The organism is Gemmobacter lutimaris, assembly GCF_003570715.1.
Lineage (GTDB): Bacteria > Pseudomonadota > Alphaproteobacteria > Rhodobacterales > Rhodobacteraceae > Gemmobacter > Gemmobacter lutimaris.
The window spans coordinates 54,513-165,443 of record NZ_QXXQ01000006.1 but is presented as its reverse complement, the minus strand read 5'-3'; the positions used below and the strand labels follow the sequence as shown (position 1 = coordinate 165,443).

Here is a 110,931-nt window from a genome sequence, read left to right as displayed (position 1 = left end):
GTGTTGTTCTCCAGCCATCGCGCCTGCATTCGTTGGCCGATTTCCATCCCAATGTGCAGTTGAGCCGTGCCGACCGTCGCTGTAACTTCCTGCGCCGTGCCGGTCGATCCGGTCAGCCGCAGGATTGAGCCGAGGTTTTCCGCCGCCTCGCGGGCGGTAACTTCAGCATCATCCGCAGCTTCCCGCGCCGCCGCCTCGGCCGCCAGATCTCCGGGCGACACACCGCCGGTTGGCAGGGTGCCATTGCGAAAAGTGACAACGCGATCCGTCACGGCGTGACCTCCTGATCAATGTGGATGGTATCGGTGATCGTGCGGTAGACCCGACCGCCAACCGCGAATTTCATGTCCCAGGCATGGGCACCCAGCGGCAGGGCGGCCGTCTGCGCGGGCGCCAGCGTCACCTCGAACTGCCCGGCTGCCGCATCGAGGACGGTCACGATCAGCGCCCGCGTCACGCCGTCCGGGCCGCCCAAGGCCGAGGTGACGGTGATCCCTGTCAGGGATTTCGGGCGACCCAGAGCATCGGCATAGATGCAGCCGAGGCTCAGGGAATCGCCCCGCTTGATCCGGTGTTCCTGCGGCCCCTCCGGCACGTCCAGTGCCACCGCATCGGCAATCGTGACCGATCCGCTGTCCGTCACCACAATGTCGGGCAGATCGGTGGTCAGCAGGCGGCCCTCGACCGCGCTCCAATGCTCCACCGCCACGGCATAGCGGCTGCCATCGGCCGCGCCTTGCAGGTCGATGCTGATCGCGCCTGCCGTGATCGTGGCCGCGACCGGGCTGGTGGTGACCACGGGCGAGCCGACAATCGGCGCGCGCGGTGTGAACAGCACCCGGCCATGCGCGGGCTGCGACCCGTCCGGCAAGCGGACGGGACCGGCGACAGTTGTTGCCATGTGACCCTCTTAGATGATGGTGATCGTCTGCGGCCCGCTGCGCGGCCCCGCGATGCCGCTGCCATTGATCGGCTCGGCCCAGTAGCTGTGCGACCCGACACCGGGCCCCACGTCTGTATAGCTGTCCGCCGCATTCGGCGCGCCGAACTCTGTGCGGATCGCCACCGCATCGCCGAAATCTGTTGACCCGTCCGCGCGCCAGATCCGCGTCGCGGCATATTGCCCGTCATTGGGCGCGGTGAAGGTCAGCACAGCGTCAGACCCGGACACCGCAGCGCCGAAGGCCACCAGCGCCGCCGGGGCCGCGCTGTTCGCCACCGCCTGCACCGCCAGCGGCACGGCAGGATACCAGGGCGAGACCCGCCCGCCCGGCGTCCGGTTGCGCACCTGCGCCTCATAGGTGGCGCCATCGACAAGCCCGGTCGAGACAAGGGAGGATTGCCCCTCCCCCGCATCCACGATCTGCCAGTCTGGCACGCCGCCATCGACCGACCGTATTTGCAGCTGCTGGCGCAGATCCTCGGGCTGCACCGGCCACGCCCATTCGATCAGCGCCACACCGCCCGTGCCCTCGACCGCCTCGCCCGTCAGGCTGGCCGGGGCCGCCACATCATCTTCCTCGGCCACCACCGCGCGCAGCGGGCGGGCAGGCTCCAGCGTCAGCGCGTCTGGGGCGAAATCGCCCGCATCAACCGAAACCACATCCAGCGAAAAGGTGTGCGACCCGCCGTTGCGCGTCAGCCGCGACACCTCGACCACTTCATCAAACCCGGCCTCGGCATGGGTGATGCGCAGGAACCGCTGTTCCATGCATTCATATCCGATGGGTCCGATGGTGCCGCTGACCGAATAGGGCGGCCGCGCCGTCGCCAGCCAGCGATAGCCCACGCGCCACGCTTGATTGTGGCTGTTGATCGCCCCGCAGGGTTCTTCGTGGCGGTCACCCTGCGCATCGGCCACCACCGCGCCGGTGAGTTCCTCTTGATAATCCAGCGCCGGTTCGACGTATTTCACGGCGACCTGCCCTATCACATCCGAGCCCCACGCCCGGTCGCGGATCGAGATGGACAGGAAATCCGCATCGGTCAGCGTGACGGTCGGCGCGCTGTAATAGCCCACCTTGAAGCCCAGCTTGCCGTCGCGCCGTTCATAAAAGAACGCGTCGCAAGCCTTCATCATCTCGGACCTGACTTGTTCCCAAGTCATGCTGCTGTCGATCACCATGTTGATCGTCCAGCGCCGCTGGGTGCCGCCGTCGCGGTTTGTCACCAGTTGGTCGCAGATGTCCGCCTCGGCCGCGACCTCATCCCAATCGACAGCGAAGCCATAGAGCTCGGCCACATCGGCAATGATCAGGGCGGCATTGTCGGTCCAGCCCCGGCCCCAGATCGCCGACACCGCCGCGCCTTCCGTCGGCTTGTAGGTCGATACCTCTGCCCCGGCCTCGACCTGCGCCCCCCAAAGCAGCATCCCCGACGATCCGTCGCCAGCATAGGTCTGCGCCCCGGTCGGCGACATCAGCAGCAACAGGAAGGACCGGCTGCCGGTGCTGGCGTTGGTCGTTGCCCGCACGCTACAGCGATACCAGCCGCCGCCGACACCCTCGATTTGCGGCGTCAGTCCCGCCGTCGCGGTGGCGGTCCCCGCTGTCAGGTTAAAATCGGCCAGCGTGGACGCCGACCACCCGCTGCCCGTGCCGCACTGGATGCGCAGCCGGTCCCGCGCGGCGGCCTTGGCATAGACGCTGACGACATGATCGGTTGACGGGTCGAGCGTGATGGATTGCAGCACATAGTGAGACGAGTTTGCCGTCGTCGGCACAACAAGATCAGCAGTCAGCGCGCCACCCGGCGCGGCAGCCCCATCCGTCGTGACCGTCACCGCCGCCTTGGACCATACCGCATGCCCGAAATCCTCGGACCGCAGGCAGTAGTTCCAGCGCAGCGTGTCATCGCCCACGCGCGGGTCATAGACCGTATCGCAGCCATCCCAGACCGGCGCATAAACCCATTCCCGCCCGCTCGGGTAGATCTTCGAAAACACGTTGTTCGGTGGCCGGGCGGCGTAAAGCGCGGCGTAGCTCAGCCCCTTGAAATCATCGGCAGCGGTAACCTCCGGGAAAACCGCATCCCATATCGGATCGACCGCCTGCCCCGGCTGGCCGGTATAGGTGCGGATAGAGCCATGCCACGCCCACCGCCCCTTGCCGTCATACCAGATCGGTTCGGTCGAGACGAAATCGCCCTCCAACTCGACCGGGCGCTTGTCAAGAAAGTGCTGCACCGGCCCGCGCGTGCTGTGCGCAGCGATCAAGATGCCATAATGCCTTTTGAACCGATCATCGGTCCCGTCCGGGTTGGTGACATCGGCCCGGCTCGCGGCCGAGAAGCAGAACGGCCCGCCCTTTCGCACCCGGCCATAGACGCGCTCTTGGTAGCTGACAGGCTGCGCCCAGTTGACCTGCCGGTCGGAGGGCGACGGGACCGAGGGCGTGGGCATCAACGCTTGCGACAGCGCCGACAGGCCAACGGACAGCACCACACGCGACAACAGCGATCCGCCCGCGAGCCATGAACCGGCGGTGAAACCCGCGCTCCAAGCACCAACTGCGCCCGTCGCCAGATAGGTGCCAAAGCCCGCTGCGTTCAGAAACCCGCCGATAAAGGCGGTGACCGGATCGGCCTTGGCTTGCCCCGCCAGACAGGTTGTGGACAGCAGCGCGGCCAGCGCGAGATTACGGATGCGCATAGCCCACTCCCCAAGCTGCAAGCACCTTCTGCGGGCGGAACGCCGTCACCGCGCCCGAGGTCTCTTTCACCGCCCATGTCTCGCCCAGGCACAGCGCCGCATGGGGCCGCGTCACGCCCGGCGCGATCTGAAGCACAATACCCACGTCACCGGCCACCGGCTGCGCAGTCAGGGCCAGCCCCGCCGCCGCCATGCGCGGCGCCACCACCGCCAGCGGGTCCGAGAAAAACCGCGTGACGCGCTGGCATTCGGACATGCTTTCATAAGTCAGGCGCAGATCGGCAGCCGGATCGGGCCAGCCGCAGCGCGCACACCAATCGGCGCAGAGCGTGACGCAATCCGCCTCGCCCCAGCGGTATGTCAGCCTCCGCCAGCGGTTCAGCTCGACATAGAGTGGGGTCATCCGAACAGCTTCTGTTCCTGAAAGGTATCAGTCGGGGCGAAGCGCAAGGAGCTATTCGCCTCCCCGATCAGCGCCGCGTGATCATTCGTGGTGTTGGTCAGCCGCGACGCGGTGTTGCGGCCCGCGCCGATGCTCTCGAAATTGAGCGTGATCCGCCGCTCCATCGGACCCGACAGATCGAACGCCACGCTGGCGCCCTTGCGGGTCAACCAGCGGATCGGCGCATGCACCGGGGCGTGAAACTCGGCCATCGCCCCGATGGGCTGCACCCAGAACACAATCTCGCGGTCGAGGATGTATTCCGTTCCCAGCGCCCGCAGCTCGGCCACCAGATCGCCGTCGGACGGGTCGGGGATATAGGTCAGCGAGATCGAGCCCGCCGGGGCCGTGCCGTTCAGCGACACCTGCAAATCCGGCGCCTCAAGCAGTTGGCAGCCGATCCATGCGTGGCCGTCCACATCCACAAAGCGCCCGTCACCGCCCAAGATGAACCGGAATACCCCATCCACCGTGTCGATCGACACCAGATCGAGAAGCCCGACCGAGGGGTCGCGCGGGTTGAAACCGACGGGAAAGAAGCTCATCGGGTGATCCATTCCACGAATTCGAGATCCATCCCGACCACCGGGCGGCCGCGCTCGAAACTCGGCAGGCCATTGGCGTCCGAGGTCGAGACAAAGAGGCCCCGCGCCACCAGATCAATCTGCGCCTCCGCCGGAATCGCCTTGCGCAACATCGTGACACCCAATGTGACGGACGCGCCGGAACCGGATCGGGATACCACTGCAAATGGCCAGTCATCATAGCTGAGGTATGTCCCGACAGAGATCGGGCGGGGTGCCGTGGTCTCATCAACGATGATCGAGGTCGCGCCCGCAGCGGCACCGGCCGGGCATTCAACCTGCGGACTGACCTCGACATAAAGCCCGGCCTGATAGGCCCGCCAATCCTCGCGCCAGTCCGCCCGACGCCGGCGACAGGTCATCGGGTCAATCATGCGCAGCCGGTAGGCGTTGACCCGCCCCTGCCCCTGCAAGATCAGCGCCCGCCAATGACCGGCCATTTCACGCGGCAAGGCAATTTGCGGGGCCCCGATGAAGCGCGGCAGGCGATTGTAGACAACCTGCTCCGATCCATCATTGGCCTGCATCGTCGATTGCCCGCGCCAGTCTGGCCGCCAATCCACCTGCACCCACGGCATGAACAGTGACGGCACGTCGATGATATTGCGCAACATCAGACCGTGCCCCGCGCCTGCATTTCTCGCATGGTATAAGGCATGGCCCGCTGCGCCTCGCGCTGGTGCTGGACTGATACACCGTTGGAGATCGCCCCGACCCTTACGTCAAAATATGGGCTCGGGATGACCTGCAGTGAAACCGCCTGCCGCCCGGCACCGCCAGAAATCGCAGGCGACGCAGGCGAGGCCACCGCAGATGGCACTCGGGACCGCCCGGCAACATGATCAATCACCGTTTCATCCGGGTGCAACATGGCAAGGAAACCGCCGCGCCCGTCCAGACCGCCAGACCGCGCACCGGACGGCGTTTCGCCACCACCCTCAAAGCTGGCCACCTTTCCGATGACATTGAACAGACCTGACAGCAGACCGCCGCTGGACACCCCGGCCTGTACCGATCCGAACAAGAGGTTCTGCACCGCCGATTTCGCCAGCGTCGCAGCAAGGTTTGCCAGCACGCCGTCCAGTCCGCGCCCGGCGACGATGGAGTCAACCAGCTGATCCGCGAACTGCTTTTGCACCTGCGCGGCCTGCCGAAGCCGCTGGGTCGCCAGTTCCTCGGAAATACGGCGCTTTTCGGCCGCCAACGCTGCCTCGGCATCCGCCTTCGCTTTCGCCTGAATCGCTTCCGCCACCGTCATCTCAGATCCGGCGAGGCGCGCATTCAGATCGAGGCCGTCACGCTTGGCCTGTGCGGTCAGCAGATATTCTGCGCGCAGCCGGGCCTGATCCTCCTTCGACTTGCCCAAAATGGACCGTTCAAACTCCGCATCGGCAATGCCCTTCAGCAGGCTTTCCGAAAACCGATCATGTGCCCGTGTCAGATCCTCTCGCGCCTTGACCTGTTCTTGCAGGGCCTTCTGCTCGGCTGACAGCCGCGCCTCCATCGCGCCCGAAGCGCCACCGAAGGCCTGTGCCTCTTCCAGCCGCCGCGAGCGGTTGATCCCGGCATTGTCAGACGCGCGCGCCGCGATGGCATCGGCCACACCCTGACTGTTGCCGTCGCGCAGCGCCGACAATACGCCGCCCAGATCGCCGCCGGCCTTCAGCTCCCCCTCGCCGTAATTGTGCAGCAGCGAGGCCAGAGCGGCTTTCTGCGCGGCTGACAGGGCCTCAAACGTGGTCTGGCCGATCTGGCCGATCAACGTGTCGAAATAGGACTGGATACGCCGGTCAAGATCGCGCTGCGCATCATCGGCACTGATCACCATGCCCTTCTGGATCGAATAAGTAGACCCATCCGCGCGGGTGCCGGTATCGGAGCCATAGCCTGCCCGATAATGGTTCACGTCCTTGTATGCTTCGAGCTTGAAGCCTTCCTTCGCGGCGATAAGGGCACGCGCCGCCGACATCGCATCCGAGGAAGCCATCCATTCGCCTGCCCGGCGCGAGGCACCATATTGGCGATAGGCATCCGCCACACCGCTCGACAGGCCTTCGCCCGCCCGCGCAAAGCCATCGGCCATCAGCCCGGCCATTTCCATCAGCTTGCGCACGGCGGTTTCAAGCCGCGAAAGATCGACCTCGCCCAGTTTTTCGCCCTCGCGACGGGCGCGCTCGACCTCTTTCTGAAGCGCCGTGTATTGTGCCTCGAATTCCGGGTTCAGCGCCGCCTTGCCCGCAAGATCGCGGACCCGCTTCATCTCTTCCCCGACATCCTCGACCCGCGCCTTCACATCGCGGGTGCGCGCGATCTCATCGTCGATGGTCCCGATCATCCGCTCGGCCGAGGCGATGGCCGTCTCATCCCCCTTCTCACGCGCCAGCGCGAGTTGCTTCTCGGCATCGGCACGATCCGTTGCCAGACGCGCCAGATCACGGGTGCGGCGGTCATAGGCCTCGGCCAGTTCAACGCCCCGGCGTTCGGTATCAGACATGCCGAGTTCGATCTGACGCTCCGACTCGGCAATGATCGAGCCAAGAATGGCGAATTCATCTCCGAACTTTTGCACTGCCTGCGGGATGCCGCCAGAAATCTCGATCAGAAGATCTCGCAGCCGGATCGCGTCACGATGTGCAGCTTCCGGCCCATTGGCGGTTTCCAGCATACGCAGCGCACGCTGGAGCCGCTCGGCCTCTTCGCGGGTTCCACCAGTGACATTCATTAGCCTTTGCAGCCTCGCCTCTTGCCAAGCGGCAAATTCCTCGTCTGACTGCGTGGCCGGTCGCGTCTGAGTGATGCCGCGACCAAGAAGCGCGCCCCCGCCCCTGGCAGCATTTAGCAGGGCAGCCTCACCCTGCGCGGCGGTCAACTGCACCTGAAGCTCCAGCGCCCGCTGGATTTCATCGGCCATATCGCCATATTTCGCGCGCAGATCCTCGATCGACACCTTGGCCGCCTCAGCCGCATCTGCATGCGCGCTGGTGGCCTGTTGCAATTCATCGGTCAGGTCAGCCAGCGATTTGGTTTCGTCACCCATTTTAGTGAGCATCGCGATGGCAGGCAGACCTATTGCGATGGCTGCGCCAGCCCAAGCGCCCCATGCACCAAAGAGACCCAGCAACTGCGGGGCCTGCTGCGAAAAGGCTTGAACCGCCGAAGTGCCAGCGCTGACCTGCACGAAGAAATCCTGAACCTGCAACCCGGCCTGCGAGGAAAACCGCCCGAACTGAGCTTGCCCACGGCCAGCACGGCCAGCGGCGCTGTCTGCCGCAAGGTATTCTTGACCCAGCCGCTCCAGCGCCAGCTCATACTGCTTGGCGTTCAACACGCCCATGCGATGCGCGAGGTTCAGTTCTTCCAGCTGCGTCTCATATCTCTTCGATGCGGCGTAGAGCGGGTCGAACTTGTTGCGCATACGCTCAAGCTCGGCCTCGAAAATCTCGGCAGACTTGGCAGCGGAATTCGTGCCGATGCGGATCTGGGCTTTCTTTTCGATCCCCCTGACCATATCGACGGTGTCTTTTTCAAGCTTGGCAAGCTGCTTTGCCAAGGCCGCCATGTTGATGCCGATGTTCATGGCCAGATCAGGCGTCATGTCATTCATCAGAAACCCTCAATCCCCATTTCCGCCAGCTGATCATCGGTCAGATCGCCGCCCGAGGCTTTCTTGCCGCCATGCAGCAGCAACCAGCCATCCTGACAGGCCTGAAACTCCCAAAGGCTCATCGCCTGCACATCGGCAGGCGCAAAGCCCATCACGGCGCCAAGTCGGTAGAAGCTGCTGAAGCGCCATCGTCCGTGTTCAAGTCGGGCGGCACCGTCTCCGGTACCGCCGACAACTCCCCCACGGGGTCATCCTCCGGCCCATAGAGTGCGGCCTGCATGATCTGGATGCAGGCAGGTTTGAACAGTGCCACGCCGAACCCGCGCGAAAACGTCTGGCGGATCAGCCGTGTGGCCTCGGCCTTTTCCATGCCGCCGCCAATCAGACCGTTGCGCAGAATGGCCTCGAGCTGCTCGACCTTCCACGAACCCAGCTGCAACAGGCCAAGCAGATGCTCAGGCCCCATGCCCGTGGCCGTCTGCAAGGCCTGAAGCTCGCCGATGCCCAGCCGGAAGGCGTTTTCGCCCCCCGGCCAGACCAGATCAACCGCCCCCGCCATCAGGCTTTGACCGTCCGCGTCGGCAGGCCATCGAAGGCCAGCTCGATATTCGAGGTCACGCGCTGGCCCTTGGTGCGCTGGTTGGTCACGTTGGTCAGAAAGCACGGGCCCTTTTCATATTCGGTGTCGCCCGACGCCGCATTCAGGTTGCCGATGCGCACCTGTTTCGATTCGGCGCCATACCACCAGTCCAGCACCTCTTCATGCGATTGCTGCGCCCAGACGCCCGTTGCGGACACCGTGACCTCCTGCGACCGCGGCTCGCGGGCGATGTCCATCGGCAGGCTTTCGTCGTCGCAATCCTGCGGCACTTCGGACGTGTCCATATTGGTGCTGCGCGTGATGGTGACGCCAACCATACCGCAGAGCTTGCGCCAGGTGGTGCCGTCATCCGACACCTCCAGCACCATCTGGTCGAACCGTTGGGTGATAGGCTTTGCCATGTCAGTCTCCTGATTTTGCCACCGGCACGGCGGCTGTGATGCCCGTCACGCCGCCGCCGCGCCGTTTCGGTATGGGTAACGCCCGACCGGCATTGATCGCGGCGGTGATGAATTCGCGCGGAAACATCTGCGGATCTGGCGATGGATAAGCCGACCAGCCGGCATTCCGGCGACGGCTGGAATAGTGAAACTCGCCTACGAAGATCGCGCGGACGCTGCACCGTTCATCCACTGCCGATCTCCCGTAGGGCCTTGCGCGTCGCGCGGGAAATCCGGCTGCGGATGCGGCGCTTCAGCGCGCGATACGCGGGAAAAAAGAACGGGTGCGCCTTGGATTTACGGGTGCCGAATTCGACCCAGCGGGCGTAATAGGCCTTGGCATTCCCGGCATAGATCACGATGCGATCCCGGCCGCGGCCGCGCCCGGACAACTTGTCGATCACGACGGCACCACGCGGAGCATCGCCCCAGGCCCAGCCGATACTGTCGCGCAGATCCCCATCCTCGACCGGGCAGAGCCGTTTCATCAGCGCGACCAGTTCATCGGCCGATTTGATCAGGACCGGACGCACAGCCGCTGAGACCTGCGGCACCACGTTCTGAAGCCGGCGCCGAAAGGCGGGGGAAACGGCGGCCACCTATTCCTCAACCGTGCATTCGACGGTCAGCACGCCATGGCTGATACCTTCCTCCGGGTCGCCCATGACCCGAACCAGCGTCACATAGGATTCGACCAAAGCCCCATCGCTCATCTCGGCCGAGAACCCATGCAGCGCCTTGCGAACCGCATCGCATATGCGCTTGGCTTCGGCCTTGCCGTCATCCGCATTCGACCAGACATCGATCTGCTGGGTCTCGATCCGTGCCGCGATGCAATCCGCATCGTCCGGGGTCACATCGCTGGGCCCGAAGGTGATATAAGGAAATGTCACCGGCGCTTTCGGCTCGTCCAGAACACGCTCTCCGACAAAGCTGCTGACAGCGGTGTCGGAAACAAGGCGGTCTCGCAGAACAGCTTGTAACCCCTCTGAAACGCTCATTTCGTGGCCTCACAGGTGATTTCCAGAAATGCACGGTCTGCGGTCGGGACGATGGCCTTGATCTCATAGACCAGCCCGTCGCGAAGATTTCGCAAACGCCAATGCGGCTTGATCGCAAGTGTTTCAGGTGCCAACCGCACCGTTACCACTGCCGGCTGTTTGCCGGACAGACGCGCGGCAAGAACCACCTCCCCACCGCGCAGATATCGGAACCCTGCCCAGATACCGCTGATCCGTTCGGCCCAGGCGGTGATCTGACCACCTGTTGCGGTGGTGACCCCGGTTGGTTCGTCGAAGGCCGTGCGGGTATCGAGAAGGGGTATCTTCTGCACGATCACACCCACAAAACATGGGGCAGCAACAGATCCTGCACCCCAAGTGGAATTTCCGTCGCGCCCCCTTCGATCACAGCACTGCGGTTGACGAAGTAATGCGCAACCAGCAAGCGCACAGCAGCCAGCAGATCGGACGGAATGGCGGAGGCATCAGCACCATAGCCGACGGTCAGGGTGATGCGCACTGTGTCCTGCCCCGCCATAATGTCGGGCAAGCTGGAATTGCGATCCCAGACAAGCCGCGCAGGCAGGGACGACTCGACAAGGCGCAAACCGATATCCGGCATTTCCTGCGTGACACCATCTGGGTCGAGATAAGTCACCGCCCCGAGCGAAATAATCGGATCGCAGGGGATGGTGATGGATGCTGGCAGGCCATCAAGCCGCAGTTGCACCTGCTGCGAGATCAGCCGACGGCGCGTAAAGGTTTCCACGCGCGCACGGGCAGAGCTGATGATCGAGGACAGCAAGCCATCCTCGATCGAGAAATCTTGCCGCACCACCGCCTTTGCTTCGTCAAGCGTCAGCGGCTCACTGGCCGGCGGTGATACGGTAAGCATCCGCATGGGGTCAGACCGTCACAATCTCATCGACGGTGCTCGCATCATCGCCGGAGGCAGGCCCGAAACGGGGCGTCGCGCCCAGGACGAGGGCGGCAGCATCCGAGGTGGCGGTGCCCACGGTCATCGAAAGCCGGAAATGGGTGTAGCCGCCATTGGCGTCCAGATCCGAGCTCGAAAAGGCGATGATTGCCTGTTTGTTGGAATCGCCACCGGCCTGCGTGAGCTGCGTGATCGCCGCGCCGGTGATATCCTTGGCACCTGCCCCGGCCGCACTGGTCGCTTGCTCGATTTTCGCGTCGAGCGTGGCATTGGTGCCCAGATCGCCCGCAAGCACCACACCCATGAAGTCCTGAAAATTGTCGGCGCTCACCCAGCCGGTGGTGACAGTGCTTGCCGCATAGGCATCGGGGTCGATACAGGCCAGAGCTGCGGCAGCCATGGCGAGCGAAACGGTTTTCTGCGTCATCTGTGATCTCCAGACAGAAGAAAGGGAAAACCGGGGCGGGTTAGCCCCGGTGTTTGGCCTTGAAAAAGGTCAGGCCCGGTTTTCGACGGCGATGAAATGCGATTTCGTCGCCGACCCGTTGGCCGGGGAAACCGGATTCGACAGATGGGGCTGGCCGCCAAAGCGGAAGGTCCAGCGGAACGCCTCGATCGCATAGTCAAAGTAGAGGTGCATCGACTGCGCGAACTTCGGGCCATTCTCGCGGCGGGCCGCGTAATAGCCCTTCGGCGAAACAAGCTGGATATCGCCCTTGTCGCCAACGGTCTTTGCATGTTCGGACAGCTTGACCGGCCGGCCGAGAATGAACCCGCCGGGGGCGTCCACAAGGCCGTTGGGCGGCATCCAGATCGGACGGTCACCGATGGTCATCGTCATCAGCGACGGCAGGCAATCGGAATTGGTGATCCAGAAAGGCGCATCGCCCGGCACGGTCAGCAAGCGCGAGAACATCTTGATGATATTCTCGGGCACGATCGTATCGGCCACCTGACCGCTTTCCTTCGGAATGGTCACCAGAGCCTTGCTGTTCATCCAGCCCAGAGGCTGACCCACGCCAGTCCCATAGACCATGGCACTGTTCTTCTTCCAGGCAATCGCCTGCCCGGCCTTGTTGGTAATCCGGGAGGCAAGCCGCGGCGCATCTTCCAGCAGCTCTTCGGTCGCCAGCACGAAAGCATAGAGTTCGTGAAGGACCGTCGTGCGCGGCTCCGTCACCAGCTTGGAAGGCTCCATCTTGGTGCCCTCGCCACGCCAACGCGCCTGAACGCCGGTCGCCCCCCACGGCGTGGTTTCATCGGCGAGCCCCTTGACCTCGCGTTTCGCCGTGGGCTCTTCGTCCACCAGCGGCCCGAACTCGTCCAGCTTGTTCACCACTTCGAAGATGGAATTGCGGTATTCGGGCGGAACCTCATAGCCTTCCCCCGAAGGCGCACCGCCGATATGCACGTCTGTCGGGGCCCCGAAGAGCCGCGCATCCGGCTGACCACCCGGACGGCTGGCCTGACGAACGCAGGATGCGAATTCGGCGATATCCTTGAAGCCATGGGTCTTGGCCGGATCGGTATCGTGCACGGTGTTTTCACCCGCAGCCGGCAGGGCGTCCATGGCGCGGCGCTCTTCCAGCAACCGCTCGGCCGCGGCGATATCGGCCTGCGTCGCCTCGATCTCGGCCTTCTTGGCGTCATAGGCATCCTGCGCCGCCTGGTCGAAACCGCCGGCCGCGTCCGCCTTGTCGAGCATTGCCAGCGCCTGTTTCTTCAGATCGGCCAGCTTCGCCCGCAGTTCAGCCAGTTTCTTCATTGGCTCTCTCCATAGCCGGGTGACAACTCTGCCGACCCCATCCGCCCGGCGCGAATGGGTTGGGCGACCGAATGGTCTGTGATCTGATCAGATGAGGCCGAGACGCTCGCGCTCGATCGACGCCCGGCCGCGTGACCCGCCTGAGCGGCCCCCCTTGGCCAGCCGTGCGATAGTCTCATCCAGCGTGGCAATGCGGTCGATCATGCCCAGCCGCTTTGCAGCCGCCGCACCATAGCTTCTGCCACCGCCAAAATGCTGTGCATCGGTTTCGGGATCAGCCCGCACAACAGAAACCGCAACGCCCCGCGCCTTGGCGACATCGCTGGTGAATGCATTATAGGTTTCCCGCACCTCGGCGAGGAAAGCACCTTTCGCAACCTCGTCCAACGGTTCGAACGGGTTGCCTTCAACCTTGCGCGGCCCCTGCGAGAGATAGGTGACCTTGACGCCTTCCATCTTGGCCCGTTCGCTCATGTCCTGATGCATCATGTAGACACCCACGGAACCGACCGTGGCCGAGGTGGTCGCCACCAGCTCATCCGTGGCGCAGGCAATCCAGTAGGCCGCAGAAGCGCAGGTGGTATTGGCAACGGCCACGATGGGGCGATCATCGCGCCGCGCCGCGCGGATCATCGCAACTGTTTCAGGCACCAGCGCGACATTGCCACCCGGACTGTCAATATCCAGAACAATTGCCCCGGTCTGCGGATCATTGGCCGCCTGACGAAACACCTGCCCGAACCGTTCCAGCGAAACCGCACCGGACATATCGGAAAGCATATTGCCACGCGGCATGATCGTGCCATGCAGGCGGATCACCCGGACGAGTTTCGGTCCCGCGCGCATATCCTCTGTCATGGCAGACTGTTCCCGGTCGGGAAAGGCGGTGTCTGACCTTGGTCCGGCAAGCCTCATCTCGATCAGCGCCAGAATCTCATCAGCCTTGGCTGCATCGATCAGCCAGACGCCACGCCCTGCGGCGCGCAGGATGCGTTCGATTTCATGCGGCATTGCGGATCACCTTCAGTCTGGGGCGGCCACCATTGGCCGCAACGCTTTCGCGCAGGAATGCGATGGCCTTTTCGGCGCCCCGGCTTTGGTCCGGCGGCACACCCACAGGCGTCATGTTCAAGGGTTCGATGTACCGATCCCCGGCGGGGCCGATGCCATTCTGGTTTTCGAGGCGCCGGATCTCGTTGACCGACAACCATCCCCACTGCCGTGCGACGGCATAGGATTCGTAACGGCTCTTGATATCGCCGCGCAGAAGGCTCGCCACATTGAACTCGAAGTACACACCATCCTCGCCGGCAAGGAAGTGTTTGGCGATGCTGCGCTCGATCAGGGTCAGCCATGGCGCCAGCGTGTCTGTCACGAATTCAAGCCCTTGGTGCTCGATATTCGAGAAAGTCGCCTTGTCGAGGATACCGACCTTGTGCGGCGGCATCCGCCAGAGCCGCGCAATGTCCACGTTCAGTTCCTGCCGGGTTTCCAGAAACTGGGCCTGCTCCGGGGTGATTGCCAGTTGCTTGACATCCATCCCGTATTCCAGAACCGCCGGGCGATGCCGGTTGCGACCGGAAAACCATTTTGTCCAGGCGGAAAGGAAGCTCGCCTTCGACGCCTGATCCGCGAAATTGCCCTTGTGGGTGAAGATCAGCGAGGGCGTCGCATCATTGCCGAAGAAACTGTTGGCATAGGCCTGCAAGGCCATGGCGGCGCCGATCTGTTCGCGGCCATCGGTCAGGATCGGAGATCTGCCTCGCAGCCCGTCCAGGACGGGCGGAAGCGGGATATACCAGACTTCATCTTCAAGCAGCACCCGTTCGGGCATGCCCGGCTCGCGAATACGGAACCGACGACTGCGGTCACTCATCTTTTCGATGATGTAATCGCCGGGACGGATGCGCCAGAGCTGCTCAAGGCTGGTGTATGGCGCAACCCGCTCTGCAAGGAACTCGCCCTCCGCCGCCAGATCATCGATCATCGTCGCAAGAAATTCGAACGATGAATCGCGCGGGTTTGGATCACGCATCAGCCGGGCGACCGGATGGTCGCGCAGGCGCTTGCGCGTATCATCGTCATTCCGTTCGAAAACACCGAAGGTCAGCGCAGCCACGCTTTGCGACAGAACAGCAAGGCAGTCGCGCACCACAGGAACGCGACGCGCCGTGATTGTGGATACGGTTTGGCCTGACCGCGTTGGCAGGCCGATCGGCTGAAACCACCTGTCATCGCTGGCATCGCGGTCTGGAGCCTGCGGCGCATCGGCCTGCATGCTGCCGCGAAAGATCGACATCAACCCCATTTCATCCCACCACATAATCTTCAGGAATCGTGATGACGGTGCCAGCACCACCCGCCTCGGGATTGCGGGCCATCAGGATTACGGCCTGCGCAGTTGCGACCAGTGGGTCGATCTTCGCCTTCCCCGCCACTTCCTTGGTGATGCGCATCGCGGAGCCCTTCTGTTCAGGTTTGGCATTTCCAACACACCACGCCATCATCGGTTGGCCGGCGTGCCGGAAGGTTCTGGTCTTGAGCATACGCTCCATGCCCCACCAGGCTGGCGAAAGACGGTAGTCTTGCCCGATCACAACCAGCTGTTCATACGTCACACCGACCCTGAACAAGGGACGCTGAATCGCAGCCAGATTTGTGGTATCAACACCGATTGCATCCTCTTCAGGCAGCAACCCCGCGTCGATCAGGCGGCTTGCGATCTCTGCGACATCATCGGTATCACCACTGACATTCTCGTCATCCAGCAACACGAGATCGCCATCATCCGCGAAGCCGCGCAATCTGGCTGCGATCTCTTTCCGCTCTTCAAGAACATCGGGATGCGCCCAAGCCTTCGCCCAATGGAGCAAGTCGCCGGTTTCGCGGCAGCGGCCCAGGACAGCCACGCCGAACAGGTCATCAAGGCCCCCGCCATCGACGCCCATCACAGCGACCTCACTGCGTTCAATCAGCTCGTCCAGCGTCAGGCCGGGCTGGGCCGCATCATCCCAGTATTTTGCCCCTGCCCATCCGGCAGACAGGCCGACGCCGATTTCGATATTCAGATGCTGACTGGCCCAGACCTGTTCGGCGTGGCGATTGATCTTGCCGTTATTTTCATAATCCTCGATCAACGGCTGTTCGTCCGGGATCGACATGCCGAGGTTCGGCAGCACCAGCTTCCAGTTTCGCGTGTCGCGCCAGAATTCCGGGTTCTTCTGCAACTCGGCCGGGAACTCATACAGCACAGGCAACATGATCGGCTTTGAACCAGCCTTGCCGTCCCTGATCTTCCGCGCCTTGTCGAGTTCTGTGCGCCAGATGCCTGCCGGCGATTCATCGCTCTGCGTCGTGATCATCAGGATCTTGCCGCGTTGGCGTGTGATCCCCCCTCCCCGAATCTGCTGCATCACCGCCGCGGCCTTTGGCATCGCCCCGAGCAGGTGAACCTCATCGATAATGGTCAGGATCGGGATCTCGCCCGTCACAATGTTGGTCGCAAATGTCTTGACCGCGAGCTTGGTGCGGGTGGCGCGCCGGGTGATAACCATGTCCGGGTCGTTGATGTGGAAGATCTTCAGCAGCTTCTCGCTGGCGCGGATCATGTCAGCAGCCTGCTTGAAACAGCGCCTGGAAATCGCCTGCGTTGGCCCCACCAAGAGCATTTGCCGGTTATGTGCCTCTTCCAGCATCAAGGCTGTCAAACCCAGTGCGCCGGCATACGTCGTCTTGCTGTTCTTTTTCGGGACCATGCAAAGCAGTTCCCAGACCTGCGGAAGTAGTGTCTCTGGATCTTCCGACCCGAAAAACACCTCGACAATCGCCTTGAACCACTCACCACATCCCTCGGCCAGCGTCGGCATGCCCGGCTGATCAGCAAGCTGAAGCCGGTTGAAGAAGGCCAGTGCCTTGCCTGCCCGCGCGCGATTGACCGGCACGTCGGCGAACGGGACGTCGCCAGCCTGAAGGCGCTGCCACCAGTCCGGGCAGGCGAAGCGCGGCAGGGCCTCAGTGGCGGACATCCACAGCCGATTCTTCTTCCAGGAGGGCCATCATGTCCGCATCGGCATCCTGTGCCATGCGGTCTCGTTCCGCCTTCTTGCCCAGACGCTCATCAGCGGCAGGCCGGTCTGGCTTGGAAATACGACGCTCGGCCTCCATTTGGTCATTGCGGTCGAGCATCTGCCCGAAGATCCGATGCGCCCCTACGTTGCCGGCAGCCGCCTGCTCGGCAACCTGCATCATGCGCTCAGCATCCAGCCGGTCGCGCATCGCATCCCGCACCGACAGCTCGGCTCTAAAATACCTCTTGAGCGTGGCGAGGGAGCACTCGATTGCATTCGCAATACGTTCGTTCGACCAGCCACAGGCCAGCAACAGCTTGACTTTATTGCGGTTTCTCTCCGTCACCTCAAAAGCAGGCCGCCCGCGCTTGCCGTGATTGTCACGCACTGGGTTGCCGAACAGGTCCAAAACGCAATCGCCCATAAAAAAAAACCTCCAGATGAGTGAGCGAGCCGGTCTAGGCCATGCCGCCTCCCAGCGATTAGCCCCCCCCCTCCCTCGCGGTGCGGCGGGCGCGGACTTCCTCCCTCTGCTTCACCTTGTCATGGCAAGGCTTGCACAGGCACTGGAGGTTGCTCGCATCCCAGAACAGCGCCTCATCTCCGCGATGCGGCTGGATATGGTCCGCGACCAGCTTTGAGGTATCCGTCTCGACAAGGCCGCAGATGCGGCACTGCTGACCGTCCCGCACAAGGATGGACCAGCGCAGCCGTTGCCAACGGGCAGTGCCGTATTGCGCGCGCAGCGGGTTGGCAGCAAGCCGCGCCCGATCATGGTCCCGTTCTGTCCGCTCCAGATACTTGGCCCCGAGGGACAGCTTGCGACCACTGTCGCGCAGCTTCCTGATACGCATGGCTGACCTTGGTTGGGAGGGTTGAAACGCGAAGCGCCCGCGAGGGGGTTCCTCCGGGCGCATCTGTGGATCATGTCAATAGAACTACATCCGGTTGAGTTAAGCCGTCAAGACACTTTCGGCATGGTATCTGCCATGCGGTCGAGCGCCTCAGCCAAAGCAGCCCGCGCCCAATCGACGGACTCGCCGTAGACCGACCAGCCGCAGGCATCGAGGATGGCGCTCACCGTCTCACCGCCAAGGCAGACACGATCCACCAGCTCGGCCACGGTCAGAGGCGTGCGCTTGCGCTTGCTCTGGCGCACCACCACCAGCGCCCAGCCATCCCCGACCGCCGACCGCATGGCTGCAATCGCCGCGCCCTCATCAAGGATGATGTCCACCACGCCGTCACCGCCACCACCGCTGCGGCCGGTCAGCATGGTCTCGACCGAACGGCCCTTCAGGCCGACCGCCGAATGCCGCTCCACCAGCGTGGCATAGGCCCGGCCTGCGCCCTTCTGGCGCTGAGTGAAGGGGTCATCACTTCCCTTGCGCCTGGCCTGCCGGGCCATTTCGTCGAACACATCCGCCGCGCGCGCCGCATCCCTGCCCCGGAAGCCACCGTGCTGCGGCGCCCAGCCCCCTTCTGTCAACTGCATTGCAACCGGCGCTACCCGCACCATGCGACCCCGTGCCGGGGCGACCGGCATATCCGGCCCGCAAGTCTCTGGCGCCACCGCCCGCGCCTTCAGCGTGGCCAGCCGGTCCCCCTCGCCCATGGTCGGATCAGCCATCCCCATGGCCGAGGCAATGGCCCGCACCACCTCTGTCCGCCGCGCCACCATCCGCAGCACCGTTGCCTCGATTTCCCGTTCCAGCATCGCGTTTCCCATATCTTGTGCCTTTTAGCCCTTTTTTCACTTAACCTTGTCTTTCGTCGTTTTTCTTGGGGAGTATGGGGAGCAAGTGAAGATGAATGGGGAGGAAGAAACGAAGGCGCATGAGTATGAATTACCAAGCACATTCAATAACATGCGCAGAACTAGGGGAGGTCGGGGAGTTGGGGGAGTATATTCAGTCATACACATGAATTTCACCGCCAATATCTGCCCCCCAACCCCTTGGAAGATACATCCTCATACATCACGCGCAGAATGCTCCCCCAACTCCCCGACCTCCCCGAAATCACATCAACCCATTGTCACCGCTGAATTTCCACCCCTCACCCCCGAGCAGAAACAAACCTCCCCATAGCCGTCGTATGTTCCCCATCCTCCCCGAAATCGGGCGAGGGGTGCGGGGAGATCATCCATAGAACGGGGTTCGGCCCGGTATGGGGCGGCCGTCCTGATCGCGGGGAGCATCCCAGAAGCGGGGGCCGAATTCCTCATCGAAGCGAATGCCCGTGTAGGTCATGACACCGTGGGCCTTAACCACGTCATAGCCCTGCCCATCGCGTGGACTTCGCCAGCGACCCACCTTTTCCTTCAGCCGCATGGCGATGCGGCGATCAGACCAGCGTGTTTCGCCGCGGAGTTGCAGCCAGTAATTGAAGGCCATACCAAGATCGCGCGCACCGATCCTGTCCTTGTCATTGCCGGTGCAATGGCAGCAGCCTGCGATGAAGGATCCGATCGGGTCACTGTCCTCGCGGTATTCCTGCGTCGCCAGACGCACCTGATCTGGTTCCCGCATGCCGCCTTCCAGATAATCGACCAGCCCGTCAATCAGCCATTGCAGAATCCCGTCACGCTCTTCCAACAGCTTGGAAATCAGATCTGGATCGCGCTCGGCCTCGGGAATCTGCACACCCCAAGGCACCAACTTCATACGACGCCAGATCCCATCGTCGGTTTCCCGGATATCGGGCTTGTGGTTTCCCGACATCGTGAGCTTGAAATAGGGGTATAGTCGGAAGAATGCCCCGTAGTTTGCCCGAACCATGATCGGCTCGCCCGAAGTGATCGACTTGATCAGCGCGGCTTGCAGTTGCTCGCCCTCGCGAGGTTCCATGGCTCGGGCAAAGCGCGCCCCGACCAGATAGACGAGATCTGGCGTCGCCTGTGCCCCGCTTTGCTGGCCCTTTCCGGTGAGAGTTTCGATACGAATATCTGCCGCGTAATCGCCAAGCAGCTTTGCCATTATCTCGCTCAGCACGGACTTCCCGTTTGCGCCGGCGCCATACCAGAACATCATTGCTTGCACCGGCAGACCGGAGATCGACAGTCCGAGCCAACGCTGAAGATAGCGCCGCATTTCCTCTGCCGGCTGGACGCGCTCGAGGAAGGTCATGAACTTCGGGCACTTGGCGGCCGGGTCATATCCGGCTTCGATACGCTTGGAGATATTGTCGGCCCTGTCATGCGGATCGAGCCGGACCGAGGCCGTCCGGGTTCCGGTATCTGGATCTATATCTAACGCCATGCGCAGCGTGCCAGACTGGCAGTTGATCGCCAGTGGGTCCGAATCCAGATCTTCATGGCGCAACTTCACATGCGGCGCAGCCTCTTCAAGCGCCGCCTTGATCCGACCGGAGTTCCCGGCCGTGCGGGCAAAGTTGCGATGCGCCTTCCGCTTGTCGCTCAGGGTCTTCTTCAGATCGGCGATGGCGCGCAGCCGCGTGCCGATCTCTGCAATCTCGCGCTCGGCATCCGGGGTCAGACGACCATCCTCTCCCGTCTCGGCCTGAAGCTCGGTCACCCTGGCGCGCAGATCCGCTTCCTTGCCGATGGCTTCCATCTGCCAGTCATCCAGCGTGATGTACGGGATTTCCTTGGCGATCAGATCGCCCAACTGCTGTGACAAGGCGCGCACCACCAGACCCTGCGGATCAAGCTGGAAGTGCGTTCCGTTCCACGCGACCCAGCCAAGATCCTGCACGAAGCGCACATCCTCCCCGAAATGGCGTATGAACCGCTGCGCATTGCCGAAGTCATTGAGCGGAAACATGACGCACTCAGCCTCGGGCGGGGGAGCATCATCGTCTTCAAGAGGGGGGTGCGGGGGCATGGCGTCATCGCCGGGATAACCGACATCCTCATCCCCCAGCGGCACATCGTGATCAGGCTCCGCCTCCGGCGCCACCAGCCCCTCCGGCATGTCCACATCCTCGGCCGAGGCCATGATCTGGCGCACCTTGTCGAGATTATCCGTCACTGCCTGCCTCCCGGATCGCGGCCTCGAGGGCGCGCAGATCCTGTTCGTAATGCCCGGCCCAGGGACCGGGTTCGCCTTTGACCTTCGACCCGCGCGACCAGAGACTGCGGTAAAACCGCAGCTTCCGGGGCAGATCGGCTATCGGGATGCGCTCCGACCATCCGGCCTTGCACATCAGGGCCGTGCCGGTTTCGCGGCACAGCGTGATTTCGAGGGGCGCCGTCATGGCACCGGGTCGGATGCCTCCGGCCTTTCCATCAGCACATCATTGAGATCGACGCCGGCTGGGCATGGCGCCACCTGACCGCGCAGGCCGGGGCGCAGCGCCATGGCGCGGCGAATGCCGGACAGCAGTTGCGACCGCGTCAGGCGCGGTTCGGAGTCGCCGTCCTGGACGAAGATCAGCCGTTCGACGCCGGCGGGCGGCACGAAGGCCTCGGTATCGCCCAGATCGGGCAGCCCGGCGTATTTCAGGCCCTGCCCCAGCTGACGCTGGCCCGCCATATTGCCGAGGCTGACCCCGGCCCAATAGGCGGCACCCGGCGGTTCATCGGCCAGCAGCGCGGTCAGCGTCGTTTCGATCCCCTCGCCCATGATCAGCACCCGACCCGGCGGCGTCAGACGGATCGCCCCGCCCTTGACCGAGCCGAGCGATTTCTTGACCTTCAGCCGATCACCGGAAACCGGGTGCAGGATCGCGGGCTTGCCCTTCGGCCTGGACGGGTCGAACCAGGTGCGGTGCACACCGATGAACCGGCCATCCGGCCCCTGAATGGCGGCCAGCATCGCCGGGCCCCGATGCGCCTCGACCCATTGCCGATCGACCTGCACCATATAGCCGAGCGAGGGGTGAAACCGCAGGCACACCGGCAGGCGCGGGAATCGCGCGCGCGGGATGCCCCGCAGCGCGAGGTAATCATGCACCGGGCTATCCTGCGCCGGTTGGCCCTGTTCCCAGATCTCGCGCGCCTCGCGCCGGGCCTGTTCCCGCGCGGCGGCGGCTTTCGCATCGTTCCGCGCCTTGTTCTCGGCCGCCTTCCGCTCGCGCTGGCGGCGTTCCTCGGGGCTGACGCCCTCCACCGATCCGCACAGCCATTCCAGCGCAGCCGGGAAGGCCAGCCCCATCACAAACATCACCAGATCGACATTGCCGCCCTTGCCACCGCATTTGCGGCACTGGAATACCCGCTTCTGGATGTTGATCCCGAAGCGATCTTTGCCACCACAGCGCGGGCATGGCCCGATCATTTCCCGGCCCGCGCGGGTCAGGCCCTGAATGGCCAGCCGGTTGGCGACCTCGGCCATATCCATGGCCGCCGCTTCGGCCGGGCGTGGATCATCGCGGGTCATGCCGCCCCCGCATAGAGATGCACCGGCACATTGTGATCGAGCGCCCATGTGACATCCCGCGCCACCATCGGGCAGCGCTGCCAGCCGCGGATATCCGGCACAACGACGATGCCACAGGCAGTCAGATACGGCGCCGACCAGCGCGCCCAGAACTCCAGATCCAGCGGATTGATCACCGCGTCCTTGACCGTCGGGGCGGCATGCATCGCCTCGGCCCGCAGCACGGTCGGGCAGATCGCGCTGACATGCTCGCAGATCAGCCGCAGCACCTCGCGCGCGGCCAGCGTTGACATCATCGTCGAACGGTCGATCTGCCATTTGCGGCGCTGCCCGGCATGGGCATCATAGGGCGCCGCCACATAGGCGATGCCGCTGCAATGCCGCGCCACCTGCGCCGGGTCTGACCCGACCCGCACAAGGGCCGAGTCCGACCCCTGCGGCGCCATCACGCGCCGCCAATCCACCGGATGATTAGCTGTCACCATGCCCGCCTCACTGCATTCTGGCCTGCGGTCTCACGCCGCTCAGGCCGCCTCCGGCCGGGCCACACCGGCCGCCACGCGCAGAACCAGCAACAGATCGGCTTGCCCGTCGATCGTCACGCGGTCGCGGTCATCCCGGATCACGGCGGTCAGGGCGCGAAACCGGCCGACCACCGCAGCCGAATCCAGCCCCAGATCCAGCGCCACCTGCCCCGCCTTGGTGCCCGAGGTCAGTTGCTCGACCAGCGCCAGATCGGTTGCCGCATCAAAATCGCCGCGCCCATGCAGGCGCATGACATGGGCGGCAATCTGGCGCTGCCGGGCGGTGAAGGGGGCCGCACCGCCAGCCACCGGCGCGGGGGTCGGGGCTGCCACCGGCACCACCCCTTCGGCGATCTCACCCACCGGCGCGGCCTTCACCGCCACCGGCGCTTCCGCAACCGCATCGGCACCGTCTGAAACGGCAACCGAAGCCTGTTCGGCCACGGGGGCGGGCTGGGCCGCCTTGGATTCTTCTGTTTTGCCTGCGGCGCCCTTGGGCGGGTGCGCCAGCCCGTGCAGATACAGCGCCACGGTCTGCGTGCGCCGCCCGAGGCGGCGCGCGATCTCTTTGCGCGACACGCCCTCGGCATCGAGGCGCTGAATCTCGGCCCGCTCATCATCGGTCAGCGGACCCGTCACCTGCCCTGCGGTCTGATCCTTCCGCGCAGCGGGTGCAACCGCAGGCGGCGCGCTCACCGGGGTCTCTGAAACGTGTGCGGGGCTCTCACCCGCTCCGGTCCCCGCCTCGGGCGCGACCTCGCACGTTCCGGCTTGTTCACGCTGGCCAGCAGCGGGGGGACTCTCCACAAGACTATGCCGTTGCAGGTCCCCCGACCCGCCCAGCATCTCAGCGGCCACCACATCGGCGGCCAATGCAGCACGGCTATTGGCATCAAGCTCGCGCCAGTATTTTTCGTCAACCCGCCGCCAGCCCGCCGCTTCCGCAGATTCTCCGGGGCGACGATCAGTTTCCACCACTTCAAACTCAGGCGGCGGATCGAAATACCGCGCGGACGGCATGCCGCAGGGCAGCGTGATGACTGTCGGCAGGCCCGGCGTCATGTCGATCGACAGCACACTATCCTCAGCGTCCCGTGGTAGCCCATCGAGGATCTCGCAGGCTTCGATGATCCGCGCGTTCTTCTCTTGGTGGCGCCGCAGGTCATCGAGACTCATGTCACTCAAATTCATTTGAAGCCCCCATTCGGTTCGATCAGCGCCTGTGCGGCATCCACCGCATCGGCGAGTTGACGAAGTTGCGCACCCATGCCGGGCGCCAGAAAATCGTTGAACAGCGCATTCCCGGCCAGCGGCCCCGCCACTCCCCGGTGCCAGATCAGCTGCGCCGCGCCCTCGGCCACCAGCACCGTCGCGGTGCAATCGCCGACCGGGATGTCATCCCGACGGGTGACTGCCACCAGCTGCGCCGCAATGCTGCCGATCGACCGAAAGCCCATCACCGCCGCCTCAGATGCGAGGTGGACCGACGCCACCACAGCGGCCCCAAGGCACCATCCTGATTTGCAGGTTTGACGGCCGGGCCAGTGCCGGGCGCAAAATCCGCAACCTCGGAGGCCGCGAGATCGTCTCGCACTCGCTTGACCATGCCCAGAACGCTGCTGCGGGATCGCCCATAGGCCGCGCCGACCTCGGTCGCGCTCTGCCCCTGCCTCTCGATCCGGTCCAGCGCATCCAGTTGCTGGTCATCGGTCCAGGCGTCTATCTGCCGCCGCATCACACCACCTCCCCGCCGAAGCGCTGGCCCGAGGGGAACACCCCGAACCAGCGCGCCGGGACAACAGAGAGAAACCGGGAAAGCGCCCGGCACGCATCTGCGGCACCCGCCGCAAATGGCAAGGAAAAGGCGGGCGGCAGGGCAGTGCCGCCCGCAGTTACCACAGCCGACCGAGCAGTCAGGTCGCCGTGGCCGCACCGAACAGGGAGGAGGTGCGAGAAAGTGGAACGCGCGGGCAGGCTCATTGCAGCCCCCGCAGCAGGATCGCGGCGGCAAAACGCGCAACCGGCTCCAGCACGGTCAGCGCAGTTGTCATGGCGCTCATCGTCAGCAGCATCACCCACAGCCAGGTCGGCTCACGCTCGGCCTCGGACACGACGACGGCGGGCCGATCTTCCAGCGCCTCGATCGCCTGCGCCCACAGCCGCAGATCCCCGGCGCGCGCTTGCAGTTGCAACACCTGATCCGGCTGGATCAGCGCCGCTGTCACGCGCATCCGCTGCGCCAGTTCAAGGCGGGTCTGGCAGGGCCGCGCGAAACTGATGGTCAACCCGCTCATTCCGCGAACTCCTCGGGCCACATCCGCATGGCCATCAGCATTTTGTCGCCAGTAGGGCAGCTGAACCCGTCGAACCAGTTGCAGGCGGTTTGAAACGTGACCGCGAACACCACCGCGCATTCCTCGCGGCTGGCGCAGCGCCGCGCCACCAGATCGGCCCAGAACACCGTCGCCGCATGGCGCGTGATGACTGGCGCAACCGTGACCCGCCGCGCCGACGCCGCCCCCCTGCCCCGACCCGCGCGGTCAAAACCGTTGGCACGGGACATTTGACCCCGGCGCGGGGCAAGGTCAGCAGGTGCGAGTTTACGGAGTGGTGACGATGACATCAGGCGACATCCTTTTCGGGGTCTTCCGCGACGGGGGGCAGTGCTACCCAAGACCGCGCAGGCACTGCGCCCCCCGTCGCGTCTTCGATCTTCACGGCCAGTTCGAGACCGGGCGTTTTGTCGCCCTTAACCAACTCGCTCATATAGCCGCACGACACGCCAACGAGCTTGGCCAGCACTGCCTGCTTGGTTTTGGTCTGGGTGAGATATGTGCGAAGTTGGCTCATAGCCGATAGTTGGCATATAGCGAACATCTTGGCAAGAAGAAGTTCGCTGGGTGCGATTAGCAATCGCAACAAGAATCTGGCATCAAGTGAACATGAAACTTCGGATCAGAGAGCTGCGGAAATCCAACAAGTTAACGGGCGAACAGCTCGCTGACTTGGTAGGGATTTCTAAGGGCTATGTCTCTGAACTGGAAACCGGAAAAAAATCACCAGGCGCCGATCTCTTGATGCGCCTCGCTGATGCACTGCACTGTGAAGTGCACGAACTGTTTTCAGGATCTCAAAGCGAGCGGGATACGGCATCACTGGCAACGCATCTGGAAGTCATGTCTCAGCTCTCGGCGGATGATCGCAGGTCGATTGAGCGCGCCGCGCTTGGTCTGCTCGCCAAGCGGAACGAATAAGTTCCAGCACTTGCTTTCGGTGCGCGGGTTCCAGCCGCTCAATCAGCTCTGTAAATTCATTGTCCGTCATAGCTACCCCCATTGGTATTGTTAACGTGATGCGAACATTACGGGAACACAAGCCGCCAGTGCGTAGGTTTTGGGGGATAAATCCGTGGACAACCGCAAGGCCAGTGCGACTCCTGTTTTCGCTTTGCGGATGCACCGTCGCCTGTGAAAATCAGGTCAGGAATCAGTTTTTTCAGGTGGACATGATGCTGAAAGTTGAAGGCGAAGGCACTTTCGAATTCCATATTGTCGGAGAGTCTCACTACCAGGACGCGCGGGAGGCGATCGCTGGCCCAAAATGCCCGGACGGCGTTGAATATGAATGCGAAGCGACGCTTTCACCGGAACCATCAAACCCCCATGACCCGAATGCCGTTCGCGTCGAGATCGAGGAATGCAAGGTAGGGTATCTGCCTCGGGAGGCCGCAAAGATGTGGCGGGACATGATGACGCGGGTTGGCCTGCCGGGCCAATCCATGATCGTAGACGCCGTGATCATTGGTGGCTGGCGTCGTGAACGGCGTGACGGGACGATCACTGAAGGCACGTTTGGCGTCAAACTCGACATCGGCTGAATGCAGCACTCACTTCGGTCAGGCGGCTTCCGGCCCGTCAGGGGAGAGGAAGCCCCAACTCTTTGAGCTTTTGCTTCAGCATTGCATGGCCTATTTCGAACATGAGCCGCAGCGAGTAGCCCGGAACCTCCGAAGCCTTGGCCTTTATCTGATGCCATAGCCCCTCTTCCCTCATCATGCGCAGGAAATCATGGCCCGCACCTGTAATGCGGAAGTTGCCACCATGCGCACCCGTCTCTTCCAGATACCCTTCATCTGCGAGCAGCCTCAGATGATAGTATTTGCGCACTTCTTCAGCGTCCTCATCGTCCCAGTCCGGCAGGACGAAAACCACCCATTCCGGCGCATCTTCCAGTTCAAACATGACTGACCGGATCAGTTCATCGTCTCGCTTCACATCATCCACCCTCTCCATGACCTCAGCCATGGAGAGGCGAGGCAGTCGATTCCTGCAAGCCCTTTCGGCCATTTTGCATTCCTTCTGTTGCGTGGCTCCGCCCGGTGATTCTGGAACAGATACATGGTGCATCACGGAAGTTCTCGATATGCTAACAAATAGCATTGCGCAATAGTTCGCTATATGCTTACTATTCTCCATCGCCAACCCGATGGAGGCCCCCGTGACCATTATCCCCTATCCTTCCTCCCGCCACGGCCGGACACCGCTCTTGCAGCGTGACGCCATGGCGATCTGCGCCGCGCCCGGTGATCATGCCCATCGGCCCAGCCTTTACGCCATGGCATGGCTCACCCTGAAATCTGCCCGCGGCCAGATCGTGCATCAGCACCGCCTGCGCGCCAGCCACATGATCGACCAGAGCGCGGGGGGCGAGGCGGCATGATGGACCCTCGTTTCCCCCGCAATCCGCCGCGTGCCGAGGTGGTGGTGCTGCACCCCGGACTGGCCCGCCTGACCCTCGCCTGGGCGACCGCCTGCCGCGACGATCCGCAGGTGGCTGCCATTGCCGTGACCTGCGGTGCCCTGCGCCCGGTGCATGCCCGTGGTGACAACTGGGTGCTGGAGGGCTTGGCCTCGGGCGGCGGCATTCTGCACGTCTGCATCACAGCCGATGATCACCTGTCCATCCTGCGCCACGGCCCGGACAGTGACCCGGTGGCCCTGCGCCTGCCGCTGGCCGATGCGCTGCCGGAGGCCTCGTGATGCAGGGCCATCATCATGCCGCTGTGGTTCTGGCCGTGCTGACCTTCGCCGCCTCGGCCTTTGCCGTGGCCGTGGTCTGGCCGCAGCCAAGCCCCCGCGCCTGTATCAGCTCGGGGTGGTGACATGGCCGATACGCCCACCACCCCCGAGGCGGAACTGGCCGATTACCGCGAGACCCTTCTGGCCATCGCCCGGCACACGCCCACCTGCTCACCGGAATCGGACGAGGCCTTCAGCCAGCAAGTCTGGAACGGCCTGTTCCGCGATCTGCAACGCATGGCCCGCGTGACCCTGACCCGTCACGGCCACAAGCCCTGAAGCGCTGCCCCTGCCGCCCCGGCAAGACAGTGCCGGTCCTGCCCCTCTTAGAAATGGATTTGACCATGGCCGAGATTACCTGGGAGCCGCTTTCGCGCCTCTATCTGCACCCCCTCAACAGCCGCTCCGAGCCGCCGCCGGCGGAGATCGAGTTGCTGTCCGAAAGCATCCGCACCGCCGGGCTGCTGCAAAACCTGATGGGCTATGCCGACCCGGAGGGCGGTTTCGCCGATGGCACTAACCTGCAATCCCGTCGCATCGGCATCGTCGCCGGCGGGCGCCGCCTGCGCGCGCTCCAGCTGCTGCACGGTGATGCGGGCGGCGATGTCGAAGTGCCGGTGCTGATCACCTTCGACGCCGCCACCGCGGCCGAATGGGCAGGCACCGAAAACACCGCCCGCGCCGCGCTGAATCCGGCAGATGAGGTGGTGGCCTATCGCAGGATGCGCGCACAAGGCGCCAGCCCCACCGCCATCGCCAGAGCCTTTGCGGTGCGTGAACGGCATGTGCTGGGCCGCCTGAAGCTCGCCGAACTCCCCGACTTGGCACTGGAAGCGCTGCGCGCCGGGCAGATCTCGATTGATCAGGCCGGTGCGCTTACCGCAGCTCAGAGCGAGGATGCAATGATCGAGATGATCCCGCGCATCATAAGATCAGCCGGTGGATACAGCAGCATGAGCGCAAGCCAGATTCGCCGCGAACTAACCCTTGAAGCAGTGCCCACATCCGACCGCCGTGCCAAATTCGTCGGGCTTGAAACCTATACTGGTCGAGGAGGACGCATTTGGGCTGACCTGTTTTCCGAGTACACCGTGCTACTGGACCCCAAACTGCTGGACGAACTCTTTGCGGAAAAGCTGGAAGCCGCCCGCTTGCAGGTTGCCGCCGAAGGCTGGGCTGAGGTGCATGCCTTTACCGGGCCCGTCGATTACAACCTGATTCATGAGCGCTATGGCGCCCGGCTGCAACGGACCCCCTGCGAATTGCCCGGTCCCGATGCCGAGGAACTGGATGAGCTGCAAGCACGGGCCGAGGTCGAGGAACTGGGGCAGGAAGATCTGGCGCGCATGCGCGATCTGGAGACACGGGCCGAGGGCGACTATGACGATGCCGCCCGCGCCCGCGCCACGGCCTTCATCCGCGTAGGTCATCAGGGTGAAATCGTCATGGAAGGCGCATGGTTGCCACGCGAGGCGCCAGAGGCCGAGGCAGGCAGCGGCGCGGTCATCACCGGCAAGGCGGAAACCATCCCGCAGAACCTGCGCGACGATCTGCGCATCATCCAGACGCTGGCCCTGCAAACTGCCTTGCTGGAAAAGCCCGAGCTGGTGCTGGATCTTCTGGCCATCACCCTCAATGCCGATGTCTGGCCATGGCATCGCCCGCTGGCTCTCAGCCCCACAGCGCAAACCCTCAGCCCGTCCAAGCCGGACGAAACCCATATCGACGCGCGTCTGGCACGGGCCATCCCGACGGATGATCGCACCGGCAAGGCCGATCTGACGATTGCCCTGCTGTCTGATGTTCAGAGCCTTGGCCGCAAGGCGCGCAACGCGGCGATCACCGCCGCCCTTGTGCGCACCATTCACACGGCGGGCAGCGATTTCGGCAAAGCCCTCGCCGCCCGCCTGCGGGTCAACCCGCGCAACGTGTGGCATCCGACGGCCGAGAACTATTTCAAACGCCTGCCGATGGGCATGCTGGATCAGATCCGCGACGAACTGCTGCCGCATATGGCGGACGAGGCGCAAAGGTTCCGTGAGCTGAAGAAAGCCGCCAAGGCGGCCGAACTGCACCGCATCATCCATGACGCGGATTACCGCGAGGCCCTCGCCCTTTCGCGCGACCAGAACGCCGCGATCGACCGCTGGCTGCCACCCGAACTGCGCCTGCCCGATGCCGAAGGCCCCGCCGCGATCGAGGAGGATGCAGCATGAGCTGCTGTGACGATGCCAAGAACCAGCGCCTCTATCGCGCGGCTACCCAGACCGGACAGGCAGTCTATTGCGTCAAATGTGGCCGCGCCCATCCCGCCACCAGTCAGGAGATCACCCGCATCCTCGCGGGTGTGCAGGCAGATGACTGACGACTGGCGCGGGGAACATCTGATCCGGGGCCGCGTGCCCGGCAAGGCCGAGCGGCAGGCAGCAGGCATGAGCGCGGTCAGCAGCCTGTCGCACGAGCTGCGCCGCCGCGCCGGTATCCCGGTCGCGGCGAAGCGGGAGCATGACAAGTTCGTCACACGGGTCTTCCGCGACATCCACCAGATCGAGCGCATGGCGACCGAGGCAGGCGCTGCCACGCGACCACAGGAGGGCTGACAATGGGCAGACATGAAACCATCTGTCCGCCATTCACGCCGGAAACCCTTGCAAAGCGGTGGGGCGTAACCGCAAATGCTGTGCGCAAAAAATGCGCATCTGGCGAGCTGGAGCATTTCCGGTTCGGCAAACTTTACCGCATCCCGGCCCGCGTTGTTGAGGAGATCGAACAGTGCCAGACATCAGCATCGGCAGGCTCAGAGGCGGATACTGTGTCTTCTGGACCGGCGCCGATGGCAAGAGATCCCGGCATCAGCTTAAGGCACGCACCCGAGCGGAAGCGGAAGCCGAGGCCATTGACGTCTATCGGTTGAAGCACTTCGCCCAGGCGCAAACCGGGGCAACGGTGGCAGAGCTTTGGGATGAATACCGGCGCGATCTGGGCGACAAGCCCACCGCCAAGACCATGGGCTACACCGGAAAAGCGGTTCTCACTCACTTCGGCCATTACCGCCCGGACCAGATCACAACCGAGCTTTGCCGCACCTATGCCCGCGCCCGTATGGCGGCAGGTATTTCGCAAGGCGCAGTGCATACTGAACTGGGGCATCTGCGTAGCACGATGACATGGGCAGAGCGAAACCGGATGATCGAGGCCGCGCCGCATATCGAACGGCCAGCCAAGCCGACACCGAAAGAACGGTTCATCAGGAAAGACGAAGTGGCGCGGCTGATCGACCACGCCGAAGCCCCGCATATTGCGCTGGCCATCCACCTGCTGTTCGCAACGGCAGGGCGGGTTTCGGCCGTGCTACAATTGACATGGGATCGCGTCGATATGGAACGCGGGGTGATCAACCTGCGGCTGGATGATGCCCGGACGCGGAAAGGCCGCGCCATCGTCCCGATCAACCGGGGCCTGCTGGCGGCGCTTCAGACCGCGCGGGATGCAGCCCTGTCAGATCATGTTGTCGAATGGGGCGGCAAGCCGGTCGCGAGTATCCGCAAGGGATTCGAGGCAGCAGTGAAGCGCGCCGGCCTTGAAGATGTCACGCTACACACCATCCGGCATTCGGCCGCCGTCGCCATGGTTTCGAACGGTATCCCGATCACCCAGGTCGCGCAGTATCTGGGCCACAGCAACACGACCATTACCTATTCGACCTATGGCCGGTTTGCCCCGGATCATCTGGCCGATGCTGCGGAAGTGCTGGATTTCACACAATTGAGGGTAGTCAAATGATGCAAGTCGTTTCCGAAAATAGCGAGGCTGAGATCAAACGGCACGCTGCCGAAGTTGAGATCAAGATGGCATGGCGGAGGCTTACAGCCAATGTTCTGAGGATCGCGGCTGGCGCGGGCAAGCCGCATCTGATTTTGGACCAGATAGCAGACTACGCCAAAGCCACACGAGATTATGAAGCGGCCACCGGATCGCCATTTCACGCCGAAGGCCACCTAGCGCATTACGCGAATGCTGACGTTGCGCTCTTGGAGTATCGTGATTGGGTAGATCCATTGAGCATGGAAACGGATGAACACTATGCAGAACGCAAGATCATCGACGGTGCCATGCGCGTCCATGCAGGATACCTGCTAGACCAACTTACTCAGGTTTCTAGCGCAGAAAAATTGATGTCAGAAGGCATCAGGGAAAAACGGTTTGGTCGAAAGTAGGTTCAGTGAACTCAGGGGCACTTCGCAAAAGCAGAAAAGCCCCGGAATTTTCCGAGGCTTTTCAAGCTATTGATGGTGGGCGATAACGGATTTGAACCGCTGACATCTTCGATGTGAACGAAGCGCTCTACCGCTGAGCTAATCGCCCGATAAGCGGGTGTTTAGCCTCAGTCTTCGGCCTCCGCAACCCCCTCTGTCACATCTTTTTTGCCTGCTGGCTTGCCGCCCCCGCGCTTCAGTTTCACGACAATCAGTTCATCGCCCGCGGTGCCCTTCTGGCGGCCGACCTTGGCCTTGCCCAGCGGTGGCAGATTCAGATCCTGACCTTTCGACAGCGCATCGCCCATCAGCGCCAGAACGGCCTCGGCCACGCTTTTCACCACGGGTTTCTTGGCGCCGGTTGCAGCGGCGACCTGGGTCACCAGTTGCTTCATCTTCAGCGCCTCGCCCGCCGCTTTGGCGACAGGTGCGGTGGTGGTCGCCGCCTCGGTTCCGGTGGCTTCGGCCAACGCCCGCGGGGCCGCTTTGGCCTTCGCGGCGCCAGCAGGCTTGCGAGCCGCCGTGGCGCTGCGGGTCTTGGTGCGTTTGGGTGCCGTCTTCGCGGCATCGGAGGGTTTCGTGGCCATATCATCCCCATGGACTCGACTTCTCCGGCGACCATAAGCCAGAATTTCCCTTGTGGAAACAGACGGCAGGAACCGTTCGTCAAAACGAAACAGCCTTGCATGAAAAAAGGGCGCGGTTTCCCGCGCCCCCTGCCCTGTCAGGCAATTTTCGTCAGTGGGCAACCTGCCCGGTCTGCGGCCCAGCCTTGGCGGCCGCTGCGGCGGCGGCGGCCTCCTCGGCCGCCTCGTCCCATTCCACCGGCTCGGGCGTGCGCACCAGCGCGCGGGCCAGCACCTCGCGCACATGGGTCACGGGAATGATCGTCAGCCCTTCCTTCACATTGTCGGGAATCTCGGCCAGATCCTTCTCGTTCTCCTCGGGGATCAGAACGGTCTTGATGCCGCCCCTGAGCGCCGCCAGCAGCTTCTCCTTCAGCCCGCCGATGGCGCTTGCGTTGCCGCGCAGCGTCACCTCGCCGGTCATGGCGATGTCCTTGCGGACCGGGATGCCAGTCAGCACCGACACGATCGCCGTCACCATCGCAAGACCGGCCGAAGGCCCGTCCTTGGGCGTGGCCCCGTCGGGAACGTGGACGTGGATGTCGAGCGATTCGAACTTCGGCGGTTTCACCCCGATGTCCGGGCTGATCGAACGGACATAGCTGGAAGCCGCCTCGATCGATTCCTTCATCACATCGCCCAGTTTCCCGGTCGTCTTCATCCGGCCCTTGCCCGGCAGCTTCAGCGCCTCGATCTGCAAGAGATCGCCGCCCACGCTGGTCCAGGCCAGACCCGTCACAACGCCGACCTGGTCTTCCTTCTCGGCCAGACCATAGCGGAAACGCTGCACGCCCAGATATTCGCCCACCTTCTCGGGCGTCACCTCGACGGCTTTCGCCTTCTTCTTGAGGATGTCGGTCACCGCCTTGCGGGCAAGTTTCGCGATCTCGCGCTCAAGGTTCCGCACCCCGGCCTCGCGGGTGTAATAGCGGATCACGTCGTTCAGCGCATCGTCGGTGATGCTGAACTCGCCCTTCTTCAGACCGTTCGCCTCTACCTGCTTGGGCAGCAGATGCTGACGCGCGATCTCGCGCTTTTCATCCTCGGTGTAGCCGGCCAGAGAAATGATCTCCATCCGGTCCAGCAGCGGGCCGGGCATATTGTAGCTGTTGGCCGTGGTCAGGAACATCACGTTCGAGAGGTCATATTCGACCTCCATATAGTGATCGACGAAAGTCGCGTTCTGTTCCGGGTCCAGCACCTCCAGCATGGCCGACGCCGGGTCGCCCCTGAAATCCTGCCCCATCTTGTCGATTTCATCGAGCAGGATCAGCGGGTTGGTCGTCTTGGCCTTTTTCAGCGCCTGGATGATCTTGCCGGGCATGGAGCCGATATAGGTGCGCCGATGGCCGCGGATCTCGGATTCGTCGCGCACCCCGCCCAGCGAGATGCGGATGAATTCGCGCCCCGTGGCCTTGGCGACCGACCGACCCAGCGAGGTCTTGCCGACACCGGGCGGGCCGACGAGGCACAGGATCGGGCCTTTCAGCTTGGCCGACCGCGCCTGCACCGCCAGATATTCGACGATGCGTTCCTTGACCTTCTCAAGCCCGTAGTGATCGGCGTCCAGCACCTTTTGCGCGGCGTTCAGGTCTTTCTTGACGCGGGACTTCACGCCCCACGGCACGCCCAGAAGCCAGTCGAGGTAGTTACGCACCACCGTCGCCTCGGCGCTCATCGGGCTCATGGACTTGAGCTTTTTCAGCTCGCCCTCGGCCTTTTCGCGCGCCTCTTTCGACAGCTCGGTCTTGCGGACACGCTCTTCCAGCTCGTTCAGCTCGTTCTGGCCATCCTCACCATCACCCAGCTCCTTCTGAATGGCCTTCATCTGCTCATTCAGATAGTATTCGCGCTGCGTGCGCTCCATCTGGCTCTTCACGCGGGACTTGATCTTCTTCTCCACTTGCAGGACCGACATTTCGCCCTGCATGTGGCCATAGACCTTCTCCATCCGCTCGCCCACGTCGAGCGTTTCCAGAAGCTCCTGCTTCTGTGCAACAGGAACACCCAGATGCCCGGCGACAAGGTCAGCCAGACGCGCGGGTTCGCGGGTATCCGAAACGGCGGCTAGCGCCTCTTCGGGGATGTTCTTCTTGATCTTGGCGTAGCGTTCAAATTCCTCGGCCACGGCGCGCAGCAGCGCCTCAACCACGTCGATGTCGCCGGGGGTCTCCTCCAGCGGCGCGATGCGGGCCTCGAAGAACGAGTCGTTCGTCAGGAATTCGGTGATGCGCACCCGCGTCTTGCCCTCAACCAGCACCTTCACGGTGCCATCGGGCAGCTTGAGCAGTTGCAGCACATTGGCCAGCACGCCGGTGCGGTAAATGCCTTCCGCGCTGGGGTCGTCAATCGTCGGGTCCATCTGGCTGGACAGCAGGATCTGGCGATCCTCTGCCATCACCTCTTCCAGCGCACGCACCGACTTGTCCCGTCCGACGAACAGCGGCACGATCATATGCGGGAACACCACGATGTCGCGCAGCGGCAGGACCGGGAAGCTTTGCGTGTGAATATCGCTCATGCGCGTTTCCTTCCTCTGGCAGGAAGACCCCGGCCCCGACCATCGGCAGCCCGGCTTCCCCCTCTGGCCTCCATATCTGGGGGGCTGTCATGGAACTGTCAACCACGGCTCGGGTAACATTGGACGGATCGGCGGACGGATCGGCCGGCCTTCGCCCCGGCGCGGCAGTTGCAGGGAATCGCGGGGGCTGGCAGGATGCCGCATCACATTCTGCCCGAACCACGCATTTCCGGCCTGCCGTTCCCCAGATCGCATTGCATGAGGCCCGCCATGACCAGCTTCACAGGCACATCCGGCAAGGATATTCTTGATCCTGATACCGACAAGATCGTCGGCTTTGCCGGCAGTCTTGAGGATCTGCGCGACGCCGAGGGCGACGTGATCTCGGGCCTTGGCGGCAATGACAGCCTCGTCGGCTCTGGCCGGGGCGACACGATCTATGGCGGCAGCGGCAATGACACGCTGGATGGCAACGGCTGGGTCTATGGCGACAACTATGATTCGCTTTACGGCGGCGATGGCGATGACGTGGTGGTCGCCGGAGGCAATTACGCCAATATCTTCGGCGGCAAGGGCGATGACAGGCTGACGCTTTCCGGCTTCACCGGCCGTGCCGAAGGCGGCACCGGCGCCGATACGATCACCGGCATCGCGGGCAGCCTGATGACGGTGACCTATGCCAGTTCCGGCGCGGGTGTGAAGATCGATCTGGAAAAGGGCACGGCCAGCGGTGGCCATGCCTCGGGCGATGTGCTGACCTCGGTCTATGTGCTGGAGGGATCGAATTTCGGCGACACGCTGAAGACCGCGAATTCCGGCGGGATATTTTCGGGTCTTGGTGGCAACGACCGGCTGACGGGCGGCGACGGGCGCGACTACCTTTATGGTGGCTCGGGCAACGATCTTGTCCTTGGCGGCGCGGGTGACGATCACCTGCGCGGCGGCACCGGCGCCGATACCATCAAGGGTGGCACAGGCAACGATACCGTCAGCTTCGAGGGCGAAGCGATGGCCATTCTCGTCGACCTGAAGACCGGCACCTTCGGCGGTGGCGCCAAGGGCGATGTCTATTTCTCTATCGAGGATTGGGAGGGGTCTGACGGGCGTGACACGATCCGCGGCGGAGCGGGCGACGACAAGTTCAATGGCGGTGATGGCAACGATATTCTGGACGGACGCGCGGGGAACGATTTCCTGACCGGAGGCTATGACGACGGCAATGACAGCCTTTACGGCGGCTCCGGCGACGACCATTTCTTCGTCTCTGGCACCGGGCGCAGCGTGGTCAAGGGCGGTTCGGGCACCGATGACCTGTATTACAACGAAGTCCACACCGATTACAGCGACTACCAGAACCACCCTCAGGGCATTCGGTATTCGCTGCGTCTGGATCTGGAAAGCGGCAAGGGCGATCTTTACAACGCCGAACTGGATCAGGTGTATCGCACCGTCCTGCAAGTCTCCGGGGTCGAGGAAATCTCGACCAGCTATGGCGATGACACCCTGCTGGGTAGCAACAAAGCCGAGTATTTCGACAGTTCGTCCGGCAATGACAGCCTCGACGGGCGCGGCGGCAATGACACGCTGGACGCAGGAAGCGGCAATGACACGCTGATCGGCGGCGCCGGGGGCGATCTGATCCGCGACGACGATGGCGACGACCTGATGCAGGGCGGCACCGGCAATGACACGCTGGAATTCGTGAACGGCGCAGATACGATCGACGGCGGCTCCGGTCACGACATGCTGGCGGCGGGCGATCTGTTCAGCGACTGGACCAGCGCCGTGATCGACCTGTCACGCGGTCGCCTGACCACCGATGACGGGCTGGTGGTCTCGGTGAAAGGGATCGAATCGGTGAGCCTGTATTACGGCACCGAAAGCGCGAAGATCATCGGGTCGAAGACCGCGAACCATCTGTCTGGCAGCAGCGGGGATGATACGATCCTCGGCGGGAACGGAAATGACACACTGGAAGGCGGATCGGGCAAGGACGTGCTGACCGGCGGTGCGGGGCGCGACACCTTCGTCTTTTCCGGTCGCCCTGCCCCTGGCGACGAGGACCGGCTGACCGACTTCGGCACGCAGGACCGGATCATGCTGGACAATGCAAGTGCCTTCGCCGCGCTGGGGAACAGCATCACGGCAGGGGAATTGCACATCGGCGCTTCGGCCCGCGATTCAAACGACCACCTGATCTACAACAGCAAGACCGGGGCCTTGCTGTTCGACATTGATGGCAAGGGCGGCGAGGCAGCATGGCTGCTCGCCGATCTTGGGGCCGGACTGACGCTGAATCACCAGCAGTTCCTGATCGGATAAGCCGATCAGAGCGGCTCGATGTCGCCCGCCCCGCGCTGCGCATGGAAATCCGCGACGAAAGCCGCCAGTCGGCCTTCGGCGATGGCGTCGCGCAACCCCTGCATCAGTTCCTGATAGTAATGCAGGTTGTGCCAGGTCAGCAGCATGCCGGAAATCATCTCACCGGCCCGGAAAACATGGTGCAGATAGGCCCGGCTGTAGCTGCGGCAGGCCGGGCAGGTGCAGTTTTCGTCCAGCGGGCGCGGATCATCCTGATGGCGGGCATTCTTGATATTGACCTGCCCGCGCCGGGTCCAGGCCTGACCCGTGCGGCCCGAGCGGGATGGCAGCACGCAATCCATCATGTCGATGCCGCGTTCCACCGCCCCCACGATGTCATCAGGCTTGCCCACGCCCATCAGATAGCGCGGCTTGTCTTCGGGCAGATAGCCCGGCGCATAGTCCAGAACGCCGAACATCGCCTCCTGCCCCTCGCCCACGGCAAGGCCGCCGACGGCGTAGCCGTCAAAGCCGATGGCTTTCAGCGCCTCGGCGCTTTCCTCGCGCAGCTCGGGCGTCACGCCGCCCTGCATGATGCCGAACAGCGCATGGCCCGGCCGGTCGCCAAAGGCATCGCGCGACCGCTGCGCCCACCGCATCGAGAGGCGCATGGATTTCGCGACCTCGTCCTCGGTCGCGGGCAGCGCCGGGCATTCGTCGAAACACATCACAATGTCCGAGCCGAGCAGGCGCTGGATTTCCATGCTGCGTTCCGGTGAAAGCATGTGTTTCGAGCCATCAACATGGCTGGAAAACCGCACGCCTTCCTCGGTCAGCTTGCGCAGGCTGGCGAGGCTCATCACCTGAAAGCCGCCGGAATCCGTCAGGATCGGGCGATCCCAGTTCATGAACTTGTGCAGCCCCCCCAGACGCGCGATGCGTTCGGCAGTGGGGCGCAGCATCAGGTGATAGGTATTGCCCAGAAGGATGTCGGCCCCGGTCGCGCGGACCGATTCCGGTAGCATGGCCTTCACCGTGGCGGCGGTGCCGACCGGCATGAAGGCGGGGGTGCGGATCTCGCCGCGCGGGGTGGAGATCACGCCGGTGCGGGCGCGGCCATCGGTGGCGTGAAGCTGAAAGCCGAATCTTTGCGTCATGGTCCTGTCCTTCGGTCCGGCGCGCTTGATGCCGGGAAATGCGGCAAAAGCCAAGCCTCGCGCAGATGGCGGCCGGATTTGGGGGCCAGCCCCCATCGCGCGTGCCGCGCGATTCCCCCGGGATATTTATGGACAGAAAATGATCGGGGTCAGCTTTGCCCGTGATAGAGGCGGTTGTAGGCGGAGGGGGCGTAGCCCTCGGTCGAGGTTTCGCGGTGTTCCGCCTGCGCGAGCCATGCGGCAGCGGGTTCGACACCCCAGCCGGGGGCGTCGGTGACTTCGATATGACCTTCGGTGACGCGGAAGGGATCGCCCTCGAACAGCCCGCGCTGCCACGGGTAGTAATCATCGCCCTCGATGGAGAATTCGAGGTATTTTCCGGCATTGGGCAGGGCGCGCAACAGATGCGCGGTGGCGATGGTCACCAGCGACAGGTTCGCGGCATGCGGCGTGCAGGGCAGCCCGGCATGGGCCGCCATCCGCGCGACATCGAGCGTGCGGGTCAGCCCGCCGAGATACAGGATATCGGGTTGCACCACATCCACTGCCGGGCCTGCGACGATGCGCTGCCATTGGGCCATGTCGCAATCCTGCTCGCCGCCGGTCACGTCGATCTCCAGCGCTTCGGTCACGGCGCGGGTGGCCTTGATGTCCCACCAGGCCACGGGTTCCTCGTAATGGGTGACGCCATTGTCTTGCAGCATCTGCCCGACCTCGATGGCGCGCGGCACGGTGAAGCCGGAATTGGCATCGACCAGCATGTCGATCCCCTGCCCCAGACGCGCGGCGACGGTGGGGATGATGACCTCGGTCCGCCCCTCCCACTGATCGCGGTCGGCGCCGCATTCCGCCCCGATGCGCCATTTCGCGGCGGTAAAACCCTGTTCACCGCAAAGGCGCGCAAGGCGTTCCGCCTCCAGATCCGGCTGGATGTCACGGCGCATCGAACTGGCATAAAGCCGCACCCTGCCCGGCCGCCCGCCGATCAGCGCCGCGACCGGCTGTTCCGCCACCCGCCCCCGCAGATCCCAGAGCGCCGTATCCAGCCCCGCCAGCGCGCGTAGCAGATAGCTGCCGGGGTATTTGTGTTCCATCGTCAGGATATGGGTGCCCAGTTCAGCCGCCTTGGCCACCGGCCAGCCAAGCGCCCAGGGCGCGATCTGGCGGTGGAAAATGGTTGCCGTAATGTCGGCGTTATAGGGCGCGCATTGCCCCCAGCCGAAAGAGCCATCCTGCGCGGTCACCCGCACGAAGCAGACGAATTCGTTGGAAAAGGTTTCCAGCCGGGCGATGGTGAGCATCTTCCCCTCCACAGGCGCGTCGGGGCCATCCTGCGCGACCTGCGCGCCCTTGCCTAGAGCGTTTCGGGACAATCCGACCCCGGCACTCAAAAAGAAAAGGCCCGGCGGCAGCCGGGCCAGTCGGGGGTTAGGACAGGATCAGCGAATGCCGGCCTTTTCCAGACGCGGCAGCACCTCGTCGCGGAAATAGGGGAATTCCTTGATGTAATCGACGAAGCTGAGGGTGGTGCCCGCAAAGCCCGTTTCGTGCAGTTTCACGATGCCTGCCGCCACCTGATCGGGGGTTCCGACCAGCGGGAAGCCGCCGTGGCCCATGGCAAACAGGTGCTTGATCTGCGCCAGCAGGTCATGCGGAAAGCTGTGGGCATGGGCGAATTGCAGGTTCACCAGATTGTCCACCGCCTCGGTATCGCAATTCTCGACCGCGGTGTAATGCAGCCAGTCCTGCGCCTCTTTCTCGGTCGGGCGACAGATCACATGGCTGAAGGTCAGTACCTCGACCTTGCGGCCCTTGCCGGCGGCCTGCGCCTTCAGATCCGCGATCTCGCCTTTCGACCGTTCAAGGTCGATGGCCGGGGTGAACAGGAAATCGGCGTTGTCGGTGGCGAAGGCGCGGCCCTGCGGGCTGCCTGCGGCATTGAGGATCGGCACCGAACCGCGCTGCGGCTTCGGATCGCCCTTCACACGCTTGGCCTTGAAATACTTGCCGTTCCAGTCGAAATGCTCGTCCGCGGCCCAGAGCTTCTTCACCAGATCGAACCATTCCTGCGCATAGCCATAGCGGGTTTCGTGATCGTCCGGCAGGTCCAGCCCCAGCGCCTCGTATTCCGGCTTGTTCCAGCCCGCCACGATGTTCAGCCCCGCGCGGCCATGGCCGATCTGGTCGATGGTGGCGATCTGTTTCGCCACCACGACCGGGTGATTGGCGGTGGTGTGGATGGTGGCGAAGACCGCGATGTTCTTCGTTGCGGCCAGCAGACCCGCCGCCCAGGTCATCGTTTCCAGCACACCACCGTGAAAATCGGTCTCGCCGCCGTAACCGATCCAGCGGGCAATCGGCAGCATGAAGTCGATCCCGGCGGCATCCAGCATTTTCGCCAGTTCCAGGTTGTTGTCCCAGGAATTGTCCCAGCGTTCGGCAATCTTCGTCGGCGTCATCCCCGACGAGCAGTTGGTCGAGAAAGTGCCAAGGCGAAAGCGATCGCCCGAGAGCATCGGGTGTTGAGGCATATCAGCGGTTCCCTGTTGTTTAGGATTTATTTTATGATTGAAAGTCTATCTTAAAATCGCATTGCGTCAACGGTTTTGGCGGCCCATGCTGCGGGCATGACCGGCAAGAATGATATGGCGAAGAAAACCCTTCAAACTCAAAGCGATGATGCGGATGCCCGGCTGGACCTGCGCTGGCACCTTGCCGCCAGCGCGGCCGAGGTCGATGCGACGGAGCTGGAGTTTGCCCTGATGCGCGCCTTCGAGGGATTCGGGCGCTGGCAGTCCGAATGCCTCGCCTCGGTCTGCGACGTGGCGGCGACCGGGCCGGAAAACGCCATGCTGCACATCATCCGCATGAATGACCGGCCCAAAAGCCTGAAAGACCTCGCCCGGCTGATGAACCGCGACGATGTGCCGAACATGCAATATTCGCTGCGCAAGCTGATCGGCGCCGGGCTGGTGGAGCGGCAGGGTTCGGGCCGTGCGGGTGTCACCTATGAGGTGACGGATCTGGGTCGCCAGGTGACCGACGATTACGGCACGCTGCGCCGCCGCCTGCTGATCGAGGCGATCGGCAATGTGCCGGGTTTCGCCGCCCGTCTGGCCGAGGCCGCACGCACGCTGAACCTGCTGTCGGGCATCTACGAGGAGGCCGCACGCGCCGCTGCCACCCACCGGCATTGATACGGACATAGAAAAGGCCCGCCGGGTTTCCCCGACGGGCCTCTGCATGATCCCGAAAGGATCAGAGCTTGGCGGCAACCGCTTCCCAGTTGACCAGCTTGTCAAGGAAGTTGGTCAGATAGGCCGGGCGCTTGTTGCGGAAGTCGATGTAGTAGGAATGTTCCCACACGTCGCAGCCCAGCAGCGCGGTCTGGCCGAAGCAAAGCGGGTTGACGCCGTTTTCGGTCTTGGTGACCTTCAGCGCGCCATCGGCATCCTTCACCAGCCAGGCCCAGCCCGAACCGAACTGGCCCGCGCCAGCGGCAGCGAAGTCTTCCTTGAACTTGGCGACCGAACCGAAAGCCTCGGTCAGCGCCTTTTCAAGATCGCCGGGGATCTTCTTGTCTTCGCCCGGGCCCATCACTTCCCAGAACAGGTTGTGGTTCCAGTGCTGCGAGGCATTGTTGAAGATGCCGTTCTGCGCCACGGCGCCCGCCTGATAGGTGCCCTTCACGATGTCTTCGAGCGATTTCGATTCCCACTCGGTGCCCGCGATCAGCTTGTTGCCGTTGTCCACATAAGCTTTGTGGTGCAGGTCGTGGTGGTATTCCAGCGTCTCTTTCGACATGCCAAGCGCGGCCAGCGCGTCATGGGCATAGGGAAGATCGGGAAGCGTGAAAGCCATGGGAGTCACTCCTGTTCGAGAAGATTGCCGTCGGGGCCAATAAGGCCCTCCGAAGGAACAAGGTCAAGGGGCACCACCCGGTTCCCGACAAAAACCCTGTCCTTATCGGGCGGGCCAGTGGATCACTTCTTGCGCTTCTTGCCCGGTTCGTCCTTCATCTCCACGCAGGTGCCGCGCACATTGGTGGAATTGTCATAGCCACGCGGCGCACCATAAAGCGTGACCTTGCGACGATCCGCGCTGAAGGTTGCAGAATACATGATCGTGCCGGTCCGGGCAGATTTGCCGCCGCGCACCCGCACATCCCAAGTGACGGTCTTGCCATCCGCCTTCAGCTTGGCGGTAATCGGTTTTTTACCCACGAAATGCGCGATGACGCCATCATAGACCTGCGCGCTGCCTTGGGCATCGTCCAGAATGAAAATGATTTCCGACATCACCCATTCGCGGTTTGACACTTTCTGCTGACACAGCAGCGCCTGCGGCGCGGCCTGAGCCGCCCCGGCGACCAACATGACGGCTGCCGCCGCAACCCCGAACAACTTACGCATGGCTTACTCCCAAGTCTGACACACGGCTGTTCCCCGCCGCACGGGCGCCGCCCCGGACATCCGCCGGAATGCGGCGGAAATCACTTCTTCCGCTTGCCGGCCTTCGCTTCGAGAATCTTGCAGGTGCCGCGGTAGGAATAGCTGCGCGGATAGGATTCGGGCACGATGGTCAGGCGCAGACTGCCATCCTCGCGCGCGATCTTGGCTTCATATCGCAGGTTAGACCGGGCGGCACTGTTGTCGCGCACATTCTTCAGCGTCCAGCGCAGCACCAGGTCTTTGGGGGTATCGCGCACCACTTCGGCACGGACACCTGCGCCGTCGGTGAAGGCATGGATCAGCGAGTCCAGCGCCAGAACGATATTGCTACCCGGATCGACAATGATCATCAGCGGATTCTTGGCAAAAGCCAGACGCCCCTTGGCGTTCAGCTCGCAACCATAGATGATGGGATCTTTACCTGCGCTGGCAGCCGTGGCCGCGAACGCCAGACAAAAGCCGAGACAAACCCCGGCAAAATGACGCGAAAACAATTATATACTCCGGGGCCTTCATAGAACTACAACCTGTAGCGCATGAAAGCCCCGGATCTGTCAACCTTAAAATGAGCGGGTCAGAACAGCTCTGCCCCCTTGGTGGCGGAATGGGACAGAAGACCCATCACATAGCTTGCGACCGAGCGGAAACAGACGAGGCTATAGCCCGTCTCATCCGCCCAGAAGGCGCCCGCCACCTGCGCCACGCGGGTCCGGCGCAACTCGCCCGGCGTCAGCGTTGCGTGATCGACTGGCGCCAGCTTCATCAGCACCTCGGCCGCCTGCGCGCCCTCGATGCGGAACACCGCGCGCGCGTCCGACACATCCACCGCCAGATGATGCTGCCCGGCCAGCTTTTCCGCCAGCGTGGCCAGCGCGGCCTTCACCTCGGTATAGGGCACGATCAGCAGATATTCGTCGGGGCTCATCCACCCCGCGGCCTTGTCGCCCGCCACCTCGATCCGGCGCTGCGCGGGAAGCGCGGTGCCGGTCACAGCAGTCACCGCCGCCGCCAGACCCGGCACATCGGGCTTGGCGCGCAGGGTGATCATCCCCAGCGGGCCGATTTCCCGGACAGAGGCGAAGCCGTCGAAGCGGGCACCGCCCAGGGCGCTTGCAACCTTAGACATTCTGCTTTTCCCCTTCCTTGTCGTAGAACACCGGGTCCACGATCTTCACCTGCATGGTCGAACCGTCGAGCTTCGTCATCTCGATGGTCTCGCCCAGTCGCGTGAGGCCGCCCTTCACCAGACCCATGGCAATGCCCTTGCCCAGCGTCGGCGAGAAATAGGTGGAGGTCACGCGGCCCTGCGTATTGCGCTGGCCATTGGCGTTGAAGCCCGGCGCCGGCGCGTAAGAGCCATCCGGGATGACCGATCCGTCCAGCGTTTCCAGACCCACCAGCTTCCAGCGATCAGGATTGGCCAGATAGGGCCGTTCCTGCCCGCGCTTGCCCAGATAATCGGCCTTCTTCTTCGAAATCGCCCAGCCGAGGTTCAGGTCTTGCGGGATCACCGTGCCATCGGTTTCGTCGCCGATCATGATGAAGCCCTTTTCGGCGCGCAGGACGTGCAACCCCTCGGTGCCGTAAGGCATCATGCCGAATTCGGCGCCTGCCGCCAGCAGCGCATCCCAGAAGGCACGGCCTTCGCTGGCCGGAACCGCGATCTCATAGGACAATTCGCCCGAGAACGAGATGCGATAGACCCGCGCGTTGAAGCCGCCCAGCGTGCCGTCGGCCCATTGCATGAAGGGCAAGGTCTCTTTCGAGACGTCCATGCCGCCCAGTTTCTCCAGCACCTGACGCGCCTTCGGACCAACTACGGCGATCTGGGCATATTGCTCGGTCACATTGGCGGTATAGACCTGCCAGTCCCACCATTCGCATTGCAGCCAGTCTTCCATCCAGGCGTGGATGCGATCCGACCCGCCCGAGGTGGTGTGGCAAAGCCAGGTATCCTCGTCGATGCGCGCGACCACGCCGTCATCCGAAAGGAAGCCCTGTTCGTTGCACATCAGGCCATAGCGGCACTTGCCCACCGGCAGGTTCGACATGACATTGGTATACAGCATGTCGAGGAACTTGCCTGCATCCGGCCCCTTGACGATGATCTTGCCAAGGGTCGAGGCATCCAGAAGGCCCACATTGGTGCGGGTATTCTTCACCTCACGGTGCACCGCCTGTTCATGGGTTTCGCCCGCGCGCGGATAGCAATAGGGGCGCTGCCACAGGCCGACGGGTTCCATATAGGCGTTCTGCGACAGGTGCCAGGCGTGGATCGGCGTGCTGCGCAGCGGCTGGAAGATCTCGCCCCGCGCCTCGCCCGCCAGCGCGCCGATGGTCACGGGCGTGTAGGGCGGGCGGAAGGTCGTGGTGCCAACCTGCGGCACCGGGGCCGACAGACTGTCGGCCAGAACCGCCAGACCGTTGATATTGCTGAGCTTGCCCTGATCGGTTGCCATGCCCAGCGTGGTGTAACGCTTGGTATGTTCGACCGAGGTATAGCCCTCGCGCGCGGCCAGTTGCACGTCGCTGACCTTGACGTCGTTCTGGTAATCCAGCCACATCTTCATGCGCAGATCGACCGGCGCCCCCTGCGGCATGATCCAGACAGGCTCCATCGCCGCTTCCTGCGGGGCGGTGGCCACGGGGGCCACGCCGCCACCGGCAGCGTCAGTGGCGTCCAGCAGCACATCGGCGGCTGACAGCACCCCCGAGGCCGCACCGGCGGTCACCACCAGCGCAGCACCGTCATGGTTCAGCGGCGGGCGGGCCTTGTCGGGGGCGAATTGCGCCTGCGCCTCGTCCCAGCGCAGCTTGCCGCCGCAATGGCTCCACAGGTGGACGACCGGCGACCAGCCGCCCGACATGGCGACGGCATCACAGGCAATCTCTTCCAGAACCGAGCCTTGCCCGACCTGCGCGCAGATGGCGACGCCGGTGACGCGCTTGCCACCCTTCACCTTGGCGATGGCCTTGCCCGCCTCGACGCGGATGCCCATGGCGCGGGCCTTCGCGGGCAGTTCACCTGTCACGCTGGCGCGGGCGTCCAGCACCACCGGCACCTCCAGCCCCGCCTCTTTCAGCGCGATGGCGGTGCGATAGGCGTCGTCGTTGTTGGTCACGATCACCGTGCGGTCACCGGGCGCCACGGCCCAGTTGATCAGGTAATCGCGCACCGCCGCTGCCAGCATGACGCCCGGAATGTCATTGCCCGCGAAGGACAGCGGCCGTTCGATGGCCCCGGTCGCCGCGATGATCTGCCCGGCGCGCAGACGCCACAGACGATGACGCGGACGCCCGTCTCCCGGCGTATGATCGGCGACCTTCTCGTCGCAAAGCACATAGCCGTGATCATAAGACCCCGCCGCCATGCAACGGGCGCGAAGCGTTACATTCTCCATGCCTTCAAGGGCTTGAACGGTGTTCTTCACCCAAGCCTCGGCTGGCTGGCCGTCAATCTCGACGCCATCGACCGGAGCGCGGCCGCCCCAATGGGCGGTCTGTTCGACCAGCCAGACGCGCTTGCCCGCCTTCGCCGCCGTCAGCGCCGCTTGCAGACCGGCGATGCCGCCACCCACCACGAGGATGTCGCAGAAGGCATAGGCCTGCTCATAGCGGTCCGCGTCACGGTCCTTCGGCACCTGACCCAGACCCGCCGACTGGCGGACCACGGGTTCAAAGATGTGCTTCCACGCGAAACGCGGGTGGATGAAGGTCTTGTAATAGAACCCGGCAGGCAGGAACCGGCTGGCATAGTTGTTCACCACACCGACGTCGAATTCGAGGCTCGGCCAATGGTTCTGCGAGGTGCAGGTCAGGCCGTCGAACAGTTCGGTCGTGGTGGTGCGCTGGTTCGGCTCGAACCGGCCGCCCTGCCCCATGTTGACCAGAGCGTTCGGCTCTTCCGCACCCGAGGCCACGATGCCGCGCGGGCGGTGATACTTGAACGATCGGCCGACCAGCATCTGATCGTTGGCCAGCAGCGCCGCGGCCAGCGTATCGCCGCCGAAGCCCTTCAGGCGCTTGCCGTTGAAGGTGAATTCGCAGGGCGCCGTCCGGTCGATCAGACGGCCGCCCTTCGCAAGACGGGTGCTCATTTGGTGCCCTTCCAGTCCGGCCGCTTGGCCTTGATCTTCTCGACGATTTCGGCGGGCGGCTCGGTGGTCTGGGCGGAATAGGTGCCAAAGACCTCCAGCGTCGCGGTGCAGCGCGCCGCGAGGAACCACTTGCCGCAGCCATAGGCATGGCGCCAGCGTTCAAAATGCACGCCCTTCGGGTTCTTGCGGGCAAACATATAGGCCTCGAACTCCTCGCCGGTCGAACCGGGGCCGAAGCGTTTCAGATGCGCCTCGCCACCGGGGGAGAGTTCGGTTTCCTCGGCCTTCACGCCGCAATAGGGGCATTCAAGGATCAGCATGTCCGGGCCTCGTGCTTGCGGAGACCCCGGGGGCGCTGCCCCCGGACCCCCGGGATATTTTCAGACAGAAAATGACACATCAGTGCGCCACCCCGGCCGCCACCGACTCGTCGATGAACTGGCCTTCGCGGAAGCGCCACATGTTGAACTCGGCCGCGAGCGGGCCGGGTTCGCCCTTGGCCATCAGCTCGGCCATGGCCCAGCCGGAGCCGGGGATCGCCTTGAAGCCGCCGGTGCCCCAGCCGCAGTTGATGAAGCAATTGCCCAGCGGGGTTTTCGAGATGATGGGCGAGCGGTCGCCGGTCATGTCGACGATGCCGCCCCATTGCCGCAGCATCTTGAGCCGCGAAATCATCGGGAAGGTTTCGACCAGCGCGCGGAGCGTTTCCTCGATATGGTGGAAGCTGCCGCGCTGGGTGAAGTTGTTGAACCCGTCCGTGCCGCCGCCGATGACCATCTCGCCCTTGTCGGATTGCGACATGTAGCCGTGGACGGTGTTGGCCATGACCACCACATCCATGCAGGGCTTGATCGGTTCCGACACCAGCGCCTGAAGCGCGAGGCTTTCGACCGGCAGGCGGAAGCCCGCCATATCGGCCACCTGCCCCGAATGCCCGGCGACGACAATGCCGAGCTTTTTCGTGCCGATGAAGCCTTTGGTGGTTTCAACGCCCGTCACCTGCCCGTTTTCGGACCGGACGCCGGTGACCTCGCATTGCTGGATGATATCCATGCCCATGGCCGAACAGGCGCGGGCATAGCCCCAGGCCACGGCGTCGTGCCGCGCCGTGCCGCCGCGCGCCTGATAGAGCGCGCCCAGAACCGGATAGCGCGGGCCGTCGATATTGATGATCGGCACCAGCTCTTTCACCTTTTCCGGCCCGATCCATTCGGTCTTGACGCCTTGCAGGTTGTTGGCGTGCACCGTGCGCAGGTAGCCGCGCACCTCGTGATGGGTCTGCGCCAGCATCAAGAGGCCGCGCGGGCTGAACATCACGTTATAGTTCAGATCCTGGCTCAGATCCTCATAAAGGCTCAGCGCCTTGTTGTAGATCGCGGCCGAGGGGTCTTGCAGGTAGTTCGACCGGATGATGGTCGTATTCCGCCCGGTATTGCCGCCGCCCAGCCAGCCCTTTTCCAGAATCGCCACATTGGTGATCCCGTAGTTCTTGCCGAGGTAATAGGCGGTGGCGAGGCCATGCCCCCCCGCGCCGATGATGATGGCGTCATAGCTGGACTTGGGCGCGGGCGACGCCCATGCCTTCTCCCAGCCCTGATGATAGCGCAAAGCCTCGCGGGCGATGGCAAAGACCGAATAGCGTTTCATGGGTTGTCAAACTCCCGTCCCGGGTATGGTGCAGTCATGCCCTGACGGCGAAAAATATCCGCCTGCCGAAGCGGCACAATGGGGAAAATTGCGACATCATGTCGGGGCCGGGCGCGGGGGATGCGGCCATTTCGGGCTTTTGCCGCGCGGGCCGAGGCACTACATGGGTTGGGCAGGCGCCACAGGGGCGCGGGAGAGGCGTCGCATGTGGACTTTCTGGCTGATGGCGGGGGCTTTGGCACTGGGCAGCGGCATCGCCTTGCTGATGGGCTTCCGTCGCGGCGCCGGTGCAACGGCCGAGGTTTCCGCACCGGCGCTGGATGTGCAGCTTTACCGGGACCAGCTTGCCGGGATCGAACGCGACGCCGCGCGCGGCACCATTGCGGCGGAGGAGGCCGGGCGGCTGCGCACCGAAATTTCGCGCCGGTTGCTGGAGGCGGACCGTCAGGCCCGCGCCACCGCGCCCTCACGGCTTGCGGACGGGCCGCGTCTGGGCCTGCCACTGGTCGTTCTGACGCTGGCGGGGGCCGGGGCGCTTTACTGGACGCTGGGGGTGCCGGGCTACCCGGACATGCCGATGGCGACGCGGCTGGCCCTGTCGGAAAAGCTGCGCGAAAACCGGCCGTCGCAGGCGGTGGCCGAGGCGGATGCGCCGGTGCCGCCGGAACCGCAGGGGGCCGATGCCGAATATCTTGCGCTGATGCAGAAGCTGCGCAGCACGGTGGCGGAACGGCCTGACGACATTCGCGGCCAGCGCTTGCTGGCCGAAAACGAGGCCCGGCTGGGCAATTACCGCGCCGCTCATGCCGCGCAGGCCGAGGTGATCCGGCTGGCCGGGGATGCAGCCACCGCCGAGGATTATGCGCTGCTGGCGGAAATGCTGGTCTATGCGACGGGGGGCTATGTCTCGCCCGAAGCCGAGGCCGCGCTGACCGAAGCGCTGCGCCGCGATCCGAAGAATACGGCGGCGCTGTATCTCTCTGGCCTGATGTTCGCACAGGTCGATCGCGCCGACCGCGCCTTTGCCCTGTGGCGCACCGCGCTCGAGTCCGCCGCGCCGGATTCGCCCTGGATGAAACCGCTTCAGGAACAGATCGGTGATATGGCCGCGCGCGCCGGTGTTCGCTATCAGCCACCCGGCGCCAGTGCCGGCCCGATGGCAGGCATGATGCCCGGCCCCGGCGCCGAGGATATGGCCGCTGCCGCCGAGATGTCGGCCGAGGACCGTCAGGCGATGATCGAAAGCATGGTCGAGCGGCTGAACGAACGGCTGGCGACCGAGGGGGGCAGCGCCGAGGAATGGGCGCGTCTGATCGGCGCGCTGGGGGTGCTGGGCCAGACCGACCGTGCCCGCGCGATCTGGACCGAGGCGCAGGGCCGCTTTGCCGCCATGCCCGAGGATCTGGCGAAGGTGCGGGCCGCCGCCGTGCAGGCCGGGGTGGCGGAATGAGCTTCGAGGACGCCGCCGAATTCACCGCCACCCTGCCCCGCATGGGCGCGCTGGCGGGGCTTGATCTGGGCACCAAGACCATCGGCGTGGCATTTTCCGACGTGATGCGCGGGGTGGCGACGCCCGACCGCACGATCCGGCGCGAGAAATTCACGCTGGATGCCGAGGCGCTTCTGAAGCTGCTGGCGACGCGGCAGACGGTCGGCATCGTGATCGGCCTGCCGCGCAACATGGACGGCAGCGAAGGCCCGCGCGCGCAATCGACCCGCGCCTTCATTCGCAATCTGGAAAAGCTGACGCCGCTGCCGGTGCTGTTCTGGGATGAACGCCTGTCCACCGTGGCCGCCGAACGCGCGCTGCTGGAGGCGGATACGTCGCGCAAGCGTCGCTCCGAGGTGATCGACCATGTGGCGGCCGGATTTATCCTGCAAGGGGCGCTGGACCGGCTGGCGCATCTGCGGCGGGAGAGCGAACGTGACGGATGAGATCTGGAAACGGGCCGAGGTCGACAGCCCCTGCGTCAAGGTCTGCGTGATCCACCCGGAGGCGCGGCTTTGCGTCGGCTGCTATCGCAGCATGGACGAGATCGGCGCCTGGTCACGGATGACAGCCGAAGCGCGGCGCGCCGTCATGGCAGACCTGCCGTCCCGCGCCCCCCGGCTGGTCAAGCGGCGCGGCGGACGTGCCGGGCGATTGGAAGGCTGAACCTGCAACTAGCCCGGCCCTTGGCGGCATCGAGCCGCCGCGTGCCGACTGCCGTGGAAGGTGCCAGCGTTGCGTATCACTCTGGCATGAGCCAGCTTGCGACATCCGGCATGAGCGGCCGGAAATAGGCGATGATCCGGCCTTCTGGCGGGGCCTTGGCGCCCTTGGCCCAAGGGGCGACTCCATGCAGCATGTGCCGGTGCATCAACACCGCCTGACCGGGCCGGGACGGCACGGCGACCCGGCGGCAGGTTTCAAAACACTGCCTGCGCGCGGCGGTATAGGCATCGGTGATGTCCACCTCGGCCCATTGTGAAGGCGGATGCGGCGCCAGCGCTGCGGCCAGCGCGGCTTGCAGGATGCGGTGGCTGCCCTCCCACACCACCAGCGGCGCGGCCTCGGGATCGGTTTCATTCAGGGCCAGACCCAGAATCCAGCGATGCGGCTCGGCGATGCGACGGCGTTTCGCGGCATCGGGCAGCAGACCGTCCAGATGCGCGGCATCACGGTCGCGGCGGAAGGCGAAGGCGGCTGGTGTTTCCGCCTCGGACGGTTGCGGATAGCCGGGGCGCATGACGGAAAGCTGCGCGGGATGCAGCGGTTCGGGCGCAAGGCCCACCGCCTGCCACGGGAAACTGGCGCCGCCCACGGCGCCATCCGGCCCGTTCGGCAGGGCATCGACGCCGACAAACCATGTGCCGCCACAGCGCCATGGCTCGGCACTGTCACGCAGTACGGCCTCCGCCACCGGGCGCGCCGCTGCCGCCCAGTTGGCGATTGCCGGATCGGGGCCGATCCGGCACCAGCCGCCTGCGCCTACCATCCCGCAGCCTTGCGCAGCATGTTCACCGCGACCACGAGGATGAACAGGGCGAAGGCACGCTTCAGCGGCTTGGCATCCATCGCATGGGCGATGCGCACCCCGATGGGTGTGGTGATCAGCGTCATCGCCACGATCACCGCAAAAGCGGGGAAGTTGATCGCGCCCAGGGTGCCGGGCGGCGCCTGATCAACATGCAGCGTCAGGAAGCCGATGGCCGAGGGGACCGAGATGATCAGCCCGAAGCCCGCCGCCGTTGCCACGGCGCGATGGATCGGCAGGTTGTAAAGCGTCATCATCGGCACCCCGAAAGTGCCGCCGCCAATGCCCATCAGAACCGAGAAGAACCCCAGGCCGCCCCCCAGCGCGCCCCGCAAGCCCCCCTGCGGCATGGCCTGTCCCAGCCGCCAGTCGGCGCGGCCGAAGGCCATGTAAAGGCCAGCAATCAGCCCCAGACAGCCGAAGATCGCCTGAAGCGTGACCGACCGAAGCTGGCTCGCCAGCAGGAAACCCGCCACCGCCCCCACGGCAATGAAGGGCGCCCAGCCCTTCAGGATGGCCCAGTCCACCGCGCCCTTGCGGTTATGCGCCAGAACCGACCGGATCGAGGTCACGATGATCGTGGCCAGCGAGGTGGCCAGACAGACCTGCATCAGTTGCGGACCGCCATAGCCCAGATGCGAGAAGGCGTAATAGAACGCCGGCACCAGCACGATGCCGCCCCCGACCCCCAGAAGGCCCGCAATGATCCCGGCAAAACCGCCGATCACGACAAGCAGCGCCAGCATCGGCAACAGGGCGGAAATTTCGGGCATGGGCACCTCTCCCCTTCGGTTTGCGGTGACGCTAGCCCCATGCGGCGGAAGGTTCCAGAGGCGCATTGTGCCTCCGGTCGGAAAAGGCTAGTCTGCGAGTCACTTTTTCTAACGGTTTTCCCTATGTCTTCGACGTCCTTCCTGCGCCCGGCCCTCGTGCTCGGGCTTTTGTCCGCCGTTGGCCCTTTTGCCATCGACATGTATCTGCCTGCCATGCCCGAGATCGGGCAGAGCCTAGGGGCCAGCGTGCCCGCCATGCAGGCCACGATCACAAGCTATTTCCTCGCCTTCGGTGTGGCACAGCTGATCTATGGCCCGTGGGCGGATCAGGCCGGGCGCAAGCTGCCGCTTTATGCGGGGCTGGCGATCTTTCTGATCGGCTCGGTCCTGTGCACGCTGGCACAATCGACCGAGGCGCTGATTGCCGGGCGTTTCGTGCAGGGTCTTGGCGGCGCGGCGGTGATGGTGGTGCCGCGCGCGGTGATCCGCGACATGACCACAGGGCACGAGGCGACACGGCTGATGGCGGCCATCATGCTGGTGATTTCGGTCTCGCCCTTCCTTGCCCCGCTGGCGGGCGCCGGGCTTATGGCGCTGGCGGGCTGGCGGGCGATCTTCGGCATTCTGGTGGTGGCAACATTGGCCAGCCTTGCGATGACCCGCTTTCTGCTGGCCGAAACCCTGCCGCCCGCGGCGCGGCAGCCGGTCTCGGTCTCGGCCATGCTGCGCGGCACCCGGCATCTGCTGACGCATCGCAGCTTCATGGCGCTGACCTTTCTGGGTGGCTTCGGCATGGCGAGCTTCTTCGTCTTCATCGCCTCCGCCTCTTTCGTCTATGCGGCGGCCTTCGGCCTGACGCCCACGCAATTCTCGCTGGCTTTCGCGCTGAATGCGGTTGGGTTTTTTGGTGCCTCGCAGATGGCAGCCCGGCTGGGCATGCGCTTTGGCGCGCAGGCGGTCATGGTGCGGGCAACCACCGGCTTTGCCGTGTTCACCATCGGGCTGTTCCTGCTGGCGCTGGCCGGGATTTCCGGCCTCTGGCTGACCATCGGCGGGCTGTTCCTTGCCAATGCCTGCCTCGGGCTGGTGATCCCCACCGCCATGGTGGTGGCGCTGGAGGAACACGGGCCGATTGCCGGTCTGGCCTCGTCGCTGGGGGGGACGATGCAGATGCTTGCCGGGGGCGTGATGATCGCGGTTTCCGCGCCGTTCTTCGACGGCACAGTGCTGCCGATGCTGGCGGCCATCGCGCTCTGCGGCGCGCTCGCCTTCGTGCTGGCACTGGTGGTGGCGCGGCTGCCCGCGCCCGAGGCTCAGCCCTCGGCCTGAACGGCCATCGCGCGCCGCACCTCGGCCAGGGCAGCATCCAGCAGGTCAAGCCCCGCACCGGGGCGCGACGCCCCTTCCGACAGCACGCGGCGCCAGCCGCGTGCGCCGGGCAGGCCGGTGAACAGGCCAAGCATATGCCGCGTCACCTGATGCAGCCGCCCGCCCGCCGCCAGATGCGCCGCGATATAGGGTTTCATCGCCGCGACCACCGCCGCACGGTCGGGCGCATGATCTTCGCCCCACAGCGCATCCGCCCCGATCAGCGTGTTTCCCGGATCGTGATAGGCCGCGCGCCCGATCATCACCCCGTCCAGCCCTTCGGCCAGCAGCGCCTTTGCCTGATCCAGCGTGGCCACCCCACCATTGATGCAGATGGTCAGTTCCGGGAACCGCCGCTTCATCGCCAGCACCAGCGGATAGTCCAGCGGCGGGATCTCGCGGTTTTCCTTGGGGCTGAGACCCTGAAGCCAGGCTTTGCGGGCATGGACCACGAAATGCGTGACCCCGGCCCCGGCCACGGTTTCGATGAAGCGCGGCAGGATCTCCTCCGGGTTCTGGTCATCGACACCGATCCGGCATTTCACCGTCACCGGCACATCGCTTTCCGCCGCCATGGCGCGCATGCAATCGGCCACCAGCGCCGGATTTTCCATCAGCACAGCGCCGAAACAGCCCGATTGCACCCGGTCCGACGGACAGCCACAGTTCAGGTTGATCTCGTCATACCCCCAGCCCTGCGCAATGGCCGTGGCCCGTGCGAGTTCATCCGGGTCCGACCCACCGAGTTGCAGCGCAACCGGATGCTCCGCACCGCTGAAATCCAGAAGCCGCGCCTGCGGCCCGTGCAGAATCGCGGGCGCTGTCACCATCTCGGTGTAAAGCATCGCACGGCGCGACATCAGGCGATGAAAGAACCGGCAATGCCGGTCCGTCCAGTCCATCATCGGGGCGACGGAAAGGCGGTGCGCCTGCGACACAAGGGAGTCCTTGGAAAGCAAGGATTTTTTATCAGCCATCTCCGCTGCCGTTTCCTGCCGTTTGCCGCCTTATTCCGCCGTTTCGCGACGGTTCCGACGAGGGGTGGCGCCAAAAGCTGGCACCGAAAGTATCCCGCATAGCACAACGGAACAGGTGCGGGAAGCGACTGGCGGCGCTGCCTTGATCAGCAAAGTTCTTCAAAATCAAACCAGATCCCGCAGTCGCCCTTACGAGCCGAGGTCTTCGTCATATAAGGCAAAAGGGAAGCCCCCGATGGCCACGCCCCCCGAACACAAAAGCGCTGCGCTACGCCCCGATCCTTGGACAGGATCTGGCGTCCTTCTAGTGCCTCGCGGCACCTGCTGACCGGCTTGCCGCGACGAAACTCGCGCGCCGCGCCTGTCCGCACACAGAACCTGAACACGGTCGGACGGACAAGCACATCGCCGGCATCTCGACGCTCCCGTGCCAATCCCCCGTGCCAATGGTGTGCGAGAGGCGCGAGGCTTTTGCGCTGGCAGCATCAATCGACGGGATGGGCCATTCCAAGCATATGGTTCAGCGGCTCTCCAGTCAGATGCGTCAGATCCTGCCCCCAAAAGCGTGCTGAACCGATGCCCTCGACAGGTTCTGTCACGGCTGTATCCTGTCCGGCGGACCCAAGCGCCGCGCACTGCGGCGTCAGGGCATTGTTCCGTCGGAGATTTCTGGTGCATTTTTCTGCCGAAGCCCTGCTTGCCGCCCTGCTTGACGTGGCGCCCCAGCCCACGGCGAAGGCGCCGCGTGATGCACGCGGCCTTTACGGCCTCGTCGATCATCACGGCGATCTGCGCTACATCGGCTCGACCAACTCGACCGATCAGACCTTCTACGAGCGGATCCATCAGCGGCACCGCACCGGCTCGGAGGGCATGAGCCACTACTTTTCCCAGATGTATAACACGGGCCGCATGTGGCGGGACCGCACAGATCCGTTGGCCAAGGCGGATGGCGATCTGGCCAAGGCACTGCGGAACGCCTTTGTGGCAGACCATTGCCGCGCCGTCTGGCTGCCATTGCCCGACACGGCCGACATTCCGGCCCTTGAGGCCGCGGTGCTGGCAATCGCGCCCGAAGAGGCGATTGCCTGGAACCGCCGCAAGATGGCAAGCTATGATGAACCCGTCGATCTGGTCGAAGAGACGCTATCGCGCCTCGGTTGGGGCAGTGCCGAACGGGCCGCGCTGCAACGGCAGCGCCTGCGGTATCTGACGGCACGGGTCAGCCCCGCGAAAACCGCCACTCCGCTGCGACCCGAACCCCCGAAAAGGCGCGTCACGCCCTTCCCCACAGGCCCGTTCCGCTTCTTCGCCCTCGACGTCGAGACGGCGAACCATGATCGCGGCAGCATCTGTCAGATCGGGGTCGCCTGCGTCCGGCCGGACCATTCGATTGACACATGGATGACCTACGTCGATCCTCGGGTTGACCGCTGGGTCTTCACCTCGCTGCACGGGATCAGTGCTAGGACGGTCCAAGGGGCGCCAACCTTCCCCGAGGTCCTGTCGATGCTGCGGGGCGCGCTCTCAGGCACCATCGTTTATCAGCATTCGGGTTTCGATCGCAGCGCAATCGCCGCCGCCTGCGGCAATTGCGGTCATCCGATCCCGGACTGGACCTGGCGCGACAGCGTTCAGGTTGCACGGCGGGCCTGGCCCGAGTTGCGCGGAAACGGCGGCCATGGCCTTGCGAGCCTGAAGCGCCATTTGGGCCTCGTCTTCCGGCACCACGACGCCGGCGAAGATGCCCGAGCGGCTGCGGAAGTGGTCCTGCACGCGGAAGGTGCCCGACGGACCAAGCCGCTCGCAAAGACAGCGCCGCCGCCTGCGCCAGATCCCGGCGACGATTTCGATCTGGTCGAAGACCTGAACACAGACGTCAGCCAAGGGTCGCCTTGTCTGCCACAAGCAAGGGCGGCAGGACCACCGTCACAGCCCCAGGGCGCACCGGCGAAACGGAAATAACCGAGGTCAATATCACCAACCCGCACGTCTTTCAGCGGAACCTTGTCGAACAGCTCCCAGCCGATGCCACCGGCGGCTTTAGCCGCGCCTCGGCAGCGACGCGGAAGGTCACGCTCGATGGGTCTACGATGTCGTGACGACCGCCCTTAACAGATCGAGGCGCTTCTGCCGCATGCGCAACTGCATCCGGGACTTCCCCGAACGAGACACCGCGCGCGGGTAATACCGTGACGGTCGATGACATCGCCCCCTACAGTTCCCGCATGGCTTTCTGGCGGAGCGCAGAGAACTGAGGGGAGCACGAACAGCCCAGAGCAGCCGGTCGGCCCTTGGATTTGTTTCTGCGGCGCGCCGAAGCCGACATGTCCCCGCATGGCGTTTTCAGGTGCTCATTCTGCCATCAAGGCCTTGATGCTATTGATGAAGGTCGCGTCATCCTGTGCTTTGCGCCTGTCCAGAAGGTCGGCGGCATCCGGCCCAGCGCGGAATCGCAATTGTGCGCCGGGCGCGTTTGCGGCCTGCCAGATGACATCAGCCACGACCTCAGGGGAGGATGGATTTGACGCCAGCCTGCCAAAGAGACGCCCCATCGCTTCGACGCTGGTGGCATAGTCGGTCAGGCGGCCGTCCATCGCGAAATCGAAGGAGCGCCCGCCAAAGTCAGTCTTGATCATACCCGGTTCGACGATGCGCACCCGGATGCCCAGCGGCTCCAGCTCGTAATGCAGCGCCTCTGACAGGCCTTCGACGGCGAACTTCGTGCCATGGTAGAGCGTGCCGAGCGGAAAGGTAATCTGCCCACCGATGGACGAGATATTGACGATGGTGCCTGTCCGCCGCCTGCGCATATGTGGCAGGACGGTCTGCGTCACCTCCAAGAGGCCAATCACATTGGTGTCGAACTGGCGTCGGATGCGATCGGTCGAAAATGCTTCGAGTGGGCCGTAAGCGCCGTAACCCGCGTTGTTCAGCAAGACGTCGATGGCACCGAAATGTTCGATCCCGGCAGTCACCGCCGCGGTGATCGAGGCGGAGTCGGCCACGTCGAGGCGGGTGACGAGCACATTGTCGAGGTCGGCAAGGTCAGAAGCCGACGTATCGCGCATGGTGGCGATGACGTTCCAGCCTTCCGAGTGAAAGCGCACGGCGGTAGCCTTGCCGATGCCGGAGGATGTGCCGGTGATAAGAATGGTAGGCATGGGAGGGATCTTTCAGGCGTTGAGGCGCAACATCGCTTCGATGCCGAACCCAGTCAGGACGGTGCGGGTCACATCATGCAGCACGGTGTTGTAACGCTCGATCTCGGGGCCAACGCCGGTGTAATCGACAACCGTGCGAAAGGGTTTCTGGCCGAAGGGCAGCGCCAGCAGGGCAGAAACGGCTTCGGCGATGCGCTCGGGGCGCTGGTCGGGCGAGGCTTCCAGCATCTGCGCCAGACCCTGCGCCGACATCGCGGGAACGGCGGCGAAATCGCCATACTCAGCCTCACGCGCGGGATCGTCGGGCGTGACCATGCCGTCGAAAAAGGCCGTGGGCATGGCGCCCGGCTCGATGATGCAGGATTCGATGCCAAAGCCGGAAAGCTCGGTCCGATAGCATTCGACCACGGCCTCCAACGCCCATTTCGACGCGCAATAGGTGCCATAAAACGGCGCCGCGATGCGCCCGATCAGGCTTGACGTATAAAGTATCGTCCCGCGCCCCTGTGCCCGGAAATGCGGCAGTGCAGCTCGCATGACCCGCTGGACACCCATGACATTCACATCAAAGACGCGGGCCATATCCTCGGGCGACATCAGCTCCTGAATGCCATAGGAGCCGATCCCGGCATTGTTGAACAGCACGTCCAGCCCGTTGAGCGCGGTGATCGCGTCGGCCACGCCCGCTTCGGTGCTGGCGGTGTGAGTCACGTCCATCTCGACGATCTGCGCGCCCCCGGCCTCCAGCGCGGCGACCGTGTCGGCGTTGCGACCCGAGCGGCTGCGGACGCTGCCCGCCACTTGATGCCCCTGCGCCAAAAGCACCCTTGCGGTGGGCAGGCCAAAGCCGCCCGCTATCCCGGTGATGAAGATTCTTGCCATCTGGGCCGTCCCTGTCTTTGTGATAGGAAGACGATACTCCAGGCCTGACGCCGGTTCTTTCCCGATTATCCGCAATACTTGCCTGATACTCCAGTTGATGGAATAATCCTTCACAAAATCGGGCGATGCCGTGCTACCAGATCCGTGAAAAGGAGAGTGGCATGACAGGGTTGCTGGACCGCGCCATGGCGCTGATGGACCAAGCCGGGGTCCCTCGGGGCGGGCTTGCCCATGCCGAAAGCGGGATGCATTTCCTGAGGTTCGACGCGCCTAGCCCGCAGATGGCCACCGTCTATCGCCCACTCTTGTGCCTTGTCCTGCAAGGCGCCAAGCAGGTCAGCGCGGGCGCGCACAGCCTGACTGTGGCGGCTGGTCAATCGCTGCTCGTCAGCCACGCGCTGCCGGTCGTCTCAAGCGTCACCCACGCCACGCCCGGAATACCTTACGTTGCGCTGGTCTTTCCGCTCGACCTCGACCTGCTGCGGGGCCTGACCGCGACCCTGCCGCCCGTGCGCGGAACACGCCGCCGTGACCCGTTCTCGATCACGCTGTGCCCCACCGATCCAGCGGTGCAGGACGCGCTGATCCGGTATCTCGACCAATGCGCAGCCGACGAGACGCGCCAGTTGCTGGCCCCGATCACCCGGCAGGAAATCCACGCCCGGCTGCTTCTCGGCCCCCATGCCGAGGCGCTGCAAAAACTGCTCTGGCACGAATCCACCGCCAGCCGCATCTTTCAGGCAACACGCGACATCCAGTCAGACCTGTCGCGCACGGTGGTTATCAGGGAGCTCGCCGATCGGGTCGGCATGAGCAACTCCGCCTTCTTCGAGCATTTCAAGGCCGTGACGGGCACTTCGCCCCTGCAATATCAGAAGGACCTGCGTTTGCTTCACGCGCGCGACGTGCTGCGCAGCTCGTCTGCCAAAGTGTCAGAGGTCGCCTTTCGCGTAGGCTACGAAAGCTCGGCCCAGTTCTCGCGCGAGTATACAAGAAAATTCGGCCTCTCGCCACGGCAGGATCGGGCGGCTCCGGCTGCGGAGTGAGCGCAGGGATCATCAAGATCGGCCCGAGGCAACCATTCGCCTCGCGCCGCGTTTGCGTGACGCGTCGGGCCGGAAACGCGAAGCGACTCAACCATCTGCATCCAACCCATGGAGTTCTGGCAGACTTCCGGTCAACTCTGGCCGATGCGCAAGCATAGCACCATCCGCCCCAAAGGAACCATATCCACGCGCGGCCTAAAGCTGCCTTACACCCTATGCACGACCGCGCTGTCCAGCTTCCATGACGCGGGAACCGGGCGGCTATCGCGCAAGACAGGGGAAGTGCACCGGACCGCTGCTCCTTCCGTCTTTATGCTTTTCTTATGACGTGGCGGTGAGTTCCGCATGGCGCCCTTACGCGCCTCCGTTCCAGATACGACGGGTTAATTCCGTATCTGGAGGGTCCTCAAATGGGCTTCGACCTCGTTCTCGGCGGCCTCGTGGCCGCAACGCTCCTCGTCTATCTTCTGGCCGTGCTGATGCGGCCCGAGCGTTTCTGAGGGGCGCATCATGGCACGGCAACCGACACAATCCATATTCGACACCGAACTGCTGGCTCCTGCCTTGCGGCAGAGCGTCGTCAAGCTTCACCCGCGCATTCTCGTTCGCAACCCGGTCATGTTCACGACCGGGGCGGCCGCACTGCTGGCAACGGTCCTGCTGGTCAGAACCGCCGTCAGCGGCGGCGATTTCCTGTTCGAGGTGCAGATCGTCTTCTGGCTCTGGCTCACTGTCCTTTTCGGCAATTTTGCCGAGGCGCTGGCCGAAGGGCGCGGCAAGGCGCAGGCGGCGGCGCTGCGTTCGACCAAGGCCGAGCTCAGGGGCAAACGCATCAAGGGCGACAGCCACCAGAACGTCCCGGCCAGCGAGCTCAGGAAGGGCGACATCGTTCTGGTCGAGACGGGCGACCTGATCCCAGCCGATGGCGAGGTGATCCTTGGCGTGGCCTCGGTGAACGAGGCGGCAATCACGGGCGAAAGCGCCCCGGTGATCCGCGAGGCGGGCGGCGACCGTTCCGCAGTAACCGCGGGCACGCGCGTCATCTCCGACTGGATCAAGGTCAAGGTGACAGCCGAGCCGGGGACGGGCTTCCTTGATCGGATGATCGCGCTTGTGGAGGGCGCAAGCCGCGCCAAGACGCCGAACGAGATCGCCCTCACGGTCCTGCTGACCGGGTTGACGCTGATCTTTCTCGTCGCCGTCGGCACGCTGCCCGCCTTCGCCGCCTACGCTGGCGGATCGCTCGCTGTCCCCGTCCTGATCGCGCTCTTCGTGGCACTGATCCCCACCACGATCTCGGCGCTGCTCTCGGCCATCGGCATCGCGGGTATGGACCGGCTGATCCGCTTTAACGTGCTGGCCAAGTCAGGCCGCGCCGTCGAGGCGGCGGGCGACATCGACACGCTGCTCCTCGACAAGACCGGGACGATCACGCTGGGTGACCGGCAGGCCACCGAGTTCCTGCCGCTCTCGGGCATCCGAGATGCCGAACTTATCGAGGCGGCGCGGTTGTCCTCGCTCGGCGACGAAACGCCGGAAGGACGCTCCATCATCGAACTGGCCGGACAAGGCGAAGCTGCCCCTGACGGCTCGGCAGTGGTCGGGTTCACGGCCCAGACCCGTGTCAGCGGTCTCGACATCGGTGACCGCAAGGTCCGCAAGGGCGCGGTCGATGCCGTCCTGAAACTGCATGCCTTCGAGGCGGCGGCGGTGCGCGAGATGAAGTCGCTGACCGACAGGATCGCGCGCGCGGGAGGCACGCCCCTCGCGGTGGCAGACGGCACGCGCCTTCTGGGCGCAATTCACCTGAAGGACATTGTTAAATCCGGGATCAAGGAGCGCTTTGCCGAATTGCGCCGCATGGGCATCCGCACGGTGATGATCACGGGCGACAACCCGCTGACCGCAGCCGCCATCGCGGCCGAGGCCGGTGTGGACGATTTTCTGGCCGAGGCGACGCCCGAGGACAAGCTGGAACTGATCCGCAAGGAACAGGCCGGCGGCAAGCTGGTGGCGATGTGCGGCGACGGCACCAACGACGCGCCCGCGCTGGCGCAGTCGGATGTGGGCGTCGCGATGAACACCGGCACCCAGGCTGCGCGCGAAGCCGGCAACATGGTCGATCTCGACAACAACCCTACCAAGCTCATCGAGATCGTGGGCATCGGCAAGCAGCTCCTGATGACCCGCGGCGCACTCACGACGTTCTCGATCTCGAACGATGTGGCGAAGTATTTCGCCATCCTGCCGGCGATCTTCGTGACGCTCTACCCGGGCCTCGGCGCGCTGAATGTCATGGGGCTCGCCAGCCCCGAAAGCGCGATCCTGTCGGCGCTGGTCTTCAACGCCATCATCATCCCGCTTCTCGTGCCGCTGGCGCTACGCGGCGTGACCTACCGCCCGCAGAGCGCGGCGCGGCAGCTTATCCAGAACCTCGGCATCTACGGCCTTGGCGGTCTGATCGCTCCCTTCGTCGGCATCAAGCTGATCGACATCGCGGTCTCGGGCCTCGGCCTCGCCTGACAGGAGCCCTCACATGATCCTTCTCACCTACGCACTCGGAATCCTCGTGTTCGCCGCGCTGATCGGCTCCGTGACACGGGCTTTCAAGGACTGATCCCATGGACCACGCAACTGTCATTCTCTTCATCGTCGGGGGCACGGCGCTGCTGTCGCTGCCGCTCGGCGCCTACATGAAATGGGCGATGGACCCCGCGCCGGGGCAAGCCAATCGCTGGACCGCGCTGTTCCAGACAATCGGCGGCGCATCCGCCGACCAGAACTGGAAACGCTACCTGGTCACGCTGCTCGTCTTCAACGCGCTCATGTTCACGGTGACATTCGTGATCCTTGCCACGCAGCAATGGCTGCCGCTCAATCCCGATGAACGGGGGGCGCTTGATCCGACGCTGGTGTTCAACACCGCGGCGTCCTTCACCACCAACACCAACCTGCAACATTACGCGGGCGAGGTCTCGATGAGCTACCTCAGCCAGCTTGCCGGTCTGATGTGGCTGCAATTCGTTTCGGCCGCGACTGGTATCGCGGCGCTTACAGCGCTGGCCCGCGGGATTGCGGGGCGGCCGGGGCTTGGCAATTTCCTGATGGATGTGCAGCGGGCCAGTTTTCTGGTGCTCCTGCCCCTTGCCGTGGTCGTGGCGTTGCTGATGGTGCTCGGCGGCATGCCGATGACCCTTCAGGGTTCGGCGGTGGCGACGACGCTTGAAGGCGCAATGCAGACCATCGCGCGGGGTCCGGTCGCGGCCTTCCTGACCATCAAGCAGCTCGGCACCAACGGCGGCGGCTTCTTCGGCCCCAATGCCACCCATCCGCTGGAAAATCCGACCTTCTGGACCAACGCGCTCGCCATGGTGGCGATCATCCTCATCCCTATGGCCTGCGTGTGGATGTTCGGCCGCATCGTCGGACGCCAGCGCCATGCGGCGGTGATCTTTACGGTGATGACGGCCTTCATTCTGGTGAAGATCGCCGGCGCGGTGATCTTTGAGAGCGCGCCGACGCCAGCCTTCGCCGAGCTTGCCGTGTCCGAGGAGACGGGCAATCTGGAGGGCAAGGAACTTCGCTTGGGTGCCACGACAGGCCCGCTCTGGGCGGTGTTGACCACGGCCACCTCGAACGGCTCGGTCGGGGCGATGCACGACAGCCTCAACCCGCTGACCGGCCTGATGCCGATGGCAGGCATGTGGCTCAACGCCACCTTCGGCGGCGTCGGCGTCGGCATGATCAACATGTTCCTCTACATCGTCGTGGCGGTCTTCGTTGCGGGCATGATGGTGGGACGGACACCCGAGTATCTCGGCCACAAGATCGAGGCCAAGGAGGTTCGGTTCGCCATCCTTGCGCTTTTCGCCCACGCCGTCCTGATCCTTGGCGGCACCGCGCTCTTTGCCGCGACGGCGCTCGGCCAGACGACGGTGCAGGATCCCGGCGCGCACGGCTTCTCGGAGATCCTCTACGAGTTCACGTCGGCGGCGGCGAACAATGGCTCGGGCTTCGAAGGGCTTGGGGACGGGACCGGACCCTGGAACATCGCGACCGGCCTCGTGATGCTGCTCGGCCGCTACCTGCCGATCATCCTGCCCTTCGCAATCGTAGGCTCCCTCATGGCCAAGCGGCGCACAACCGAGAGCGCCGGCACACTCGGCGTGGAGGACGCCACCTTCGGCACCATGCTGGGGCTGACCGTCGTCATCTTCGGCGCGCTCACCTTCCTGCCAGCCGCAGCGCTCGGGCCGCTCGCCGAACATTTCTCGCTGCCTTGATCGGCGGACAAGAGGAGACATGCACATGTCAGACTTCATTTCCGGCCTGCGCGTCGCTGCCGCGACCATGGTCCTTTGCGTAGGCGGCTACACCGCCATCATCCTCGGGTTCGCGCAAGTCGTGACACCCGCCACCGCCAACGGGTCGCTCGTCACGAACGGGGATGGCAAGATCGTCGGTAGCCGCCTGATTGCGCAGGCGTTCACCTCGCCGCAGTATTTCTGGCCCCGGCCTTCGGCCGTGGACTACGATGCGGCGGGTGCCGGCGGCTCGAACCTCTCTCCGGCGAACCCGGAGCTGACCGAACGTGCGGCGGCCCTGATCGCGGCCTATGGCGGTGCCACCGAGGAGCGGCCGATCCCGGCAGACCTTGTCACCGCGTCCGGAGCCGGGCTCGACCCCCATATCTCGCTCGAAGGCGCGTTGTTTCAGGTCGCACGGGTGGCGAGAGCCCGCGGGGTCGAGCCCTCGGCGGTCACGACACTCGTCCGGAACATGGCCTACGCGCCCGGCGCGTTCTTCACCGACGGCCGTATCGTCAACGTGCTGGAACTCAACCTCGCGCTCGACGCCGAACTGGCCGCTCCGGCGGACAGCGATTAAGGTGTTCCCATGACTGAAGAAACGCGCCCCTCACCAGATGCATTGCTCCGCGAAGCGGAACGGGAGGGGCGCGGCACGCTCAAGATCTTTCTCGGCGCCGCTCCCGGCGTCGGGAAAACCTACGAGATGCTGCTGGAAGGCGCCGAGAAGTGCAAGGCGGGCAAGGACGTGGTGATCGGCATTGTCGAGACCCACGGACGCAAGGAGACCGAGGCGCTTGTTGCCCCCCTGCCGGTCGTTCCGCGCAAGGAGCTTGTCTATCGGGGCCAGACGCTCACCGAAATGGACATCGACGCGGTTCTCGAACGGCACCCGCAGATCGTGCTTGTGGACGAACTCGCCCACACCAATGCCCAGGGCAGCCGTCACCCCAAGCGGTGGCAGGACATCGAGGAACTGCTCGCCGCAGGCATCGACGTGATGACCACCGTGAACATCCAGCACGTCGAGAGCCTGAACGACGTGGTCGGCTCCTTCACACATGTCCGCGTGCGCGAGACTGTCCCCGACAAGGTCTTCGAGAACGCCGAGATCGAACTGATCGACCTGCCTCCCGAGGACCTGATCGTCCGGCTTGAGGCAGGCAAGATCTACGTTCCTGAACAGGCGGCCCAAGCGCTCGACCACTTCTTCTCCAAGGGCAACCTGCTCGCGCTCCGCGAACTCGCGTTGCGCCATGCGGCGCATTATGTGGATGCCCGGATCAAGGAACATCAGGGCGTCACAGGCAAGGACGGCTACGGCGGCGGGCAGCGGGTTCTGGTGGCGATTTCCGAGGCGGCCGGTGGCGAACAGGTTGTCCGGGCCGCGAAGCGGCTGGCGGATGCCCTGAAGGCGCCGTTGATCGCGCTTTTTGTTGAAACGCCCTCGGCCTCTCGACTCAGCGATGCGGAGAAGACCCAACTTGCGCGCATCCTGTCGCTGGCATCCTCACTGGGCGCAACGCTCCAGTCGGTGCCAGCAACCGCCGTGCAGGAGGCGATCCTCGCTCAATGCAAGGCGACGCGCGCCACACAACTGGTCATCGGCAGTTCGCGCCATGGCGGTCGCGGCTTCCCGCGGTTCCGCCAGTCAATCGTGAAAGACCTCATTGACAGGTCCAGCGGTGTCTCGGTGCATGTGGTGCCGCTGGCACACGAGCGCCGGGCGGACAACTGGCGACACTATGTGCCCAAGGCTCCGTTCGGCGGCGATGCCGTGGCGCTCGGGGCGGTCGGGCTTACCACCCTCGTGCTGTTCTTCGCACAGGACTGGATCAGCCGCGGTCCGATTGACATGCTTTACCTCGTCCCGGTGATCGTAAGTGCCAGCTATTTCGGCTTCCGGGCGGGCCTTGTGGCGGCCGTCGCTGCGGGAATCGCCTATAACTTCTTTTTCCTGCAACCCTTCTACACCTTCATTATTTACGGTCCGGCCAATATCATCACCGCGATGCTGCTGGTCGTGGTGGCGATCATCACCGGCCAGCTCGCCGCGCAGGCGCGGGCGGCGGCGGCCCTTGCGATGCGCAGCGCGCGGGAGAACGCGGCACTTGCCCGGTTCGCGACACGCCTGAGTGCCGCATCCGAAACCTCCGAGACAGCGCAGATCGTTTGCGACGAGATCCGCACGATCCTCGCTGTGCAGACGATTGTATTGCACAGCTCCGGGGACGGGGTGAAGATCACGGCCTCGGGGCAAGCGAAGCCGGAGCTGAGCCCCGTGGACCGCGCCGCCGCCGAATGGGCCTTCGAACATGGCGAGGCAGCGGGGCGCGGCACCAACACGCTGACGGCAAGCGACTGGCAATTCCGCCCGCTCAAGACCTCGCTCGGCACGCTGGCGGTTCTGGGATTGCGCAGCCCGGCCGGCCGCGATGCCGTCCCGACCGAACGCGCGGCGCTTGCCGAGAGCCTGATCGACCAAGCGGCGCTGGCGCATGAACGGCTCAAGCTGGAAGCGGACATGCGCGAGATGGAGGTCGTGCGCCAGCGCGACAGCCTGCGCGCCGCACTTCTTGCCTCGCTCAGTCACGATCTCAGGACACCGCTGACGGTGGTCACGGCCGCCGCCGAGGCGCTGTCGGCCAGCGGCGACGAAGCGGAACTGGTAGAGACATTGCGCAGCGAGGCGCGGCGGCTGAACAGGTTTCTGTCCGACCTGCTCGATCTGACCCGGATTGAGGAAGGCGCGGTCACCCCCGATCTTCAGCCCATCGACCTGACCGATGCCATCACCTCGGCCCTGGCCGACCTTGCAGGACCGCTGGAGGGGCGCAAGCTGCAAACGATGATCGATCCGAATCTTCCACTGGTGCGCGCGGACGCCGTGTTGCTGCACCATGCGATCCTGAATCTGATCGACAATGCGGTGAAATATTCGCCCGAGGACGAAACCATCGAGGTGGTCGCGCGGATGGGTCGGCGCGGCCCGGTGATCGACGTGCTCGACCGGGGGCCCGGCATCCCGCAGGGCAGCGAGCAGCGCATCTTCGACCGTTTCGCACGCGGCGAGACTTCGGACCGGACCGGCGGGTCGGGCCTTGGGCTTGCCATCGTCAAGGGCTTCTCGCAGGCGATGGGTTTCACTGTCGAAGCCGCGCGCCGACAGCGCGGTGGATCGCGGTTCACCATCCGCATCCCGCCCGAAGCCATCGTGCAGATCTCCATGGAAGGCATGGCATGAGCGACCACATCCTGATCGTCGATGACGAAATGCCGATCCGGCGGCTCTTGCGGGTTTCCACCGAGCGCAGCGGCTATGTGATCGAGGAAGCCGCGACCGCGACGGCGGCGCTTCAGTCGCTGGAGCGTGCGCGGCCAAGGCTGGTGCTTCTGGATCTCGGCTTGCCCGACCGCGACGGTCTGGAGCTCATCGGTCCGTTCCGCGACCGGGGCGTGCCCATCATCGTGCTCACCGCCCGCGAGGGGTCGGGCGAAAAGGTGACCGCGCTCGACCTCGGCGCCGACGATTACGTCACCAAGCCTTTCGACAGCGAGGAACTTCTGGCGCGCATCCGCTCTTGCCTGCGCCGGGCAGACCGCAGCGCGGGCGTTGCGCGGCGGGTCAGGGTCGGCCCGGTCGAGATCGACCTTGACGCGCATAGTGTGCGCAAATCCGGCCAGGAGGCCCGACTGACGCCCAAGGAATTCGCGCTGCTGGCCGAATTGGCCAGCCATCCGGGCAAGGTGCTGACCCACACCTATCTGTTGCGCGGAGTCTGGGGGCCTGCCCATACCGAGAATGTGGAATACCTGCGCGTCACTGTCCGGTCGCTGCGCAAGAAGCTTGAAGACGACCCGTCCAGCCCGACGCTGATCCTGAACGAGCCGGGCGTGGGCTACCGTTTCAACGAACCGGGTTCACCCGGCAGTGGGGCCTATTTTTCCTGAATGTCCAACGAAGCCCCCACCAAAGCTTGAAAGTCGCCTCGGCACGGAGGTTCCGGTTCCTCGCGGCCAACATGCCGCAGCGTGGATTTCGCGTTCCTGCCCTTCGTGCAATACCCGGCATTCCTGAAAAGCGGATATGGGCAGCCAAGGGCCAGGTGGACACTGGTCATCCTGAGTGACCGCTTCCTCCTGCCTTGCGACCGGGAACAAACACGGCAGAAAACGCGCCACCGGATTCCCTTGCCTGTTTGGCCCCTCCTTCAGTTTGGCACCCGTGTCATCCTTTTGCAGTTGACATGACCGGCAAGTATTCCGATGTTGCGCCTACGTCAGGGGAGTCCCGCCTTAGGGGACTGAGAGGCTGACAGGGGTTCCGATCTGTTCGGGCCCCGGTGAAGCGACCCTTTGAACCTGACCCAGTTGACACTGGCGTAGGAAGACCGAAGGGCATTTCCGCATTCCTCGCACATCCGGGGGCGGTCCTTTCGGGCCGCTTTGGCCCATTCGGCGCAGCCGGGGCCATGTGGTCCCTTTCTGCCGACTGTTTCACTTGGGTCTCATCGCAAGAGGAGACCACAATGAAAGACACGATCCCCGCCATCACCACGGGCGCCCTGCCCGCCTCGCGCAAGGTCTATGTCACCGGCGCAACGCATGACATCCGCGTGCCGCTGCGCGAGATCGGCATTTCCAGCGAGACACCGCTGACCGTCTATGACAGCTCCGGCCCCTATACCGATCCGGCGGCGCAGATCGACATTGCGCAGGGCCTGCCCGATGTGCGCGGCGGCTGGTTGCAGGCGCGTGGCGATGTGGAAAGCTACACGGGCCGCGCGGTGACCGAGGCCGACAACGGCTTTGCCACCGGCGCGCGGCTGACGCCCGCCTTTCCGGTGCAGCGCACACCCCTGCGCGCCACGGACGACCGGGCGGTGACCCAGCTTGCCTATGCCCGGGCGGGCATCATCACGCCCGAGATGGAGTTCGTCGCCCTGCGCGAGAACGAGGGTCGCAGCGCCGCCGCCACGCGCGACGGTGAAAGTTTCGGCGCCATGCTGCCCGATCTGGTGACACCCGAATTCGTGCGCGCCGAAATTGCGGCGGGCCGCGCCATCATCCCGGCCAATATCAATCACCGCGAGTTGGAGCCGATGATCATCGGCCGGAACTTCAAGGTGAAGATCAACGCCAACATCGGCAATTCCGCCGTGACCTCCTCGATGGAGGAGGAGGTGGAAAAGATGGTCTGGGCGATCCGCTGGGGCGCCGACACGGTGATGGACCTCTCCACGGGCCGCAACATCCACAATATCCGCGACTGGATCATCCGCAACGCCCCGGTGCCGATCGGCACGGTCCCGCTGTATCAGGCGCTGGAGAAAGTGGGCGGCGTGGCCGAGGATCTGACATGGGAGATTTTCCGCGACACGCTGATCGAACAGGCCGAACAGGGGGTGGACTACTTCACAATCCACGCAGGCGTGCGGTTGCACATGATCCCGATGACGGCGAAACGGGTCACGGGGATCGTTTCGCGTGGTGGGTCGATCATGGCGAAATGGTGCCTGCATCACCACCGCGAAAGCTTCCTCTACGAGCATTTCGAGGAAATCTGCGACATCTGCCGCCGCTATGATGTGTCGTTCAGTCTGGGCGACGGGCTACGCCCCGGCTCCATCGCCGATGCCAATGACGAGGCGCAATTCGCCGAACTGCGGACACTGGGCGAATTGACCAAGATCGCCTGGGCGAAGGATTGTCAGGTGATGATCGAAGGCCCCGGCCATGTGCCGATGCACAAGATCAAGGCCAATATGGACGAGCAACTGAAACATTGCCATGAGGCGCCGTTCTACACGCTCGGGCCGCTGACCACCGACATCGCGCCGGGCTACGACCATATCACCAGCGCCATCGGCGCGGCGATGATCGGCTGGTTCGGCACGGCGATGCTGTGCTACGTCACGCCGAAGGAACACCTTGGCCTGCCCGACCGCGATGATGTGAAGACCGGGGTCATCACCTACAAGCTGGCCGCTCATGCCGCCGATCTGGCCAAAGGTCATCCGGGGGCGCAACGGCGCGACGATGCGCTGAGCCGGGCGCGGTTCGACTTTCGCTGGGAAGACCAGTTCAACCTTGGCCTCGATCCCGACACCGCACGGGAAATGCATGACGAGACCATGCCGAAAGAGGCGCACAAGGTCGCGCATTTCTGTTCGATGTGCGGGCCCAAGTTCTGCTCGATGCGGATCAGCCACGACATCCGCGCCGAGGCCGACCGCCAGCGCGGCATGGAAGGCATGGCCGAGAAGTTCCGCGAGACTGGCGCGCTTTATGTCCCTGTGGATACGGCGGAATGACCCTGCCGCCCCAGTTCACGGTTCTGGGCGCCGGTGTGGCGGGGCTTTGCGTCGCCACCGCCCTGATTGAACGCGGCGCTCGGGTTATGGTGATCGACCCAAGCCCCGACCCGACCGGCGCCTCGTGGTATGCCGGCGGCATGCTGGCACCGTTCTGCGAGGGCGAGGCGGCGCCCGAGGCGGTAGTGATCGCCGGTCAGGTGGCCCGCACATGGTGGGCGGCGCGGGTGCCGGGTGTTCTGGGCCATGGCACGCTGGTGGTGGCCCCGCCGCGCGACCAGCCGGAACTGGCGCGCTTTGCCCGCGCCACCCGCGGCCACCGGCCAGCCGATCCGGCGGCGCTGGAACCCGATCTGGCGGGCCGCTTCGCCACTGGCCTGTTCTTCGCCGACGAGGCGCATCTGGACCCGCGCGCGACGCTGCGGGCGCTGCGCGACCGGCTGCGGGCACTTGGTGCCGAGCTGCATTTCGGCGGCACCGAACCGCCGTCACGGGGCCAGGTGATCGACTGCCGGGGTCTGGCCGCGCAGTCGGCGCTGCCGGGCTTGCGCGCGGTGCGCGGCGAGATGCTCTTGCTGCGCAGCACCGAGATCGCGCTGGCGCGCCCGGTGCGGCTCCTCCATCCGCGCTTTCCCTGCTATGTCGTCCCGCGCGGCGAGGGGCTGTTCATGGTCGGCGCCACGATGGTCGAGACCGACAGGGACGGGCCGATCACCGCCCGCGCCGTGATGGAGCTGCTGTCGGCCGCCTATGCACTGCATCCCGCGCTGGCCGAGGCCGAACTGGTGGAAACCGGCGCCGGCCTGCGCCCGGCCTTTGCCGACAATATCCCCGCCATCCGCCACCAGGGCGACCGGATCTTCGTCAACGGCCTGTATCGCCACGGCTTTCTGATGGCGCCCGCCTTGGCTGAACAACTGGCGCAAACCCTGTTTCAGGAGGTTTCCCTTGCATCTTGAAGTGAATGGCACCCGGCACAGGGTGCAGGCCACCGATCTGGCCGCGTTGCTGGTCGAACTGGGCTTCGACGATCGCGCCGTCGCCACCGCACTGGACGGGGCCTTCGTCCCGGCAGCGTTGCGCGGCAGCACCCCCCTCGTCCCCGGCGCGCGGGTCGAGGTTCTCGCCCCTATGCAGGGGGGCTGAGCGATGTTCTATGGCATCCCCCTGACCAGCCGCCTGCTTCTGGGCACGGCGCAATACCCCTCGCCCGCCATCCTTGGCGAGGCCATCACCGCCTCGGGGGCCGAGGTCATCACCGTCTCCCTGCGCCGCGAGGGCGCGGGGGGCGGCGCGTTCCGCGAGCTCTTGCGCGACACCGGCCGCCGCATCCTGCCCAACACCGCCGGCTGCCACAGCGTGCGCGAGGCGGTGACCACCGCCCACATGGCGCGGGAACTCTTTGCCACTAACTGGATCAAGCTTGAGGTGATCGGCCATGCCGACACCCTGCAACCCGACCCGTTCGCTCTTGTCGAGGCGGCGCGCATCCTTTGTTCCGAGGGCTTCGCGGTCTTTCCCTACATGACCGAGGATCTGATCCTTGCCGAACGGCTGGTCGAGGCCGGTTGCCGGGTGCTGATGCCATGGGGCGCGCCGATCGGCTCGGGGCAAGGCCTGCGCAACCCCGAGGGCCTGCGCAGCCTGCGCGCCCATTTCCCCGGAATCGCGCTGGTGATCGACGCTGGCATCGGCGCACCCTCGCAGGCCGCCGCCGCGATGGAGATGGGCTTTGACGCGGTGCTGCTGAACACCGCCGTCGCAAAGGCCCGCGACCCGGTGGGCATGGCGCGCGCCTTCGGGCAGGCGGTGGCCGCCGGGCGGCTGGCACACGAGGCCGGGCTGATGCTGCGCCGCGACATGGCGGTGGCCTCGACCCCGGTCTTCGGCATGGCGGAGCTGGCATGATGTGGCTCGATCCCTTCTACCTGATCGTGGGCGATGTCGCGCAACTGGAACGGCTGGTGCCGCTTGGTGTCCGGCTTGTGCAGTTGCGGATCAAGGCCCTGCCCGAAGCCGAGATCCGACGGCAGATCGGCCGGGCGCGCGATCTCTGTGCTCTGCATGGTGCCCGGCTGGTGGTGAATGACCACTGGGAAGTCGCGCTCGATCTGGGCTGCGATTTTGTCCATCTCGGGCAAGAGGATATGGACAGCACAGATTTTGCAGCACTACGTCGCGCTGGGGTGCGTTACGGCCTTTCGACACATGACGAGGCGGAACTGGCGCGGGCACTGGCGCTTGGTCCGGCCTATGTGGCACTCGGGCCGATCTATCCGACACGGCTGAAGCAGATGAAATGGGGGCCGCAGGGGCTGGACCGGGTGCGCGACTGGAGGGCGCGGGCAGGCGCGACCCCGCTGGTCGGCATCGGGGGCCTGACGCCCGAGCGGCTGCCCGGCCTTTTTGCCGCCGGAGCCGACTGCGCGGCGGTGGTGACCGATATTCAGCAAGCTCCAGACCCCGAAGCGCGCTGCCGCGACTGGCTTGCAGCAACGCGGAGGTATCTGCAATGACCCGCTACGCGCGACAGATCCGGCTGTCCGGGTTCGGGGCAACCGGACAGGCGAAACTTGCCGCCGCCCGCGTGCTTGTGGTCGGTGCGGGCGGGCTGGGCGCGACGCTCCTGCCGGCGCTCGTGGGGGCCGGCGTGGGCTATCTGCGCCTTGCCGACCCCGATACCGTGGAGGAAAGCAATCTTCACCGCCAGACCCTGTTTCGCATGTCCGACCTCGGCCGCCCGAAGGCAGAGGCGGCAGCGGTCGCGCTTGCCGGCCTGAACCCAGATTGCGAAGTCTCTCCCCTTGTCGGGCGCCTCGATCCGGTCACGGCGCGGGCGGAAATTGCCGCGGTCGATCTTGTCATCGACGCAGCCGACAGTTTCGCCGTTACCTACGCGCTGTCCGACCTTTGCCACGCCGCCGGAACATCGCTCATCAGCGCCTCGGTGCTGGCGCGGCAGGGCTACGTTGGCGGCTTCTGCGGCGGTGCGCCAAGCCTGCGTGCCGTCTTTCCCGACTTGCCCGGCAGATTGGGCAGTTGCGCGGTTGACGGTGTGATGGGGCCGGTGGTTGCGACGCTGGGCGCACTTCAGGCACAAATGGTATTGGCGGTGCTGCTGGGCCAGAAGCCTTCGCCGTTGGGGCAGATGCTTTCGCTGGATCTGGCAGACTGGCGGCTTGGCGCGTTTCGTTTCGACGGCGCCCCAGAGCCGGAAACCGCCCTGCCCGAAATCCTTGCCCCCGCCCAGATCACCCGTGACGATCTGGTGATCGACCTGCGCGCGCAGCAACAGCCCGAACCAAGGCCGCAGCACGCAGGACAGCGCGTTGTGTTCGTCTGCACGACCGGTCTTCGCGCCTGGCGCGCCGCGCAAGCTGTCATCGCAGATGGGTACAGGTCGGTCGCCATCATCGGGGACGGCGCATGACCGCGTGTGTTCTCTTCATTGGCGGCATGGATTCAAGCGGCGGGGCGGGGCTTTTGCGCGACTGCGCCACGGCCGCGCAGTGTGGCATCACCGCGCGCGTTGCCGTCACCGCCGTCACGGCGCAGACCGACCGGACGGTGACGGCGGTTCATCCGATCGCGCCCGAGGTGGTCGCGGCCCAGATCCGCGCGGCGGGACAGGTCGCGGCGGTCAAGATCGGGATGCTCTGTTCAGCCGCCATCGTCAACGCCGTTGCGGCAACCCTGCCAGCCGCGCCCTGCATTCTCGATCCGGTGCTCTGCTCAAGCTCCGGCCACGACCTCATAGACACGGCAGGAACGGACCTGCTGCTGGGCCGGCTCCTGCCCAAGGTAGACCTCCTCACCCCCAACCTGCCCGAGCTTGCGATGCTGGCCCGACGCCTCGGGGTGATCGCACCAGAGGAAAGGGCTCGTGTAACGGCCCTTCTCGAACGGGGATGCCGCGCAGTGCTGGTCAAGGGTGGCCATGGCGCATCCCCCGACACAAGCGAGGATCGCCTTTACCTTCCAAACGCCGAACCCGTTGTTTTCAGTGCGCCCCGGATAGATGCCACACTGCGGGGGACGGGTTGCCAGTTGGCCAGTGCCATCGCCGCCCATCTTTCGCTAGGAAACGACCTTCAAGGCGCGGTCGCTGCCGCAAAAAGCCGGGTGCAGCACAGCTTTTGGGCCGCCGCCTCGGACAAGGCCGCCATTTCGCGGCAGGTCTGAAGGCATGTCGGCAGCAAGATCAGGCGGGAATTGCCCGCAACTCTACCAGCCTTGCGGATCGGATCCCCGGAAACTGCGTTTGCCACCGATGTTTTCCGCCACGTTTACAAGGCCGGAAGAAGAGCGGAATCGCATGAAGCAGAGCCGGTTTCGGGGTGCATCTGACGACGATCCATCAATGGAAGCGGGCCCTGCCGGAAGGTGCATCTTCGTGGCGATCATGGACGGGCATCCCCGCAAGGTTCTGCACAGGCGGATATCAAACACGCTGGAAGCCGAGTTCTGAATCGAAGCGCTGAACAAGGCCATCCACAAGTTCGATCCGCCCGAGGTCAGGAATATCGGCCAAACATCCTTCGCCTCGGCGCAGGCAGGTGCTTTGTGTGGACCGGCTGAACCGGGCCAAGCCGCAGGACGTTACCGCCCTTGACCTGCGGGCCGGGGACTGGTGCAAACATGCTGTCCGGCGGCTGGAAAGCGGCCGGGTCGAGCACAGGAACAACAGGTTGGACGGCCCCGCATGACCCCGCCCCCTTTCGTGATCGCCATCCAAAGCCAGGTCGTCTTCGGCCATGTCGGCAATTCCGCCGCACTGTTTCCGATGCAGGCGGCGGGGCTTGAGGTGGCAGCCATCCCTACCGTGATGTTTTCCAACACTCCGAATTACCCCACGCTGCGCGGTCGTGCCCTGCCGCCGGAGTTCTTTTCCGACCTGCTGCAAGGCGCGCGCGAACGTGGGCTGGCGGAACGGGCGGACATCCTGCTGACCGGCTATATCGGCTCGCTGGATGTGGCGCTGATGGTGGCCGATTTCGTGGCCGAGGCGAAGGCGCTGAATCCGCGGCTGACCTATCTGTGCGACCCGGTGATGGGCGATGCGGGGCCGGGCCTTTATGTGCCTGAGGCGATTGCCGATGTGATGCGCAACCGGCTGTTGCCGCTGGCCGATCTGGCAACGCCCAATCCGTTTGAACTGGGCTGGCTGACCGGCGGGCCGACCCGCACGCTGGCGGATCTGCAAACCGCGCGTGACGGGCTGGCGCTTGCCCCGGCGGCGCGGCTGATCGTGACAGGCTGCGCGCTGGAGGATACGCCCGAGGGTCATATCGAAAGCGTCATCCTTGGCCCCGAGGGCATCAGCCGCCACCCGACGCCGCATCTGCCGATTGCCCTGTCCGGCACCGGCGATCTGTTCGCCGGGCTGGTGGTCGCGGGTCTGGGCCGGGGGCTGGCGCTTCCCTGCGCGGTGGAAACCGCGCAGGCGCTGACGGCACGCGCGCTGGCCCATGCGCAGGCGCTTGGCGCGGGCGAGGTGGTGCTGACCGAACCGGAGTTCCGCCGCGCACTGCTGACACTGGGAAGCGCCTGACCGGCCTCAGCCCTCGCGCCCGTCGGCCCCCAGCAGCGCCGCGAGTTCGATGGCATTGCGCACCCCCATCTTGGCCAGAACCCGGCCGCGATGCACCTCGACCGTGCGCATGGCGATGCCAAGCTGGTCGGCGATCTGCTTGTTCAGCGCCCCGGTCAGCATGGCGCGCAGCACCTCGTCCTCGCGGCCCGACAGCGTGGCCCGTCGGGCGGCCAGATCGCGCCGCGCCGCCGCCTCGGCCTCGGCCGCCTTATGGGCGGCGATGGCGCGCAGGGCCAGATCCACGATCTGGTTGTCGTTGAACGGCTTTTCCACGAAATCGAAGGCCCCGGCCTTCAGTGTGCGCACCGCCACCGGCACATCGGCATGTCCGGTCAGAAAGATCACCGGCACCGGATTACCCATGGCGCGCAGCCGTTCAAACACCTCCGGCCCGGAAAGCTCGCCCATGCGCACGTCAAGGATGACGCAGGCGCAATCCTCCAGCGGCTGCGCGGCCAGAAACTCCTCACCCGAGGCCCAGCCCCGCGCCGCCACCCCGCGCGAGGCCAGAAGGAAGGCCAGCGCGTCGCGGATCGCCTCTTCATCATCGACGATATGGATCATCCCGCTCATTCCGCCGCCCTTTCCTGTTCCCCGGCCACAGGAAGGCTGACCCGGAACACCGTGCCACCCGAGGCTGCCACGCGATGGGTGAGTTGCCCGCGATGCAATTCGATGATCGAACGGCAGATTTTCAGCCCCATGCCCATCCCCTGCGCCTTGGTGGTGGCGAAAGCGTCGAACAGCCGCCCCGCCACCTCCGGCGCGATGCCCGCGCCATGGTCCTCGACCTCGATCACCGCCTGCCCCTCGTCCTGCACCAGCCGCACTGTCAGCGTATCGCCGGACCGCGTGTCGCCCATCGCCTCCATCCCGTTGCGGATCAGGTTGATCAGCACCTGTTCCAGCAGGATACGGTCTGCCGCGACGGGGGGAACGGCGGCGATCTCGGTCGCCAGCCGCACGCGATGTTCCCGCGCATCCGCCGCCAGAAAGCCCACGGTTTCCGCGATCACCTCGTCCAGTGCGATCTGCGAAAACTGCGGCTCGCGTTTTTTCACCAGATCCTGAATGCGGCGGATGATCAGCCCGGCCCGGCCCGCCTGCTGTGCCAGTTTCTCTGTCGCGCCGCGCAGCATGGCCGGATCGGCGCGGCCGCTGTCCAAGAGGTTCAGGATACCGGCGGCGTAAGAGGCGATGGCCGACAGCGGCTGGTTCAGCTCATGCGCGAGGGTCGAGGCCATTTCGCCCAGCGTCACCAGCCGCCCGGTGCGCGCCATGGTTTCATCCTGCGCGCGGGCCAGACGGGCGGCCCGCTTGGTTTCGGTGATGTCGATGACCGATCCCATCCATCCGCGATGGGCGCCCTTGGCGTCAATCAGCGGCGCCTCATAGACCTGCACGTCGATTTCCTGCCCGTCGCGTCGGCGAAAGCGGGTCTCGAAGCTCTGGCTGATCGCACCGCCCGCCGCCAGCGCGCGATGACGGGCCTGCGTCTCGTCCAGCCGGGCCGGATCCCAGTAGGGCATCGGCGGGCGGTGGCCCACCAGCTCGCCCGCCTGCCAGCCGACCAGATTGCAGAAGGCGGAATTGACGTAGAGGATGCGGCCCTGATGGTCCTTGGCGCGCAGACCCACGGTCAGGCTTTCCTCCATCGAGCGGCGAAAGGCGGTTTCACCGCGCAGCCGCAACTCGGCGCTGCGCCGCCGTTCGGCGGTGCGAAACAGCACCAGAAGCGCAAGGATGGCAAAGGCCGCCAGCCCCGCGATAGCCCCGATCATCAGGGCCGAGCGGAAGCCAGCGGGCGCGTCATAGGCGGTGATGCGCAGCACCGTGCCCCGGATCGGCGGGTCGAAGCTGATGGCATGGGACGGGTTGGCCGGGTCCGGCTCCAGCCGCTGGCGTTCGGCCAGCACCCGGTCATCTGCGCCAAGGATGCGCACGCCATATTGTTCGGCGATCCACCACGGCACATGGCGATCCAGCATCACCGGCAGGGCCACGGTCGCGCTGACATAGCCGCCCTGCCCCGGCAGCGGCAGCGCCATGGTCACGCGCCCGTCGGGACCGACTGCGCCATAGATCGGACGGGTCGCCTGTGCGCCGGTGCGCCGCAACAGCGCCACCAGATCGGCATCGCTGGCAGCCCCCGCGCCGGGCAGCGCGCGGGCCGGGCGACCATTGGCATCATACCAGACGATCGACAGGAGTTCGGGATTGTTGGCGATATGCAGCCGCCCCCGCGCATCCAGCGCCTGAGGCGGCACACCCCCCGTCGCATCCAGCGCCAGCCGCACCAGCATGTCCTCGTCCACCGAAAGCTGGAAGCGCAGGGTCTGTTCCACCCACAGCGCATCGGTGGCCAGCTTCACCCGTGCCTGTTCGGCCTCGCTGCGGCTGACGGCCCAGACCAGCGCGCCCACCATGGCGACCAGCGCCACGATGGCGACCAGCGGCACCAGCGACAATAGATCCAGCCGCCGCAGACGCGGCCGCCCGCCCTCGACCGCCCAAGGGTCGCCTTCCGCCCCCGGCGATGCCGCCGCTGTCGCCCGCGCGTCCTTGCCCTGCGCCAGTGCCGTAACCTCCCCCTGCGCCGCCTGCCCCTGTTAGCGGGGCAATTGCGGAAACCCACAATAGCGGCGGCGCGTCCCGGCTGGCAAGAAGGGGAGGACCGCCGGGAGGGCGGAGAACACGGAGGAGATACCCATGCTGACACGTCGCAGCCTCGCCCGCCTTGCGGGTGCCGCCGTCATCGCGCTTTCGACCGCGCTGCCTGCGCTGGCCGAACCCATCGTCATCAAGTTCAGCCACGTCGTCGCCCCCGACACCCCCAAGGGCAAGGGCGCCGAGAAGTTCAAGGAACTGGCCGAGGCCTATACCAATGGCGCGGTGACGGTCGAGGTTTACCCCAACAGCCAGCTTTACAAGGACAAGGAAGAGCTGGAGGCCCTGCAACTGGGCGCGGTGCAGATGCTTGCCCCGTCACTGGCGAAATTCGGCCCGCTGGGTGTGCAGCAGTTCGAGCTGTTCGACCTGCCCTTCCTGATGGGCAGCTATGACGATCTGCGCAAGATCACCGATGGCGAAGTGGGCAAGGGCCTGCTGGCGCGGCTGGACGACAAGGGCATCAAGGGCTTGGCTTACTGGGACAACGGGTTCAAGATCATGTCGGCCAATTCGCCGCTGCATGTGCCCGATGATTTCCTCGGCCTGAAAATGCGCATCCAGTCGTCGAAGATCCTTGAGGCCGAGATGCAGGCGCTGGGTGCCGTGCCGCAGGTCATGGCCTTCTCCGAGGTCTATCAGGCGCTGCAAACCGGCGTTGTGGACGGCACAGAAAACCCGCCGTCGAACATGTATACCCAGAAGATGAACGAGGTTCAGAAGCACGCCACGCTGTCGAACCACGGCTATCTGGGTTATGCGGTGATCGTGAACAAGGCCTTCTGGGATGGCCTGCCGGAAGACGTGCGCGCCAATCTCGACAAGGCCATGGCCGAGGCGACCGTCTATGCCAACTCGATCGCCAAGGAAGAGAACGACAAGGCGCTGGAAGCGATGAAGGCTGCGGGAACCACCGAGTTCCACGCGCTGACGGACGAAGAACGCGCCGAATGGGTGGCAGCGCTGAAACCCGTGCATGAACAGATGGCCGACCGTATCGGCGCCGATCTGATCCAGCAGGTCTATACCGCGCTCGGCACCAACTGATCCGGCCTTCCCCAGAGACCGGGTCCACCACCTGCGGGGGCACCACCGCGTGCCCCCCTTTTCACAGCCGCCGCCCGCAACCGGGCCGCCGCTTACCCCAACGAGGTTCGCCATGATCCTGCGCATCCTCGACCGCTTCGAAGAAATCCTCATCTCGCTTCTCATGGCTGCGGCCGTGACGCTGATCTTCGTGGCGGTCGTTCACCGCTTTTCCATCGGCTTTGCCGCCGATCTTGTCGGCTGGGGCCGTTCTGCCGACATCGCCTGGCTGCAATCCTTCGGCCGCTCGGCTTTCAAGGCCATCAATTCGATCAAGCTGACCTGGGCCCAGGAAGCCTGTATCTACCTGTTTGTCTGGATGGCCAAATTCGGCGCGGCCTATGGCGTGCGCAAGGGCATCCATGTCGGCGTCGATATTCTGGTGGAACGGCTTGAGGGCAATGCCCGCAAGCTTATCACCACCATCGCCATGTCGGGCGGCATCCTGTTCACCGCCATTGTCACCTGGATCGGCACCGACTTCGTTTACCACGTCTATCACGGCGGGCAGACCTCGCCCGATCTCGAAATCAAGATGTGGCTGATCTATCTGGCGGTGCCGCTTGGCTCGGGCCTGATGTGCTTCCGCTTCGCGCAGGCTTTGTATCTTTACCTGACGACCGGCTATATCGCCCATCACGACCATGGCGCCGTGGACGGGCTTGAGGACGAGGCCGACGATCTGGCCAAGGGAGGCCACGCATGACCGCGCTCATCATCTTCCTGATCCTTGCGCTGCTGCTGATCACCGGGATGCCGGTTTCCATCGCGCTGGGTCTGACGGTCTTTACCTTCCTGTTCGGCTTTACCGAAATCCCGATGGATTCCATCGCGTTGAAGCTGTTCACCGGGATCGAGAAGTTCGAGATCATGGCGATCCCGTTCTTCATCCTTGCCGGCAACTTCCTGACCCACGGCGGCGTCGCGCGGCGGATGATCCGCTTTGCCACCTCGATGGTGGGGCACTGGTATGGCGGCATGGGTCTGGCCTCGGTTCTGGCCTGCGCGCTGTTCGCGGCCATCTCGGGCTCCTCGCCCGCGACGGTGATGGCGGTGGGTTCCATCCTGATCCCGGCCATGGTGAAACAGGGCTACCCGCCGCAATTCGGCGTCGGCACCATTGCCACCGCCGGGGGCCTTGGCATCCTGATCCCGCCGTCGATCGTGATGGTGATGTATTCGGTCGCCACCTCGGGCATGGTCGTCACCGGCGCCGACGGGCAACCCGTGCTGTCTGCCTCCATCGGGACGCTGTTCATGGCGGGTGTGGTGCCCGGCCTGCTGCTGGCCTCGATGCTGGGCGGCACGACGATCTGGCGCGCCTGGAAGAACGGCTATCCGCGGATGCCCCGCGCCTCGATGCGGGAACGGCTGACCGCCTTCCGCGAAAGCGTCTGGGGCCTCATGCTGATCGTGATCATCATGGGCGGCATCTATGGCGGCATCTTCACGCCCACCGAAGCCGCCGCCGTCAGCGCCGTCTATGCCTTCATTGTGGCGGTCTTTGTCTACAAGGACATCAAGCTGACCGAAGTGCCCAAGGTGCTGCTGTCTTCGGCGGCCATGTCGGCGATGCTGCTCTATATCATCACCAATGCGGTGATGTTCGCCTTCATCCTGACGTCAGAGCAGATCCCGCAAACGCTGTCGGACTGGATCGTCAGCCTTGGCCTTGGCAAGATCGGTTTCCTTCTGATGGTCAACGTCATGCTTCTGTTCATCGGCATGGTGATGGAGCCTTCTGCCATCGTGCTGATCATGGCGCCGATCCTCTATCCGGTGGCGGTGAAGCTGGGTGTCGATCCGGTGCATTTCGGGATCATGCTGGTGGTGAACATGGAAATCGGGCTTTGCACGCCACCCGTGGGCCTGAACCTTTACGTCGGCTCTGCCATATCCCGGCTGGGGTTGACCGAGGTGACACGCGCCACCTTCCCCTGGCTGGTCACGGCGCTCGTGTTCCTGATGATCGTGACCTACATACCCGAGGTCTCGCTTGCCTTCCCAAGAATGCTGGGCATGAACTGACGGAAAGGCCGGGCCAGGTGCCCGGCCTTTTCATTCGGGGGCCCTGCCATGCGCACATGAAAAAGGGGGCAGGTTGCCCTGCCCCTGAAGTTCGATGAAAGATCCTTGGTCGGGATGGGCTCAGAAGCCCATCACCAGCGACACGCCCAGCTTGTTGTCGGTGCGGATCGCGCGGCTGTCGTTGTATTCGGTCAGATAACTGACGCGGGTCGAGAACTTGTCGGTCATCTTGAAGTTCACGCCAAGGTCGTTGTTGATCCGCAGCGCGGTGTCCGAATACAGGATGTCGGTGTCATTGGTGGCGAAGACGTTGTCGTTGAACTTGTAGAAGAACCGCGACGAGGCGATGTAGCCGGTTTCGGTATCGCTGTTGTTCAGACCATCCTTCAGATAGCTCACGCCGATACCGGCCTGCACACGCCACGTCATGTCGGCGGTATTCACCACACGGTAACCGGGGCCGAAGCCAAGGAAGGCGTCGGTCTTGATGTCGCCGGCGGTCGCGGCAAGGCCATCGGTTTCCACACGGCCCAGCACGAAGGCATAGAAGCTGTCGTTGAAGTAGTAGTTCGCGTCATAGACCGCGAAGACATCTTCCTTGGTCTTCACACCGTCGTCATCCGCGAAATCCAGTGCGACACCGATGTTCTGCACCCAGGGGCCCGAAGCGTAGCGCATCCGCGCACCGGCCGAGAACTCCTGGCTTTCATTGTTGCCGGTCTTGCCCGAGTAGCCCAGCGAGGCCGACCCCGAGAAACCCTGACGGAATTCCGGGTTCGAGAAGCGGGCGGCATCCTCGGCGCGCGCCATGTCTTCGGCCACCGCTTCGTCGATGTCGTCGATACGATCGTTCAGATCGCGCGTGCCGGTCAGGTCGGTCTGCGCCATGGCCGGAGCCGCGATCATGAGAGCCAGAGCCGATACTGCAACATTTTTCCAGATCGTGGTCATCTTGAAGTCCTTTCACTAACAACGCGGGTGCATCGCACTTCCGCCGTTCACGAATGGACATCTAATCCTTTGATTTATCTGGACAATATTAAGAAAACTCGGGTCAGCCTCAAGAATTACTCGTCTCATCGCCCCTTGAAACCGCCCGAAGGGAGGGCACAGGGCCGATTTTCCAGCCACTTGTGCCACTTAGCCCCCTCGAGTCGGGTCTTACAGGTCGTCCAGCAAGTCGGTCACCTCTTCGTCCAGCCGTGCCACCACCGCTTTCAGTGTCGATTCCGCAACAGCCGCAAGCTCTGTTTCCATGTCGGACCGCCAGATCACCCAGGATTCCAGCGTGAAGGTCGGTGCATCTTCCACAAGATGCAGTTGTCCGGCATCCAGAAAGGGCTTCACATAGCGTGCCGGCAGGTAAGCGGCGAAGGGGCGCGAGCGGATGTAACTGCCCACCAGCGTTCCCAAAGACAGCTGAAACTTCGGGATCGGCAGTTCAGGCAGGGCGGTTTCGTGAAAGCGCAGGAAATCCGGGCCCCAGTCCGCAAGGATGTAATATTTTCTTACATCCTCGATCTGGCAATCCTCGGTCGGGGCGACCAGAACAAGCTGGTCCTCCAGCAAGGGCTCGCAGCGCAGGCCGGTGCGCGAAATGGGTGTGAAGCACAGCCCCACATGCATCTCGCCTTCTGTCATGCGCCGCAAAACCATGTCGCTTCCGCCGAGTTCCGCGCGCAGCATCGCATCAGGCAGCGCCGTTTTCAGGCCATCCAGCCAGCGAAATCCCAACCGGGGCCACAGGGCGGCTTCGGCGCCGATCGTCAGGCTGGCAGGCTCGGCCTCCATCGCGCCGACCTGACGGCGGGCCTGATCCCAGCTTTTCAGGATTGACCAGGCGTGACGCCGGAATTCGCGCCCTGCCGGGGTGGGCTCCACCCCCGTCTTGTGGCGCAGGAAAAGCGGGCGGCCAAGCTGATCCTCCAGCCGCTGCACCCGCAGGGAAACCGCCGATTGCGTCACATGCAGCCGTTCCGCCGCAGAGGCAAAGGCGCCGGTGTCAAACACCTCCAGAAAGGTCCGAAGCAACTGCATATCCATCGCACATTCTCCACTGGTCCTGGTGGAAAGGAACATGCGGCAGCGCGGGTTCCAAGTGCAGGGGGAATTAATGCGCGGGGGTTTCCGGCCGGTCACGCTCACATGGTGACGCGTGAAGGGCCAGTTTGCAACATACCGTTATCGCAGCTGGATTCTGGCCGATAGCGCAATCAGCGGCGGACCGTGCCGGGCTTGGTGGCGCGGGCCTCGACCTGAACAGGGATCAGTTCGCGGCGCACGACCGGCGCCTTGGTGCCACCGCGCGGGCCTTCGTCATCCTGCGCCTGACGCATCACCGCAATGGCGAATTGCGCGCCCGCGAAGATGACCCCGTTGCTGACGAACAGCATCAGACCCGCAAGCCAGCCCATTTCGGTTTCCAGCACCAGATGCCCCAGATTGCCGATGTTGAACCACACCAGCAGGGCCACGAACACAGCGGCCAGCGCGTAACCGATGGCAACATTGACGATATAGAGCCGGACAAGCTTGGGCATGACGAATCCTCCTGTCAGGATCAGCGTAACACTCTTGCGCCGGGGCGCCAGCGCCAAACCGTCGCAGGTGCAGCATTTTGTTGCGCATGACAGGGCACTGGCGGCAATTTGCCGAAACTCACGGCGTTTCCTGCCGGAATTCCAGCATCAGGCCACCCGGCCCGGTCAGGATCAGCCACCCGTCGCTGAGGCGGGCTGCATCGACCTCTGCCATGGCGTCCAGATAGCGCCGTTCCGCCTCCAGCGCCGGGCAGGCCATGCGGGTCGCACCAAACATGCCGAAGCGGAAGGCGGGCAATTGCACCTCGCGCGCCGCGAACCAGCGGTTGCAGGGCGCCTGCCCCGTGGCACGGGCGGGATCGGTCAGATCCAGCGTGGCCCTATTGGAAAAGATTTCGCCATTCAGCCGCTCCAGCCGCCAGACTTGCGCCAGTTCTGCCTCGGTCGGCACGGGGTCCGCGGCAGAAGTATCGCCGCCCGGCTGGCAGGCGGCGAGAAAAACGAGGGAAAGCACGGCAAGCGGTTTCATCAGCATCACAGGTCTCCTTTCCCCTTCCGACGCAGGCCGCCGGGCGATCCTTGGGGGATCAGGCGGAAAAAGCCTGCGGCTTTTCCTCGCGCGCCATATGATCCAGAACCGCGTTGACGAATTTCGGTTCCTTGCCTTCGGGGAAAAACGCCTTCGCCACCTCGACGAATTCGTTGATCACCACCTTGGGCGGCGTATCCATCGCGGCAAGTTCGGCCCCCGCCGCACGGAACAGCGCGCGCAGCACCGGGTCGATGCGGTCGATAGGCCATTTCGCCACCAGCGCCCGGTCGGTCATCTGGTCGATCTTGGCCTGCCAGTTCACCGCCTCGCTGACGATCTTGCGGAAATGGGTCAGGTCGCCCTCTGCCATTTCGGTGCCGTCCTCGAAAACCTCGCCAAAACGGAAGCTTTCGAACTCGCGCACCACGCGTTCAACTGTCTGGGACGAGGTTTCCATCTGGAACAGCGCCTGCACCGCAAAGAAGCGCGCGGCCGAGCGTTTCAGCTTGCCATCGGGTTTGCCGCTCATGCCAGATGCCCCCCTTCGGCGCGAAAGCCGATACCCTTGCGGGCGCCGGCCCAGCGACGGGCATGGGCGATCAGATGCAGCGCGGCAGCGGCAGCCCCGCCGCCCTTGTTCTGCCCGGCCGGATCGGCGCGGACCTCGGCCTGTTCGCGGTTTTCCACCGTCAGGATGCCATTGCCAATACAGGCGCCTTGCAGGCCCAGCAGCGTGATGCCCCGGCTGGAATCGTTGCAGACCGTATCGTAATGCGTGGTCTCGCCCCGGATCACGCAACCCAGACTGACATAGCCGTCGTAATTCGACAGCCGTTCGGCCAGCGCGATGGCCGACGGGATTTCCAGCGCGCCGGGCACCTCGATCACTTCGGTTTCCGCACCACAGGCGGCGGCCACGGCCTGCGCGCCGGCCACCAGATTGTCGGCGATGTCCTTGTAATAGGGCGCCACGACGATCAGGAGCTTCACCGGCTTGTCAAACTGCGGCAGCGGCAGCGTGTAATGCTGTTCATTGGCAGCCATGGGTCACTCCTTGATCGCGCGGGTGCCGGAGATCGACAGGCCATAGGCATCCAGCCCCACGACCTTGGGCGCCTGATGGTTGGTGACCAGCGTGATTTCGGTCAGCCCCAGCGCGGCGAGGATCTGCGCGCCCAGCCCGTATTGCCGCAGCGTCTGCGGCGAGGCCTCGCCCGCCTCCACCAGTTTCATTGAAGTGTCGCGCAGCAGCACGACGACGCCGCGCCCTTCGGATGCGATGACCTTCATCGCCCCCGAAAGCTCGCCCGCCGTTTCCACGCCGCCGATGCCCAGCACATCCGACAGCGGGTCCAGCGCGTGCATCCGCACCAGCACCGGACCGGGCGCCGCGATGTCGCCCTTGGTCAGCACCACATGTTCCGCCCCCTGAGCCACATCCGAGAAGATGCGCATGACCCATTCGCCGCCGTGAACCGAGGTCACGCGGCGGACGGATGCCTCTTTCACCAGATTGTCGTGGCGGCGGCGATAGGCGATCAGGTCGGAAATCGTGCCGATCTTCAGCCCGTGACGCTGCGCGAACTGCACCAGATCGGGCAGCCGCGCCATGGTGCCATCGTCATTCATGATCTCGCAGATCACCCCGGCGGGCTTCAGCCCGGCCAGACGCGACACATCGGTCGCGGCTTCGGTATGACCGGCGCGCACCAGCACACCGCCATCACGGGCGCGCAGCGGAAAGATATGGCCGGGCGTCGCAATATCCTGCGGACCGGCCTTGTCGTCGATGGCCACCGCGATGGTGCGGGCGCGGTCGGCGGCGGAAATCCCGGTTTCCACCCCTTCGCGCGCCTCGATCGAGACGGTGAAGGCCGTTTCGTGGCGCGACGAGTTTTTCGACGCCATCAGCGGCAGGCCAAGCTGGTCGATCCGCGCACTGGAGAGCGTGAGGCAGATCAGCCCGCGCCCGTGCGTCGCCATGAAGTTCACCGCCGCCGCGTCGCACATCTCGGCCGGGATCACCAGATCGCCCTCGTTCTCGCGGTCCTCATGGTCCACGAGAATGAACATGCGGCCCTTGCGGGCGTCTTCAATGATCTCCTCGGTCGAGGAAATGGCGTCGGAAAAGTCGGTCTTGTGTCCGGTCATGGCACGTCTCCGGGAAGGTGTTCCCCTGCCATTACCGCAGCGCCCCGGCGATTGCCAGAGTGCAGAGTCACGGGGCGCGAAGTCAAAGGCCCTGCGTCAAAGGCCCTGCGCGAAGATGCGCGCGGCCGGCAGGTAATAGCCCAGCCGCCCGGCCACCACCCATTCCGGCTCGAACGGCGCATCGCCCACCAGCACCACGCCCTCGGCCGGATGGCCGGCATGGGCCGCGCGCAGCGTCGCGCGGATTTCGCCAAACCGGCCCCAAGGCCGCGGCGCGGCATGGCAGGCTTCCAGCAGCGGCTGCGCGGCGGCAAGCGCGGCAGGCGTCAGCGGCGCCACCGCAAGGCCGATGCGCCCTGCCCCGCCGATCCGGCCAAGTTCCGCCCCCGGCCCCCGCAGCGCATTCGACGAAAACAGGAAGGCCACCACGTCATGCCCGGTCGCGGCACGCACGCTGGCATAGGTCTTGTAATCCAGACCCAGTTCCTTGGCACGGCGCACCCGGCCGCGCACGATTTCGATGGGCAGATGCGGCACCAGCGCCGCGCGCGCCGAACGCCAGCAATGGCGCCGCCACGACAGGCCAGTGGTCTCGGGCCCGCCGTTATGGCCGATGCCGGGTAACGGACGATCCGGCGTCACGCCCATTCGCGCAGCCGCGCCACATAGCGGGCCATGGTATCGACCTCAAGGTTGATCTTCTGGCCCACCGCCACCTCGTTCCAGGTCGTCACCGCCTGGGTATGCGGAATGAAGTTGATGCCGAAATCGCAGCCCTCGACCTCGTTCACCGTCAGCGACGTGCCGTTCAGCGCGACAGACCCTTTCGGCGCGATGAACTTCGCCAGCGTCTCCGGCGCGCGGAAGGTCACGCGCAGGCTGTCGCCCTCGGGGCGGATCGCCACCACCTCGGCCACGCCATCGACATGGCCCGAGACGATATGCCCGCCCAACTCGTCCCCCACCTTCAGCGCGCGTTCAAGGTTCAGCCGCTTGCCCACGACCCATTCGCCGATATTGGTCTTGCCGACACTTTCGGCGCTGATCTGCACGTCGAACCAGTTCTGCGGCGCGCGGCCCAATGCGATGACCGTCAGGCAAACGCCGTTGCAGGCGATGGAGGCGCCGATGTCGATCCCCGCCACATCGTACGAAGTGCCGATCCGCGCGCGCAGATCGCCCTTCTGTTCCAGCTCCAGCACCTTGCCAATATCGGTGACGATCCCGGTGAACATCGCGTCTCTCCTTGTCGTTTCCCGATGCCTAGCCCTCTGGCGGCAACCGTGCAAGAGCGGCCACTCCTTTGTCACAATCCCGCCGCGCTTTTCGGCACTATGGTAAAGAATTCGAAGGAATTCCCCTTCACCCTTGGCCCCGCCGTGCTAAGGCAGGGAAAAAAGAACAGGTGGGTCAGTGGCAGGCAGACGGATCATGGCAACCGAGGGGTCGGATGCCCCCCTGACGGGCGAGGGGCGGCGCTTCCTCTTCCTTCAGGGACCGCACGGACCCTGGTTTGCCCGGCTTGGCCGCATGCTGCGCACAGCGGGGGCAGAGGTCTGGCGTGTCGGCTTCAACCGGGGGGACAGCGCCTTCTGGCCCGACAGCGCCAGCTACATCCCCTACCGTGGCACCGCCGCCGACTGGCCCGCGACCTGCGCCGCACTCTTGGACCAACATGCCATCACCGACATCGTGCTTTATGGCGACACCCGCGCAATCCATGCCGAGGCGGTGAAGATTGCACGCGCGCGCGGGATCATGGTGCATGTGTTCGAGGAAGGCTATCTGCGGCCCCATTGGGTGACTTATGAACGCGGCGGATCGAACGGCCATTCGCGGCTGATGGATCTGAGCCTTCAGGACATGCAGGTGGCCCTTGCCCAGTCCGACACCGACCTGCCGGACGCCCCCGCCCGCTGGGGCGACATGCGGCAGCACATGTTCTATGGCGCCCTTTACCACTGGTTCGTGATGACCGGCGGCCGGGATTATCGCGGCTACCGCCCGCATCGCGCCCTGACCGTGCGGCAGGAGTTCTGGCTTTACTGCAAGCGGCTGGCGCTGCTGCCGCTGCATGCCGCGGAACGGATGCTCGCCACCCTGCGTATCCGGCACGGCGGCTTTCCCTATCACCTTGTGCTCTTGCAACTGGAACATGACTCCAGCTTCCAGATGCATTCGCCCTTCCGCACCATGACCGATTTCCTGCAAGTGGTGATCGAAGGCTTTGCCCGTGGCGCGCCCCCGCATCACCATCTGGTCTTCAAGGCGCATCCGCTGGAGGACGGCCGTGTGCCCGTCGCCCGCGCCATCCGCGATCTGGCCCGTGACCATGGCGTGCAGGACCGCGTGCATTTCGTGCGCGGCGGCAAGCTGGCACTGTTGCTGAACCACGCCCGCAGCGCAGTCACCGTGAACTCCACCGCCGCGCAACAGGCGCTGTGGCGCGGCCTGCCCCTGAAGACGTTCGGGGCTGCCGTCTATGCCAAGCCCGAATTCGTCTCGACGCAAAGCCTGACCGATTTCTTCCGCCAGCCCGTCCGCCCCGACAGCCGCGCCTACCGCGATTATCGCCGCTACCTGCTGGAAACCAGTCAGGTGCCCGGGGGCTTCTATTCGGCCCGCGGGCGGCGCGTCCTGTTGCGTCAGGTGGTGGACATGATGCTGTCACCGGAAGACCCATATGACGCTCTGACCTCCGGAAACGCGGCACCACGGCAACAGTTGCGGCTTGTCAACTGACGTATTTCCCATGCCCGGCACGAGAGGCTGGCGTTTTTTCAACCCCTTGGCTAGGGTTGCAGGAAAAACTTGAGGCATAATCCATAAAGGAGCCCGAGCAGTGAAAGTGAATACCACCCGAAGGGCCACGCTCGTCGGCCTTGTAGCGGTCGTTGCGACGGTAAGCGGTTGCGGCCTGCCGCGCTCTGGCCCCAACAAGCGTGAAATCTTTGCCGGTTCTGTGATGAACAAGGGCGATGCCTTCATCGTCACCGTCAACAGCCGCGTCACCCGTGCCACCTCTGTCATGCCCGCCTATGGTTTCAGCGATGCCTTCCGCAAAGCCGGCGCCGTGGGGTCCGATACGATCAACGCGGGCGACGTGCTGACGCTGACCGTATTCGAAAACGTCAAGGATGATCCGCTGCTGGGCAATACCGGCCAGCGGGTTTCGGTGCTGGATCAGGTTCAGGTCGATGGGCAGGGCTATATCTTTGTGCCCTATGCCGGCAAGATCAAGGCGGCGGGCCAGACGCCCGACGGGCTGCGTCAGGCGATCACCCGCAAGCTCGACAGCCAGACGCCGGACCCGCAGGTCACGGTGCAGCGGCTGGCCGGCGACGGGCAGACGGTGTCTGTCTCCGGTGCGGTTGGCGGTCAGGGCGTCTTCCCGATCGAACGCCCGACCCGCACGCTTTCGGCGATGATCGCCAAGGCGGGCGGTGTCGCCATCGAACCCGCCGTCGCCGTGGTGCGGGTGACGCGCGGCAGCCAGACCGGCAAGGTCTGGCTTCAGGACCTGAACGAGAATCCGGCACTGGACATCGCGCTGCGCGGCGGCGACCGGATTGTTGTCGAACGTGACCAGCGCGCCTTCACCGCCCTCGGCGCGACCGGGGCGCAAAGCCTTGTCCCGTTTGAGACGCAGACGCTTTCTGCCATCGAAGCCATCGCCACCGTCGGGGGCCTTTCGACCTCGCTGGCCGATCCGACCGGGGTCTTCGTGTTCCGCAATGAGCCGGCCGAGATTGCCAATCAGGTGCTGGGCCGCAAGGATCTGCGCGGCGATCAGCGCATGGTCTATGTGCTGGACCTGACGCAGCCCACCGGCATGTTCGAGGCGCGCGACTTCCTGATCCGCGACGGCGACACGCTTTACGTCACCGAGGCGCCGTTCACGCAATGGTCGAAAACGATCAACGCGATCACCGGCACGGCCAATGCGGCCAGCAGTCTGGCCAGCAGCTCGTCCAGCGGCTGATGCCTTCCCCTGCCGCAGAAATGACAGCCGCCGAGGGGCTTCCCCGGCGGCTGTTCTTTTACACCGCAGGCTTCCTGCGCCAGCCCCGGCTGCGCCGCATCCTTGCACTGGCCGGGCACGAGTTGCGGCTGGGCCTGCCCGGCCCCGAGGATGGCGTGGTGGTCTGGGGCCGGTCGCCCTATGCGGCGCGGGGCGAAGCGGTGGCTGCGCGGCGCGGTGTGCCGTTGCTGCGGCTGGAAGATCCCTTCCTGCGCTCCTTGCGGCCGGGCCGCGCGGGTGACCCACCGCTGGGGCTGATGATCGACGGCACGGGCGTGCATTTCGACGCCAGCGCGCCCTCGCGGCTGGAAACGATCCTCGCCCGCAACCCGCTGGACGATGCCGCGCTTTTGCAGCGCGCGCGCGACGGGATCGGGCGGTTGCGGGCGCTGCATCTGTCGAAATACAACCTGCACGATCCCGCCGTGCCGCCTCCCGCGCCCGGCTATGTGCTGGTGGTGGATCAGACGCTGGGCGATGCCTCGGTCCGCTGGGGCAGCGCCACGGCGCAGACCTTTCAGGACATGCTGGCCGCCGCACTGGATGAAAACCCCGGCGCGCGCATCCTGATCAAGACCCATCCCGAAACGCGGGCCGGGCTGCGGCCCGGCCATTACGGCCCCGAGGCGCTGTCGGATCGCGTGCAGATTTGCGCCGATCCGGTCTCGCCCCATGACCTGCTGGATGGCGCCATCGCGGTCTATACCGTGTCGTCGCAACTGGGAATGGAGGCGATCTGGGCCGGGCACCGGCCGCGCGTCTTTGGCCAGCCCTTCTATGCTGGATGGGGGCTGACGCGGGACGAACAGCCTGTGCCAAGGCGGGGCCGCCGCCTGACACCCGCACAGATGTTCGCGGGCGCGATGATCCTCGCCCCGCTCTGGTATGATTCTTGCCGGGACCGGCTGTGCCGGTTCGAGGAGGCGGTGGACCAGCTTGAGGCCGAGGTGCGCGCCTTCCGCGAGGATCGGGCTGGCCATGTGGCAACCGGCATGCGGCTGTGGAAGCGTGGGCCGCTGCGGGGCTTCTTCGGCGGGCACGGGCGGCTGAGCTTTCGTGACCCGCCCCTGAAGGCTGCCGAACTGGCGGCGCGACGCGGCGCGGGTCTGCTGATCTGGGCGGGCAAGGAGCCTGAGGGGCTGGCCGCCCCCCTGCTGCGGCGGGTGGAGGATGGATTTCTGCGCTCGCGTGGGCTGGGGGCGGAACTGGTGCCGCCGCTGAGCCTCGTGACCGACGATCTGGGCATCTATTATGACCCGACCCGCCCCAGCCGTCTGGAGCAATTGATCACCAGCCCCCCTCCCCCCGGCGGGCTGCACCGGGCCGAGGCGCTGCGGGCGCGGCTGATTGGCCTTCGCGTGACGAAATACAACCTTGGCGGCACACTGCCCGATCTGCCCGAGGGCCATCGCATCCTCGTGCCCGGACAGGTGGAGGATGATGCCTCGATCCGCCTTGGCGCGGGCGAGGTCTGCACCAATCTGGGGCTTCTTCGGGCCGTGCGCGCGGCGCATCCCGGCGCGGTGATCGTTTACAAGCCCCACCCGGATGTCGAGGCGGGCCTGCGCCCCGGTGCGGTGCCGCCCGATCTGCTGCACGCCGAGGGTCTGGCCGATGTGATTGCCGATCGCGCCGATCCGGTGGCGCTGATCGAGACCTGCGCCGAGGTCTGGACGATGACCTCGCTTCTGGGCTTCGAGGCGTTGCTGCGCGACAAACCTGTCACCTGCCTCGGCGCGCCCTTCTATGCGGGCTGGGGGCTGACCCGCGATCTGGGTCCGGTGCCCGAACGCCGACGCCGTGCGCCCGATGGCCACCCGCTGCCCCGCCCCTCGCTGGACCAGATCGCCCATGCCGCGCTGATCGCCTATCCGCGCTATCACGACCCGCTGACCCGCCGCCCCTGCCCGCCCGAGGTCGCGCTGGACCGGCTGGCACAGGGCACAATTCCGCATCCGGGGCCGCTGAACCGCATCATTGCCAAGGCGCAGGGGATGCTGGCCAGCCACGCCTGGCTCTGGCGTCAGTAGATATAGCGGATCTGGTCGGTCCAGTAGCGTTCCATCCGCTTCAGCGACTGGTTCGCATCCTCGACCATCGCGGGGCTGAGCACACCGCGCTTTTCCAGCCCCTCGGCATGGCGAGAGAACAGGTCATGCAATTGGCCACGCACACGCCGCCCCTTTTCGGTCAGTCGCACCCGCACCGAGCGGCGGTCGATTTCCGACCGCTGGTGGTGCATGTAACCAAGCTCCACCAGTTTCTTCAGATTGTAGCTGACGTTCGACCCCTGATAATAGCCGCGCGATTTCAACTCGCCCGCCGTCACCTCGTTGTCGCCGATGTTGAACAGCAGCAAGGCCTGCACAGGGTTGATTTCCAGAATGCCCAGCCGTTCAAATTCGTCCTTGACCACATCCAGCAGCAGGCGGTGAAGCCGTTCGATCAGCGCAAGGTTTTCCAGATAGCCCAGCATGAAGGCCCGATGCGAGCCGTCCAGCACCTGTTGATGAACCGTCATCCCTGTCTCCACCTGTCTGATCTGGGTGGAGATTCGGCTGAAAAAGGAAAGATCGCGTAAATTGCTGCGGAAAACCGACGCAATTTTAGGCGTTTTCTCCGGCGGTCCTCAGCGCCCCGGTTGCAGCCGCTGACGGGCGTAATCGCCGATATGGCCGATCAGCGCGGCAAAGCGTGGCGGCGAAGGTTGCTGCCCCAGAACCCAGGGCAGCAGATCCTGATCGTTCTCGGCCAGAAGCGCGTCGTAAAGATCCAGCGTGGCGGCATCCATCGCCGCCAGATGCGCCTCCGCATAGGGGCCAAGCACAAGGTCCATTTCCTTGGTGCCGCGGCGCCAGCTGCGCATCAACATCCGCTTCAGACGGGCTTCGGCCGTTTCGGTCATCGGGCGCTCGCTTCCATCAGGGCTTTCATCCTGCGCTCCATCTGGCCGAGATCGCGCGCAAGGGCAAGGGCCTGCGCACGGATGCGGCCCAGTTCGGACAGCGCGCGCCGCGCCTCGGTTTCCGCGCTGCGTTCGACGACCGGGCCGTCCGGCCCCTCGCCCTCGCCCGTCAGCAGCCAGACCAGCGAGACATTCAGCATTCCCGCCATCATCTGAAGCCGGTTGGCGCGCGGCTCCAGCATGTCGTTTTCCCATGCCTGCACGGTTTTCAGCTTCACGCCAAGCCGCTTGGCAAGCTCGTCCTGCGTCATGCCCGCTGCCTCGCGCGCGCCTGTCACGCGGTCGCCAAAAGTCGCGGTTTCCTCGCTGAACCAGCCCTGGGTTTCGGTTTCCGTCATCTTGCCTCTCCTTCTTCTGATAGCGCTTGATAGACCGGGGGGCGCACCCTAAGAGAAAGCGGCAACAATTCCAACCCTTCAGCCCGGATTCCTGTCATGGCCTTCCTGTCCGATACCCTTGCCCGCGTGAAACCCTCGCCCACCATCGCGGTCACCACCAAGGCGGCGGAGCTGAAGGCGGCCGGGCGCGACGTGATCGGCCTTGGCGCGGGGGAACCCGATTTCGACACGCCGCAGAACATCAAGGATGCCGCCAAGCGCGCCATTGACGAGGGCAAGACGAAATACACCGCCGTCGATGGCATCCCCGAGCTGAAGAAGGCGATCTGCGCCAAGTTCGAGCGGGAGAACGGCCTGAGATACGCGCCGAACCAGATCAGCGTCGGCACCGGCGGCAAGCAGATCCTTTACAATGCGCTGATTGCCACCTGCAATCCGGGCGACGAGGTCATCATTCCGGCGCCCTATTGGGTCAGCTATCCCGACATGGTCCTGCTGGCGGGCGGCACGCCCGTTCCGGTGGTCGCCACGCTGGAGAACGATTTCAAGATCACCGCCGCACAGCTTGAGGCAGCGATCACACCGAAAACCAAGTGGTTCATCTTCAACTCGCCCTCCAACCCCACCGGGGCGGGCTACAGCCATGACGAGCTGAAAGCGCTGACCGATGTGCTGATGCGCCATCCGCAGGTCTGGATCATGTCGGATGACATGTATGAACATCTGGTGTTCGACGATTTCGAATTCGTGACGCCTGTCCAGATCGAACCGGGCCTTTATGACCGCACGCTGACCTGCAATGGCGTCTCCAAGGCCTATGCGATGACCGGCTGGCGCATCGGCTATGCCGCTGGTCCGGTGGAACTGATCAAGGCCATGGCCAAGGTGCAGTCGCAATCGACCTCCAACCCCTGTTCGGTCAGCCAGTATGCCGCGCTGGAGGGGCTGACCGGACCGCAGGAGTTCCTGACGGAAAACAAGGCGCTGTTCCAGCGTCGCCGCGATCTGGTGGTCTCGATGCTGAACACCTGCCCCGGCATTACCTGCCCGAAGCCCGAGGGCGCCTTCTATGTCTATCCCGACATCGCGGGCTGCATCGGCAAGACCAGCGCGGGCGGCGCGCATATCGTGGATGACGAGGCTTTCGCCACCGCCCTGCTGGAGGAAACCGGCGTCGCCGTGGTCTTTGGCGCGGCCTTCGGGCTTTCGCCAAACTTCCGCGTCAGCTACGCTACCTCGGACGAGGCTTTGCGCGAGGCCTGCACCCGCATCAAGGCGTTCTGTGAGGGGTTGAAGTAAGGAACCGCATGGCCGACCGGATCACCGCCAATCTGCCCAGCCGCGACTTCGGCGCGACCGAAGCCTTCTATGCGCGGCTGGGGTTCACCCGCCAGTGGCGGGACGAAGGCTGGATGATCCTGAAACGCGGCGGGCTGGAGCTGGAGTTCTTTCCGCATCCCGATCTGGTGCCCGGCGAAAGCTGGTTTTCCGCCTGCATCCGGGTCGATGATCCCGACGCGCTGCATGCAGAATGGAAGGCGCTTGGCCTGCCCGGCGATCATCGCGCCATCCCGCGGCAGACCGGCTTCTTTCAACCCGGCGAAGCGCCGCGTATGTTTGCGCTGGTGGATGCGGATGGCTCGCTGCTGCGCTGCATGGGGAATGGGGGCTGACATGGCGGGCGACCTGCCGGACTATTATTTCCGCATCCGCGAAAACGGCGCCGTGGTGTTCAAGGTCGATACCGAGAACCGGCAGCGCCGCATCGACATGGATGAAATCGCCACCATCAACATCAAGAACGGCAATGTGAAGCCGCATGGCGACCGCAAGCTTTCGGATGCCGAAATGCAGGTGATCCGCAACTGGATGGCCGAGCGCAGCGCCCTGCTCGCACGCCGCGACATCGACGACATCCACCGCGCCGTGGACTACCTGAACATCACGACGCAATGGGTGCAATCGAAAGCCAGTGACGCACAACTGGACGAAGTAACCGACGCCCTGCTGCTGGCCATGCACGACCTGCGCTCGGTTCTGGTGCGCAAGAAGGCCGAACGCCTGCTGAAAGCCGCGGGCGAGGAAGCGGCGGAGGGGTGAGCCTGACTGCGCGATAGAGTTGGCTGTCGCGGAACTGCGCGCATGGCGAGACGCAAGCGGACATAGAGAGCAGCGTAGTCCGGTCTGACTCTGAACAAAGAAGGTCCCAGAAATCTGCCTTTGCAAAAGTGCTATCTGTGCAAGGGTCTGACAGCAGTCCGGCAGGAAAATGCATCTACACTAAAACGATTTTCCCGACCGGCAGCCAAGAGTTCAAACCGCTCCTGCCCCCGAACGGCGCCCGTTCCCTTACACCGGACGGGGCACGCGGCTCCAGAAGCGCCACATCAGCAGGGCCGAGGCGATCACGAGGCCGATGACCAGCCCGAGCCACAGGCCGGTGCCTCCCAGTCCCGCCCGGAAGGCGAGGAACCACGAGGTCGGGATCCCCACCGCCCAATAGGCGAAGCTGGCGATCCACATCGGCACGCGGGTGTCATGCACGCCACGCAGGAAGCCCAGCGCCAGAACCTGTGCCGCATCGGCAAGCTGGAACGCCGCCGCGAAGGCCAGCAGCAGGCTGCCGAAGGCGATGATCTCGGCCGCCTCGGGGTTGGCGTGGTCGATGAACAGCCCGACGATGGGTTCAGGGTAGCTGAGATACAGGGCCACCTGCGCCAGCCCGACGGCGGCGGAAATGGCGATGGCCACCAGCGCGCCACGCCGCAGGTTGCCCCAGTCGCCCGCCCCGGCAAAGCGGCCGGTGCGCACGGTGGCCGCATTCGACAGGCCCAGATGCAGCATGAACCCCAGCGCCGTCACCTGCATGGCGATGCCATGCGCAGCCAGTTGCACGGTGCCGATCCAGCCCATCATCAGCGCGGTGGCCTGAAACAGCCCGCTTTCGGCCAGCCCGGTCAGCCCGATGGGCCAGCCAAGTCGGAACACCAGCGCCATGGCGTGCCAGTCTGGCCGCCAGAACCGCTGGAAAAGGTTAAAGCGCCGCAGCTCGGGCAGCCATCCCGCGTAAAGCGCCAGCGCCGCGCAGGTCAGACCCTGCACCAGCGCCGAGGCCAGCCCCGCCCCGGCGACGCCCATTTCCGGCGCCCCCCAATGGCCGAAAACCAGCGCATAGCACAGCGCGCCATTCACGAAGACCGCGCCCAGCGTCAGCCAGAGCACGACCTGCGTGCGCTCCAGCGCGGCGAGGTAGCTTTTCAGCGCCATGACCAGCAGCGCAGGCGCAAGGCCAAGCCCGGCGATGCGCAGGAAATCCCGCGCCAGTGCCGCGACCTCGGGCTTCTGGCCCGCCGCCAGCAGGATCGGCTCGGCCCACCAGAACAGCGGATAGGCAATGAGGCCGCAGCCGATGGACAGCCAGAGCCCCATGCGGGTGGCCCGGCGCACCTCGGTTTCGTCGCCGCGGCCGATGGCCTGCGCCACAAGCGGCATGACGGCCTGCGCAAAGCCCGCGCCCAGAACGAAGACGACGAAGAAGCACGACCCGCCGATGACCACCGCCGCCAGTTCGGCCACGCCATACCAGCCGACGATGACGGTATCGACCACATGCAGCAGCATCTGCGCCAGATGGCTGCCGACCAGGGGCAGGCCAAGCGCCAGAAGGGCACGCAGATGCGTGGCGGGGGAAAGAAGCCGGGTCATGCCTTCGCTTTACCAACTGGTCAAGGCCGCGGCAAGATGCCGCAATTTTAGTCAGAGGGCGGATGTCAGCAACCCGGCCGAGACGATGGCGACCACAAGGCCCACCGCGATCTCGATCATCGGCACCGCACGGGCCAGCCTGCCGCCTGACAGCCCCTCGAAAGCGCCCTCGCGCAGGAAGTAGGCCGAGGCGGCGACAGCTACCGTCACCGTGGCCGTGCCGATGCCCATGGCATAGACCCCGGCCACCCCGGCGGCGGCGATGCCCATCTGCCAACTGAGCACCAGAAGGAACAGCGCGCCGGAACAGGGGCGCAAGGCGATCCCCGCCACCAGCGCGGCGGCATCGCGCCAGCCGGAAAGCTGCGCCACCTGTTCCGGGGTCGGGCCATGGGCATGGCCGCAGCCACAATCCGGGCCATGGGAATGATGATGGTCGTGATGGCGATGCGCCTGCCCCCGCCAATGCGCCACGCCGCGCCAGACGAGCCACAGCCCGATACCGAGGATCATCGCATGGCTGACCGGGGCCAGAACGGTCTGGGTCACGCCTTCAATCTGCGTCCGCGCCCAGCCAAGGCCCACCATCAGCGCATAAACCAGAACGACCGCGACCGTGGCCTGCGCAAGGCTCGACACCAGCGCCAGCACCGCCAGCCGGATCAGCGAGACGCGCCGCGCCATGCCATAGCTGCCGATCAGCATTTTCCCATGCCCCGGCCCCGCCGCATGGAAGAAGCCATAGGCGAAGCAGACCGCCAGCAACCCCGCCAGCGCGCCGGGCGCGCCGGTGGCGATGCCGCGCACCGCGCCCGCCATCTGCTGCTGGACCTCACGCGCACCGGCCAGCGCCCAAAGCCGCAGCGCCGTGAAACCGCCACCAAGCCACAGTGCCAGCAGGCCCAGCGCCAGAAGGGCCGCGAACAGGATCACTCCGCGCCGCATGTCACCACCAGTTCATCGGCGAAATTGGCGCCCACCGCCGGGAAATCGGCCTCCACATCCTGATCGGCACCATATTCAGCCAGCGCCGCCAGAAGCTGTTCATTCGCCGCCGTGGCATCGGGGGCCAGCACCTCGGCCTTGCAGCCTTGCGGCAGCGCGGGCGTAAAGGTCGGCGGCAGGGCAATCGTATAGGCGTTGTAAAAGCTCGGGTCATAGGCCTGCACGCGCAGCGGCTGCGTCAGCGGCAGGGCCGGGTCGATGCGGCGCAGATGGGTCGAGGTCAGCCGCCCGCCTTCGAATTTCGCGGTCCAGTCCTGAGGCGGCCCCAAGGGAACCGGCGCCTCGCCCGACAGCAGATAGGTATCGCCGCTGAAGCCGGTGTCCCAGTTCATGTCGAACCCCTGAAGCGCGGCGGTTTCGGCCGCCGTGGCATTGCCGTCATGATCGGCGTCCAGCCCGCGTTCCTCGACCAGCACCATGGAATAGAAATCGTCATAGACCCAGGTGAGGCGCAGCGCCTCGGCCCGCCCCTCGGCGTCAAACAGAACCTCGACCCCGGTGTCGATCCAGACATGGGGATGCGCCAGCACCGGAAGCGGCAGGCTTACGGCCAACGCGAGCGCAACCGCCCTCATGCCACCTGCCCCGGCTTGCGGGCGATGAAATCGACAAGGGCAGAACGGCCGGAATGGCCGCGCCCCTCGGAAATCTCGGTATCGTAATCCTCGGCCCGCATCACCTGCCAGCCCGCGAAATCCGTGCGCATATCCTCCAGCCGATACATGTTCTCGGGGTTCGACGGCCCGCCGGTGCCGTAACTCACCTGACGGGGCGCGTAGCCGTGGAGCAGCACAAGTCCCCCCGGCATCACGGCCCGTGCGATGCCCTGATGGATACGGGCACGCAGCGGCGGCGGGGCGAACTGGATGAAAATGCCGACCACCGCATCGAAGGGCTGCGCCCAGTCCCAGCCCTCGATCCCCGACTGGCAGAACTCGACTGTCACGCCCCGTGCATCTGCCAGCGCGCGCGCCTTTTCCAGCGCGACGGGGCTTTGCTCCATTGCCGTCACACGATGGCCCTGCCCCGCCAGCCAGACCGAATTGCGCCCCTCGCCATCCGCGAGGCACAGAACCCGCGCGCCCTGCGGCAAGACCCCGGCCTCGCGTGGCAGAAAAGCCGCCGGCTCGGTGCCGAACAGATAGCCCTCGGCCGCATATCTTTCGTCCCACATGGCACACCCTCCGATCCTTGCCCCTCCGGGGTAAGGCCGAAGCCGCGCCCCGGCAAGGGGCGCGGTGACACGGGATCAGCCTTCGGCAGCTTCCTGCGCCCGCGCGGTGGCAGGCGTCTTGCTGGCATCAAACGCCTTGCGGAAATCCGGCGGCAGCGCGGTGTCGAGGATATGCCCCGCCCCGCCGATCACCTGACTGGCGCGCCCCACGATCAGCGGATCGGGTATGCCGATCACCGACAGATCCTTGCCCGGATAATCAATGGTCGAAAGGAAATGCCGCATGCAGTTCAGCCGCGCGCGTTTCTTGTCATTCGACTTGACGATGTTCCATGGCGCATCGGCGGTGTCTGTGTAGAAGAACATCGCCTCTTTCGCCTCGGTATAGTCATCCCACTTGTCGAGGCTCGCCTTGTCGATGGGCGACAGTTTCCACATCTTCAGCGGATCGGTCTCGCGCGCGGTGAAGCGGCGCAACTGTTCGTCCCGCGTGACCGAGAACCAGTATTTGTAAAGCCGGATGCCCGAGCGCACCAGCATCCGCTCCAACTCCGGCACCTGCCGCATGAATTCGAGGTATTCAGAAGGGCTACAGAAGCCCATCACCCGTTCGACCCCGGCGCGGTTATACCAGCTGCGGTCGTAGAACACGATTTCCCCGGCGGTCGGCAGATGCTCGATGTAGCGCTGGAAGAACCATTCGCCCTTTTCCTTGTCCGAGGGCTTGGTCAGCGCCACGACACGGGCATAGCGCGGATTCAGATGTTCCATGAACCGCTTGATGGTGCCGCCCTTGCCGGCCGCATCGCGGCCTTCCATCAGCACCACGAATTTCTGCCCGGTCTCCTGCGCCCAGATCTGCACCTTCAGCAGTTCGGCCTGCAACAGCGCCTTCTGCTTTTCATAGGGCACGCGCCCCATCGGGCGCGAATAGGGGTAGCGGCCGGATTCAAACGCCTCGCGGATGGCATCCTGCCCGGCCTGCGGAAAGTGGCGCGGGCCATGAGCCAGCACCGGGGCGACGGGTTCCGCAAGTTGCGTGGCGGCCAAATCCTGCGGAGCCTCTGCCGGGGAAACACCCGCCGTCTGCGCGGGGGCAGCCGAAACGGGGGCGGCATCGTTTCCGGTGATCCTTGCAATATCTTCCATACAGGGGCTCCCTTTTTACATGATTTCGGGGGGCACCTTTTCCGACCGGGCAAGCCCGCACATTGATCCGCGTCAATTCGGCGCAGAGCGGTCAGGAATGTGACAGATGCGCAACGGATTTGCGACACTCCGGCAAGCACGGCACAAACAGGAAGGGCGGCAGGCCCCAGACCTGCCGCCCTTGTGGGGGATAAATGGTTTACTTCCTGAAATGACCGCCGTCCTAAAGGCTTACGTCATGGGTTTACGCTACCCCGCAGGACACGGTGCCGCATACTCCATCTGTGGTAAAACGGCGTTAACGAGGCAGAAATTCGACCAACCTGTCCAGAATCTGCCGCCATTCACGGAAGAAAAGCAACTGCCCGGTTGAGGGAATGAACTCTACACGCAACTGCGGGTAGTCTGCCATCAATTCCCGAATCGTCTGCACCGGCGTCTGCGGGTCCTGATCGCCCTGCAACAGTTGCACCGGCACCTTGCAGCCCCGGATCAGCGCCGACCAGTCACGTTCAGAGCTGATACATTCGCGGGTGAAAGCCTCGTGCGCCGAAAGCCGCGTGCCCAGACAGATCTCGGACCCGGCCAGCATCGCCTCGCGCACCTGCGGATCGGCGAAGGTTTCCATATCGGCGGGCGAGCCGCCATTGACCTGCGCAAAGAACTTTTCCTTGCCCAGCTTGCGCGCGAGGCTGAACCCGGCCTGCACCAGAAACGGCAGCACTTTCGGCGCATAGCGCGCATTGGCAAGGATGAAGCGCTGCCACTTGTCCATCCGCTCATACTGCGCGGCAGTGCGCAGCGGCAGTTGCGCCGCACAGCCGATGACACCCGACACCATCCCCGGCCGAAGATCGGCCAGCGCAAGCGCAAAGCGCAGATCGGCGCCAAGGGCAATCACTGCCGCTCGCGCGACATCCAGATGATCCAGCACCGCGGCATAATCCTCGGCCACGCCCTGAACGTGATCGGTGCCGCGCCTGTGCAGATCGCTGCGGCCATAGCCCGCCCGCACCGGCACGATGATGCGCAAACCCCGCTGCCCGGCCTGCCGCTCGGCTTCGGCCGGCCAGCGGATCAGCCCGTAGTCCAGATGCATATACAGCACCGGCACCCCGGTCGGCGCGCCGAATTCGATATATTCCAGCTTGCGCCTGTCGGGCCCGCGGATCTGGTGAAACTCCACGTCCCGCAGCAGACCCGAGCCCGCCACCGCGCGCACGCCCGATGTGGGGATGAAAGACACATCCATCAGCCCCAGCACCACGCGCACCAGTTCCGACTGGCTGTGCGTCTCCGTCTTGGCAAGGATCGAGCGCGCCTGAGTGCGCACCGTCTCGATCGAGCGGCAGCGATGTTCGGCGATGTCTTTCAGCGGCATGCCAAGCGTGATGCCGCGCACGATTTCCACCTCGGCCAACGTGAGACCGAACGCCTCCTGCACCGTCGCACTGAAATCCTCGGGCCAGTAAAGCTCGGTCGAAATGACCAGCGCCAGCGGATGCGGACCGGGCGCCGCGATGCGACTGACGCGCAGGATGACGGGGCTGCCGGTGGTGATCGACCGTATGCGCAGCGTCGCCACCTGTTCGCCCAGACCCAGCGCCACCTTGCGGATCACCGCGCGCAGCGTATCCACATCCTCGGCGTCGAAGGGCAGCACGGTCAGTGCCGCCCCGTCGGACAGCCCGAAAGCATGTTGCGCGGGCCGGTTGCAGGCGGTGATCTTTGGCCCGCCGTCACTGACGAAAGCGGCCGAACGCGGAATGTCATCCAGCAGCAGGCGATAACCGCCCTCCTCGCGCGTGGCCTCGTAACGATCCAGAAACACCCGTGCCCGGCTGACATGGGCGTCGATCTCGGGATCGTCCAGCACCACCGCATGATCCAGCGGCCCGCTGCGCAGCGGGGCGGCCCGGCCTTCCCAGACTTCCAGCAATTCCTCAAGCCGGATCGGGTCGAGCGCGACCTCGTAAAGACGGTCAACGATCTCGGCCTTCTGCTCGCGCTCGGCGAAATGCGCGGTCTGGGGTTTGGGCGGACGTTCGGTCATATTCGAAAGCTTGCGCATCGTGCGTAACGAAGCAAGCGCGCTTTACGGTCCGGCAATCACCCCGCCCGTCTTTCCATCGCTTTGGTGTCATTCGCATGCACCGGCGCAGCCGCCCCTGTCAGCAGCAGCACAATTCCCGCAAGCATCATGGCAATCCCACACAACTCAAGGGCGGAAAAACCGTCGTGGAACAGGAATCGCGACAGGGCCAAAGCCAGCGTGACCTCGGTGCAGATGATCAGCAGGACAACCTCGGCGAACCGGGCGCGGCGCAGCGCCTCCATCTCAAGCAAAGAGGCAATCACCAGCGTCAGCACGACGCCCGAGACCGTAACCCAGACCGGGATCTGCCCCCAACCTTTCAGTAAAAGTGCGGCGGCCAGATAAAACAGCGCCGCAAGGGCCGCGATGGCGACCGTAAACAAGCCAGACATGAAAAACCTCGTCAGATGCAAAAGATTTGAGACGCCGCAAAATATCGGCGCCTTGGATCATCCTGCCCCGGTTCCGCGATTCCGGCAAGCCTGTTGCCGAATCTCGTCCTGCATCGGATGAAAGACCATCACGGACAGGAGGTTCCCTTGATCACGCTTTACGGCTGCTACCGTTCCCGCGCCTCGCGCCCGCTTTGGCTTCTGGCGGAAACCGGCATGGAACATACCCATGTGCCGGTGATCCAGGCCTATCGCCTGCCCGATCCCGGTGCGCCGGATGCGCCGGTGAATACCGCCTCGCCCGGTTTTCTGGCGGTCAATCCCATCGGGCAGATCCCGGCGCTGGTCGATGGCGATCTGGTGCTGACTGAAAGCCTTGCGATCTGCCTGCATCTGGCCCGCCGCGCCGGTGGCCCTCTGGCGCCGAAGGACGAGGCCGAGCTGTCGGCCTGCGAAAACTGGGCGCTGTTCGCCGCCACGGCCATCGAGCCGCATTCCCTGCCGATCCTGCAATCGCAGGACCCGCAGGTGGTAGAGGCCGAGGCCGCAAAACTGGCGCGCGGCCTTGCCCGGCTGGAGGCGCATCTGACCGGCCGCGACTGGCTGTCAGACCGGTTCACGGTCGCCGATCTGATGGTGGCCGAATGCCTGCGCTATGCCCAGGGCCACAAGCCGCTGATGGAGGCGCATCCCGCCACGGCCAGCTGGCTGGCCCGCTGTCAGGCCCGGCCGGCGTTTCAGGCCATGTGGCAGGCGCGGTCGGCGGAACCGGCCTGAGACCCACAAACTGCGGTGACGTCACGGGCGGGACGCAACAGCTTGCGCCCCGCCCGCCCGAATGGTCTAATCCCGCACCAAAGAAGCCCGCGAAGAGGAATCGAGCAGCCCATGCCCACCGACATGTTCGCCGCCCAGCCTGAAGAGTATAACGCCTCCTCCATCGAGGTGCTGGAAGGGCTGGAGCCTGTGCGCAAGCGGCCCGGCATGTATATCGGTGGCACCGACGAACGCGCGCTGCATCACCTTGTGGCCGAGATCCTCGACAATTCGATGGACGAAGCGGTGGCGGGCCACGCGAACCGGATCGAGGTCGAGCTGCACGAGGATCATTCCGTCACCGTCCGCGACAACGGGCGCGGCATGCCGGTCGATCCGCATCCGAAATTCCCCGGAAAATCCGCGCTGGAAGTCATCCTGACTGTGCTGCACGCCGGCGGGAAATTCTCGAACAAGGCTTACTCGACCTCGGGCGGCCTGAATGGCGTCGGCTCATCCGTGGTGAATGCGCTGTCGGATTCCCTGATCGTGCAGGTGGCCCGCAACAAGGAGCTTTACGAACAGCGCTTCTCGCGCGGCGTGCCGCAGGGGCCGATTGTTAAGCTGGGCGCCGCCCCCAACCGGCGCGGCACCACGGTGACCTTCCACCCCGACCCGGACATCTTCGCCTCGCTGAAGCTGAAACCCGCGCGGCTGTTCAAGATGGTGCGGTCCAAGGCCTATCTGTTCTCGGGCGTGGAAATCCGCTGGAAATCCGCCATCGACGACGGCGAAACCCCGCAGGAAGCCACCTTCCACTTCCCCGGCGGCTTGGCGGATTACCTGAGCGAAAGCCTGCAAAAGGTTGAAACCTATTCGGAAAAGCCCTTCGCCGGGAAGGTCAGCTTCACCGAAAAATACGGCGTCCCCGGCTCGGTTGAATGGGCGATCAACTGGACGCCCGCGCGCGACGGCTTCATCCACAGCTATTGCAACACCGTGCCCACGCCCGAGGGCGGCACGCATGAGGCGGGCTTCTGGGCCGCAATCCTGAAGGGCGTGCGCGCCTATGGCGAGTTGGTCAAGAACCGCAAGGCAGACCAGATTACCCGCGACGACCTGCTGGCGGGCGGCTGCGCGCTGGTGTCGTGCTTCATCCGCGAGCCGCAATTCGTGGGCCAGACCAAGGACCGCCTGTCCACCGAGGAGGCCGCGAAATGGGTCGAGGGCGCGGTGCGCGACCATTTCGACACCTGGCTGGCGAATGATACCAAATCGGCGGGCGCGATCCTCGATTTCCTTGTGCTGCGCGCCGAGGAACGGCTACGCCGCCGGCAGGAAAAGGAAACGCAGCGCAAATCCGCCACCAAACGCCTGCGCCTGCCCGGCAAGCTGACCGATTGTTCCGCCAAGAGCCGCGAGGGGACGGAACTGTTCATCGTCGAGGGCGACTCGGCCGGTGGGTCTGCCAAGGGCGCGCGCGACCGCGAATATCAGGCGCTGCTGCCGCTGCGGGGCAAGGTGCTGAACGTGCTGGGCGCAGCCTCGAACAAACTGGCCGACAATGCCGAGATCCGCGACATCTGCGAGGCGCTGGGTGTCAGCATGGGCACGAAGTTCCGCACCGATGACCTGCGCTATGACAAGATCATCATCATGACCGACGCCGATGTGGATGGCGCCCACATTGCCAGCCTGCTCATGACCTTTTTCTTCACCCAGATGCGCCCGCTGATCGACAAGGGCCACCTCTACCTCGCCTGCCCGCCGCTTTACCGGCTGACGCAGGGCGCCAAACGGCTTTACGTCGCCAATGACGCCGAAAAAGAGCACTGGCTGGAAAAGGGCCTTGGCGGCAAGGGCAAGATCGACGTGCAACGCTTCAAGGGACTTGGCGAGATGGACGCCAAGGACCTGAAGGAAACCACGATGGACCCCAAATCCCGCACCCTGATCCGCGTCAGCATCGACGAGGACGAACCGGGCGAAACCGGCGATCTGGTCGAACGGCTGATGGGCAAGAAACCGGAACTGCGCTTCCAGTATATTCAGGAAAACGCGCGGTTCGTGGAGGAGCTGGATGTGTGAGGGGGCTTCCCCTCACCCCACCGCCACATTCACCGCCAGCGCCAGAATGACGGTGTTGTAGAAGAACGACACCACGCCATGCGCCAGCACAAGGCGGCGCAGGGCGGCGCGTTCGACGATCACGTCGGAGACCTGCGCGGTCATGCCCACGGTGAAGCTGAAATACAGGAAATCCCAGGGGCCGGGGGTCTGGTTGCCCGGAAAGCTCAAACCCTTCGCACCCTTGTCATACCAAAGCGCGGCATAATGGAAGGCCGCCAGCACATGCAGCACGGTCCAGCCCAGCGGGACCGAGGCGACGGCCAGCGCCACCTCCACAGGGCCGCCGTGATTCATCGCCAGCGCGATCGCCCCAAGGCTCAGCCCGACCGAGCCCAGCGCCAGCGCGGCGATCAGCGGAACACCCTCGTCCGACAGTTCGGAATGGCGGCGCAGATCCTCGGGCGACATGCCGCGCAGAAACAGGCCGACAAGCCCGAGATAGACCAGAAAGGCGCTGTCGGCCGCCAACAGCACGGCGCGCGCGGCACTCAGCCCCCAGAGCCAGCCCGCACCGCCCAGCGCCACGCCAAGCATCAGGGCAAGGACAAAGCGGCGGTGGCGGGCGAACATCGGCTACCAGCCCTCACCCACCTGCCGCATCTCGGGCAGGAAGCTGGCCATCATTGCGGGCAACTGGTTGCGCCCGGGCCCGGCGGCAATGATCACCAGCCGCGATCCCGCCATCCCCTCGGGCCATCCGGGCAGGCTGCGCGGCGGGCTGAGGATATGCTGCACGGCATGGAACACCGTGGGCCGCCCCGGCAGTTCCTGCAATTCCACCAGCCCCTTGAGGCGCAGAAGATCAGGGCCATAGGTCGATTGCAACGCGCCGATGGCCATCTGCATCACGCTCGCCTCGATCGGCTGATCGGCCATGAAGCAGAAGGCGGTGACGCTGCCGCCGTGGTGATTGGCGCTGTGATGGTGGTGGTGATGGCCGGTGCTTGCGAACCGCAACCACTCCGCCACCACCGGCGGCTTACCTGCAACATCATAGGCGGCAATGGAAAACAGCCGTTCGGCAGTCAGATCGACGGCCGTCACCACCCCGGCATTGGGGGCGAGCTTGGTGAGACGCTCAACCACCGGCGCCGGGTCCGCCAGATCGGTTTTCGAGATCACCAGCAGGTCCGCGACGCCCACCTGCCGCCGCGCCTCGTCATATCGGTCCAGCGCTTCGGTCGCATTGGCGGCATCGACCACCGTCACCACGCCGTTCAGCACGAAATTGTCCAGCATGATGTCATTGGTCATGAAGGTCTGCATGACCGGCGCGGGATCGGCGAGGCCCGTCGTTTCGATCACCACGCGGCTGAAGGCCGGGCCCTTGCCGCTGTCGGCCTCGTCCTTCAGACGCAGGAGCGTCAGCCGCACATCGCCCGAGACCGTGCAGCAGATGCAGCCGGTGGACGAGGCAAAGGCGCGGTCACCCACGCCCTCCATCAGCCCGCCATCCACATCCACCGCACCGAATTCATTGACGATGACAGCGGTATCGCCAAAGCCCGGCTCGGTCATCAGCCGGTTCAGCAGCGTGGTCTTTCCGGCGCCCAGAAAGCCGGTGAGGATGGTGACGGGGATGCGGTCGGTCATGCGGGTCTCCTGTTCCCGCCCATCGGTAGCCGCACCGCCCCCTGCGCGCAAGTCAGCGCGCCAGCGCGAGCAGGCCCGGCACGTCCAGATGCGCCTCCATGTGATCGGCGAGCGCGTCCAGCGTCGCCTCCACCGTGGCCTCATAGCCCAGCGCCGATGTGGCCCCGAGACCCCGCAGGAAGGCCGTGCGGAAGGCATCGGCCCGGAACAACCCGTGCAGATAGCTGCCAGTGATACGGCCATCGGCCGAAACCGCGCCTTCGGGGGCGCCTTCGACAAAGGCGAACGGCCGGGTGCGGGCCGGGCCGTCGCTGCGCCCGATATGAATTTCATACCCCTCGACATCGAGGCCGGTGGCGGCATGGGTGGCGCGGGTGCGGGTCAGCCGCTTGTCAGGGGTCATCACCGTTTCGATGTCCAGCAGCCCCAGACCCGGCGTTTCGCCCGCCGGTCCCTCGATCCCCTCGGGATCACGCACCACATGCCCCAGCATCTGATAGCCGCCACAAATGCCCAGCACATGCCCGCCGCGCCGCACATGGGCAGCAAGGTCGATGTCCCACCCCTGTGCGCGCAGGAAGGCCAGATCACCGCGCGTCGATTTGCTGCCCGGAAGGATCACCAGATCGGCGTCGCCCGGAATGGGCTGCCCGGCCGGCAGCAGGGTCAGCCGCACGGCAGGCTCCTGCGCCAGCGGGTCCAGATCGTCGAAATTGGCGATCCGCGACAGCGCGAGGCAAACCACATGCAGCGCGCCATCGCCGCGCGCATGTGGCAGATCCAGCGCATCCTCGGCGGGCAGCCGCGCGGCATCGCCAAACCACGGCAACACCCCGAACCCACGCCAGCCGGTGCGATCGGCGATCATCCGGTAACCGCCGTCGAACAGACGCACATCGCCCCGGAACTTGTTGATGAGGAAACCCGCGATCATAGCGGCATCCTCCGGGTCCAGCACCGCCTGTGTGCCGATGATCTGTGCGATCACCCCGCCCCGGTCAATATCGCCCGCCAGCACCACAGGCACATCCGCCGCCCGCGCGAAACCCATATTGGCGATGTCGCCCGCGCGCAGATTGACCTCGGCAGGGCTGCCCGCACCCTCGACGATCACCAGATCATGCGCTGCCCGCAAGCGGGCAAAGCTTTCCTGTACTGCCCCCATCAGACGTGGCTTCAGCGCCGGATAATCCGCCGCCCGCGTCGTGGTCAGCCGCCGCCCCTGCACCACCACCTGCGCGCCGGTCTCGCTTTCCGGCTTCAGCAGCACCGGGTTCATGTCCACCACCGGCTCCAGCCCGCATGCCAGAGCCTGAAGCGCCTGCGCCCGCCCGATCTCGCCGCCGTCCGCCGTGACGGCAGCGTTGTTCGACATGTTCTGCGGCTTGAAGGGCGCCACCTTCAACCCGCGCCGCCGCGCCGCCCGGCAAAGCCCCGCGACCAGCAGCGACTTGCCGACATTCGACCCTGCCCCCTGGATCATCAGCGCCGTCATCGCGCCTCTCCGTGGACAGGAAGCGAACCAGAAAGGGGGCGCCGCATCCCGGGCCGTTTCCACGGCAGAGACGCGGCGCTTTCACCTTGGACGGCCATCGGGATCCCTCCCTGTTCCGCCCCTTCAACCTGCCGCGATTCGGTTAACATCTCGTTGCTTTCATCTTGGCCTTAAATATCCCGGGGGAGTCGCGCAGCGACGGGGGCAGAGCCCCCTCCCCGGCCGGTCAGAACTCGACGCCCTTCTGACCCTTGATCCCCGAGCGGAACGGATGCTTCACCAGAGTCATCTCGGTCACCAGATCGGCCAGTTCGATCAGATCTTCCTTGGCATTGCGGCCCGTGAGGCAGACATGGGTCATCGGCGGTTTCTCGTCGCGCAGGAAGGCCAGAACCTCGTCCAGCGGCAGATAATCGTAGCGCAGCGCGATGTTGATTTCGTCCAGCAGCACAAAGCGGATCTCCGGGTCGCGGATCAGCTCTTTCGCCTTTTCCCAGCCCTTGCGCGCCATGGCGATGTCGCGGGCGCGGTCCTGGGTTTCCCAGGTGAACCCCTCGCCCATGGCGTGAAACTGGCAG

Annotated in this window: 120 protein-coding genes and 1 tRNA gene (2 of these 121 running past the window's edge); 44 read left to right on the top strand and 77 right to left on the bottom strand. The window is 64.7% G+C overall.

Going from position 1 to position 110,931, the window contains the following annotated elements; genetic code table 11:
- The 33 genes from D2N39_RS12710 to D2N39_RS22905 all read right to left on the bottom strand — a co-directional run.
- Positions 1–272, bottom strand: the 5' end (the start) of a protein-coding gene (locus D2N39_RS12710) for a sialate O-acetylesterase (RefSeq protein ID WP_119135160.1). It extends 2,638 nt beyond the left edge of the window; 272 of the gene's 2,910 nt are visible here — the first part of the coding sequence; it begins with the start codon at positions 270–272; its stop codon lies beyond the left edge, outside the window.
- The gene (locus tag D2N39_RS12705) at positions 269–901 is read right to left on the bottom strand and encodes a hypothetical protein (protein ID WP_119135159.1); all 633 of its coding nucleotides are present in this window, start codon (positions 899–901) and stop codon (positions 269–271) included. The genes D2N39_RS12710 and D2N39_RS12705 overlap by 4 nt, the downstream gene beginning before the upstream one ends.
- Positions 902–910: 9 nt before the next feature.
- Positions 911–3,649, bottom strand: coding sequence for a phage head spike fiber domain-containing protein (locus tag D2N39_RS23115; protein WP_199725247.1), 2,739 nt, complete (start codon positions 3,647–3,649; stop codon positions 911–913).
- Positions 3,636–4,052 (bottom strand): DUF6950 family protein, encoded by a 417-nt coding sequence (locus D2N39_RS12690; protein ID WP_119135158.1) that lies wholly within the window; start codon positions 4,050–4,052, stop codon positions 3,636–3,638. Before D2N39_RS12690 ends, D2N39_RS23115 begins: the two co-directional genes overlap by 14 nt.
- Positions 4,049–4,636, bottom strand: coding sequence for a hypothetical protein (locus tag D2N39_RS12685; protein ID WP_233557132.1), 588 nt, complete (start codon positions 4,634–4,636; stop codon positions 4,049–4,051). The genes D2N39_RS12690 and D2N39_RS12685 overlap by 4 nt, the downstream gene beginning before the upstream one ends.
- Positions 4,633–5,289, bottom strand: coding sequence for a hypothetical protein (locus tag D2N39_RS12680; protein WP_233557131.1), 657 nt, complete (start codon positions 5,287–5,289; stop codon positions 4,633–4,635). Before D2N39_RS12680 ends, D2N39_RS12685 begins: the two co-directional genes overlap by 4 nt.
- A complete protein-coding gene (locus tag D2N39_RS12675; protein WP_119135156.1) occupies positions 5,289–8,279 on the bottom strand; it encodes a glycoside hydrolase family protein in 2,991 nt (996 codons plus the stop codon). The genes D2N39_RS12680 and D2N39_RS12675 overlap by 1 nt, the downstream gene beginning before the upstream one ends.
- Entirely contained in the window at positions 8,279–8,431 is a 153-nt protein-coding gene (locus tag D2N39_RS22910; protein WP_158589827.1) for a hypothetical protein, read from the bottom strand. Before D2N39_RS22910 ends, D2N39_RS12675 begins: the two co-directional genes overlap by 1 nt.
- Positions 8,431–8,838, bottom strand: a complete 408-nt coding sequence (locus D2N39_RS12670) for a gene transfer agent family protein (protein ID WP_119135155.1) — start codon at positions 8,836–8,838, stop codon at positions 8,431–8,433. The genes D2N39_RS22910 and D2N39_RS12670 overlap by 1 nt, the downstream gene beginning before the upstream one ends.
- Complete coding sequence (locus tag D2N39_RS12665) at positions 8,838–9,281, bottom strand: phage tail tube protein (protein ID WP_119135154.1); 444 nt, start codon at positions 9,279–9,281, stop codon at positions 8,838–8,840. The genes D2N39_RS12670 and D2N39_RS12665 overlap by 1 nt, the downstream gene beginning before the upstream one ends.
- 1 nt (position 9,282) lies before the next feature.
- A complete protein-coding gene (locus D2N39_RS12660) occupies positions 9,283–9,513 on the bottom strand; it encodes a hypothetical protein (RefSeq protein ID WP_119135153.1) in 231 nt (76 codons plus the stop codon).
- Positions 9,506–9,919, bottom strand: coding sequence for an HK97-gp10 family putative phage morphogenesis protein (locus D2N39_RS12655; protein ID WP_119135152.1), 414 nt, complete (start codon positions 9,917–9,919; stop codon positions 9,506–9,508). Before D2N39_RS12655 ends, D2N39_RS12660 begins: the two co-directional genes overlap by 8 nt.
- A complete protein-coding gene (locus D2N39_RS12650) occupies positions 9,920–10,321 on the bottom strand; it encodes a DUF3168 domain-containing protein (RefSeq protein WP_119135151.1) in 402 nt (133 codons plus the stop codon). It abuts the gene before it with no gap.
- Complete coding sequence (locus D2N39_RS12645) at positions 10,318–10,659, bottom strand: head-tail adaptor protein (RefSeq protein WP_158589826.1); 342 nt, start codon at positions 10,657–10,659, stop codon at positions 10,318–10,320. The genes D2N39_RS12650 and D2N39_RS12645 overlap by 4 nt, the downstream gene beginning before the upstream one ends.
- The gene (locus tag D2N39_RS12640) at positions 10,656–11,222 is read right to left on the bottom strand and encodes a head-tail connector protein (RefSeq protein WP_119135149.1); all 567 of its coding nucleotides are present in this window, start codon (positions 11,220–11,222) and stop codon (positions 10,656–10,658) included. Before D2N39_RS12640 ends, D2N39_RS12645 begins: the two co-directional genes overlap by 4 nt.
- A 4-nt stretch (positions 11,223–11,226) precedes the next feature.
- Positions 11,227–11,685 carry a hypothetical protein gene (locus D2N39_RS12635; protein ID WP_119135148.1) on the bottom strand — a complete coding sequence of 153 codons (459 nt, stop codon included), beginning with the start codon at positions 11,683–11,685 and terminating at the stop codon, positions 11,227–11,229.
- Positions 11,686–11,754: 69 nt separating this feature from the next.
- Positions 11,755–13,023: a phage major capsid protein gene (locus tag D2N39_RS12630; RefSeq protein WP_119135147.1), complete on the bottom strand. Its 1,269-nt coding sequence runs from the start codon at positions 13,021–13,023 to the stop codon at positions 11,755–11,757.
- Positions 13,024–13,110: 87 nt separating this feature from the next.
- Complete coding sequence (locus tag D2N39_RS12625) at positions 13,111–14,034, bottom strand: S49 family peptidase (protein ID WP_119135146.1); 924 nt, start codon at positions 14,032–14,034, stop codon at positions 13,111–13,113.
- Positions 14,024–15,322, bottom strand: a complete 1,299-nt coding sequence (locus tag D2N39_RS12620; protein ID WP_158589825.1) for a phage portal protein — start codon at positions 15,320–15,322, stop codon at positions 14,024–14,026. Before D2N39_RS12620 ends, D2N39_RS12625 begins: the two co-directional genes overlap by 11 nt.
- Before the next feature lie 10 nt (positions 15,323–15,332).
- The gene (locus D2N39_RS12615; RefSeq protein WP_119135144.1) at positions 15,333–17,048 is read right to left on the bottom strand and encodes a terminase large subunit domain-containing protein; all 1,716 of its coding nucleotides are present in this window, start codon (positions 17,046–17,048) and stop codon (positions 15,333–15,335) included.
- Positions 17,035–17,514: a hypothetical protein gene (locus D2N39_RS12610; RefSeq protein WP_119135143.1), complete on the bottom strand. Its 480-nt coding sequence runs from the start codon at positions 17,512–17,514 to the stop codon at positions 17,035–17,037. The genes D2N39_RS12615 and D2N39_RS12610 overlap by 14 nt, the downstream gene beginning before the upstream one ends.
- Positions 17,515–17,572: 58 nt before the next feature.
- Positions 17,573–17,944 (bottom strand): HNH endonuclease, encoded by a 372-nt coding sequence (locus D2N39_RS12605; RefSeq protein ID WP_119135142.1) that lies wholly within the window; start codon positions 17,942–17,944, stop codon positions 17,573–17,575.
- A gap of 107 nt (positions 17,945–18,051) precedes the next feature.
- Entirely contained in the window at positions 18,052–18,807 is a 756-nt protein-coding gene (locus D2N39_RS12600; protein ID WP_147373483.1) for a hypothetical protein, read from the bottom strand.
- A 424-nt stretch (positions 18,808–19,231) separates the two neighbouring features.
- Positions 19,232–21,082, bottom strand: a complete 1,851-nt coding sequence (locus D2N39_RS12595; RefSeq protein ID WP_119135140.1) for a DNA primase family protein — start codon at positions 21,080–21,082, stop codon at positions 19,232–19,234.
- Positions 21,072–21,308: a hypothetical protein gene (locus tag D2N39_RS12590; RefSeq protein ID WP_108130540.1), complete on the bottom strand. Its 237-nt coding sequence runs from the start codon at positions 21,306–21,308 to the stop codon at positions 21,072–21,074. Before D2N39_RS12590 ends, D2N39_RS12595 begins: the two co-directional genes overlap by 11 nt.
- On the bottom strand, positions 21,305–22,432 hold the full coding sequence (locus D2N39_RS12585) for a DUF7146 domain-containing protein (protein WP_119135139.1): 1,128 nt from the start codon (positions 22,430–22,432) through the stop codon (positions 21,305–21,307). Before D2N39_RS12585 ends, D2N39_RS12590 begins: the two co-directional genes overlap by 4 nt.
- Positions 22,429–22,917 carry a DUF1937 family protein gene (locus tag D2N39_RS12580; protein ID WP_119135138.1) on the bottom strand — a complete coding sequence of 163 codons (489 nt, stop codon included), beginning with the start codon at positions 22,915–22,917 and terminating at the stop codon, positions 22,429–22,431. Before D2N39_RS12580 ends, D2N39_RS12585 begins: the two co-directional genes overlap by 4 nt.
- A 39-nt stretch (positions 22,918–22,956) precedes the next feature.
- On the bottom strand, positions 22,957–24,132 hold the full coding sequence (locus D2N39_RS12575) for a helix-turn-helix domain-containing protein (protein WP_158589824.1): 1,176 nt from the start codon (positions 24,130–24,132) through the stop codon (positions 22,957–22,959).
- An 11-nt stretch (positions 24,133–24,143) separates the two neighbouring features.
- Positions 24,144–24,413, bottom strand: coding sequence for a hypothetical protein (locus D2N39_RS12570; RefSeq protein ID WP_119135136.1), 270 nt, complete (start codon positions 24,411–24,413; stop codon positions 24,144–24,146).
- Complete coding sequence (locus D2N39_RS12565; RefSeq protein ID WP_119135135.1) at positions 24,413–24,691, bottom strand: hypothetical protein; 279 nt, start codon at positions 24,689–24,691, stop codon at positions 24,413–24,415. Before D2N39_RS12565 ends, D2N39_RS12570 begins: the two co-directional genes overlap by 1 nt.
- 241 nt (positions 24,692–24,932) lie before the next feature.
- On the bottom strand, positions 24,933–25,250 hold the full coding sequence (locus tag D2N39_RS12560) for a hypothetical protein (protein ID WP_119135134.1): 318 nt from the start codon (positions 25,248–25,250) through the stop codon (positions 24,933–24,935).
- The gene (locus D2N39_RS12555) at positions 25,247–25,519 is read right to left on the bottom strand and encodes a hypothetical protein (protein WP_119135133.1); all 273 of its coding nucleotides are present in this window, start codon (positions 25,517–25,519) and stop codon (positions 25,247–25,249) included. The genes D2N39_RS12560 and D2N39_RS12555 overlap by 4 nt, the downstream gene beginning before the upstream one ends.
- A gap of 59 nt (positions 25,520–25,578) precedes the next feature.
- A complete protein-coding gene (locus tag D2N39_RS22905) occupies positions 25,579–25,722 on the bottom strand; it encodes a hypothetical protein (RefSeq protein WP_158589823.1) in 144 nt (47 codons plus the stop codon).
- Between the two features lie 176 nt (positions 25,723–25,898).
- Between D2N39_RS22905 and D2N39_RS12545 the strand changes: the two genes are divergently transcribed.
- On the top strand, positions 25,899–26,210 hold the full coding sequence (locus D2N39_RS12545; protein ID WP_119135131.1) for a helix-turn-helix domain-containing protein: 312 nt from the start codon (positions 25,899–25,901) through the stop codon (positions 26,208–26,210).
- A gap of 254 nt (positions 26,211–26,464) precedes the next feature.
- A complete protein-coding gene (locus D2N39_RS12540) occupies positions 26,465–26,833 on the top strand; it encodes an HIRAN domain-containing protein (protein ID WP_158589822.1) in 369 nt (122 codons plus the stop codon).
- Between the two features lie 37 nt (positions 26,834–26,870).
- On the opposite strand, the gene D2N39_RS12535 is transcribed toward D2N39_RS12540, so the two are convergent.
- On the bottom strand, positions 26,871–27,302 hold the full coding sequence (locus D2N39_RS12535) for a DUF2513 domain-containing protein (RefSeq protein WP_158589821.1): 432 nt from the start codon (positions 27,300–27,302) through the stop codon (positions 26,871–26,873).
- Positions 27,303–27,453: 151 nt separating this feature from the next.
- Here D2N39_RS12535 and D2N39_RS22685 point away from each other — a divergent pair, with 151 nt between their 5' ends.
- The 9 genes from D2N39_RS22685 to D2N39_RS12505 all read left to right on the top strand — a co-directional run bounded on the left by D2N39_RS22685 (position 27,454) and on the right by D2N39_RS12505 (position 32,251).
- Positions 27,454–27,675: a hypothetical protein gene (locus D2N39_RS22685; protein WP_147373481.1), complete on the top strand. Its 222-nt coding sequence runs from the start codon at positions 27,454–27,456 to the stop codon at positions 27,673–27,675.
- Positions 27,672–27,995, top strand: a complete 324-nt coding sequence (locus D2N39_RS12530; protein ID WP_119135128.1) for a hypothetical protein — start codon at positions 27,672–27,674, stop codon at positions 27,993–27,995. Before D2N39_RS22685 ends, D2N39_RS12530 begins: the two co-directional genes overlap by 4 nt.
- On the top strand, positions 27,995–28,117 hold the full coding sequence (locus D2N39_RS23575; RefSeq protein ID WP_267899578.1) for a hypothetical protein: 123 nt from the start codon (positions 27,995–27,997) through the stop codon (positions 28,115–28,117). The genes D2N39_RS12530 and D2N39_RS23575 overlap by 1 nt, the downstream gene beginning before the upstream one ends.
- Position 28,118: 1 nt before the next feature.
- Positions 28,119–28,313 (top strand): hypothetical protein, encoded by a 195-nt coding sequence (locus tag D2N39_RS12525; RefSeq protein WP_119135127.1) that lies wholly within the window; start codon positions 28,119–28,121, stop codon positions 28,311–28,313.
- 65 nt (positions 28,314–28,378) lie between these two features.
- Positions 28,379–30,250, top strand: a complete 1,872-nt coding sequence (locus D2N39_RS12520; RefSeq protein WP_158589820.1) for a ParB/RepB/Spo0J family partition protein — start codon at positions 28,379–28,381, stop codon at positions 30,248–30,250.
- Positions 30,247–30,399 carry a hypothetical protein gene (locus D2N39_RS22900; RefSeq protein WP_158589819.1) on the top strand — a complete coding sequence of 51 codons (153 nt, stop codon included), beginning with the start codon at positions 30,247–30,249 and terminating at the stop codon, positions 30,397–30,399. Before D2N39_RS12520 ends, D2N39_RS22900 begins: the two co-directional genes overlap by 4 nt.
- Entirely contained in the window at positions 30,392–30,634 is a 243-nt protein-coding gene (locus D2N39_RS12515; RefSeq protein ID WP_119135125.1) for a hypothetical protein, read from the top strand. Before D2N39_RS22900 ends, D2N39_RS12515 begins: the two co-directional genes overlap by 8 nt.
- 172 nt (positions 30,635–30,806) lie before the next feature.
- Positions 30,807–31,817 carry a tyrosine-type recombinase/integrase gene (locus D2N39_RS12510; RefSeq protein ID WP_119135124.1) on the top strand — a complete coding sequence of 337 codons (1,011 nt, stop codon included), beginning with the start codon at positions 30,807–30,809 and terminating at the stop codon, positions 31,815–31,817.
- Positions 31,814–32,251 carry a hypothetical protein gene (locus tag D2N39_RS12505; protein ID WP_119135123.1) on the top strand — a complete coding sequence of 146 codons (438 nt, stop codon included), beginning with the start codon at positions 31,814–31,816 and terminating at the stop codon, positions 32,249–32,251. Before D2N39_RS12510 ends, D2N39_RS12505 begins: the two co-directional genes overlap by 4 nt.
- Before the next feature lie 73 nt (positions 32,252–32,324).
- Here the strand turns inward: D2N39_RS12505 and D2N39_RS12500 are convergent.
- The 3 genes from D2N39_RS12500 to lon all read right to left on the bottom strand — a co-directional run bounded on the left by D2N39_RS12500 (position 32,325) and on the right by lon (position 35,437).
- A tRNA-Val gene (locus tag D2N39_RS12500) sits at positions 32,325–32,399 on the bottom strand.
- A gap of 19 nt (positions 32,400–32,418) precedes the next feature.
- Entirely contained in the window at positions 32,419–32,877 is a 459-nt protein-coding gene (locus D2N39_RS12495) for an HU family DNA-binding protein (RefSeq protein ID WP_119135122.1), read from the bottom strand.
- A 151-nt stretch (positions 32,878–33,028) separates the two neighbouring features.
- Positions 33,029–35,437: an endopeptidase La gene (lon, locus tag D2N39_RS12490; RefSeq protein WP_119135121.1), complete on the bottom strand. Its 2,409-nt coding sequence runs from the start codon at positions 35,435–35,437 to the stop codon at positions 33,029–33,031.
- A gap of 270 nt (positions 35,438–35,707) precedes the next feature.
- Here lon and D2N39_RS12485 point away from each other — a divergent pair, with 270 nt between their 5' ends.
- Complete coding sequence (locus D2N39_RS12485) at positions 35,708–37,759, top strand: calcium-binding protein (protein WP_158589818.1); 2,052 nt, start codon at positions 35,708–35,710, stop codon at positions 37,757–37,759.
- Positions 37,760–37,764: 5 nt separating this feature from the next.
- Here D2N39_RS12485 and tgt read toward each other — a convergent pair whose 3' ends face one another.
- The 3 genes from tgt to D2N39_RS12470 form a co-directional block, all read right to left on the bottom strand.
- Positions 37,765–38,895, bottom strand: coding sequence for a tRNA guanosine(34) transglycosylase Tgt (gene tgt / locus D2N39_RS12480; protein WP_119135119.1), 1,131 nt, complete (start codon positions 38,893–38,895; stop codon positions 37,765–37,767).
- Between the two features lie 149 nt (positions 38,896–39,044).
- Positions 39,045–40,196, bottom strand: a complete 1,152-nt coding sequence (locus D2N39_RS12475) for a mandelate racemase/muconate lactonizing enzyme family protein (RefSeq protein WP_119135118.1) — start codon at positions 40,194–40,196, stop codon at positions 39,045–39,047.
- A gap of 138 nt (positions 40,197–40,334) precedes the next feature.
- On the bottom strand, positions 40,335–41,426 hold the full coding sequence (locus D2N39_RS12470; protein WP_119135117.1) for an LLM class flavin-dependent oxidoreductase: 1,092 nt from the start codon (positions 41,424–41,426) through the stop codon (positions 40,335–40,337).
- A gap of 96 nt (positions 41,427–41,522) precedes the next feature.
- Here D2N39_RS12470 and D2N39_RS12465 point away from each other — a divergent pair, with 96 nt between their 5' ends.
- Complete coding sequence (locus D2N39_RS12465) at positions 41,523–42,092, top strand: winged helix DNA-binding protein (RefSeq protein WP_233557130.1); 570 nt, start codon at positions 41,523–41,525, stop codon at positions 42,090–42,092.
- Between the two features lie 61 nt (positions 42,093–42,153).
- Here the strand turns inward: D2N39_RS12465 and D2N39_RS12460 are convergent, their stop codons facing one another.
- The 7 genes from D2N39_RS12460 to D2N39_RS12430 form a co-directional block, all read right to left on the bottom strand.
- Complete coding sequence (locus D2N39_RS12460; protein ID WP_119135115.1) at positions 42,154–42,756, bottom strand: superoxide dismutase; 603 nt, start codon at positions 42,754–42,756, stop codon at positions 42,154–42,156.
- A 122-nt stretch (positions 42,757–42,878) separates the two neighbouring features.
- On the bottom strand, positions 42,879–43,307 hold the full coding sequence (locus D2N39_RS12455) for a hypothetical protein (RefSeq protein ID WP_119135114.1): 429 nt from the start codon (positions 43,305–43,307) through the stop codon (positions 42,879–42,881).
- An 80-nt stretch (positions 43,308–43,387) separates the two neighbouring features.
- A complete protein-coding gene (locus D2N39_RS12450; RefSeq protein ID WP_119135113.1) occupies positions 43,388–43,840 on the bottom strand; it encodes a hypothetical protein in 453 nt (150 codons plus the stop codon).
- A gap of 80 nt (positions 43,841–43,920) precedes the next feature.
- A complete protein-coding gene (locus D2N39_RS12445) occupies positions 43,921–44,472 on the bottom strand; it encodes a sarcosine oxidase subunit gamma (RefSeq protein ID WP_119135112.1) in 552 nt (183 codons plus the stop codon).
- Entirely contained in the window at positions 44,465–47,443 is a 2,979-nt protein-coding gene (locus D2N39_RS12440; RefSeq protein WP_119135111.1) for a sarcosine oxidase subunit alpha family protein, read from the bottom strand. The genes D2N39_RS12445 and D2N39_RS12440 overlap by 8 nt, the downstream gene beginning before the upstream one ends.
- Positions 47,440–47,763, bottom strand: a complete 324-nt coding sequence (locus D2N39_RS12435; protein WP_054303765.1) for a sarcosine oxidase subunit delta — start codon at positions 47,761–47,763, stop codon at positions 47,440–47,442. The genes D2N39_RS12440 and D2N39_RS12435 overlap by 4 nt, the downstream gene beginning before the upstream one ends.
- Positions 47,764–47,842: 79 nt before the next feature.
- Complete coding sequence (locus D2N39_RS12430) at positions 47,843–49,090, bottom strand: sarcosine oxidase subunit beta family protein (RefSeq protein ID WP_119135110.1); 1,248 nt, start codon at positions 49,088–49,090, stop codon at positions 47,843–47,845.
- Positions 49,091–49,295: 205 nt separating this feature from the next.
- Here D2N39_RS12430 and ccmI point away from each other — a divergent pair, with 205 nt between their 5' ends.
- From ccmI to D2N39_RS12415, 3 genes are read left to right on the top strand one after another with little or no spacing between them, the layout of a single operon-like run.
- The gene (gene ccmI, locus D2N39_RS12425) at positions 49,296–50,540 is read left to right on the top strand and encodes a c-type cytochrome biogenesis protein CcmI (protein WP_119135109.1); all 1,245 of its coding nucleotides are present in this window, start codon (positions 49,296–49,298) and stop codon (positions 50,538–50,540) included.
- A complete protein-coding gene (gene ruvX / locus D2N39_RS12420) occupies positions 50,537–51,025 on the top strand; it encodes a Holliday junction resolvase RuvX (protein WP_119135108.1) in 489 nt (162 codons plus the stop codon). Before ccmI ends, ruvX begins: the two co-directional genes overlap by 4 nt.
- Entirely contained in the window at positions 51,015–51,245 is a 231-nt protein-coding gene (locus D2N39_RS12415) for a DUF1289 domain-containing protein (RefSeq protein ID WP_119135107.1), read from the top strand. Before ruvX ends, D2N39_RS12415 begins: the two co-directional genes overlap by 11 nt.
- Positions 51,246–51,321: 76 nt before the next feature.
- On the opposite strand, the gene D2N39_RS12410 is transcribed toward D2N39_RS12415, so the two are convergent.
- A complete protein-coding gene (locus D2N39_RS12410; protein ID WP_119135106.1) occupies positions 51,322–52,068 on the bottom strand; it encodes a phytanoyl-CoA dioxygenase family protein in 747 nt (248 codons plus the stop codon).
- Positions 52,062–52,880, bottom strand: a complete 819-nt coding sequence (locus D2N39_RS12405) for a sulfite exporter TauE/SafE family protein (RefSeq protein WP_119135105.1) — start codon at positions 52,878–52,880, stop codon at positions 52,062–52,064. Before D2N39_RS12405 ends, D2N39_RS12410 begins: the two co-directional genes overlap by 7 nt.
- Before the next feature lie 123 nt (positions 52,881–53,003).
- On the opposite strand from D2N39_RS12405, the gene D2N39_RS12400 reads away from it, so the two are divergent.
- The gene (locus D2N39_RS12400; RefSeq protein WP_119135104.1) at positions 53,004–54,209 is read left to right on the top strand and encodes a multidrug effflux MFS transporter; all 1,206 of its coding nucleotides are present in this window, start codon (positions 53,004–53,006) and stop codon (positions 54,207–54,209) included.
- Here D2N39_RS12400 and dusA read toward each other — a convergent pair.
- Complete coding sequence (dusA, locus tag D2N39_RS12395; protein ID WP_119135103.1) at positions 54,194–55,225, bottom strand: tRNA dihydrouridine(20/20a) synthase DusA; 1,032 nt, start codon at positions 55,223–55,225, stop codon at positions 54,194–54,196. The genes D2N39_RS12400 and dusA overlap by 16 nt on opposite strands.
- A 672-nt stretch (positions 55,226–55,897) precedes the next feature.
- Between dusA and D2N39_RS12390 the strand changes: the two genes are divergently transcribed.
- Entirely contained in the window at positions 55,898–57,190 is a 1,293-nt protein-coding gene (locus D2N39_RS12390) for a 3'-5' exonuclease (RefSeq protein WP_233557129.1), read from the top strand.
- A 389-nt stretch (positions 57,191–57,579) separates the two neighbouring features.
- Here the strand turns inward: D2N39_RS12390 and D2N39_RS12385 are convergent, their stop codons facing one another.
- Both D2N39_RS12385 and D2N39_RS12380 read right to left on the bottom strand, forming a co-directional pair.
- Positions 57,580–58,389, bottom strand: coding sequence for an SDR family oxidoreductase (locus tag D2N39_RS12385; RefSeq protein ID WP_119135102.1), 810 nt, complete (start codon positions 58,387–58,389; stop codon positions 57,580–57,582).
- A gap of 12 nt (positions 58,390–58,401) precedes the next feature.
- Positions 58,402–59,271, bottom strand: a complete 870-nt coding sequence (locus tag D2N39_RS12380) for an SDR family NAD(P)-dependent oxidoreductase (RefSeq protein WP_119135101.1) — start codon at positions 59,269–59,271, stop codon at positions 58,402–58,404.
- A gap of 161 nt (positions 59,272–59,432) precedes the next feature.
- Between D2N39_RS12380 and D2N39_RS12375 the strand changes: the two genes are divergently transcribed.
- The 15 genes from D2N39_RS12375 to pdxY all read left to right on the top strand — a co-directional run bounded on the left by D2N39_RS12375 (position 59,433) and on the right by pdxY (position 76,489).
- Positions 59,433–60,317, top strand: coding sequence for an AraC family transcriptional regulator (locus D2N39_RS12375; protein ID WP_119135238.1), 885 nt, complete (start codon positions 59,433–59,435; stop codon positions 60,315–60,317).
- A 410-nt stretch (positions 60,318–60,727) separates the two neighbouring features.
- Positions 60,728–60,817 carry a K(+)-transporting ATPase subunit F gene (gene kdpF / locus D2N39_RS12370; protein ID WP_119135100.1) on the top strand — a complete coding sequence of 30 codons (90 nt, stop codon included), beginning with the start codon at positions 60,728–60,730 and terminating at the stop codon, positions 60,815–60,817.
- 10 nt (positions 60,818–60,827) lie between these two features.
- Positions 60,828–62,840, top strand: a complete 2,013-nt coding sequence (gene kdpB / locus D2N39_RS12365) for a potassium-transporting ATPase subunit KdpB (protein WP_119135099.1) — start codon at positions 60,828–60,830, stop codon at positions 62,838–62,840.
- 98 nt (positions 62,841–62,938) lie between these two features.
- Complete coding sequence (kdpA, locus tag D2N39_RS12355; protein WP_119135097.1) at positions 62,939–64,600, top strand: potassium-transporting ATPase subunit KdpA; 1,662 nt, start codon at positions 62,939–62,941, stop codon at positions 64,598–64,600.
- Positions 64,601–64,625: 25 nt separating this feature from the next.
- Positions 64,626–65,204, top strand: coding sequence for a potassium-transporting ATPase subunit KdpC (kdpC, locus tag D2N39_RS12350; protein ID WP_119135237.1), 579 nt, complete (start codon positions 64,626–64,628; stop codon positions 65,202–65,204).
- A gap of 9 nt (positions 65,205–65,213) precedes the next feature.
- Positions 65,214–67,868, top strand: coding sequence for a sensor histidine kinase (locus D2N39_RS12345; RefSeq protein WP_119135096.1), 2,655 nt, complete (start codon positions 65,214–65,216; stop codon positions 67,866–67,868).
- Entirely contained in the window at positions 67,865–68,575 is a 711-nt protein-coding gene (locus D2N39_RS12340) for a response regulator (RefSeq protein ID WP_119135095.1), read from the top strand. The genes D2N39_RS12345 and D2N39_RS12340 overlap by 4 nt, the downstream gene beginning before the upstream one ends.
- Before the next feature lie 578 nt (positions 68,576–69,153).
- Positions 69,154–70,938: a phosphomethylpyrimidine synthase ThiC gene (gene thiC / locus D2N39_RS12335; protein WP_119135094.1), complete on the top strand. Its 1,785-nt coding sequence runs from the start codon at positions 69,154–69,156 to the stop codon at positions 70,936–70,938.
- Positions 70,935–71,897, top strand: a complete 963-nt coding sequence (locus D2N39_RS12330) for an FAD-dependent oxidoreductase (protein ID WP_119135093.1) — start codon at positions 70,935–70,937, stop codon at positions 71,895–71,897. Before thiC ends, D2N39_RS12330 begins: the two co-directional genes overlap by 4 nt.
- On the top strand, positions 71,887–72,084 hold the full coding sequence (gene thiS, locus D2N39_RS12325; protein WP_119135092.1) for a sulfur carrier protein ThiS: 198 nt from the start codon (positions 71,887–71,889) through the stop codon (positions 72,082–72,084). The genes D2N39_RS12330 and thiS overlap by 11 nt, the downstream gene beginning before the upstream one ends.
- A gap of 3 nt (positions 72,085–72,087) precedes the next feature.
- Positions 72,088–72,846: a thiazole synthase gene (locus tag D2N39_RS12320; RefSeq protein ID WP_119135091.1), complete on the top strand. Its 759-nt coding sequence runs from the start codon at positions 72,088–72,090 to the stop codon at positions 72,844–72,846.
- Entirely contained in the window at positions 72,846–73,454 is a 609-nt protein-coding gene (locus tag D2N39_RS12315; protein ID WP_119135090.1) for a thiamine phosphate synthase, read from the top strand. Before D2N39_RS12320 ends, D2N39_RS12315 begins: the two co-directional genes overlap by 1 nt.
- Positions 73,451–74,368, top strand: a complete 918-nt coding sequence (locus D2N39_RS12310) for a HesA/MoeB/ThiF family protein (RefSeq protein ID WP_119135089.1) — start codon at positions 73,451–73,453, stop codon at positions 74,366–74,368. Before D2N39_RS12315 ends, D2N39_RS12310 begins: the two co-directional genes overlap by 4 nt.
- Complete coding sequence (gene thiD / locus D2N39_RS12305) at positions 74,365–75,120, top strand: bifunctional hydroxymethylpyrimidine kinase/phosphomethylpyrimidine kinase (RefSeq protein ID WP_119135088.1); 756 nt, start codon at positions 74,365–74,367, stop codon at positions 75,118–75,120. Before D2N39_RS12310 ends, thiD begins: the two co-directional genes overlap by 4 nt.
- Positions 75,121–75,640: 520 nt before the next feature.
- Positions 75,641–76,489 (top strand): pyridoxal kinase, encoded by an 849-nt coding sequence (gene pdxY / locus D2N39_RS12300; protein ID WP_119135087.1) that lies wholly within the window; start codon positions 75,641–75,643, stop codon positions 76,487–76,489.
- 6 nt (positions 76,490–76,495) lie between these two features.
- Here the strand turns inward: pdxY and D2N39_RS12295 are convergent, their stop codons facing one another.
- Together D2N39_RS12295 and D2N39_RS12290 are read right to left on the bottom strand one after the other, a co-directional pair.
- A complete protein-coding gene (locus D2N39_RS12295; protein WP_119135086.1) occupies positions 76,496–77,104 on the bottom strand; it encodes a response regulator transcription factor in 609 nt (202 codons plus the stop codon).
- Positions 77,101–79,008 (bottom strand): two-component system sensor histidine kinase NtrB, encoded by a 1,908-nt coding sequence (locus tag D2N39_RS12290; RefSeq protein ID WP_119135085.1) that lies wholly within the window; start codon positions 79,006–79,008, stop codon positions 77,101–77,103. The genes D2N39_RS12295 and D2N39_RS12290 overlap by 4 nt, the downstream gene beginning before the upstream one ends.
- A 232-nt stretch (positions 79,009–79,240) precedes the next feature.
- On the opposite strand from D2N39_RS12290, the gene D2N39_RS12285 reads away from it, so the two are divergent.
- The 3 genes from D2N39_RS12285 (at position 79,241) to D2N39_RS12275 (ending at position 82,312) form a co-directional block, all read left to right on the top strand.
- Positions 79,241–80,245, top strand: a complete 1,005-nt coding sequence (locus D2N39_RS12285) for a TRAP transporter substrate-binding protein (RefSeq protein ID WP_119135084.1) — start codon at positions 79,241–79,243, stop codon at positions 80,243–80,245.
- A 112-nt stretch (positions 80,246–80,357) separates the two neighbouring features.
- The gene (locus tag D2N39_RS12280) at positions 80,358–80,990 is read left to right on the top strand and encodes a TRAP transporter small permease (RefSeq protein WP_119135083.1); all 633 of its coding nucleotides are present in this window, start codon (positions 80,358–80,360) and stop codon (positions 80,988–80,990) included.
- A complete protein-coding gene (locus D2N39_RS12275) occupies positions 80,987–82,312 on the top strand; it encodes a TRAP transporter large permease (RefSeq protein WP_119135082.1) in 1,326 nt (441 codons plus the stop codon). Before D2N39_RS12280 ends, D2N39_RS12275 begins: the two co-directional genes overlap by 4 nt.
- Positions 82,313–82,432: 120 nt before the next feature.
- Here D2N39_RS12275 and D2N39_RS12270 read toward each other — a convergent pair whose 3' ends face one another.
- The 9 genes from D2N39_RS12270 to D2N39_RS12230 all read right to left on the bottom strand — a co-directional run bounded on the left by D2N39_RS12270 (position 82,433) and on the right by D2N39_RS12230 (position 88,770).
- Complete coding sequence (locus D2N39_RS12270; RefSeq protein ID WP_119135081.1) at positions 82,433–83,263, bottom strand: DUF481 domain-containing protein; 831 nt, start codon at positions 83,261–83,263, stop codon at positions 82,433–82,435.
- A 210-nt stretch (positions 83,264–83,473) separates the two neighbouring features.
- Positions 83,474–84,355: a LysR family transcriptional regulator gene (locus tag D2N39_RS12265; protein ID WP_119135080.1), complete on the bottom strand. Its 882-nt coding sequence runs from the start codon at positions 84,353–84,355 to the stop codon at positions 83,474–83,476.
- Positions 84,356–84,525: 170 nt separating this feature from the next.
- Positions 84,526–84,852 carry a hypothetical protein gene (locus D2N39_RS12260; RefSeq protein WP_119135079.1) on the bottom strand — a complete coding sequence of 109 codons (327 nt, stop codon included), beginning with the start codon at positions 84,850–84,852 and terminating at the stop codon, positions 84,526–84,528.
- A gap of 118 nt (positions 84,853–84,970) precedes the next feature.
- Entirely contained in the window at positions 84,971–85,387 is a 417-nt protein-coding gene (locus D2N39_RS12255; RefSeq protein WP_119135078.1) for an META domain-containing protein, read from the bottom strand.
- Positions 85,388–85,439: 52 nt separating this feature from the next.
- On the bottom strand, positions 85,440–85,913 hold the full coding sequence (gene nusB / locus D2N39_RS12250) for a transcription antitermination factor NusB (RefSeq protein ID WP_119135077.1): 474 nt from the start codon (positions 85,911–85,913) through the stop codon (positions 85,440–85,442).
- Positions 85,910–86,428 carry a 6,7-dimethyl-8-ribityllumazine synthase gene (locus D2N39_RS12245; RefSeq protein ID WP_119135076.1) on the bottom strand — a complete coding sequence of 173 codons (519 nt, stop codon included), beginning with the start codon at positions 86,426–86,428 and terminating at the stop codon, positions 85,910–85,912. Before D2N39_RS12245 ends, nusB begins: the two co-directional genes overlap by 4 nt.
- 3 nt (positions 86,429–86,431) lie before the next feature.
- Entirely contained in the window at positions 86,432–87,535 is a 1,104-nt protein-coding gene (gene ribB / locus D2N39_RS12240; protein WP_119135075.1) for a 3,4-dihydroxy-2-butanone-4-phosphate synthase, read from the bottom strand.
- 96 nt (positions 87,536–87,631) lie between these two features.
- A complete protein-coding gene (locus D2N39_RS12235) occupies positions 87,632–88,183 on the bottom strand; it encodes a hypothetical protein (protein ID WP_119135074.1) in 552 nt (183 codons plus the stop codon).
- Positions 88,174–88,770 (bottom strand): riboflavin synthase, encoded by a 597-nt coding sequence (locus tag D2N39_RS12230; RefSeq protein ID WP_119135073.1) that lies wholly within the window; start codon positions 88,768–88,770, stop codon positions 88,174–88,176. Before D2N39_RS12230 ends, D2N39_RS12235 begins: the two co-directional genes overlap by 10 nt.
- 196 nt (positions 88,771–88,966) lie before the next feature.
- Here D2N39_RS12230 and D2N39_RS12225 point away from each other — a divergent pair, with 196 nt between their 5' ends.
- From D2N39_RS12225 to D2N39_RS12215, 3 genes are all read left to right on the top strand, one after another.
- On the top strand, positions 88,967–90,277 hold the full coding sequence (locus D2N39_RS12225) for a capsule biosynthesis protein (protein ID WP_119135072.1): 1,311 nt from the start codon (positions 88,967–88,969) through the stop codon (positions 90,275–90,277).
- A 100-nt stretch (positions 90,278–90,377) separates the two neighbouring features.
- Positions 90,378–91,517 (top strand): polysaccharide biosynthesis/export family protein, encoded by a 1,140-nt coding sequence (locus tag D2N39_RS12220; protein WP_119135071.1) that lies wholly within the window; start codon positions 90,378–90,380, stop codon positions 91,515–91,517.
- Positions 91,518–91,537: 20 nt separating this feature from the next.
- Positions 91,538–93,586: a capsular polysaccharide biosynthesis protein gene (locus D2N39_RS12215; protein ID WP_233557128.1), complete on the top strand. Its 2,049-nt coding sequence runs from the start codon at positions 91,538–91,540 to the stop codon at positions 93,584–93,586.
- Here the strand turns inward: D2N39_RS12215 and D2N39_RS12210 are convergent.
- The 3 genes from D2N39_RS12210 to D2N39_RS12200 all read right to left on the bottom strand — a co-directional run bounded on the left by D2N39_RS12210 (position 93,580) and on the right by D2N39_RS12200 (position 94,859).
- The gene (locus D2N39_RS12210) at positions 93,580–94,077 is read right to left on the bottom strand and encodes a MarR family winged helix-turn-helix transcriptional regulator (RefSeq protein ID WP_054300947.1); all 498 of its coding nucleotides are present in this window, start codon (positions 94,075–94,077) and stop codon (positions 93,580–93,582) included. The two genes, D2N39_RS12215 and D2N39_RS12210, sit on opposite strands and share 7 nt — an antisense overlap.
- Before the next feature lie 108 nt (positions 94,078–94,185).
- Positions 94,186–94,461, bottom strand: coding sequence for an FAD assembly factor SdhE (locus tag D2N39_RS12205; RefSeq protein ID WP_119135069.1), 276 nt, complete (start codon positions 94,459–94,461; stop codon positions 94,186–94,188).
- On the bottom strand, positions 94,458–94,859 hold the full coding sequence (locus tag D2N39_RS12200) for a helix-turn-helix domain-containing protein (RefSeq protein WP_119135068.1): 402 nt from the start codon (positions 94,857–94,859) through the stop codon (positions 94,458–94,460). Before D2N39_RS12200 ends, D2N39_RS12205 begins: the two co-directional genes overlap by 4 nt.
- Before the next feature lie 96 nt (positions 94,860–94,955).
- Between D2N39_RS12200 and D2N39_RS12195 the strand changes: the two genes are divergently transcribed.
- Genes D2N39_RS12195 through D2N39_RS12185 form a run of 3 tightly spaced genes read left to right on the top strand, consistent with a single transcriptional unit; the run spans position 94,956 to position 96,959 of the window.
- Entirely contained in the window at positions 94,956–96,158 is a 1,203-nt protein-coding gene (locus tag D2N39_RS12195) for a pyridoxal phosphate-dependent aminotransferase (protein WP_119135067.1), read from the top strand.
- 8 nt (positions 96,159–96,166) lie between these two features.
- Positions 96,167–96,532 (top strand): bleomycin resistance protein, encoded by a 366-nt coding sequence (locus D2N39_RS12190; RefSeq protein ID WP_119135066.1) that lies wholly within the window; start codon positions 96,167–96,169, stop codon positions 96,530–96,532.
- A gap of 1 nt (position 96,533) precedes the next feature.
- Positions 96,534–96,959 carry a hypothetical protein gene (locus D2N39_RS12185; protein WP_119135236.1) on the top strand — a complete coding sequence of 142 codons (426 nt, stop codon included), beginning with the start codon at positions 96,534–96,536 and terminating at the stop codon, positions 96,957–96,959.
- 249 nt (positions 96,960–97,208) lie between these two features.
- Here D2N39_RS12185 and D2N39_RS12180 read toward each other — a convergent pair whose 3' ends face one another.
- The 7 genes from D2N39_RS12180 to D2N39_RS12150 all read right to left on the bottom strand — a co-directional run bounded on the left by D2N39_RS12180 (position 97,209) and on the right by D2N39_RS12150 (position 104,379).
- The gene (locus D2N39_RS12180; RefSeq protein ID WP_119135065.1) at positions 97,209–98,564 is read right to left on the bottom strand and encodes an MATE family efflux transporter; all 1,356 of its coding nucleotides are present in this window, start codon (positions 98,562–98,564) and stop codon (positions 97,209–97,211) included.
- Between the two features lie 51 nt (positions 98,565–98,615).
- Positions 98,616–99,509 (bottom strand): nickel/cobalt transporter, encoded by an 894-nt coding sequence (locus D2N39_RS12175; RefSeq protein WP_119135064.1) that lies wholly within the window; start codon positions 99,507–99,509, stop codon positions 98,616–98,618.
- On the bottom strand, positions 99,494–100,144 hold the full coding sequence (locus D2N39_RS12170) for a DUF1007 family protein (RefSeq protein ID WP_119135063.1): 651 nt from the start codon (positions 100,142–100,144) through the stop codon (positions 99,494–99,496). The genes D2N39_RS12175 and D2N39_RS12170 overlap by 16 nt, the downstream gene beginning before the upstream one ends.
- A complete protein-coding gene (locus D2N39_RS12165) occupies positions 100,141–100,743 on the bottom strand; it encodes an SAM-dependent methyltransferase (protein WP_119135062.1) in 603 nt (200 codons plus the stop codon). The genes D2N39_RS12170 and D2N39_RS12165 overlap by 4 nt, the downstream gene beginning before the upstream one ends.
- A gap of 75 nt (positions 100,744–100,818) precedes the next feature.
- A complete protein-coding gene (gene ppk2 / locus D2N39_RS12160) occupies positions 100,819–101,892 on the bottom strand; it encodes a polyphosphate kinase 2 (protein WP_119135061.1) in 1,074 nt (357 codons plus the stop codon).
- 298 nt (positions 101,893–102,190) lie between these two features.
- Complete coding sequence (locus tag D2N39_RS12155) at positions 102,191–103,945, bottom strand: LuxR C-terminal-related transcriptional regulator (protein ID WP_147373480.1); 1,755 nt, start codon at positions 103,943–103,945, stop codon at positions 102,191–102,193.
- A 56-nt stretch (positions 103,946–104,001) separates the two neighbouring features.
- A complete protein-coding gene (locus D2N39_RS12150) occupies positions 104,002–104,379 on the bottom strand; it encodes a hypothetical protein (protein WP_119135059.1) in 378 nt (125 codons plus the stop codon).
- Between the two features lie 147 nt (positions 104,380–104,526).
- Between D2N39_RS12150 and D2N39_RS12145 the strand changes: the two genes are divergently transcribed.
- Both D2N39_RS12145 and parE read left to right on the top strand, forming a co-directional pair.
- The gene (locus D2N39_RS12145; protein WP_119135235.1) at positions 104,527–105,156 is read left to right on the top strand and encodes a glutathione S-transferase family protein; all 630 of its coding nucleotides are present in this window, start codon (positions 104,527–104,529) and stop codon (positions 105,154–105,156) included.
- Between the two features lie 111 nt (positions 105,157–105,267).
- Complete coding sequence (parE, locus tag D2N39_RS12140; protein ID WP_119135058.1) at positions 105,268–107,223, top strand: DNA topoisomerase IV subunit B; 1,956 nt, start codon at positions 105,268–105,270, stop codon at positions 107,221–107,223.
- Positions 107,224–107,235: 12 nt separating this feature from the next.
- On the opposite strand, the gene D2N39_RS12135 is transcribed toward parE, so the two are convergent.
- The 4 genes from D2N39_RS12135 to cobO form a co-directional block, all read right to left on the bottom strand.
- Positions 107,236–107,835, bottom strand: coding sequence for a DUF1345 domain-containing protein (locus D2N39_RS12135; RefSeq protein WP_119135057.1), 600 nt, complete (start codon positions 107,833–107,835; stop codon positions 107,236–107,238).
- Between the two features lie 3 nt (positions 107,836–107,838).
- Complete coding sequence (locus D2N39_RS12130; RefSeq protein ID WP_158589817.1) at positions 107,839–108,858, bottom strand: CobW family GTP-binding protein; 1,020 nt, start codon at positions 108,856–108,858, stop codon at positions 107,839–107,841.
- A 52-nt stretch (positions 108,859–108,910) separates the two neighbouring features.
- The gene (locus D2N39_RS12125) at positions 108,911–110,353 is read right to left on the bottom strand and encodes a cobyric acid synthase (RefSeq protein WP_119135055.1); all 1,443 of its coding nucleotides are present in this window, start codon (positions 110,351–110,353) and stop codon (positions 108,911–108,913) included.
- 226 nt (positions 110,354–110,579) lie between these two features.
- A protein-coding gene (gene cobO, locus D2N39_RS12120) for a cob(I)yrinic acid a,c-diamide adenosyltransferase (RefSeq protein ID WP_119135234.1) crosses the window boundary here: on the bottom strand, positions 110,580–110,931 show its 3' portion. It continues 287 nt past the right edge of the window; 352 of the gene's 639 nt are visible here — the last part of the coding sequence; the start codon falls outside the window, past its right edge — the gene reads right to left on this strand; the stop codon is at positions 110,580–110,582.

Coding starts and splice junctions, on each gene's coding strand:
- D2N39_RS12210 (WP_054300947.1), bottom strand. CDS start 94,077: ATGACGGTTCATCAACAGGTGCTGGACGGCTCGCATCGGGCCTTCATG.
- D2N39_RS12620 (WP_158589825.1), bottom strand. CDS start 15,322: ATGTCGATCTTTCGCGGCAGCATGCAGGCCGATGCGCCGCAGGCTCCA.
- D2N39_RS12400 (WP_119135104.1), top strand. CDS start 53,004: ATGTCTTCGACGTCCTTCCTGCGCCCGGCCCTCGTGCTCGGGCTTTTG.
- ccmI (WP_119135109.1), top strand. CDS start 49,296: ATGTGGACTTTCTGGCTGATGGCGGGGGCTTTGGCACTGGGCAGCGGC.
- D2N39_RS12275 (WP_119135082.1), top strand. CDS start 80,987: ATGACCGCGCTCATCATCTTCCTGATCCTTGCGCTGCTGCTGATCACC.
- D2N39_RS12615 (WP_119135144.1), bottom strand. CDS start 17,048: ATGTCCGCCACTGAGGCCCTGCCGCGCTTCGCCTGCCCGGACTGGTGG.
- D2N39_RS12465 (WP_233557130.1), top strand. CDS start 41,523: ATGACCGGCAAGAATGATATGGCGAAGAAAACCCTTCAAACTCAAAGC.
- D2N39_RS12315 (WP_119135090.1), top strand. CDS start 72,846: ATGTGGCTCGATCCCTTCTACCTGATCGTGGGCGATGTCGCGCAACTG.
- D2N39_RS12505 (WP_119135123.1), top strand. CDS start 31,814: ATGATGCAAGTCGTTTCCGAAAATAGCGAGGCTGAGATCAAACGGCAC.
- D2N39_RS12190 (WP_119135066.1), top strand. CDS start 96,167: ATGGCCGACCGGATCACCGCCAATCTGCCCAGCCGCGACTTCGGCGCG.
- D2N39_RS12650 (WP_119135151.1), bottom strand. CDS start 10,321: ATGAGCGTTTCAGAGGGGTTACAAGCTGTTCTGCGAGACCGCCTTGTT.
- D2N39_RS12285 (WP_119135084.1), top strand. CDS start 79,241: ATGCTGACACGTCGCAGCCTCGCCCGCCTTGCGGGTGCCGCCGTCATC.
- D2N39_RS12525 (WP_119135127.1), top strand. CDS start 28,119: ATGGCCGATACGCCCACCACCCCCGAGGCGGAACTGGCCGATTACCGC.
- D2N39_RS12405 (WP_119135105.1), bottom strand. CDS start 52,880: ATGCCCGAAATTTCCGCCCTGTTGCCGATGCTGGCGCTGCTTGTCGTG.
- D2N39_RS12460 (WP_119135115.1), bottom strand. CDS start 42,756: ATGGCTTTCACGCTTCCCGATCTTCCCTATGCCCATGACGCGCTGGCC.
- D2N39_RS12205 (WP_119135069.1), bottom strand. CDS start 94,461: ATGACCGAAACGGCCGAAGCCCGTCTGAAGCGGATGTTGATGCGCAGC.
- D2N39_RS12515 (WP_119135125.1), top strand. CDS start 30,392: ATGACTGACGACTGGCGCGGGGAACATCTGATCCGGGGCCGCGTGCCC.
- kdpC (WP_119135237.1), top strand. CDS start 64,626: ATGTCAGACTTCATTTCCGGCCTGCGCGTCGCTGCCGCGACCATGGTC.
- D2N39_RS12215 (WP_233557128.1), top strand. CDS start 91,538: ATGACAGCCGCCGAGGGGCTTCCCCGGCGGCTGTTCTTTTACACCGCA.
- D2N39_RS12670 (WP_119135155.1), bottom strand. CDS start 8,838: ATGGCGGGGGCGGTTGATCTGGTCTGGCCGGGGGGCGAAAACGCCTTC.
- D2N39_RS12630 (WP_119135147.1), bottom strand. CDS start 13,023: ATGAAGAAACTGGCTGAACTGCGGGCGAAGCTGGCCGATCTGAAGAAA.
- D2N39_RS12195 (WP_119135067.1), top strand. CDS start 94,956: ATGGCCTTCCTGTCCGATACCCTTGCCCGCGTGAAACCCTCGCCCACC.
- D2N39_RS12340 (WP_119135095.1), top strand. CDS start 67,865: ATGAGCGACCACATCCTGATCGTCGATGACGAAATGCCGATCCGGCGG.
- D2N39_RS12185 (WP_119135236.1), top strand. CDS start 96,534: ATGGCGGGCGACCTGCCGGACTATTATTTCCGCATCCGCGAAAACGGC.
- pdxY (WP_119135087.1), top strand. CDS start 75,641: ATGACCCCGCCCCCTTTCGTGATCGCCATCCAAAGCCAGGTCGTCTTC.
- thiD (WP_119135088.1), top strand. CDS start 74,365: ATGACCGCGTGTGTTCTCTTCATTGGCGGCATGGATTCAAGCGGCGGG.
- nusB (WP_119135077.1), bottom strand. CDS start 85,913: ATGAGCGGCAAACCCGATGGCAAGCTGAAACGCTCGGCCGCGCGCTTC.
- D2N39_RS12600 (WP_147373483.1), bottom strand. CDS start 18,807: ATGCTGGAACGGGAAATCGAGGCAACGGTGCTGCGGATGGTGGCGCGG.
- D2N39_RS12605 (WP_119135142.1), bottom strand. CDS start 17,944: ATGCGTATCAGGAAGCTGCGCGACAGTGGTCGCAAGCTGTCCCTCGGG.
- D2N39_RS12200 (WP_119135068.1), bottom strand. CDS start 94,859: ATGACGGAAACCGAAACCCAGGGCTGGTTCAGCGAGGAAACCGCGACT.
- ppk2 (WP_119135061.1), bottom strand. CDS start 101,892: ATGGAAGATATTGCAAGGATCACCGGAAACGATGCCGCCCCCGTTTCG.
- D2N39_RS12430 (WP_119135110.1), bottom strand. CDS start 49,090: ATGAAACGCTATTCGGTCTTTGCCATCGCCCGCGAGGCTTTGCGCTAT.
- D2N39_RS12520 (WP_158589820.1), top strand. CDS start 28,379: ATGGCCGAGATTACCTGGGAGCCGCTTTCGCGCCTCTATCTGCACCCC.
- D2N39_RS22910 (WP_158589827.1), bottom strand. CDS start 8,431: ATGGGCTTTGCGCCTGCCGATGTGCAGGCGATGAGCCTTTGGGAGTTT.
- kdpB (WP_119135099.1), top strand. CDS start 60,828: ATGGCACGGCAACCGACACAATCCATATTCGACACCGAACTGCTGGCT.
- D2N39_RS12255 (WP_119135078.1), bottom strand. CDS start 85,387: ATGCTGATGAAACCGCTTGCCGTGCTTTCCCTCGTTTTTCTCGCCGCC.
- D2N39_RS12690 (WP_119135158.1), bottom strand. CDS start 4,052: ATGACCCCACTCTATGTCGAGCTGAACCGCTGGCGGAGGCTGACATAC.
- D2N39_RS12125 (WP_119135055.1), bottom strand. CDS start 110,353: ATGACGGCGCTGATGATCCAGGGGGCAGGGTCGAATGTCGGCAAGTCG.
- D2N39_RS12575 (WP_158589824.1), bottom strand. CDS start 24,132: ATGAGTCTCGATGACCTGCGGCGCCACCAAGAGAAGAACGCGCGGATC.
- D2N39_RS12320 (WP_119135091.1), top strand. CDS start 72,088: ATGTTCTATGGCATCCCCCTGACCAGCCGCCTGCTTCTGGGCACGGCG.
- dusA (WP_119135103.1), bottom strand. CDS start 55,225: ATGGCTGATAAAAAATCCTTGCTTTCCAAGGACTCCCTTGTGTCGCAG.
- D2N39_RS12230 (WP_119135073.1), bottom strand. CDS start 88,770: ATGTTCACCGGGATCGTCACCGATATTGGCAAGGTGCTGGAGCTGGAA.
- D2N39_RS12570 (WP_119135136.1), bottom strand. CDS start 24,413: ATGGGCTTTCGGTCGATCGGCAGCATTGCGGCGCAGCTGGTGGCAGTC.
- D2N39_RS12665 (WP_119135154.1), bottom strand. CDS start 9,281: ATGGCAAAGCCTATCACCCAACGGTTCGACCAGATGGTGCTGGAGGTG.
- D2N39_RS12380 (WP_119135101.1), bottom strand. CDS start 59,271: ATGGCAAGAATCTTCATCACCGGGATAGCGGGCGGCTTTGGCCTGCCC.
- D2N39_RS12540 (WP_158589822.1), top strand. CDS start 26,465: ATGCTGAAAGTTGAAGGCGAAGGCACTTTCGAATTCCATATTGTCGGA.
- D2N39_RS12560 (WP_119135134.1), bottom strand. CDS start 25,250: ATGAGCGGGTTGACCATCAGTTTCGCGCGGCCCTGCCAGACCCGCCTT.
- D2N39_RS12310 (WP_119135089.1), top strand. CDS start 73,451: ATGACCCGCTACGCGCGACAGATCCGGCTGTCCGGGTTCGGGGCAACC.
- D2N39_RS12270 (WP_119135081.1), bottom strand. CDS start 83,263: ATGACCACGATCTGGAAAAATGTTGCAGTATCGGCTCTGGCTCTCATG.
- D2N39_RS12135 (WP_119135057.1), bottom strand. CDS start 107,835: ATGTTCGCCCGCCACCGCCGCTTTGTCCTTGCCCTGATGCTTGGCGTG.
- D2N39_RS12445 (WP_119135112.1), bottom strand. CDS start 44,472: ATGTCTAAGGTTGCAAGCGCCCTGGGCGGTGCCCGCTTCGACGGCTTC.
- D2N39_RS12170 (WP_119135063.1), bottom strand. CDS start 100,144: ATGAGGGCGGTTGCGCTCGCGTTGGCCGTAAGCCTGCCGCTTCCGGTG.
- tgt (WP_119135119.1), bottom strand. CDS start 38,895: ATGACGCAAAGATTCGGCTTTCAGCTTCACGCCACCGATGGCCGCGCC.
- D2N39_RS12330 (WP_119135093.1), top strand. CDS start 70,935: ATGACCCTGCCGCCCCAGTTCACGGTTCTGGGCGCCGGTGTGGCGGGG.
- D2N39_RS12345 (WP_119135096.1), top strand. CDS start 65,214: ATGACTGAAGAAACGCGCCCCTCACCAGATGCATTGCTCCGCGAAGCG.
- parE (WP_119135058.1), top strand. CDS start 105,268: ATGCCCACCGACATGTTCGCCGCCCAGCCTGAAGAGTATAACGCCTCC.
- D2N39_RS12625 (WP_119135146.1), bottom strand. CDS start 14,034: ATGCCGCATGAAATCGAACGCATCCTGCGCGCCGCAGGGCGTGGCGTC.
- D2N39_RS12245 (WP_119135076.1), bottom strand. CDS start 86,428: ATGGCTGCCAATGAACAGCATTACACGCTGCCGCTGCCGCAGTTTGAC.
- D2N39_RS12385 (WP_119135102.1), bottom strand. CDS start 58,389: ATGCCTACCATTCTTATCACCGGCACATCCTCCGGCATCGGCAAGGCT.
- D2N39_RS12150 (WP_119135059.1), bottom strand. CDS start 104,379: ATGTCTGGCTTGTTTACGGTCGCCATCGCGGCCCTTGCGGCGCTGTTT.
- D2N39_RS12260 (WP_119135079.1), bottom strand. CDS start 84,852: ATGCCCAAGCTTGTCCGGCTCTATATCGTCAATGTTGCCATCGGTTAC.
- D2N39_RS12175 (WP_119135064.1), bottom strand. CDS start 99,509: ATGCGGCGCGGAGTGATCCTGTTCGCGGCCCTTCTGGCGCTGGGCCTG.
- D2N39_RS12455 (WP_119135114.1), bottom strand. CDS start 43,307: ATGCGTAAGTTGTTCGGGGTTGCGGCGGCAGCCGTCATGTTGGTCGCC.
- D2N39_RS12640 (WP_119135149.1), bottom strand. CDS start 11,222: ATGCGGATGCTTACCGTATCACCGCCGGCCAGTGAGCCGCTGACGCTT.
- thiC (WP_119135094.1), top strand. CDS start 69,154: ATGAAAGACACGATCCCCGCCATCACCACGGGCGCCCTGCCCGCCTCG.
- D2N39_RS12165 (WP_119135062.1), bottom strand. CDS start 100,743: ATGTGGGACGAAAGATATGCGGCCGAGGGCTATCTGTTCGGCACCGAG.
- D2N39_RS12435 (WP_054303765.1), bottom strand. CDS start 47,763: ATGCTGATCCTTGAATGCCCCTATTGCGGCGTGAAGGCCGAGGAAACC.
- D2N39_RS12180 (WP_119135065.1), bottom strand. CDS start 98,564: ATGACCCGGCTTCTTTCCCCCGCCACGCATCTGCGTGCCCTTCTGGCG.
- D2N39_RS12475 (WP_119135118.1), bottom strand. CDS start 40,196: ATGCTCACCATCGCCCGGCTGGAAACCTTTTCCAACGAATTCGTCTGC.
- D2N39_RS12225 (WP_119135072.1), top strand. CDS start 88,967: ATGGCAACCGAGGGGTCGGATGCCCCCCTGACGGGCGAGGGGCGGCGC.
- D2N39_RS12565 (WP_119135135.1), bottom strand. CDS start 24,691: ATGCGGCGGCAGATAGACGCCTGGACCGATGACCAGCAACTGGATGCG.
- D2N39_RS12610 (WP_119135143.1), bottom strand. CDS start 17,514: ATGGGCGATTGCGTTTTGGACCTGTTCGGCAACCCAGTGCGTGACAAT.
- ruvX (WP_119135108.1), top strand. CDS start 50,537: ATGAGCTTCGAGGACGCCGCCGAATTCACCGCCACCCTGCCCCGCATG.
- D2N39_RS12410 (WP_119135106.1), bottom strand. CDS start 52,068: ATGGTAGGCGCAGGCGGCTGGTGCCGGATCGGCCCCGATCCGGCAATC.
- D2N39_RS23115 (WP_199725247.1), bottom strand. CDS start 3,649: ATGCGCATCCGTAATCTCGCGCTGGCCGCGCTGCTGTCCACAACCTGT.
- D2N39_RS12375 (WP_119135238.1), top strand. CDS start 59,433: ATGACAGGGTTGCTGGACCGCGCCATGGCGCTGATGGACCAAGCCGGG.
- D2N39_RS12235 (WP_119135074.1), bottom strand. CDS start 88,183: ATGGGCGTGACGCCGGATCGTCCGTTACCCGGCATCGGCCATAACGGC.
- D2N39_RS12635 (WP_119135148.1), bottom strand. CDS start 11,685: ATGACGCAGAAAACCGTTTCGCTCGCCATGGCTGCCGCAGCTCTGGCC.
- D2N39_RS12590 (WP_108130540.1), bottom strand. CDS start 21,308: ATGACGGCGCCCCTCGAAATCACGCTGTGCCGCGAAACCGGCACGGCC.
- lon (WP_119135121.1), bottom strand. CDS start 35,437: ATGAGCGATATTCACACGCAAAGCTTCCCGGTCCTGCCGCTGCGCGAC.
- D2N39_RS23575 (WP_267899578.1), top strand. CDS start 27,995: ATGCAGGGCCATCATCATGCCGCTGTGGTTCTGGCCGTGCTGACCTTC.
- D2N39_RS12530 (WP_119135128.1), top strand. CDS start 27,672: ATGATGGACCCTCGTTTCCCCCGCAATCCGCCGCGTGCCGAGGTGGTG.
- D2N39_RS12155 (WP_147373480.1), bottom strand. CDS start 103,945: ATGACCGAACGTCCGCCCAAACCCCAGACCGCGCATTTCGCCGAGCGC.
- D2N39_RS12685 (WP_233557132.1), bottom strand. CDS start 4,636: ATGAGCTTCTTTCCCGTCGGTTTCAACCCGCGCGACCCCTCGGTCGGG.
- D2N39_RS22900 (WP_158589819.1), top strand. CDS start 30,247: ATGAGCTGCTGTGACGATGCCAAGAACCAGCGCCTCTATCGCGCGGCT.
- D2N39_RS12280 (WP_119135083.1), top strand. CDS start 80,358: ATGATCCTGCGCATCCTCGACCGCTTCGAAGAAATCCTCATCTCGCTT.
- D2N39_RS12265 (WP_119135080.1), bottom strand. CDS start 84,355: ATGGATATGCAGTTGCTTCGGACCTTTCTGGAGGTGTTTGACACCGGC.
- kdpF (WP_119135100.1), top strand. CDS start 60,728: ATGGGCTTCGACCTCGTTCTCGGCGGCCTCGTGGCCGCAACGCTCCTC.
- kdpA (WP_119135097.1), top strand. CDS start 62,939: ATGGACCACGCAACTGTCATTCTCTTCATCGTCGGGGGCACGGCGCTG.
- D2N39_RS12495 (WP_119135122.1), bottom strand. CDS start 32,877: ATGGCCACGAAACCCTCCGATGCCGCGAAGACGGCACCCAAACGCACC.
- ribB (WP_119135075.1), bottom strand. CDS start 87,535: ATGACCGGACACAAGACCGACTTTTCCGACGCCATTTCCTCGACCGAG.
- D2N39_RS12485 (WP_158589818.1), top strand. CDS start 35,708: ATGACCAGCTTCACAGGCACATCCGGCAAGGATATTCTTGATCCTGAT.
- D2N39_RS12470 (WP_119135117.1), bottom strand. CDS start 41,426: ATGCCTCAACACCCGATGCTCTCGGGCGATCGCTTTCGCCTTGGCACT.
- D2N39_RS22905 (WP_158589823.1), bottom strand. CDS start 25,722: ATGAGCGAGTTGGTTAAGGGCGACAAAACGCCCGGTCTCGAACTGGCC.
- D2N39_RS12675 (WP_119135156.1), bottom strand. CDS start 8,279: ATGAATGACATGACGCCTGATCTGGCCATGAACATCGGCATCAACATG.
- D2N39_RS12130 (WP_158589817.1), bottom strand. CDS start 108,858: ATGACCGACCGCATCCCCGTCACCATCCTCACCGGCTTTCTGGGCGCC.
- D2N39_RS12680 (WP_233557131.1), bottom strand. CDS start 5,289: ATGTTGCGCAATATCATCGACGTGCCGTCACTGTTCATGCCGTGGGTG.
- D2N39_RS12580 (WP_119135138.1), bottom strand. CDS start 22,917: ATGGTGACAGCTAATCATCCGGTGGATTGGCGGCGCGTGATGGCGCCG.
- D2N39_RS12545 (WP_119135131.1), top strand. CDS start 25,899: ATGAAACTTCGGATCAGAGAGCTGCGGAAATCCAACAAGTTAACGGGC.
- D2N39_RS12585 (WP_119135139.1), bottom strand. CDS start 22,432: ATGACCCGCGATGATCCACGCCCGGCCGAAGCGGCGGCCATGGATATG.
- D2N39_RS12705 (WP_119135159.1), bottom strand. CDS start 901: ATGGCAACAACTGTCGCCGGTCCCGTCCGCTTGCCGGACGGGTCGCAG.
- D2N39_RS12440 (WP_119135111.1), bottom strand. CDS start 47,443: ATGAGCACCCGTCTTGCGAAGGGCGGCCGTCTGATCGACCGGACGGCG.
- D2N39_RS12535 (WP_158589821.1), bottom strand. CDS start 27,302: ATGGCCGAAAGGGCTTGCAGGAATCGACTGCCTCGCCTCTCCATGGCT.
- D2N39_RS12555 (WP_119135133.1), bottom strand. CDS start 25,519: ATGTCCCGTGCCAACGGTTTTGACCGCGCGGGTCGGGGCAGGGGGGCG.
- D2N39_RS12295 (WP_119135086.1), bottom strand. CDS start 77,104: ATGAGCGGGATGATCCATATCGTCGATGATGAAGAGGCGATCCGCGAC.